Raw genomic sequence first — 112,973 nt, forward strand, 5'->3', positions numbered from 1 at the left:
GCAACGCTGGCGCCCAGGGCTGGAAGAACACCTCGCCGCGGTGCCCTACCTCAATCCGTATGCGGAGCGGCGCGCGCCGGGCAGCAGCGAGTGGCGCAGCGGCCTGCAGGTGCGCGACCTGCTGACGCTGGCGCGGCGCATCGTCGGCGTGCGGCATGCACAGCGCGCGTTCGTCGAGCAGGCACAGTCGCTGCAGCAGGCGTTGCAGCCTTCGGCACCGGCCGACCGCGGCTGGGTGCAGTTCACCGAACGCCTGCTGGCCTCGGCGATCGGCGCGGCCTCGGCACGCCTGGTGCTGACCAGTTCCCTGCGTGGCTCGGGCATGGACCTGGGCGAGGTGGTGGCGGTGCTGGACGAGGCCGGCCAGGAGCTGCGCTTCAACCGCGAGATCCTGTCGACCACGCTGGAGAACATCGACCAGGGCGTGAGCGTGGTCGACCGCGAGATGCGCCTGGTGGCGTGGAACCGCCGCTACCAGCAGCTGTTCGATTATCCCGACGGCATGCTCTACGTCGGGCGCCCGGTCGCCGACCTGATCCGCTACAACGCCGAGCGTGGCGAGCTGGGCGACCTCGACGACGCAGGCATGGACACCGAGACCGCCAAGCGCATCGCCTACATGCGCGGCGGCTCGCCGCATGTGTCCGAACGCGTGCTCGGCAACGGGCTGGTCATCGAAGTCCGTGGCCAGCCGCTGCCGCGTGGCGGTTATGTCACCAGCTACAGCGACGTGACCGAATACAAGCGCGTCGAGCGCGCGCTGCGCGAGATCAACGAGACCCTGGAGCAGCGCGTCACCGTGCGCACCCGCGAGGCGGAGGCCGCGCAGCAGTCGCGCACGCGCTTCCTCGCAGCACTCAGCCACGACGTGCTGCAGCCGCTCAACGCGGCGCGGCTGTTCACCTCGGCGCTGCGCGAAAGCGACGGGGCCGACGAGCAGCGGCGGCTGGCCGAGCGCGTGGACACCTCGCTGCGCGCGGCCGAGGAACTGCTCGATGGCCTGCTCGACGTGTCGCGGCTGGACGCGGGCGCGCTGCGCCCGGAATGGTCGGACTTCGATGCCGCCGAACTGATGCAGGATCTCGCCGCACAGTACGCACCGATGGCGGCGGCGCGCGCGATCGAGTTGCGCCTGAGCGTGCGGTCGCTGCCGGTGCGCAGCGACCGCCGCCTGCTGCGGCGCGTGCTGCAGAACTTCCTCGCCAACGCACTGCGCTATACCCGCGAGGGCCGCATCGTGCTGGCGGCGCGGCCGCGCGGCGACAGCGTCGCACTGCAGGTCTGGGATACCGGGCCGGGCATTCCCGAACACCATATGCGGCAGATCTACGACGAGTTCCATCGCTACCAGCAGCCGTTCGACTGGGACGAGCGCGGGCTCGGGCTGGGCCTGTCGATCTGCCAGCGCATCTCGCGCCTGCTCGGCCATCGACTGGATGCGCGCTCGCGCGTGGGCCATGGCAGCGTGTTCTCGATCATGGTGCCGCGCGCCGCGCAGGCCGCACCCGTGCGCATGCGCACCGACAGCCTCGAACCCGGATCGCTGGCCGGCATGCGCGTGCTGTGCGTGGACAACGACCCCGACATCCTCGCTGGCATGCAGGCGCTGCTGCAGCGCTGGCAGGTGGAGGTGCTGGTCGCGACCACGGTCGATGCCGCACTCGCGCACATGGAGCAACGCCCCGACGTGCTGGTGGCCGACTACCACCTGCATGACCGCCTCGATGGGCTCGACACGCTCGATGCACTGCGCGCGATCGCGCCCGGCACGCCGGGTGTCCTGCTGACCGCCGATGGCAGCGACGCGTTGAAGCAGGCCGCGCGCAGGCGCGGGTACCGGGTGCTGACCAAACCGCTCAAGCCGGCGTCGCTGCGCGCGTTCCTGGCCGCGCAGACGCGGCTGATGCGCGTGGATTGACGGCGGCCGCCCACGCAGCGCGTCAGGCGCGCGGTCACCCTCCGCTCCGGCGTGGTCCAACAGCACGCATTGCGGTACCCGCGCGCAAGCGTGCGCCCACGGTGGAATCCATACCGGATGGCGTCGGCGGAGCCGGATGCAGGTGCTTGTTACACTGCGCCGCCCTCGACCAAGCACGCCGGATGACCGACACCCGTACCCGCAGCGACGCGCTGGGCAACCGCCTCGAACAGATCATCGCCGAGCTCGACGGCGAGCACCTCAGCCTGGGCGGCATCATCGAACGCATCGGCAGCGAAGGCCTGCTGCTGCTGTCGATGCTGCTGACCGTGGTGTTCCTGATCCCGGTATCGATCCCCGGCGTGAGCACGGTGTTCGGCGCGGCGCTGCTGCTGATCGGCATCAGCCGGCTGACCCGGCGTCCGCTGTGGCTGCCGGTGCGCCTGCGCGAACGCCGGCTGCCGGCGGAGAAGCTGCGCAACGGGCTGCGCCGCGGGCTGTCGTGGGTGCGCCGGCTCGAGCGCGTGAGCCGCCCCGGTCGCCTGGCGGCGCTGGCCGACAGCCGCGCCATCGACACCTTCAACAGCCTGGCCTTCATCTTCGCCGCGCTGCTGCTGATGGCGCCGTTCGGCTTCGTACCCTTCAGCAATACGTTCCCGGCGGTAGCGCTGCTGTTCTATGCGATCGGCATGATCCAGCGCGACGGCGGCGCGATCCTGCTCGGCCATCTCGCGACCATCGGCACCGTGGTGTACTTCGCCGTGCTGATCGGCGGTGGCGGCTACGCGCTGCACGCGCTGTGGCGGATGGTCGGCGGCAGCTGAGCACCGTCGGCGCGCAGGCGCCTGTGCCCGGAACCCACGATCCGTGCACGGGCGAGCGGCGCCGCGACGTGCTCAGCCGTCCTCGACATCGACCGGCGGTGCGGTGACGGCGGCCGGGTCCACCGCCAGCCGGCCGGCGATCAGCACCGCCTGTGTTCGGTTCGACGCACCGAGCTTGCGCAGGATCGCGCTCATGTGGGCCTTCACCGTGGCTTCTGAAACGCCGAGCTCGTAGCCGATCTGCTTGTTGAGCATGCCCTCGCCGAGCATCTGCAGCACGCGGAACTGCTGCGGGGTGAGGTCGCGGATCCGTGCGGCGACATCGTGTTCGTCGGCACTCGCCGCGGGGGCGGCGCTGGCGGCGGCGGGAATCCAGCGGTCGCCGTCGAGCACGCGCTGCAGGGCCTCGCCCAGCACCTGGGTGTCGGCCGACTTGGGGATGAAGCCCATCGCACCGTGGTCGAGCGCGCGCCGCATCACGCTGGGCTCCTCGCGCGCCGAGACGATCACGATCGGCAGCTGCGGATGCTGCGCACGCAGGTGCACCAGCGCGCTGAAGCCCTGCGCGCCGGGCATGTTGAGGTCCAGCAGCAGCAGGTCGGCATCGGGCTCGGCCTCGACCAGCACGTAGAGGCTGGCGGTATCGCTGGCCTCGCACAGGCGGGCGGCCGGCAACGTGCGCGCGACCGCGCCGCGCAGCGCTTCGCGGAACAGCGGATGGTCGTCGGCGACGAGGATGGTCTGGGCCATGCGTGCGTGTGCCTGCGCTGTCCGCGGCTGCATGTCAGCCCGCGGCACCCCGGCGTTCGCGCAACAGCGATTCCACCACCGAGGGATCGGCGAGCGTGGTGGTGTCGCCGAGCTGGTCGGGAGCGTTCTCGGCGATCTTGCGCAAGATCCGCCGCATGATCTTGCCCGAGCGCGTCTTCGGCAGCCCCGGCGCCCATTGCAGATGGTCGGGCGTGGCGATGGGGCCGATCTCGCCGCGCACATGCGCCACAAGTTCCTTCAGCAGCGCGTCGGTGCCCTCCTCGCCGGCCACCAGGGTCACGTAGGCGTAGATGCCCTGGCCCTTGATGTCGTGCGGGAAACCCACCACCGCGGCCTCGGCCACCTTCGGGTGCGAGACCAGCGCGCTTTCGACCTCGGCGGTGCCGATGCGGTGCCCCGACACGTTGATGACGTCGTCGACGCGGCCGGTGATCCAGTAATCGCCGTCGGCGTCGCGGCGGCAGCCGTCGCCGGTGAAATAGCTGCCGGGATAGGCGCTGAAATAGGTGTCGATGAAACGCTGGTGGTCGCCGTAGACGGTCCGCATCTGCCCCGGCCACGAATCCAGGATCACCAGGTTGCCCTCGGCCTCGCCCTCGAGCACGGTGCCCTGCGCATCGACGATGGCCGGTTGCACGCCGAAGAACGGCCGGGTCGCCGACCCCGGCTTGGCGTCGATGGCGCCGGGCAGCGGCGCAATGAGGATGCCGCCGGTCTCGGTCTGCCACCAGGTATCGACCACCGGGCAGCGGCCGTCGCCGACCACCCCGTGGTACCAGCGCCAGGCTTCCGGATTGATCGGTTCGCCGACGGTGCCGAGGATGCGCAGCGAGGCGCGCGAGGACGACTTCACCGGTGCGTCGCCATCACGCATCAACGCGCGGATCGCGGTCGGCGCGGTGTAGAAGATGCTGACCTTGTGGCGGTCGACCACCTCCCAGAAGCGCGAGACGCTCGGGTAGTTCGGCACGCCCTCGAACATCAGCGAGGTCGCGCCGTTGGCCAGCGGGCCGTAGACGATGTAGCTGTGGCCGGTGACCCAGCCGACGTCGGCGGTGCACCAGTACACGTCGTCCTCGCGCAGGTCGAACACCGCCTCGTGGGTGTAGCTGGCGAACACCAGATAGCCGCCGGTGGTGTGCAGCACGCCCTTCGGTTTGCCGGTGGAACCGGAGGTGTAGAGGATGAACAGCGGATCCTCCGCGTTCATGCGCTCGGGCTCGCAGGTGTCGGGCTGGTCGTCGACGACGGCGTCGTACCAGCGGTCGCGCGGCATCTGCATGCCGACCGCACCGCCGGTGTGGCGCACCACCAGCACGGTTTCCACGCTGTTGGTGCCGGGCAGTTTCAGCGCCGCGTCGACATTGGCCTTGAGCGGGATCCGGCGCCCGCCACGCAACCCCTCGTCGGCGGTGATGATGAGTTTCGAGCCGCAGTCGGCCACGCGGTCGGCGATCGACGCCGGCGAGAAGCCGCCGAACACCACCGTATGCACCGCACCGACGCGCGCGCAGGCCAGCATGGCCACGGCCGATTCCACGATCATCGGCAGGTAGATGGTGACGCGGTCGCCCTTGCGCACGCCGAGGCTGCGCAGCGCGTTGGCGAGCCTGCATACGCGCGCATGCAGTTCGCGATAGGAGACATGCCGCGGCGGCGTGGCCGGGTCGTCGCCTTCCCAGAGGATCGCGGTCTTGTCGCCGCGCGTGTCGAGGTGGCGGTCGAGGCAATTGACGCTGGCATTGAGCTCGCCGTCGCCGTACCAGCGGATGCGGAAATCCTCCAGCGCGAAGCTGACGTCGCGGATCTGCGTGGGCACTTGCATCCACTGCAGGCGTTGCGCGGCCCTCGCCCAGAACGCGTCGGGATCGCGCACCGATTCGTCGTAGAGGCGCTCGTAGTCCCCGCGGCCGATCGCGGCCTGCGCGGCAAGGGCCTCGGGGACGGGATAGACGGAAGGGGGCGTGGACATGGCGCGGCTCCGGTATGGCCTTGACCGGAGAGTGTGCCGCATCCATCCGGGGCCCGGTCTAGACGTTGGTCTAAGCCTGCGACACCTACGACCAATGGTGTATTGGCGCCCCCCGCAGGCGCGCGCAGGCTCCGATCCGATCGGTCCGCGCGCGGACCCGCATCCGCATCGGGAGGGAATCATGAAACGGATCCAGCACGACAGGGTGCGACCGCAGTGGCTCGCGGCCGCGACGATGACGGCACTGGCACTGGCCATGCCGGGCGTGGCGTCGGCGCAGACCGCGAAGGAACGCGAGCTGGAGGCGCGGATCGCCCAGCTCGAGTCGCAGGTACAGGCGCTGCTGTCGCAACAGCAGCAGACCGCCACCCAGGTGCAGGAAGTGCGCACCGCGCAGGCGGCGCAACCGGCACGTCCCGCGGTGCCCGCAGGCGCGCAGCCGATCCAGGCCACGACGATCACCCCGCAGGCCAATCCCGGCACGGTGTTCACCGTCGGCGGCATGATCCGCATGGACGCGATGGCAACGAAGACCACCGATGGCGACATCGCCAAGGGCAGCGCCGGGCGCGACTTTTACGTGCCGGGCGCAATCCCCGTTGGCGGCAACGGCCCGGAGACCTACTCCGATGCCCACCTGAAGTTCTCGCGCCTGTGGCTGGATGCCAGCACCACGCTCGACTCCGGCGACAGGCTCGCCGCGCGTCTGGAGCTCGACTTCTTCGGCGGCTCGCTCGGCAACACCGCCGCCACCAACACCTACGGCGCCACCCTGCGCCACGCCTACGTGAGCTGGAACAACTGGCTCGCCGGCCAGACCTGGTCGAACTTCATGGACACCGCGGCGCTGATCGACGCGGTCGACTTCGTCGGCCCGACCGACGCGGTGGTGTTCGTGCGCCAGCCGCAGCTCAGGTACACCAACGGCCCGTGGGCGGTATCGCTGGAAAGTCCCGAGACCACGGTGCAGCCGCTCAATGGCGCCCCGCGGGTGATCGGCGGCGACAACAGCGCGATGCCTGATGTCATCGCCCGCTACACCCACAAGGCCGACTGGGGCCACTTCAGCGTGGCCGGCATGGCGCGGCAACTGAAGTACGAACCGGTGGCCGGCGCCGACAGCACCGATACCGGCTACGGCGCGACGGTCAGCGGCCTGGTCAAGATGGGCGACGCCACCGACCTGCGCTACCAGCTCACCGGTGGCGACGGCATCGGCCGCTACATCGGCCTGGCCACGATCCAGCAGGACGCGATGCTCGACACCTCGGGCGACATCGACGCGCTCGGCGGCTGGGCGGGCTACGTCGGCCTGCGCCACGTGTTCAATCCGCGCGTGCGCGGCAACCTCTACCACGCACGCTCGCAATGGGGCAACGAGATCGCGTGGACCGGCACCGGGGTCACCAGCAAGGTGCAGTCCTGGCACGCCAACCTGATCTGGACGCCGTACCCGAAGCTCGATCTCGGCGTGGAGGCCATCTGGGGCGAGCGCACGCTCGAATCCGGCGTCGACGGTGAACTGATCCGCCTGCACACCATGGCCCGCTACAGCTTCTGATCCCTACCACGCCGGCACCTGCCGGCGTGGTTCCTTTCGTCACCGACATCGCGTGGGAGGCAACATGTCGACAACACCGGCCACTACACCGCCGCCGCAAACACGGGGAATCTCGAAGGAACACCGCAAGGTGATCATCGCGTCCAGCCTCGGCACCGTGTTCGAGTGGTACGACTTCTATCTGTACGGCTCGCTGGCAGCGGTGATCGCCGTGCACTTCTTCTCCGCACTGGCGCCGGGCCCGGCCTTCATCATGGCGCTGCTGACCTTTGCCGCCGGCTTCGCCGTGCGCCCGTTCGGCGCGATCGTGTTCGGCCGGCTGGGCGACATGATCGGGCGCAAGTACACCTTCCTGATCACCATCGTGATCATGGGCGTGTCGACATTCCTCGTCGGCGTGCTGCCCGGCTACGCCACCATTGGCATCGCCGCGCCGATCATCCTGGTGGTGTTGCGCTGCCTGCAGGGCCTTGCGCTCGGTGGCGAGTACGGCGGTGCCGCGACCTATGTCGCCGAGCATGCGCCGCACGGCAAACGCGGCCTGTACACCAGCTTCATCCAGACCACGGCGACGGTCGGACTGTTCCTGTCGCTGCTGGTGATCCTGGGCTGCCGGCTGATCCTGGGCAACGAGGCGTTCGCCGAATGGGGCTGGCGCATTCCGTTCCTGATCTCGTTCGTGCTGCTGATCATCTCGATCTGGATCCGCATGCAGCTCAGCGAGTCGCCGCTGTTCCAGAAGATGAAGGAGGAAGGCACGCGTTCGAAGGCACCGCTGACCGAGAGCTTCGGCACCTGGAGCAACGGCAGGATCGTGCTGCTGGCGCTGTTCGGGGCCACCGCCGGCCAGGCCGTGGTCTGGTACGCCGGCCAGTTCTACGCGCTGTTCTTCATGACCCAGACGCTCAAGGTCGATCCGATCACCGCCAACCTGTTCATCGCGGCGGCGCTGGCGATCGCCACCGGTGGCTTCGTGTTCTTCGGCTGGCTGTCGGACAAGATCGGCCGCAAGCCGATCATCATGGCGGGCTGCCTGCTGGCGGCGTTGACCTACTTCCCGATCTTCAAGGGGCTGACGCATTACGCCAATCCGGCACTGGAAGCGGCCACCCGCGACGCACCGGCGGTGGTGGTGGCGGACCCGCGCGACTGCTCGTTCCAGTTCGTGCCCAGCGAGCTGAAGAGCCACGTCACCTTCAACAACTCGTGCGACCTGGTGAAGAACGTGCTCAACGCCCGCGGCGTGAGCTACACCAACGAGGAGGCACCGGCCGGCACCCTTGCCAGCGTGCGCATCGGCGACCGCGTGGTGCAGAGCCTCAACCTCACCCAGCTGTCGGGCGAGGACGCCGGCGAGGCGCAGGCACGGCTGACCGCGGAGCTGGGATCGGCACTGGACGCCGCCGGCTACCCGATGGCCGCCGACAACGACGCCATGAACAAGCCGATGGTGCTGCTGCTGCTGACGATCCTGGTGCTGTACGTGACGATGGTCTACGGGCCGATCGCGGCGTGGCTGGTCGAGCTGTTCCCGACCCGCATCCGCTACACCTCGATGAGCCTGCCGTACCACATCGGCAACGGCTGGTTCGGCGGCTTCCTGCCGACCACGGCCTTCGCGGTGGTGTTGTTGACCGGCAACATCTACGCAGGCCTGTGGTACCCGATCGTCATCGCCGTCATGACCTTCATCATCGGCACGTTCTTCCTCCGCGAGACCAAGGACGTCGACATCACCCAGTAGTGCGGCCCCGATGGACGACAGGCCGGCCCCTTCGGGGGCCGGCCTTTTTGATGGGACTTGTCCGGTGCGCATCTCGCAGCCGCGGGTCGCTGGGTGATCGCCGCAGGCCCCGATCGACGCGGACCGGCGCCGCTAGAGCGGTGGCGCGGCCAGCTCGCGGGCGTCGAGGTAGCCGTCGCGGTTGGCGTCCTGGCGGTTGAAGCGCTCCGCCAGGCGCGCGAGATAGGCTTCGCGGGTGAGCAGCGGGGCGCGACCGCCCGGTTGCTCGCCGGGGTCGAGCCGGCCATCGCCGTTGGCGTCCATGCGTTCGAACGCATACAGCATCCAGGCCTGGTATTCGGCGACCGAAACACGGCCGTCGCCATCACTGTCCATCCGCGACAGGTAATCGCCGGTGGCAGTGACCTGGGCCGACGCAAGGCCGACCGCGGCCAGCAACAGCAGGCAACACGCCCACACCCGCGCGCTGGCGCCCGGGCCCGACCGGGGCCGCACCTGCGCCTCAGCCACGCGCGGGCTGCAGGGCGTAGCCCTTCAGGCGCGCCGAATACTCCTGCAGCGTGCGGATGCCGGAGGCTTCGGCGTCCTGGCACCAGGCCTGCAGCTGGCGCAGCCGCTCCCCCGCATCGTGGCTGCGTGCTTCGAGCACCGCCGCCAGTTTCGCCCGGTACTCCACCAACGTGCGGATGCGCGGTCGCTGCTCGACCCACTGCTGCAGCTGCTCGCGCGCCTCGGGCTGCAACCAGCGGCCGTCATCGGCCAGCGCCTTGCGCAGGCGCCGCGGCAGCAGCGCGCGCATCCGCGCACCGGCGATGCGTGCCTCCTCGCGCAGGGCGGGCTTGATCACGTTGCGGTGGTAATCGGTCATCGCCTGGAAGCGGTGCGCCAGCAGCGCGCGCACGGTATCCGCATCGGGCACGTGGATGTTCGGCCGCACGTCGAGCGACGGCGCCACGCGCAGCACCCGCGCCAGCCCCACCGCCTGCAGCGCGCGGATCACCACCCAGCCGATATCGAGTTCGAAGCGGCGCAGCGCGAACTTCGCCGAGCTGGGAAATGCGTGGTGGTTGTTGTGCAGTTCCTCGCCGCCGATCCACACGCCCCACGGGCTGAGGTTGGTGGCGGTGTCGGTGGTTTCGAAGTTGCGGTAGCCCCACCAGTGGCCGAGGCCGTTGACCACGCCGGCGGCCCAGAACGGGATCCATGCCATCTGCAGCGCCCACATCGCCACGCCGGCAACGCCGAACAGCGCGAACAGCACCAGCAGCAGCACCGTCGGGCCCAGCGTCGAATGCGGCGTATAGACGCGGCGCTCGATCCAGTCCTGCGGGCAACCCTTGCCGTACTGCTCGATGTCGCCCTGCTGCGTGCGCGCCTCGCGGTACAACTCCACGCCGCGCCAGAACACCGTGCCGATGCCCTTGTGCATCGGGCTGTGCGGATCCTCTTCGGTCTCGCACTTGGCGTGGTGCTTGCGGTGGATGGCCACCCATTCGCGCGTCACCATGCCGGTCGACAGCCAGGTCCAGGCGCGGAACACGTGCGCCACCGCCGGATGGAAGTCGACGCCGCGATGCGCCTGGCTGCGGTGCAGGTACAGGGTGACCGAGAAGATGGTGAGCTGGGTGGCGATGAGGAACACCACCAGCAGCGGCCAGAAGCCGGCCTGGACGAGGCCACCGGCGAGGAAATCGAGCACGGGCATGGACCGGATCGGAGGGACCGGGCCATCTTGGGCCGGGTCCGCGACCGATGCCATCCCTGCGCGCGCGTACGTTGCGGCCGGTACACCGTCGTGCAGGCCTTGCCGGAAGCGGCCCGGGCTCCCATCTTCTGCCGGAGTCGTCACGGCCCCACCCATGCCCGAACTGCCCGAAGTCGAGACCACCCGCCGCGGCCTGCTGCCGCACCTCGCCGGTCGCACCATCACCGGCGTGACCCTGCGCCGCGCCGACCTGCGCTGGCCGATCCCGCCGCAGCTGCCGCACTGGCTGGCCGGGCAGCGCGTCGACGACGTGCGTCGCCGCGCCAAGTACCTGCTGCTGGATACCGCGCCCGGCAGCGCGCTGCTGCACCTGGGGATGTCCGGCAGCCTGCGGGTGCTGCCCGCCGATACGCCGCTGCGCGCGCACGACCACGTCGACATCACCCTCGACGACGGCCGCGTGCTGCGCTTCAACGACCCGCGCCGCTTCGGCTGCCTGCTGTGGCAGCCCGCCGGCGAGGTGCATCCGCTGCTCGCGGGGCTGGGGCCGGAGCCGTTGTCGGATCACTTCGATGGCGATCACCTGTACCGCCTCTCGCGCGGACGCAGGGCGCCAGTGAAGACCTTCCTGATGGACCAGGCGGTGGTGGTGGGCGTGGGCAACATCTACGCCGCGGAGGCGCTGTTCATGGCCGGCGTCTCGCCGTTGCGCGCGGCCGGCCGGGTGTCGCGCGGTCGCTATGGGTTGCTCGCCGATGCGGTGAAGACCGTGCTCGGACATGCCATCCAACGCGGCGGCACCACGTTGCGCGACTTCATCAGCCCCGATGGCGCACCCGGCTATTTCGAACAGGAGCTCAGCGCGTACGGCCGTGGCGGCGCCCCTTGCCGCCGCTGTGGCCGCCCGCTGCGACAGGCGCTGATCGGCCAGCGCGCCAGCGTCTGGTGCCCGGCCTGCCAGCGCTGAGCGTCGCGCGCACCCTGCTGCTGCGCGCTATAGTCGGCGCGGGCGACATTCGGGGATGGCAATGTCGGACGTGGCGGAAATCACCCTGTGGCTGGATGCCGCGCGCGGCGGAGACCGCGCCGCGATGGACCAGGTGCTGTCGACGCTCTACCAGGAGCTGCACGCCATGGCGCGGCGCCAGCTGGCCGGGCAGCACGGGCAGACGCTCGATGCCACCGCGCTGGTGCACGAGGCCTATCTCAAACTCATCGGTGGCCAGGCCGCGCGCTTCGACGACCGCGCGCATTTCTTCGCCTATGCGGCATCGGCCATGCGCAGCGTGGTGGTCGACTACGCGCGCCAGCGGCTTGCGCGCAAGCGCGGCGGCGACCTGCATCGCGTCACCGACCTGCCCGAGGATCTCGCCGGCGGCGTGCGCCTGGACGAGGACACGCTGGCGCTGGATGCGGCGCTGACCGCGCTGGGGCGGGTCGACGAGCGGCTGGCGCGGGTGGTCGAGCTGCGCTATTTCGCCGGCCTCTCGGAGCTGGAGATCGCCGCGCTGATGGAACGTTCCGAACGCAGCGTGCGCCGCGACTGGCAGAAGGCGCGGATGTACCTGCTGGCCGCGCTGCAGGATGGACCGGCGGCCTGACCCCGGGGGCCGCGGCCCTCGCCCGTCGCCCTCGCCCGCAGGCGGGAGAGGGCTGGTGATCGTCGCGCCGCGCGCGACGACGTGACCCCATGGACGCCGCCCGCTGGCAGCAGGTGTCGGCGCAACTGGATGCGCTGCTCGACCTGGAGCTGCCGCGGCGCAGCGCCCTGCTCGCACGGATCCGCGCGGAGGACCCGGCGCTCGCCGCCGAGCTGGACCGCCTGCTCGCGCTCGAACACACCGACAGCCCGCTGGATACACCGCTGGTGGCGCCCCTGCCCGGCGCGCGCCCGGGGCTGTCGGTCGGGCCGTACCGCCTCGAACACCTGCTGGGCGAAGGCGGCATGGGCCAGGTCTGGCTGGCGCGGCGCGACGACGGCCTCTACCAGCGCCGCGTCGCGCTGAAACTGCTGCGGCCGGGGCTGGCCGATCCCGGCCTGCGCCTGCGCTTCACCCGCGAACGGCAGATCCTCGCCCGGCTCGAGCATGCGCACATCGCGCGCCTGCTCGACGCCGGCATCAGCGCCGACCAGCAGCCCTACCTCGCACTGGACTACGTCGACGGCGAGCCGATCACCGACTGGTGCACGCGCCGCGACGCCGGCATCGAGGAGTGCCTGCAGCTGTTCCTGCAGGTCTGCGATGCGGTCAGCCACGCGCACGCCAACCTGATCGTGCATCGCGACCTCAAGCCCTCGAACATCCTGGTGACGCCACTCGACGACGTGCGCCTGCTCGACTTCGGCATCGCCAAGCTGCTCGACGCGCCCGAACCCGCGGTGGAACGCACGCGCACCGGCCTGCGTGCGTTCACCCTGCACTACGCCGCGCCCGAACAGATCCGCGGCGAGCCGGTCACCACGATGACCGACGTGTACTCGCTGGGCATGGTGCTGTACGAACTGATCGCCGGCGCCAAGCCCTACGCGCTGAAGCGGCCCAGCGACGCGCAGTGGGAAGAAGCCATCCTCGGCATCGATCCGCCGCGCCCCTCCGCGGTGCTGCAGCGACGCGCCGACGAGGCCGCACCGCACGGGAAGCCGGCGCTGCGCCGGCGTGCGCGACGCAGTGCCGGCGACCTCGACAACATCGTGCTCAAGGCGCTGGCCAAGCGCCCCGGGCAGCGCTATCCCTCGGTGGAGGCGTTCGCACTCGACCTGCAGCGCTATCTCGACGGCCGGCCGGTGCTGGCACGCCCGCAGGGCCTGCTGTATCGCACGCGCAAGTACGTGCGCCGGCACCGCTGGCCGCTCGCCACCGCCGCGGCGATCACCGTGGTGCTGGCGCTGGCACTGGCGATCCTGGGCTGGCAGCGCGCGCAGGCGCAGCGCGAGACCGACCGCGCACGCGCGATGCAGGCGCTGGTGGTCGGGCTGTTCGAACATGCAGGCAGCGCGCGCGCTGCGCGGCCGCTCGATGTGCGCGAGCTGCTCGACGCGGGGCAAGCACGCGGTGCGGTGGAACTCGCCGGCCAGCCCGGCCTGCATGCGGAACTGCTCGGCGTGCTCGCCCGCCTGCGGCTTGGTCTGGGTGATTACGCGCGTGCGCTGGACCTGCTCGACCGGCAGGCGGCGCTGATCGACGAAGCCGGCGACGTGCCGGCGAGCCTGCGCCTTGAAGCCAGCGCCAACCGCGGCCGTGCCCTGCGCCTGCTCGGACGCCCCGCCGACTGCATCGCGCGCATGGATCCCGCACGCGCGCTGGCGCACGGATCCGAGGGCCGGCTGCCGGCGCAGGCGGCGGAGTACTACGCGCAGCTCGGGCGCTGCCGCCGCCAGACCGGCGAGATGGCGAGTGCGGAGGCGCTGTTCCGCCATGCGCTGGCGCTGCGCCGGGGGCGGGCGCCGCTCGGGCCCGGGGTGGCGGAGAACCTGGCCGACCTCGCCTCACTGCACGCCGCGCGCGGGCATACCGCGGCCGCGCGCCGCGGCTACCAGTCCGCACTCGCGGAACTGCAGCGCGGCATGGGCGCCCGCCATCCGCTGGCGATCGACATCCTGCGTGCGCTGTGCGCGGTGGAGCGCGATGGCGGCCGCATCGCCCAGGCCGAGCGCCACTGCGCGGACGCGGTCTCGCTCGCCCAGGCACTGCATGGCAGCCACCATCCGGACACCATCGATGCGCGCCGCCTGCTCGCCGCACTGCATGTCGACCAGGGCCGGCTCACCGAGGCCGAAACCGAATTCCGCGAGGCGCATGCATGGCTGCTGGCGCGGCTGGGGCCGGACCATGTCGACATCGCCCGCAACCTCAACAGCCTCGCGATCGTGGCCTGGGAACGCGGCGACACCGCCGCCGCGCTGCGCGATCTGGACGCCGCCACCGCGATGCTCGCCGCGCGCGGGCCGAGCCATGGCCTCGCCGACGTGATGTTCAACCTGGCCCTGGTACGCGCCGACAGTGGCGATGCGCAGGCGGCATTGCCGTCGCTGGAGGAATCACTGGCGCTGCGCCGCGAGCTGCTGGGCGACGACCACCCGCTGATCGGCGTGGCACAACGGCTACGCGGCGAACTGCTGCTGCGGCTGGGTCGCGACGCCGATGCGCTGGTGGCCCTGCGCGACGCCGCGCGCCTCACCCGGGCCGGCTATGGCGGCGACCACCCGCAGGCCCGTCGCGCCGAACATGCGCTGGCGCTGGCGGAAGCGCGTGGCGATCCGCAACGGGCGTTGCAGCGCCTCGACCCGCTCGCGGCCGCGGAGGCGGTCGACCTCGAGGCGCGCAAGGCGGCGTGGCTGGCCGGTGCGAGCGCCGCCGCATTGCGTTGCGCAGGCGGTGACGTCGCGCGCGGGCAACGCGACGGCGGGCGGATCGCCGGGGAACTGCGCAGTGCCTTCCCCGAGGGCGGCAGCGTGCGCCGCCAGGCCACCGACCTGCTCACGCCCTGCGGCACGCTGCCGGACGAACAGGCAGCCGCCGCCTCCCGCGCCGCCGGTCGTTGACGTTCCCGCGTCTACCGCAGCGGCAACGACCCCTGCGCCGGCTCCACCCCGCCCTCGCCGCGGGCGATGCGCTTGAACTCGGCCCGGCTCACCGACAGGTAACGCTCGTTGCCGCCGATCTCCACCTGTGGCCCCGCCTGCACCGCATGCCCGCTGTCGTCGACGCGCACGGTCATCGTCGCCTTGGAGCCGCTGTGGCAGATGGTCTTGATCTCGTGCATCTCGTCGGCCCAGGCCAGCAGGTACTGGCTGCCTTCGAACAGCTCGCCACGGAAGTCGGTGCGCAGCCCGTAGCACAGCACCGGGATGCGCAGCCGGTCGACCACTTCGGTGAGCTGCCACACCTGTGGCTTGCGCAGGAACTGCGCCTCGTCGACCAGCACGCAGTGCAGCCGCCCGTTGTGGTCGGCCACGTCGCGTTCGACCCGCGCCAGCAGGTCGTCGTCGGTGGCGAAGGCCTCGGCCGGCGACTCCAGTCCGATCCGCGAGGCAACCCGCCCGCGCCCGGCACGATCGTCCAGCGCCGGGGTGAGGATCAGCACCCGCATCCCGCGCTCGCGGTAGTTGTGCGCGGACTGCAGCAGGGTCGTGGTCTTCCCGGCATTCATCGCCGAGTAGTAGAAATACAGCTTGGCCATGCCGTGGATTCTACGGCGTCGGCTCCACCGCCTTCTGCACCTTCTCCGCCTCGCCGACCTCGACCCGGCCACGCAGCGGGGCCGTCCACACCCGATCTGGACTGCAACTGTCCGCGCTCGATGGCGCCGGTCGTCGTGTCAGCGTTGCGGCGGCTTGACCTGGCTGAGGTCGGCTCCGAACAGGCGGGCCGCGTCCAGATCACGCGCACGCCAATACTGGGCAGGACTCAGCGTCGAGTCCGCGTAGTGCACGGCCGAGTCCAGCCCGTTCTGGCAGAAATCCAGCCCTCCCATGCCAGCCCCCGCGGGGCGACCACCGCCATTGCGGCTGGTACACACCCTTGCCGCACCGGGCGAGCCCAGCCGGCTCCCGACGGCGATCTGCGTCCAGCGCCTGCGTTCGCGCTCCAGCCGCGGCTGGGCGACGTCGTCGGCGTACCGGTCGTAGATGGACTTGCCTTCCGCCAGTGCGCGCTGGCGCGACGCCTCTTCGAGTCCCGACCAGTACAACTCGCGCTGTGCGGCGAGCCGTGGGTCGCCACGCTCTGCCGCCAGGTCCATCCATGCATAGGCGAGCGCGCGATCCTGCGCAACGCCGCGGCCCTCCCACAACAGCTGGGCCATCAGCGCCTGTGATGCCTTGTCGGCGTGGTGCGCGGCGCGCTCGAAGTGTCCGCGCGCCTCCTCCGCGCGCCCCTCCTGCAGCGCGGCAAGGCCGAGCATGCGGTGCTTCTGGTCCGGGTGCGCGTTCCAGTAATCCGGCGTGCGGTCGGCCCACGACAGTCGTTCCCCCGCCGTTGCGCCGGTTGCGATCACGCTACCGGCGATCGCGATCAACAGCGCGCCCGTGAACCATCCCGACGACAGTCTGCGCATTGCCGTGCCCTTCTGTGGAATCAGCCTTCCATACAGGAGGTCGCTTGGTGTCGCAACCTGCGGCGCAGCAGCCGCTTCGGCGACAATGGCCGGCCCGCAATACCCGATTGCCGATGCAAGGTCTCAACCCTCCCCAGCGCGCCGCGGTCCTGCACTGCGAAGGCCCGCTGCTGGTGCTCGCCGGCGCCGGCAGTGGCAAGACGCGCGTGATCGTCGAGAAGATCGCCCACCTGATCGCCGCCGGTCATTACCCGGCGCGCCGCATTGCAGCGATCACCTTCACCAACAAGTCGGCCAAGGAGATGCGCGAGCGCGTCGCCAGGCGCATCCGGGGCGACGCGGCCGAAGGGCTGACGATCTCCACCTTCCATGCGCTGGGGCTGAAGCTGCTGCAGATCGAACACGAGCGCGCCGGGCTGCGGCGCGGGTTCTCGGTGTTCGATGCCGACGATTGCGCGGCGCAGTTCAAGGACCTCTGCAGCGGCATGAAGCCGGACGCGATCCAGGCCCTGCAGGGGCTGGTGTCGCGGGCCAAGAACGGCGGACTGTCGCCCGAAGAGGCCACCGCGCTCGCGCGCAGCACGCGCGAGCTGGAGGCCGCCGAGCTGTACGGCCGCTACCAGGCGCGGCTGACCAGTTTCAACGCGGTCGATTTCGACGACCTGATCCGCCTGCCGGTGCAGCTGCTCGAGGCCCACGAGGACCTGCGCCTGGGCTGGCGCGAGCGCATCGGCTACCTGCTGGTCGACGAATGCCAGGACACCAATGACGCGCAGTACCGCCTGCTCAAGGCGATTGCCGGACCGAAGGGCAACTTCACCTGCGTGGGCGACGACGACCAGTCGATCTATGCCTGGCGCGGCGCGAATCCCGAGAACCTCACCGCGCTGGGCACCGACTATCCGAACCTCGAGATCATCAAGCTCGAACAGAACTACCGCTGTTCCAACCGGGTGCTGCGCGCGGCCAATGCACTGATCGCCAATAACCCGCACGAGCACCTGAAGACGCTGTGGAGTGCGCAGGCCGATGGCGAGCGCATCCGCATCTGGGAATGCCGCGACCACGCCCACGAGGCCGAGCGCGTCGCCGCCGAGCTGCAGTTCCTGCATGCGTCCGATGGCATGCAGTGGAACGAGTGCTGCATCCTGTTCCGCAGCAATTTCCAGTCGCGTGCGCTGGAAAAGGCCCTGCAGTTGATGCGCGTCCCCTACCACCTGTCCGGCGGCACCGCGTTCCTGGAGCGCGCCGAGGTCAAGGATGCGCTGTCGTGGCTGCGGCTGGTCGCCAATCCCGAGGACGACAGCGCGTTCCTGCGCGCGGTGCAGTCGCCCAAGCGCGAAGTCGGCGCGACCACGCTGGCGCGGCTGGCGGAACTCGCGCAACAGGCGCAGATGCCGATGTCGCGTGCGATCGAATCGATCGGCCTGCTGAAGCAGTTGCCGCCGCGGGCGGCGAATTCGCTTGGTGGCTTCGCCGACATCCTGCGCAGCCTGCGCCAGGACGCCAACCGGCTGCCGCCGGCCGAACTGGTGCGCAACCTGGTCGAGCGCTCCGGGATGCTTGCTGCGGTGCGTGCGCAGTGCAAGACCGAACAGCAGTTCGCGATGCGCCGCGGCAACCTCGACGAGCTCGCCGGCTGGTTCGAGGGTGGCGCGCGTGGCGCGGGACCGGGCGACCTTGCCGCGCAACTGGCACTGCTCACCCATGCCGACCGCGACGATCCCGGCAACCAGGTCCGCATGATGAGCATGCACGGGGCCAAGGGGCTCGAATTCCGCTATGTCTTCGTCGTCGGCGTTGAAGACGGCGTGCTCCCGCACGAGGCCAGCATCGATGAAGGCCGCATCGACGAGGAGCGGCGCCTGCTGTACGTGGCCATCACCCGCGCCAAGGAGCGGTTGTGGCTGTCGCACGCACGCGAAGCGACCAAGTGGGGCAGCCGGATGAAGCTCAAGCCCAGCCGCTTCCTCGACGAACTGCCAGCCGACGAACTGCAACGCGATGGCGCCGATCCCGTCGCCGATGCGGCGCACAAGCGCGAACGTGCGGACGCGGGCTTCGCCGCGATCAGGGCACTGCTCGACGCCTGAGGCCGACGCTGCCTGCTCACGCTGCGCGCCGCACCTGCTTGTGCATGCGCCGTCGCGTGCGCGGGCGGACGGGCCTGGAACGCGACGGGCTGTCATCCGCGTCGGCTAAACTCGCACGCCCCTGCATGATCCGCGGAGCCCGCGATGCGCCCCCTGCTGCTGACCCTGTCCCTGTTCGTCATCGGCCTGTCGGCCTGCCGGCCGACCCCGGAGGCGACCACGGCGCCGTCCGCAGCGGCGCCTGTCCCGGCTGAACAGTCCGCGCGACCGGCCGCCACCGACGCCGACGACAACCTCAACGCGGTGCTGTGGGTGCAGCGTTCGGTCGAATACCGGGCGACGGCGCTGTCGCTGTTCCGCGCCGCCGCCGACCATCTCGACGCGGCGCTCGCCGAGAAGAACTGGGACGCACTGGTGCCCGATGAACGCGACAACCCGCAGGCCTGGGCGTCACTGCCGCCGGCGGTGATCATGGACATCGACGAAACCGTGCTCGACAACTCGCCTTACCAGGCGCGCCTCGTGCACGACGGCGGCGAGTACGACGAAGCCACCTGGGCCGCGTGGGTGGCGGAGAAGAAGGCCGAGCCGGTGCCCGGCGTGGTCGACTTCGCCCGCGTGGCAACCGAGAAGGGCGTGACCATCCTCTACCTGTCCAACCGCGCCCAGCATCTCAACGAGGCCACCCTCGCCAACCTGCGCGCGGTCGGCCTGCCGGTGAAGGACGACAGCGTGTTCCTCGGCCTTGGCACCCATGTCGAGGGCTGCGAGCAGCACGGCAGCGAAAAGCTCTGCCGCCGCCGCCTTGCGGGGCGCGACTACCGGGTCCTCATGCAGTTCGGCGACCAGCTCGGTGATTTCGTCCAGGTGATAGCCAATACCGACGAGGCCCGCAACGGCCTGCTGGACGAGTACGGCGACTGGTTCGGCGAACGCTGGTGGATGCTGCCGAACCCGACCTATGGCGGCTGGGAGCCGGCGCTGTTCAACAACGCCTGGGACCAGCCACGCGAACAGCGGCGCGCCGCCAAGCGCGAGGCGTTACAGCTGGCGCAGTAGTCGGCGGCGGCGTGCACCGGCGCGACGTACGACCACGGACCGGGCACCCTGGGGTCATCCCGAGGCTGCGCATCCGACGGTGGCGCGCTAGCGTGCGGGAACCGGCGATGGGGGCGCCGGCACCCGGCAACCTGCGCGAAGGCCCATGGTCGGTCCCCTTTCCAATCTCTCTCCTCCTTCGCTGCCCATGGGGCCTGGCGGCGGCCGATCGCTGATCGGCGTCCTCCACAGCCTGACCAGTCCGCTGGCCCGCAGCATGGGGCTCGGTGAGGGTCACGCAGGCCCATGGACGCAGGGTGCGCGCTCGCATCTGGTGGATACCGTGCGTCCACCGACGCCTCCCGCCCCGCCCGGGCTGGCCCAGGCCGCCGCCGTCCGGCCGCCGGGCGCGGGCGCCCCACCGGGGGGCACGGCCGCGACAGGCAGCGCCCGGCCTGACGTCACCGCCGGGACTGTCGCAGGCGGCTGCCAGCGCTGCCGGCGCGGGTGGCTCCGGAGTGGGCATGGCGACGACGGCCAGTGGCGCCGTCGCCCGCCCGTTGGCCGATGCACTGGCTGCCACCGCGCCGCGACCCGGGGCACCCGGCGCGGCGACGCCCGGTTCGCTCATTACCGGCGCCGGCATGGCGCAGGTGGCAGGCGCCATGGCGACGGCCGGGCCGGCTGGTGGGTTGGCGGCTGGCCTGGCCGGCCTGCAAGGCGCGCCCGCTGCAGCCGCCAGCGCCATCCCACGCGGCATGCCCGCGATGACCGCGCCCGCGACCCTGGCCGCAGTCGGCACCACGGCCCATCCGGGCGCGCTTGCCGGCAACGCCACCGGCGCTGCGGGTGCTGCAGGTGCCGCCGCCCAGGGCGTGCCGCTGGCCAGCGGCACGCTGGCACCGTCGCTGGTGCGTGGCGACCTCGCGCTTCCCGGCGTGCTGCGCGCCGATGCGGCGCTGGCGGGTGAGCGTGCGGGCTCACTGGCACCCGCGGGGATGCTTGCGCAGGCGCCCGGCACCACCGCCGTGGCCAGCGCCGGTGCCACTGTCGCGATGGCGAATGCCCCATCCGTACAGCCCATGCCCACCATGCCTGCCGTGGTGCCGCCATCGCAGTCGCCGGCCGATGTGCGCGGCAACCCGCTGGCGGGCGGGGGCGAACGCGGTGGCACACGCGTGGATGGTGCACCGATCGCACACGGCCACACCGTTGCCTCCGGCGACGGGCGCCGCGCACGGCGCGATCGCTTCACCACGCTGCTCGCCGCGGTCGGCGCCGGATCCGACGCCGCACGCCGCGAACTGGCCGAGATCCGGAAGGCGGAGCTCGCCTACCAGTGGTTGTACTGGGTGCTCACCATCGTCGCGTTCGCCAGCTTCGGCATCCTGCTGGTCGCCCTGCTGCCCTGGGGCGAAGGCGTGGCGCTGGTAAGCCGTGGCGTGCGTGAGCCGGTGTCGATGGGCGTCCTCGTCACGCTCGGCCTGGCCTCCGCGGCCGGGGCCTGGGCGATGGCCCGCACCGCCCTCTCGCGCAAGACCCCGGGCAGCGCCGGCGAACGCTGAGCACGCGCCGTCCCGCATCCGTGGCGGGACCATCCTGCGATCGGTGTTCTGGCGTCGGTTCACGCCGCCCCGCCAGAACGTCGGTGGGCGAGGTCGCGTCGCGGACGCCGATCGGCAGGAACGGTACGCACGTGCCGGTCAAGGGAAGGTTGCTTGCACCCCGCCGTCATCGAGGGCATCTCAACTGCGAACTCCTTGCGGCGTTCGCAACGCAGTGAGCATTGAGCGTTGGCCTGACCGGTACAGCCTCCGATCCGGCCAGGGCTCTGCCAGTGCCACCGGCCGCACTTCTCGCGGACAAAAAGAAACCCCTCGCAAGCGAGGGGTTTCTCCAGTTCCGGTTACGCGGTGGCTTACTGCTTGCGGGCCATCGCGACGTTGCCTTCACCGATCGACTTCAGCACGGTGCTCAGCGCGTTCATGTACATCGAGAACAGCTGGCTGTCGGCGGTCAGCTGCGCGGAAGCCGAAGTGGCCTCCTTCTCGTTCTTGCTGCCGACCTTGTCGGCGTTCTTGACCATGCTCTCGGCGAGTTCGCCGACCTTGTCGCCCAGTGCCTTGGCAATGGCGTGCAGCCAGCTGGTCTCGCCGTTGGAGGCACCGTCGCCGCCCATCGTGATCTTGGACAGGCTGGCAATGAGTTCGCTGCTACCGATGTTGTTGCTCATGGGATGACTCCGTGGATTTTCTGATGTGGTCATGTCTGGAAGCGGATCCTGCGGGCCGTTCCGTGGCCGGGCTCAGCGAAGCGGCGGGCCGCGCAGCCTCCGCGAACGGGAGCGTGTGATCGACTCCCGCAACGGATGGCTGTCGACGGCGGCCTCGTTCGTGCGCACCCTGGCGAGGTCGTCGCTGGCTTCGTTGTCGGACTGGCTTTCCAGCCACTCGCGCGCCTGCGCCTGGCCGTCACGCTGGATGCGTCCGGCCAGTTCAAGCGCGCGCTGTACGTCGGGAGATTCCAGTGGCGCCACGGCGGCATCGATCTGCCGCACCAGTGCATCGCCGCTGGCCTGGTCGAGGGCGCCCTGCTCGATCAGCGCGTCGATCGAGGCGATCCATTCGTTGCGCTGCGGCACGCCCAGGGCCGGTTCCAGCGACACGTTGTCGAGCGCGTCGCGACAGCCCTGCATGACCAGCTCGAGGCCGGCCTCGGTCATCCCGGGCTGGGCCTGCAGCATCGCCTCGAACTCGGCGAGCTTCTGTTCGCGCTCCTCCGCGGCGACGTTGCGCGGGGAGGCAGGCGGGGCCGCCGCTTCGGCCATCACCGTCGAACCCACGCCCACAGATGGCAGCGCCTGGTCGGGCTTGCGGCGGGGCGGCGGGCGGCGGGTCAAGGCCATGCGGTCAATGTCCTGCAGTTCGGGGCGTGCGTCAGCGTCGGTATCGAGTCTAGGCGGGCGTCCGGCAGCGACAAGCTGGGGCGCGCCCTAGGCTCACGCATGCCAGTGAGGATCGATCTCAAGCGTGCCGAGCGCACGGTCGGCGAAGCGTTGGGCGAGGTCCGGTGCGGCCTCGCGGATCGCGTCGTAGCTGCCGCGCGAACGGGTGTCGGCGCGCAGCAGCCAACCGGTTTCGGTGCGGCTGAGCAGCAGGTCGGTGCCCGGCAAGGAGGCGTCGGACATCCGCAGCAGGACCTGTCCGTCATCCGAATTGGCAGCCGTACCGCCGCCCACGGCCAGCTGGCGCACATGGCGTTCGAGAAGGTCGGCGAACGTGCCTGCGCTCGATGCCGGCGCCGCGACCGGCGCAGGTGCGGCACCTTCGCGCAGTGCCGACTGCGCCTGCATCATCGCCATGATCTCGGAGGCCTCGAGGGTCTGGCGGCCGCTGTCGCCGGTCTCGTCGCTGCGCGCGTGCACCGCGTCGACGCGGGCGGTGTCCTGGCCGGCCTCGCGCGCGGCATTGGCGGCCTCGGCCTGCAATGCAGCGCGCTGGTCGCCGCGCAACTCGCCTGCGCCCTGCTGGCGCGCCTGGGCGAACTCCTCGCGTGCTTCCTGGCCGGCGGAACCTGCCTGCCGCAGGACCTCGCGGAAGCGGTCGACGTTCTCGCGCGGCGGCGGCGCGCGCTCGGCATCCTGCGATTTCAGGCTGTCCTGCAGCCGCGCAGTGGCGGCGTTCTCGGCGGACTGGCTGCGTTCCACGCTCATGGCGACCTCACGGTTGTCCCGGGGTGACATACCGCGCCATGAACAGATCGGCGGCGGCGTCCTCCTCCTGATGGGCCTCCAGCGCGAACTGCTCGTCGCGCCACAGGTGCTTGCGTTTCTCCAGCGCGTCCTCGCGTGCGCGGGCACGGAAGTACGCCTGCTTCGCCTCCTCGAGCGCGCGCTCGGCATCGCGCAGCCGCCCCTGCGCGGCCTGCAGGCGCTGTTGCGCGGCGACGATGTGCTGGGCGAGCAGCTCGATATGCGCCTCGCGTGTCTCCAGCACCATCGGCCAGGACAGGCCGGCAACCGGCGGATCGAGCAGGCGCGCGCGTTGCGACTGGCGGTCATCCTGCAGCGCGGTGATCTCGTCGCCGATGCGCCGGCATTCCTCGCGGCACGCGGCGACCGCGCGTTGCCGGTCGAGCACCACCAGGCGCGCGGCTTCGGTGCGGTGCGCACGCAGCCTGAGCAGCGTCTGCAGCGGATAGCGCTTCATCCGAACAGCTTCCTGAGCGCCTGCGCGGACTGCTCGAACGGCACCAGCTCCGCGGACGACTGCTGCAGCAGGTTGCGCATCGGCCCGATCTTCTCGATCGCGATGTCGGCATCGGGATCGCTGCCGCGCTTGTACTCGCCGAGCTGCAGCAGCAGCTCGATGTCCTGGTACTTGGCGAGGTACTTGCGCAGCTGGCCGGCGGCACGCAGGTGCGGCTGGTCGACCACGCGCGGCATCGTGCGGCTGAGGCTGGTCAGCACGTCGATCGCCGGGTAGTGGTAGGCCGCGGCCAGCTTGCGCGACAGCACGATGTGGCCGTCGAGGATCGAACGCACTTCCTCGACGATCGGATCGCCGCCGTCCTCGTCCTCGGCCAGCACGGTGTAGAAGGCGGTGATCGAGCCCTTGTCGTTGTTGCCGGCGCGTTCGAACAGACGCGGCAGCGCGCTGAACACCGATGGCGGGAAGCCGCGGCGCGCCGGCGGTTCGCCGATCGCAAGGCCGACATCGCGCAATGCACGCGCGAAGCGGGTGACCGAATCGACCAGCAGCAGCACGCGCTTGCCCTGGTCGCGGAAGTGTTCGGCGATCGCGGTGCCGGCCCAGGCGGCCCGGCTGCGTTCCAGTGCCGGGCGGTCGGAGGTCGCCACCACGATCACCGACTTGCGCATGCCCGCTTCGCCGAGGTTGTCGTGGATGAACTCGCTGACCTCGCGACCACGCTCGCCGACCAGCACGATCACGTTGACGTCCGCATCGCCACCGCGCGCAAGCATGCCGAGCAGCGTGCTCTTGCCACCGCCGGCGACGGCGAAGATGCCGATGCGCTGGCCTTCGCCGGCCGTCATCACGGTGTCGATGGCACGCACGCCGGTGGAGAACGGCCGCTCGATCAGGTTGCGGGTGAGCGGGTTGGGCGAAGCGGCGTAGATCGGCGCCTCCGCGGTCGGGCCCGCCACCGGCCCCTTGCCGTCGATCGGCTCGCCATGCGCGTCGAGCACGCGTCCAAGCAGGCCCGGGCCGGCGCGCAGCGCGGCCTGGCGACCACTGGCGTAGACCTCGGTGGTGGCGGCGATGCCGTCCAGCGCACCCAGCGGCGTCAGCAGGGTGTGCTGGCGCGACACGCCGACCACTTCGGCCGCCAACGAGAACGACGGATCACCTTCGCCCGGCGGATTGCGCAGGTGGCAGAGCTCGCCGATCGCCGCCTTCAGGCCGGTGGCGCGGATCAGGGTGCCGTAGGCATCGGCGACCTTGCCCACGCGCTGCACGCTCTTGACCGAGGACAGCGCACTCAGCAGCGGGTCGTTGCCGGCGGCCAGGGCGGCCTCGAGCGGGTCGACCCGGCTCATGTGCCGGCCTCGCGTGCGGTGGCGCCCGCCAGCGCGGTGCGGATCGCCTCGATCTGCTGGGCGACGCCGGCCCGCACTTCGCCGGCCTCGGACACCACCACGCAGCTCAGCGGATCCAGGCTCTCGTCGTCGACCAGCTCGATCACGCCCACCGCCGGATGTGCCTGGCGCACCGCACCCAGGCCGGCGGCGACGCTTTCGCGCACGCCGGGATGCACCCGGATCAACAGGAACTGTTCGGCCTGCGCGGCCTCGACCGCCTGCATCACCAGCGGCGGCACCACGCGGGCGGCGTCGAAACCGGGAGCGATGCGCGCCACGATCGCGCAGGCCAGGTCACTGATGCGCCCGGCCGCATCGCCAAGCACGCGCGCGCGCTGCTCGTTGAGGCTGGCGAGCTTCTCGGTCATCTGCTGCTGCGCGCGCGCCAGGCCTTCGGCGAAGCCCGCCGCCTGGCCCTGCTCGCGCGCACGTTCGATGTCGGCGGCGGCCTCGGCATAGAGGGCGTTGACCTGGTCGAGCAGCCGGTCGATCTCCTCCAGCCGCGCCCACGCCTGTGCCGGCACCACCCGCGCGCCGATCGCGCGGGCGAAGACGCGCTGGTCGTGGACGGTGATGGCGGAAGCCGGGGGCGTGGAAATACTCATCGTGACGACGTCTCAGGCCTTGGCGGCGCGGGTTTCGTGGTGGGTGCACAACAGCAGCACCGGCCGCTCCGGCAGCACGGTGGGCATGGCGGGCTCGCGCGGATGCAACAGCGCGACCCACTCGCCCAGCGCGGGGTCACGGTGCGCGGCCCAGGCCCGCAGTTCCTGCCGGCCCTGGCGCGCGAACAACGCGAGCAACGGCGCGTCGTCGTCGGCACCGCCGGCGACCAGCGCCTGCTCGAGGCCCGCACCCAGCTCGCGCACCACCGCCGGTGGCAGCTGCGCGTCCCACACCGAGGGGTCGAGCGCGAGCAGATAGCTGTTGCCCAGCGCACGCTTGAGCCGGCGCACCGGCTCGCGACGCACCTCGCCACGGATCGCGGGCGCATGCGCGAGGACGCCAAGGTCGCGTGCCAGACGCTCCACGCGTGCCTTCGGCCAGCGCATCGCGATGGTGGCCGGGTCATGGCCCGGGCGCGGTGCCAGCAGCGCGTCGACGGCGCCATCCCCGATCAGCCCGCGTGCCAGCAGGCGACGACCGAGCCGACTGCCGCGGGCCCGACGCAGCAGGTCTGGCGGCAGCGGTTCGCCTCCGTCGCGGAACCAGTCCGGTTCCACCTCCGCCAGCAGCGCCTGCAGCGTCACCGCGGGCGCCTCAGCCGTTCCAGACCCGCGGCGGCGGCTCGGACTTGCGCGCCATGCGCTGGCGCAGGCGGCTGCCGAAGGCGAACAGGCCACCCAGCAATGCGACCACGAACACCGCGATGGCGATCGCCACCGGATTGAGCGACGACATCGCGATCGGGTTCTGGCCGGGCGCCGGATTGCCCAACGGGCCGGCAAAGGTCTGGAACTTCACCGTCACCTTGTTGATGTCGCTCATGCCCGGCACGCCGTCCTTGATGACCATCTTCATCTCGGTCTCGTAGTCGCGCACGTTGGCCCCGGGCTGGCCGAAGATCACCACGGATGCGGATGCATCGGTCGCAGTGCCGCCGAGCGGGTCGCGCTCGGGCAGGTTGATGTGGACATGCGCCTCGGCCACGCCGGGATAGCGCGACAGCGTGCGCGACAGTTCCTGCTGCAGGCCGTGCTGCAGCATCGAGCGCTCGGTCTGCGCGGAGGTCGAGAAACCGTCCTTGCGGAAGATGTCGCCCAGCGCCTGGTAGCGCTGGCCGGGCAGCCCGCGTGCATGCAGCACCTGCATGGCCTGCGGGAAGTCGGCCTGGTCGACGCGGATCTCCCAGCCGGTCTTGCTGGCGGAGGTGCGCTTTTCCGCACCGATGCCGGTCGACAGCAGCGCGGCCAGCACCTCGTTGGCCTGGCGCTCGTCGAGGTCCGCATACAGCGTGGTGCGCGCGCATGCCGCGAGCAGCACGCACATCAGCAGCACCAGCAGGGGTTTCCATCTCTTCATGACTGCCTCCCGCCGATCAGGACTGCTGGCGGAACAGTTGCTGCACGCCATCCGAGGTGCGGTTGGCCACGTTGGAAGTGAGCTGCGACTGGAACAGGAACTCATGGCACTTCATCGTCATCTCGAGCATCTGTCCCGGCGTGAGGTCCTGCGTGCTGCCACTCATCGCCTGCGACAGCGCCTCGATGTTCTTGGCGCCGCTGTTGAGGTTCTCGAACGCGGAAATCATCATCCGCGTGCCTTCGGACGGTGCCGCCTCGGCGGCGTTCTGCACCGCCTGCGGCTCGGCGACGCCGGGCGCTGCGCCGGTGCTGCCGGTGCGTTGCAGGGCCTGCGCGAACTCGCCGACATTGATGGCGCCCGCCTGCTGCGGGGCCATCGCGGCTCCGCCTCCGGCGGCATGCTGGGCGACGTCCATCGCCGCGACCTGGATGGCTTCGATCATTGGTGGCTCCCGGACCGGTGGTCCTTCAGCAGTGCATCTTCTTGCGGGTGTCCCGGAGCCCCGTGGCGCGGCCGCCGCTGCGGCGGTTGCGCCCGGTGCGCCGGCGATCGCGGTTACTGGCGCTTGCCCAGCGTTTCCAGCGCCTGGCCGACGCTGTTCTGCGAGGTCGCGGCGTTGTTGGACATGAACTGCATCTTCAGGCTGGCGGCGGTGAGCTGCACCATGTTCGACGGCTGGTCGCCACCGGCCGAGATCTGGTCGGACATCTGGGTGATGCGCGAGGCCTGGCCGTCGAGCGTGTTGCCCCAGGCGCGCGACATCGCCTCGTACCAGCTCGAGCTGCTGCCCGCGGAAGCTCCGCTACGCGTGGACGGCCCGTTCTGCATCGCGGCGGTGCCGATGAAGTTGTTCAACTGCGAAGTGTCGATCGTGGTCATGTCGTGCTCCTTCCTGTTGGGTGCCGAAGACGGCGACTGCTGCGGTTGGACTGCGGGACTCTACTGGAGTCGATGGCGATGAATGCGTGACCTCGGGTACGCCCCAGGGGTCGGTCGCGGGTGACCGTCACTGGCGTGCTCCGGCCGCGCGCACGCGGGGGTCGACGGCGGACGGGCGGGTCGCGGAGGCGTCGACGACCGCGGCCGGCGTGGCCTCCGTGGCATCGGCCGGTGCCTGTGCGGGCGGCGGCGGACGCGGCGTCAGCCGCTGCAGGTTGCCGTCGCTGCGCAGCACCTGTGCGTGCTCACCGACCGCGACCAGCTGGCCCCAGCCCGGCAACTGCGCGCCGACTTCGTAACGGGTGCCGTCGAGCGCGATCACGTGGGCGTTTTCGCCGCGCACGATCGACACGATGTGGATCGGATCCTGCTCGTCGACCGGGACCTCCGCGGTGGACGGCGGCGGCGTGGCGAGATTGATCGGCACCACCCGGTTCACTCCGGTTTCCACCACCGCGCGCGACTGCGCGAACTGGCGGAAGGCCTCCTCGTCGGTGAAGTAGCCGCTGACTTCGACATCGTCGTTGCCGAGGTAACGCACGCGCTCGATGCTGAAGCCGCCGCCGCGCAGGATCTCCGACACCGAATAGGCGAGGTCCTCGCCGCTGCGCAGGTCCACCCGCGCCGGCAGCCCTTCGCTTTCCACCTGCTGGCGCAGCGTGTCGCGGGTGGTGCGGTCGCCGATGGTGCCACTGAGCACCCAACTGTCGCCGTGCCCGCGCTCGATGCGCGCATTGGCCACGTGGTGTTCGGCGGCGAGCGCGCGCAGGCGGGTTTCGATGTCGACCGGCTGCTCCCTGGCCGGCACCACGGCGACGAAGATCGCCAGCAGCGCCAGCGACAGCACCGACACCGCGGCAATCATCGGCAGGCGGCGGGTGATCGCCTGGCCCGGGCGCGGCGACGGCGATTCGAACTCGACACCTTCCGGCGCCAGTGCCAGCCACGCCGGGTCGTCGATGTCGCCGAACGCCAGCGCGGCCTCCTCGCCCAGCCCCCCACGCGCTGCACCGACGGCAGCTCCTCGGGATCACCCGGATGCAGCAGGCGCCCTTCCAGCTTCAGTGGTGCATCGAGCGCACGCAGCTGCACGGCGCCGTCGATCACGCTGATCAGCGCATGGCGGATGGCGACGCCGCGGTCGGCGAGCACGATGTCGCAATCGTCACCGCTGCCGACAAGGATCATCTCGCGCTCGGCCAGCGCGCGGCTGGCGCCGGCGTGCAACCCGGCCACGATCCGCAGCACCTTGCCCTCGGCGGCGGGTGCCTGGTCTGGATGCGATGCGTGGGTCATGGCTGCACTCCGTGTTCCGTGACGCGGCTCAGGCGTTGATCTGCCCGGCCTGGACGATGCGCAGGTCGGGCGCGAGCTCCTGGTACGAGAGCACCGGGAGTTCGAAGAAGTCGATTTCCATCAGCTTGCGCAGGTGGCGGCGCACGTCGAGCGAACACAGCAGCACCGCCTGCACGCCGGGCGCCTGCCGCGCCAGGTGCGCGCGCACCTCGTTGCCCAGCCGTGCGGCCAGTTCCGGCGAGATCGCCAGCTGGCTGGCGCCGCCGGCCACGCGCACCGACTGCCGCAGCTTGTCCTCCAGCTCGGGATGGATCAGCAGCACGTGCAGGGTGCGATCGGCATCGGCATAGCGGTCGGCGATCTCGCGCTTGAGCGCCACCCGCACGTATTCGGTCAGCAGGACGACGTCCTTCTCGCGGCCACCGACGTCGGTGATCGCTTCGAAGGCATCGCGCAGGTTGCGGATCGGCACGCCTTCCTCGGCAAGCCGGCGCAGCACCTCGGCCACCCGCTGCGGCGCGACCACGCGCAGCATCTCCTTCACCAGGTCGGGGTAGTCGCGCTGCATGCGCCCGAACAGGTTGGAGGTCTCCTGGATGCCGAGGAAGCCGCCGAGGCGACGCTGCAGCGCGCCGCGCGCGTGGTCGGCGATGACGTCGAGCGGATCGCGCGCGGCGTCGTCGGCCGCGGTGGTCCATTCGCCCGACAGCGCGGGGAAGAAGCCCGGCACGCGCGCGGACGCATCCGCGCCGGGTGCGGCGGGCCTGAGCCTGGCATCGAGCTGCAGGCGGCCCGACGCCAGCCGCGCGCCATAGGCGCTGAGGCGGTACTCGCCCTCGCCCAGTGCATGGTTGATCCGCAGTTTCGGTGACGGCACCGGCACGCCGTACTCGTCGCGCTGCTGCTGGACGATGTCGGCGATGCGGCTGCGCAGCGCTTCCTGGCCATAGCGCTCGGCCAGCGACGGCGCGATCTCCAGCGACAGTTGCGGCGGCGGGGCGAGCTCCTCGCTCTGCTCGTCGCGCGTCTGGCTGGCGACGATCTCCTCGTCGCTGACGCGGAACAGCCGGCGCAGGTGCTCGAAGTCGTGGCGGTAACGCCAGGCGCTGATGCCGAGCAGGATCGCGCCGAGCACCAGGAACACCGGCCACGGGAAGCCCGGCACCAGCATCATCAGCCACGCCAGGCAGCCGGTGATCAGCAGCACGCGCGGCTGGCCGTTGATCTGGCGGGTGATGGCGTCGCCGAGGTGGCGGTCCTCGATCTCGCCGGTGGTGCGGGTCACCACCAGGCCGGCGGCGATCGTGCCGAGGATGGCCGGGATCTGCGACACCAGGCCGTCGCCGATGGTGAGGATGGAATAGGTGCGCGCGGCATCGGCCAGCGCCATGTCGCGCTGCAGGACGCCGATCGCCAGGCCGCCCAACAGGTTGATCAGGATGATGACGATGCCGGCGATGGCATCGCCCTTGACGAACTTCATCGCGCCGTCGAGCGAGCCGTGCAGCTGGCTCTCGGTCTCCAGCAGGCGGCGCTTGCGGCGCGCCTCGTCCTTGTCGATGAGGCCGGCGCGCAGGTCGGAGTCGATCGACAGCTGCTTGCCGGGCATCGCGTCGAGGGTGAAGCGCGCGGCCACTTCGGCCACGCGTTCGGCACCCTTGGCGATGACAATGAACTGCACCACGGTGATGATCAGGAACACCACCAGGCCGACCACCAGGTTGCCGCCGGCGACCAGGTTGCCGAAGGTCTCGACGATGTGGCCGCCTTCGGCGTCGAGCAGGATCGAGCGGGTGATCGCGATCGAGATCGCCAGCCGGAACAGCGTGGTCAGCAGCAGCACGCTGGGGAAGCTCGAGAACGCCACCGGGTTGGGGATGTAGATGCCCAGCAGCAGCAGGCCGAAGCCGATCGAGATGTTCACCGCCACCAGGCTGTCGATCAGCCACAGCGGCAGCGGCAGGATCATCACGGTGATGATCGTGACCGCGCCGAAGGCGAGCAGGATGTCGCTGTAGCTGAAGGTGCGGCGGGCGACGGTACCGGCCGGCGGTGCCAGCAGGTTGGCGATCAGCGCGCGCATGCGCCCGCTCCGGCCAAGCCCGGGAACCCCGTGCTCATGCCTGCGGCATGGCGCCCGGAATCCGACTCAACTCCCACCCCTGTTCGCTTGCCGACTTCCGACTGCTGCACGGCCCCTGCCCTCATGCGTCACTTTCTGCCCCGTTACGATATCCCGGGCAAGTGACCGTAAGGTAAAAATCCTGTTGCAGGGCGCCCGCAGGCGGAAGTCCGTCGCGTTACGTGACCGTGCTCACGTTATTGGGCGGTAGGCCCTTGCGGCCGACGCATGAGGTCGAGGAAGGTCCGCTTCCCGGGGACGGGCTCGACCACAGTGGCGCCCTCCGCGGGTGCGATGTCGGCGGCATCGAGTTCGGTGATCAGGTTCACCGAATGCCCGCTGACCCCCACCGCCAGCACGCGCCCGGCACGCGAGCGCACCAGCACCACGCGTTCGCGCGGACCGACCGGCAGGATCTGCACCACCGACAGCGGCGCATCCTGGCCGGTCAGGCCGAACTTCCGGCGGATGTGCCGTAACGCCACCAGAAGGGCAACGATGATAAAAGCGAGCGGCAGCAGGATCGCCAGCAGTTCGCCCCAGAAGGTCGGCGCTGCGGTCAATCCCGCGGTCGTCGCTGCCGCCGGGCCGGTCACGGTGACGAGGCAAGCGGCGACGAGGCGGGCGGGGGAACGGAACGAAGTGCGCATGGGAGGTCGGGCTTGAAGCGGAGCGGGGGGGAGGCGGCAGTCGCGCAGCGCAGGGTAACCCAGGCCGATCGCGGCATCCGCCACGGCATGGCGGGCCTGCGATGACGCCGGCACGGCGCGCCACGGCACCCGACGCAGCCGCCGGGGCGCGGCTGGACGACGTGCTGGCCGCGGTGCCGTTCGCCTGCGCCGCGTACGCTCGTGACGACGGCCGCCTGCTCGCCGCCAACACCGCCTTCCGCACCGAGTTCGGCCGCCTCGACGGCCACGACCGCCGCGACGACCTGCTCGCCGCGCTACATGGCAGCGGTGTCGACATCGACCCCGGCAGCGAGGTCCGCGCGCCGCATAACGACCGCTGGTATGCGCTGTACTGGCGCGAAGCGGCGACGCAGCCGCCGGCGTTGCTGCTGACCGCGGTGGATATTTCCGAACGGATCGAGATCCTCGATTCGCACAAGAGCCGGCAGGACAAGCTGCTGTTCACCTCGCGGCTGATGTCGGTGGGCGAGATGGCGGCCACGCTCGCCCACGAGCTCAACCAGCCGCTGGCGGCGATCGTGAACTACCTCAACGGCAGCCTGCGCCTGGTGGGCCAGGCGGGCGGCCCGGTGCAGGTGGAACGCGCGCTGCTGGCCGCACGTACCCAGGCCGAACACGCCAGTGCGGTGATCGCCCGCGTGCGCGAGTTCGTGCGTGCACGCGAGCCGCGACGCGATGCCCAGGACGTGGCGGTGATCGTGCAGACGGTGGTCGAGCTGCTGCGGCTCGAAGCCGAACGCCAGCAGCTGCGCATCGACATCGCGCTGGATCCGGGCATGCCGGCGGCGTACGCGGACCGGGTGATGGTCGAGCAGGTGCTGCTGAACCTGGTCAAGAACGCGATCGAGGCGATGCGCGAGGTGCCGGCTGCGCGCCGCGCGCTGCGTGTCGAGGGCCGGGTGGACCTCGACGGCGCGGTCGAGCTGCGCGTGCTCGACCGCGGCAAGGGCCTGTCGGCGGCGGAAAGCGAGCAACTGTTCTCGCCGTTCTTCACCACCAAGAGCGACGGCCTCGGCATCGGCCTGGCGATCTGCCGCTCGATCATCGAATACCACGAGGGGCGGCTGTTCTTCGAGCCGCGCCAGGATGGCGGCAGCGTGTTCGGCTTCACCCTGCCGCCGGCCGAAGGGAGACCGTGATGCCCAGCGACGTGCGCGTCCACCTGGTGGACGACAACACCCCGTTCCGCGATTCCACCGCCTGGCTGTTGGAAACCGCCGGCTTCGAGGTGCACGCCTATCCATCCGGCCCGGCGTTCCTGGCCGAGTGGCCGTCGCGGCGGCGCGGCGATGGCGCCGAATGCGTGGTGTCCGACATCCGCATGCCGGAAATGAGCGGGCTGCAGCTGCAGGACACGCTGCGCCGGCAGGGCTGCAACGTGCCGCTGGTCTTCGTCACCGCGCATGGCGACGTGCCGCTGGCGGTGGAGGCGATGCGCAAGGGGGCGTCGAACTTCCTCGAGAAGCCCTTCAGCGACGATGCCCTGCTCGATTCGATCCGCAACGCGGTGGCCGGCGCGCGTGCGCGCGGCGACGGCGCGGTCGACAGCGAGGTGCTGGCGAAGCTCAGCCCGCGCGAGCGCCAGGTGCTGGACCTGGTGGTCGCCAGCAAGCCGAACAAGGTGATCGCCGACATCCTCGGCATCAGCATCAAGACCGTCGAGCTGCATCGCGCCAACATGATGGCGAAGCTGGGCGTGCGTTCCCTCCCCGAACTGATGAAGGTGGCCCTTGGACATGGCTGACGGCAACCGCGCGGCGGCAGCCCCGTTGCGGGGGCGCATCCCGACGCTCGCGGTGCAGCAGCTGCAGCCGCTGCGCGAATTCTTCCAGCGCCACCAGCACTGGCTGCTGCCCGACAACGGCACGCTGCGCTTCGCCCCGGGCCACCCGGTGGCGGCGGACGAAGTGTTCGAACTCGACGCCGATGGCACCCGGCTGGGCCTGCGGCTGCAGGCAGCATCCGCGCCCGGCGACATGCCGCACTGGAGCGACTACCGCGGCCGCGCGCGCGTGCTGGCCTGGAGCCTCGCCCACGAACGCTGGCTGATGCGGCTGAGCGAGGCCTTCGGCGTCGTGCTCACGCCACTGCTCGACAGTGCGCCCACCGACGGTGCGCCGGTGGCGTGGCTGGACTTCCTGGTCGAGGACGACGACGCCGACGCGCGCGTGCCGGGCGCGGCGCTGCTGCAGGGCAGCCTGCGTGTGCCCGCAGCGTGGCTGCCGCGCCTGCTCGCCCAGGCCGCGCCGCCTTACGCCGACGAACCACCGACCCCGCTGGGCCGCTGGCGCGGATTGCCGGTGCGGCTGCTTCTGCTGCTGGACGTCCCGCCACTGCCGGCCGACGACTGGGCCGCGCTGCGCCCCGGCGACGTGCTGGTCATCGGCGCGCGCACCGCCCCCCTCCAGCTGCAGGCGCGCGGTGCCGGCCACGCCTGGCCGGTGGCGGCCACCGCACAGGGCTGGCGCATCGAAGGCGCCGCCCAGCCCCTGCCCCCATCCCTTTCCCGCGTCGAGGAGACCGGACCCATGAGCGAACAGCACGACACCGCTGCGGCGGCCCCCGAGGATCCCGACGCCGGTGCGCGGCCGCTGCCGGTGCGGCTGAGTTTCGAGGTCGGCGCGCTCGACCTGCGCATCGGCGACCTCGCCGAACTGCAGCCCGGTTACGTGTTCGCGCTGCCGGCGCACCTGGAAGGTGCCAACGTGGTGCTGCGCGCCAACGGCGAGGCGGTCGGCCAGGGCGAGCTGGTCGCCGTCGGCGACACCCTCGGCGTCCGCCTGATCGCCTGGACCTGAGCCCGCGCCGCGATGGATTTCAACAACTACTCCCCCGCGCTGGTCCTGCTGATCGTGGTGTCGCTGGCGCTGGCGCCGTTCGTCGCGGTGATGGTGACCTCGTTCACCAAGATCGTGGTGGTGCTGAGCCTGCTGCGCAACGCACTCGGGCTGCAGCAGGTACCGCCGAACGTGGTCATCAACGGCCTCGCCATCGTACTGTCGATCTACGTGATGTATCCGGTGATCCTCGACACCAATGCGGCGATCAGCGCGCGCCTGGCCGGGCAACCGATGCCCGCCACGGTGCAGGCGGAGATCGATGCGCGCGCGGAAGCCGAACGCGCACGGCGCGCGGCGCGCCAGCCCGGTGCCGCAGCGACGCAGACCGATGCGCAGCCCGTACCGGCCGCCAGCGAACCGATGGCGGCGAGCCCGGCTGCCGCCGATGCGCTGCAGGCCGAAGCCGATGCTCGTACCGCACCCGCGCCGACGCCTGCGCCAGCACCGGAGCGCGGTGCGCTGTTCGGCGGCGTCACCGGCGATATCATCGGCGCACCCGACCCCAACATGACCGGCGTGCCCACCGACGGCGCATGGGTCAGCGCGGCGCCACCGCCTCCACCGGCGGCGCTGGTGCCCGCCGGCAGTGATCTGTCGCGGATCCTGGGGATGGTCGAGGCCGGCAAGGAGCCGCTGCGCACGTTCCTGATCCGCCACTCCAACGACGCCGAACGCGCGTTCTTCCTGCGCAGCGCGCAACGCCTGCTGCCGCCGGAACGGCGCGGCGACGTCAGCGTCGACCATTTCCTGGTCGTCATTCCGGCGTTCACCGTCAGCGAACTTACCGCCGCGTTCCAGATCGGCTTCCTGATCTTCCTGCCGTTCCTGGTGATCGACCTGGTGGTCGCCAACATCCTGCTGGCGCTCGGCATGATGATGATGTCGCCCACCACGGTGTCGCTGCCGTTCAAGCTGCTGCTGTTCGTGCTGGTCGATGGCTGGGCCAAGCTGGTGCACGGCCTGGTCCTGACCTACGCCGGATGAGAACGCAGCCATGAACGAGGCGCTGGAACTCACCCGCCAGGCCCTGGTGCTGGTGCTGGTGCTGTCGGGGCCACCGATCGCGGCGGCCGCCATCGTCGGTCTGGTGGTGGCGTTCCTGCAGGCGGCCACGCAGCTGCAGGAACAGACCTTCGCCTACGCGCTGAAGTTCGTCGCCATCGTGCTGGCGCTGTTCGTCACCGGCGCGCTGATCGGCGGTTCGCTGTTCGCCTACGCCGACTACATCTTCTCCAGCTTCCCCGGCCTGTCCCGACGCGGATGATGCCGTTCGCGACCCTCGGTGACGCGATGCTCGCGCTGGGGCTGACCCTGCCGCGGATCATCGGTGCGTTCGTGATGCTGCCGCTGATCACGCAGTCGAACATGCCGCCGATGGTGCGCAACAGCTTCCTGGTGAGCCTGGCGATCGTCGCGCTGCCGGTGGCGATGACGGCGTCGCCCGGCGCGGTCGCGGCCACGCTGCAATGGCCGATGATGGTCCTCAAGGAACTGTTCGTCGGCGTCGCGATCGGCTTCTGCTTCGGCATCGTGTTCTGGGCGATCTCCGCCGCCGGCAGCGTCATCGACAGCCAGGTCGGCATGTCGATGGCGCAGATCTTCGATCCCATCCAGGGCCACCAGACCACCCTGCACGGCGAGTTCCTGTCGGAGTTCGCGGCATGGGTGTTCATGGCCAGCGGTGCGTTCCTGATCTTCCTCGACCTGCTGATGTCGAGCTACGCGATCTGGCCGCCGACCTCGTTCTTTCCCAACCTCGCGGCGACCGGCGTCAACCTCTTCGTCGGGCATTTCAGTTTCTTCATGACCACGGTGCTGGTGCTGGCCGCGCCGGCGATCGTGATCCTGCTGGTGATCGACATGTCGTTCGGGCTGGTCAACCGCTACGCGCCGCAGTTGAACGTATTCGCGTTGACGCTGCCGATCAAGGCATGGCTGGCCACCGGCATCATCCTGATGATGCTCGGGGTGTTCATCGAGGTGCTGGTCGGCCGGCTCGGCGACAGCCGCGCGCTGGTGGAAGTGCTCAACCGGATCTTTGCTTAGGTTCAGGCCCGACCCTCGCCGCGGCACAGCTCTGCGCCGACGAGATAGCGAGATGTCGCGCTGTGGCGCGAATCCGGTGCCGCCGCAAGTCGGCGCCCGATACCGCCTTGGTTGCGACGGCACCGGACCCGCGCTGGACGCAACGCGATGGATTGAGGGAAAGCAGGGCGGAGTCGACCCCGACTCGCACGCTTGGCTTGCCGACCAGATCGAGGAACCGTCGTCAGGCGCCTGTCGGGTGTTTCACCGACCAAGGCGATATCGGGCGCCGACTCGGTGGAATACCCGGCAGGCGCCCCCACGCGGCTTCTGCCTTCAGCCGGACGGGCAACTCCCGGCACCGGCACCCCGGATGCGCTGCGCTTATCCGGGCTACGCGCGGATGATCAGCCGTGCCCGTCGCGGCGCACCGTCTCCGCCCAGTGCAGCACTTCCGCCACCGCCTCGAAGAACTCGTTGCCGATGTAGTCGTCGAGTTCGGCCTTCTCGTGCAACCCGCGCGCGAGCGGCACGTTCTGCAGGATCGGCACCCCGGCCTCCTCCGCCGCCCGCTTGATCTCCTCGGCGAACGCGCCCTCGCCCTTGGCGACGACGACCGGCAGGTCGGTCACGCCGTGCTCGTACTGCAGGGCGACCGCGATGTGGGTGGGGTTGGTCACGACGACATTCGCACTCCGCACGGCGCCCAGCATGTTCTGCTGCGCCCATTCCTGGTGCAACTGCCGGCGGCGTTGCTTGACGTAGGGGTCGCCCTCGTTCTCCTTGACCTCCTGCTTGATGTCGCGCCGGCTCATCCTGAGCTTCTTGATGTAGGAGAACTTCTGGTACCAGACGTCGAGCGCGGACACGAAGAAGAACACCGCGATGGTCCAGATCAGGATCCACTTGATCGCATGCCAGATCGCCGCGCCGATCGCCTGCGGCGGGCTGTAGGGCAGGCGCAGCAGTTCGGGCAGCATGCGGGTCAGCACCAGATAGCCGATCCCCAGCAGCGCCGCGCTCTTGAGCACCGACTTCACCAGCTCGACCAGGTTGTCCATCGAGAACATCTTCTTGATGCCCTCGACCGGATTCATCTTGTCCATCTTCGGGACGAGCTTCTTCATCGACGCCACCGGCCCCGCCTGCAGGAACTCGATCAGCAGGCCGAGCGCGAACGCCATGCCGAACAGCGGCAGCAGGATCCACAGCAGGGTGTCGACCGCCAGCATCGCCATCCGCGGCAGGTTGTCGGCGAACGGCTGGCCGACCGCCTGCAGGCTCTGGTCGAACAGCAGCACCACGCGGCCGCCGATGAAGTCCAGCAGCATCCACGCCGCGCACAGCCAGCCCATCACCAGCACGGTGGAGGTGAGCTCCTTGCTCTTGGCGACGTTGCCTTCCCTGCGCGCATCGCGCAGCTTCTTCGGAGTCGGCTGTTCGGTCTTGTCGGCGCCCTGGTCCTTGTCGGCCATCGCCTGCTCCTGCCCGGTCGCCGCGCAGGCTAGCATGCGTATCCGCACGCGCAGGCCGTGCCGGCAGGCTGAACCGCACACCTGCCACGGCAGCGACCTAGGGTCGACCCCGGGTGACAGTGCGAAGACCGTCTCGTTACATTCTGGCCGTCGCCATGCGTACCCGCACCGGCGTCCATCCCCCGCACCGCAGAGGTCATCCGTCGCACCATGAGCAGCATCGGTTCCGATCCGCACCTGGGCCTTGCCGGCCTCGACCGGCTTGCCGGGCAGGTTGCGCTCGACGATCTGCGCCAGCAGCCCGGCCACACCGCGCCGCTGGACCATGCGGCGGGCCTGGAGCCGACGGCGTTCGAATCGCCCGCCGGCCCACGGGTCGACGACGGCGAACGCGTGCTCTCGGCCCCTGCGTGGGCCGGAATCGACGCCGGCGGACGGATGCTGGCCGGGGACAGCATGTTCGAACACGGCCTCGCGGCGTATCCGCTGTCCGAGGCGGCTGACCAGGCCACCGGCGCCATTCTCGACGCCCTGGGCTGACCGCACCGCGACGGGCGCGTGTAGCCTGTCGCCGAGCTTCCAGCCTGCATCCCGATGTCCGATGTTCCGCCCATCCCGTCACCGACGGCGTTGCGTGGCGCCGCCGACCGCCTGGTCTCGGCCCTCGCCGCGCATGCCGATCCCGAGTACCGCCTGACCGTGCTCAAGCGGCTGGCGCGACGACTGGGGGAAGAGCAGTATCCGGTGTTCCTGCGCCTGCTCGGCGTGGTTGCCGAGAGCGACGATGTACGCGCCAAACGCCTGCTGGCCGACACGCTGGCCACCGCCTTGCGGCGGATGGACCTGCCCGGTGGCGCACTGAGTTCATGGGGCGCCACCCGGCTGCCCGACACCGTGACCCCGTTCGCGGCCAGCGCGTTGACCGGGCAGTTCTTCGGCGCGACCCCGCGGCGGCTGCTGGGGCCGGTGGAATACCTCACCGTCTGGCACCTGCAACGCACCCAGCGCACGCCGCTGGGCGCCGAGGTGTTCCGTGACGCCCTGGCCGGGCTGATCGAGCTGCTCAACCACAGCGACGACGCGCGCACGCTGTATCCGCAGAAGCTGGCCGCGGATGCCGGGAACGAGCTCGAAGGCGCCTACACCCGCGCCACCCGCGAACGGCTGGCGGCGGTGGCGGCGGCATGGAAGGCCGGCGAGTCGCCGCAGGCGGTAGCCCAGGCCGCGCTGGATGCGGTGCCCGAACAGGCCCCCGGCGGCTGGGTCGTACGCGACCTCTGAGCGCCGCGCCGGGCACGCCGCCCGCGCCGGCGGCCTGCGTGAGCGGAGTCCCCGACGGGACCGGACCCACGTCCCATCTCCGTCGATCGACGCCGGAACCCGGCGCCCGCCGCCCGCCACGGGGTTGCCGTGCCCCTGCCACGTCGCCACCATGGCCGGCGCGCCCGCATGCCGGGCCGGGACGGGGGGAACCGATGCGCATCCAGACGCTGCTGCTGGCCGCGATGTGCGCCATTGCCGGGCTGACGGCCTGCAGTGGCGATCGCGACGATGGCGACACCGCAGGCCGGGGCGCGCAGCGCCCGGTCGATGCCGTGCTGCTGCCAGCGCAGCATCTGCGCGAGGACGACCTCGTCGCGTTCGTCCGCGCCAGCGTGCCGGCGCCGCTGCATGCCGAGCTGCGGCTGGCCTGGAGCGAGGGCCGCAGCCGCTGGCCGCTCGAGGAGCTGCCGCTGCACGACCAGCTGCCGCGGATGATCGCCGCCCTGTCCGCCCCCGACGCCGAAACCACGCTGCTGGCCGCTTTCGACAAGCAGTTCACCGGCGCGGACGGCGAGTTGCGCAAGGCGGTCGAGACGCTGGCGGCATTCGGCGTGCAATACGTCACCAACGACCCCGATCTGGACGACATCCAGCGCGATCGCGAGATCCAGCGGCTGGTCGCGCTGTCGCGCTGGGCGGTGCAGGCGCCGCTGACCGACCCGCAGCGCGCGCAGGCGGCACTGGCCAGGCTGTGCGCCGCCGCGCGTGCGACCGGGCTCGAGTCCGACCAGGCCCTGCGCGAGGTCGGCATGGACGAGAGCCTGCGCCGGCTGTCCGCCTTCCTGGCCACCGCCAAGGCGGTGCTGGCCGACTACGGGCTTGACCTGGACGCCAGCCTGGCTGCACTGGACGTGGCGCTGGAGCGGCAGACCGGCGACCACGCACGGCTGCGCGTGCGCTACCCGCTGGCGGACGAAGCCATCGACGTGCGGGTGGAGATCGAACGCCACGACCGCCACTGGTACCGCAGCGATCGCCTGCGCCGCGCCACCGCCGCCGCGGGCCGCGATGCCGGGCCGGCCGGCCCGCGCTGAGGCACGGCACCCGGCTGGGCGATAATCTCCCCACATGTCACGCCATTCCCCCGACCAGAGCCCGTTGCCCTTCCCCGACAAGGAGGCCGACGCGGACCTCCGCGACGACGCACCCGCGCTCACTCCGCCCGCCGGGCTCCATGCCGATCCCGGCGAGGCGCTGGCGGCACCGCGCCTGCCGCGCCGTGAACCGCGGCGACCGCTGTGGGCACGCCTGCTCGGGCGTGCGCTGGCGCCGTGGATCGCGCTGAAGATCGAACCGCAGGCGCCGGCCGGCCTCGTCGACGACCGCCCGGTCTGCTACGTGCTCGAGGACTACGGCCTGTCCAATGCGCTGATCCTCGACCGCGCCTGCCGCGAGGCCGGGATGCCCTCGCCGCTGCAGCCGCTGCCGGGCGACCCGGTCGGGCGCAAGCGCGCCTATGTGGCGCTGTCGCGACGCAATGCCGCCGGCACGCTCAACGCGCTGGCCAAGGGCAAGCGCCCGCAGAAGCCGAGCACGCACTCGGAATCGCTGGCACGTCTGCTCGAGGCCCACCGTGCCGATCCCACGATCGACGTGCAGCTGTTGCCGGTGTCGATCTTCGTCGGCCGCAGCCCGGACAAGGCCAGCGGCTGGTTCTCGGTGCTGTTCTCGGAGAACTGGGCGCTGGTCGGCCGCTTCCGCCGCCTGCTGGCGATCCTGCTCAATGGCCGCGACACCCTGGTCCGCTTCGCCAGCCCGGTGGAGGTGCGCGGGATCATCGCCGAGGACCTGAGCCCCGAGCGCACCGTGCGCAAGGTCTCGCGCGTGCTGCGCGTGCACTTCAACCGCATCCGCGAGGCGGTGGTGGGGCCGGACCTGTCGACGCGCCGGCTGCTGGTGGACAAGGTGCTGTCGGCGCCGACCGTGCAGGAAGCCATCGCCGACCAGGCACGACGCGACAACTCGAGCAACGAGGAGGCGTGGAAGAAGGCGTACCTGTACGCCTACGAGATCGCCGCCGACTATTCGCACCCGGTGGTGCGGTCGGCCAGCTTCCTGCTGACCTCGGTGTGGAACCGCATCTACCGCGGCGTGCTGGTGCATCACCTGGATGCGCTGAAGGCCGCCGCGCCCGGGCACGAGATCGTCTACGTGCCCAGCCACCGCAGCCATATGGATTACCTGTTGCTGAGCTACCTGCTCTACAACAAGGGCATCGTGCCGCCGCATATCGTCGCCGGCATCAACCTCAACCTGCCGGTCGTGGGCACCATCCTGCGCAAGGGCGGCGCCTTCTACATCCGCCGCTCGATCCGCGGCAATGCGCTGTACTCGGCGGTGCTGTCGGAGTACGTGGCGCAACTGGTGGCCGGCGGCTATTCGATCGAATACTTCATCGAGGGCGGGCGCTCGCGCACCGGGCGGTTGCTGCAGCCCAAGGGCGGCATGGTGTCGATGACGGTGCGTGCCTACCTGCGCCAGCCCACGCGGCCGGTGCTGTTCCAGCCGGTCTACATCGGCTACGAGAAGCTGATGGAAGGCACCAGCTACCTTGACGAGCTCACCGGCAAGCCCAAGCAGAAGGAATCGATCTGGCAGCTGCTGTGGGGCATCCCGAAAGTGCTGCGGCAGAACTACGGCCAGGTGGTGGTGAACTTCGGCGAGGCGATCCCGCTGCAGCGCCTGCTCGACGAGCACGCCAGCGACTGGGATGGCCGTCCGCTGCCGGACGACGAGCGCCCGGAATGGCTGTCGCGGATGGTCGACGCCACCGCCGACCGCATCCAGGTGCACATCAACCGCGCCGCGGACGTCAATCCGATCAACTTCATCGCACTCGCGCTGCTGTCCACGCCCAAGCACGCGATGAGCGAATCCGACCTGATGGCGCAGATCGCGCTGTCCAAGACCACGCTCACCGACGTGCCCTACAGCGACCTGGTGACGGTGACGCCGCACACGCCGCAGGAAATCGTCGCCCATGGCGAGGAGATCGGCGTGCTGCAGCGGATCTCGCATCCGCTGGGCGACGTGCTGCGCGTCGACGACGAGACCGCGGTGCTGCTGTCGTACTTCCGCAACAACGTCGTCCACCTGTTCACCGCATCGGGCTGGATCGCCTCGTGCTTCCACAACAACCGGCGCATGAGCGGCAACACGCTGCTGCGGCTGGGGCGCTCGCTGTATCCGTTCCTGCAGGCGGAGCTGTTCCTGCCGTGGGATGCCGATGGCTTCGTCGAGCGCCTCGAGCGCACCATCCAGGTGTTCGTGCGCGAAGGCCTGCTCGAGCGTGTCGGCGAGGACGAGGGCGGCATCTACCAGCGCAACTCCGGGCAGACCGACGAGGTGTTCCGGCTGCGCGCGCTCGGCCATCCGCTGCAGCAGGCGTTCGAGCGTTACTACATCGCGATCTCCGTGCTGGCCAAGAACGGCCCCGGCACGCTGGGTGCGGCCGAACTGGAGAACCTGTGCCAGCAGGCCGCGCAGCGGTTGAGCCTGCTGTATGCACCGGCGGCGCCGGAGTTCTTCGACCGTTCGCTGTTCCGCGGCTTCATCCAGAAGCTGCGCGAGCTGGAACTGGTGAGGCTCGACCACAACAGCAAGCTGGTGTTCGACCAGCGCCTGGACGTGTGGGCACGCGACGCCAAGGTCATCCTCGGACGCGAACTGCGGCACACGATCGAGAAGATCAGCCCGGCGGCGGTGCGGCCGGGCAGCGATCCGTCCGTCCCTGCCTGAAGCCGCCACCGCGGACGCGATCCATCTGCGGGCGACGCACCGGCAGATGGACGCGCGAAGCAGCTCAGTCCGCTTCGCTGAGCGTCACCGTGTACTCGCCGGCGGTGCCGAGGTGGCCGATGTAGATGCCGTACTCGCCGGGGCGGAAGGTGTCGCGCACGCGGGCGTCGAGCATGCCGCCGCCATCGTCGTCGCACAGCACCTTGCCCGGGCCGGTGATCACCAGCGAGGAATCGGTGGTGCTGTCGACGCGGATGTCCAGCGACACCGTCGAGGTGACCGTCAGGGTGTGGTCCGGCGTGGTGTCGATGACGCCGCTGCAGTGCGCGCCGTAGCGCGTCGCCTGCACGCTGCCGCCGGTCTGGCCGCTGGCGGTCTGCGGATCGGGCATGAAGCCGGCGCCGAGGACGAAGTCGCCGTAACGGCCCTTGTCGGCACCACGACCGGCACCGCCGACGAGTTCGGAAAGCTCCAGCCGGTAGCGGCCCTGGCGCTCGTAGTGGCCGACGAACACCTGGTAGTCGCCCGGGCCGAGACGCGCATCGACGCGCGCATCGAGCAGGTCGCCGCCATCGTCATCGCAGAACACGCCTGACGGACCGATCACCGCCAGCGTGGAATCGGTGTCGCTGGTCACGGTGAGGCGCAGGTTGACCGGGCTGGTGACGCGGATGCGGTGGTCGGGCCTGGCGCCGATGCTGCCGGTGCAGCCGTTGCCGAAGCGCGCGGCGTTGCCGTCGCCCCCGGTCACGCCCGAGCCGACCTGCGGGTCGGGGGTGAAACCGGCCCCGAGCGTGAAGTCCTGCGCCAGTGCGGGCGCGGCGGCGAACGCCAAGGCGAGCGCGAGGCCCGCGCGCACCCCGCGCGGCCCGATCATTGGATATGACATGCGGATCCCCCATGGCACCTGCCGGCGGACGATCCGCGGCATGCATGCCGGCGCGGATCATAGGTCCGCGCGCCACCTCCGGTAAACGCGTCAGGCCGGCTCGTCGGGGATCAGCGCCGATTCCATCCGGGCGATGCAGTCCTTGAGCTGCAGCTTGCGCTTCTTCATCCGCTTGACCGCCATTTCGTCCATGGCGATGTCGGCCTGCAGGCGCGCGATCGCAACGTCCAGGTCGCGGTGTTCCTGCCGCAACGTGGCCAGGCGGCCGGGCAGATCGGGATCCAGCGGCTCCATGCGCGGAGCATACATCCGTCCCCGGATAGCCGGGAACGGCCTGCTCGGGCATCGTGGCAACGTCCGATCGGAGCGGTGCGTGCACCGCGTCCGCATGCGGACGCACACGACATGTGGTGAACGTCGACACATCGACGTTGCATCGATCCGGCACGGATGCGCCCGACGCTGCCGGTACACTAGCGATCCGATGAGCACTGTCCTGCCCCTGCCCGAACCGGTTCTGCGCCGCCGCGAACACGCTCCGTGTGCGCAACGCCATGACGCCAACCGGCTGGCCAGGCGCCTGCGCCACCAGGTCGGTCGCGCGATCGCCGACTTCGGCATGATCGAGGACGGCGACCGGGTGATGGTGTGCCTGTCCGGCGGCAAGGACAGCTACACGATGCTCGACATCCTGTTGCAGCTGCAGAAGAAGGCGCCGGTGTCGTTCTCGATCACCGCGGTCAACCTCGACCAGAAGCAGCCGGGGTTCCCGGCGCACGTGCTGCCGGATTACCTGCGTTCGATCGGCGTGGATCACCACATCATCGAGCAGGACACCTATTCGGTGGTGTCGCGTGTGGTGCCGGAAGGCAAGACGATGTGCTCGCTGTGCTCGCGCCTGCGCCGCGGCGCGCTGTACACGTACGCCGCTGGGCACGGATATACGAAGATCGCGCTGGGCCACCATCGCGACGACATGGTCGCCACCTTCTTCCTCAACCTGTTCTTCCACGCCAGGCTCAGCGGCATGCCGCCGAAGCTGCTGTCCGACGATGGCCGGCACGTGGTGATCCGCCCGCTGGCCTACGTGCGCGAGGACGACATCGTCGCCTACGCCGACATCAAGGCCTTCCCGATCATTCCCTGCAACCTGTGCGGCTCGCAGGAGAACCTGCAACGCAAGCAGGTGCAGAAGATGATGCGCGAGTGGGAGCGCGAGTCGCCCGGTCGCATCGAAACCATCGCCGGCGCGCTGGGCGACATCCGCCCGTCGCAACTGGCCGATCCGAAGCTGTTCGACTTCCTGTCCCTGGGACGCGCAGGACGCGCCGCATCGCTCGATGCCCCTGCATGGCTGGCGGATGACGCTCGCATGGACGCTGCCGACGACGGCGCCTGATCGCGGTGCCCGTGCGCATGTCCTGTCCGTGGTCGCATCCGCGGATGCCCCCACCCGTCACCACCCGCCGCATGCGCGGATGGTGTTCCTCTTCCCTTTTTTGGTAACGCTGCCCGATGTTCTTCCGCAACCTCACCCTGTTCCGCTTTCCCGTCTCGCTCGATATCGGCACGCTCGGCGAAGGCCTGGCCGAAGCCGCGCTGAAGCCCGTCGGCCCGCTCGAATTGTCCTCGCGCGGGTTCGTGCCGCCGTTCGGTCGTGATGCCGAGGCGTTGTCGCACCGCATCGACGATGCGCTCTGGCTGACCGTCGGCGGCGAGGACCGCCTGCTGCCGGGTGCCGTGGTCAACGACATGCTCGCGCAGAAGATCGAGGAGATCGAAGCGCGCGAAGGCCGCAAGCCCGGTGGCCGCCGCCGCAAGCAGCTCAAGGACGACCTCGTGCATGAACTGTTGCCGCGCGCGTTCGTGAAGCCGTCGCGCACCGATGCGCTGGTGGACCTCAAGCTCGGCGTCTGCGCGGTCGACACCTCCAGCCGCAAGACCGGCGAGAACGTGGTGTCGGAGATCCGCCGCGCACTGGGCAGTTTCCCCGCGTTGCCGCTCAATGCAGAGGTCGCGCCGCGCTCGGTGCTGACCGGCTGGATCGCCGGCGAGGCGCTGCCCGATGGCCTGTCGCTGGGGGAGGAGTGCGAGCTCAAGGATCCGGCCGACAACGGCGCGATCGTGAAGTGCCAGCGCCAGGACCTCAGCTCCGACGAGATCGCCCGCCATCTCGAATCCGGCAAACAGGTCACCAGGCTTGCGCTGGTGCTCGACGACCACGTGTCGTTCGTGCTCGGCGACGACCTGGTGGTACGCAAGTTCAAGCTGCTCGACGGTGCGGTCGACCAGCTCGAGCACACCGAGGCCGACGATATCGCCGCCGAACTCGACGCGCGTTTCGCGCTGATGAGCGGCGAGTTCCGCCGCCTGTTCGCCGTGCTCGAGCCCGCGCTGAAGTTCAGCCGCGCCGAGGCCTGAAGACCCTCGCCGGCACCGCCTGCTGGACGCACCCATGTCCCCGTCCCTGCGTCGTCTGCTCGGACCCCGCCTCGCGCGCACGCCGCTGCAGCGCGACACCATCCCGCTCGCCTGCGACGACGGCCGGGTGATCGAGGTGCTGCGCGTGCGTGATCCGCGCGCCAAGCGCATGCGCCTGTCGGTGGCCGAGCGCGGCGCACGCCTGACTCTGCCGCCCGCCGCCAGCGACCTTGCCGGCCAGCGTTTCCTGCACGAACACCGCGCCTGGCTGGTCGCGCAGCTGGATGCCCAGCGCGTCGACGGCATCGAACCGCTGGTGGCGTTTGCCAGCACTACCCTGCCGCTGCGCGGCAGCGCGCGGCCGCTGAGCTGGCACGCGGGTCGCTATGCGCGCATCGACGATGACGGTGACACCCTGCGCTTCACGGTGCCGGCGCGCGTCACCGCTGCCACCGTGCGCCGCGCGTTGCGCGACTTCTACGAGACGGAGGCCCGCGCCGACGTCGGACGCTGGTTGCCGCGCTACCTGCCGGGCCTGCCGACCGCGCCGGCCCGCATCCGCATCCGGCCGATGTCCTCGCAGTGGGGTTCGCTCGCGTCCAACGGCGTGCTGGCGCTCGACCTTGCCCTGGTGCTCGGCCGGCCGCAGGCATTCGAATACGTGCTCGTGCACGAACTCTGCCACCTGGTGCACGCCGATCATTCCCGGGCGTTCTGGCGCGAGGTCGAAGCACGCTTTCAGGCCTGGCGCGACGAGCGCGACTATTTCCACGCCGAGGGACGCCGGCTCAAGACCGCGCTGCACCTGCTGCTGGCCGGCTGAAAGCGGCCACGGCGTTGTGGGAGGGGAGCCTTCCGCGGACCCTGCCATGCTCCTGCGTGTCGTCGTGACCTGCCTCGCCTGCGTGCTTGCCGCGCCGGGCTGCCAGCGAGGCCTCGACACCACGGCGCAACTGCCGCCACCGCTGCCCACCACCGGCGCGCCCGCGCCCGCACCGCTGGCCCTGCCCGACGACTTCCCTGCCGATCTCTACCTGCCGCCGGGCTACGACCTGCGCAGCATGATGGACGTCGATGGCACCCGCGTGGTCGGCGTGCAGGTGCACGGCAACATGGGCGCCCTGTTCGCCGATGCGCGTGCCGGCATGCAGGGCCTGGGCTGGCGACAGACGCTGGCACTGCAGCGCGCATCCGACGGCGCGATGCTGTCGTTCGAGAAGGGTCCCCGCGCGGCGGTGCTGTGGTTCCGTCCGGTCGCCCCGGGCACGGTGCAGTTGCAGTTGCAGCTGCGCGAGGACATGCGGATGGCGCTGCGCTAACGCAGCAGCCACACCTCAGCCGTGGAAGAACCGCGCGATCGCCGCGGCCACGTCGCGCGGGTTTTCCATGTGCAGGTGATGCCCACCCGGCAGCACGGTGAGGTCGCCACGCGGCAACAGCCGGGCGCGGCGACTGCGGTCGGGCTCGGGCAGGTAGGGCTGTGGCGGATCGGCGTAGATCACCCGCGTCGGGCACTCGATGCCGGCAACGAGATCGTCGACCTGCGCGTCGGTCATGCGCACCATCGTCGGCACCGTCAGGCGCGGATCGCTGCTCCAGGTGTGGCCGCCGTCGACATCGGCGAGGCCGCGTTCGACCAGCAGCCGCGCGACCGGCTCGGACAGCGCATTGGCCTGCATCCGCGCACGCACCGCCGGCTGCGGATCCACGAAGACGCGCAGGCGCTTGCCGCGCAGTCCACGCGTGGCGGACACCGCTTCGCGCAGCCGCGCGGTGGTGCGTTCGGCCGATTCCGGCAGTGCGCCCAGGGCCTCGATCACCACCAGTCGTTCGACGCGCTGCGGACAGCCCGCCGCGACCAGGCTGGCGATGCCCGCGCCCATCGAATGGCCGAGCAGTGCGAAGCGCTCCCAGCCCAGCGCATCGGCGATGTCGAGCACGTTGTGCAGCGCGCCGGCGAAGGTGTATTCGGTGCCCGGCGGCAGGTGGTCGCTGCGACCATGGCCGGGCAGGTCCGGCGCGACCAGGTCGAGGTCGGCAAGATGCGCCGCCAGCGGCACGAAGCTCGCCGCGTTGTCGAGCCAGCCGTGCAGCGCGAGCACCTTCGGCCCATTGCCGCCGTTGCGCAGGCCGCGGATGCGGCCGGCGGCGATGTCCAGTTCGAATTCCCGCATCGTCAGTGGGTGCCCGGCGTCCACTGCTGGAGTTCGCGCGCCACCAGCGCGGCCAGCGCGTCGGCATGCCCGGGATCGGCATTGAGGCAGGGGATGTAGCGCAGCGTCTCGCCGCCGTGCTCGCGGAACAGTTCCGCGTTCTGCAGCGCGATCTCCTCCAGCGTCTCCAGGCAGTCGACGGCAAAGCCCGGGCAGACGACGTCGATCCGCTTCACCCCGCTCTCCCCGAGCGCGCGCATGGTGGCGTCGGTATAGGGCTGCAGCCATTTCTCGCGACCGAAGCGCGACTGGAAGGTCAGCATGATGCCGTCGTCCCGCAGTCCCAGTGCGCGCGCGACGGCGACGGTACTGGCACGGCACTGCGCCTGGTAGGGATCGCCGGCGTCGACCACCCGTTGCGGGATGCCGTGGAAGGAGAACAGCAGGCGCTCGCCGCGCGGCTGCACCTGCCATGCCGCGCGGATCGAAGCGGCGACCGCCTCCACCCAGCCGGCGTCGGCGTGGTAGTCCTGCACCACGCGCACCGGCAGCGCGGCACGCCCGGCGACGTCGTCCACCGAGGCAGTGGTGGTGGTCGAGTACTGCGGGTACAGCGGCAGCACCAGCACCCGGCGCGCGCCCTCGGCCTTCAGCCGTTCGAGTTCGCGCACCAGCGACGGCGTGCCATAGCGCATCGCATGCCCCACCCGGAGGGCGGGCAGGCGTTCGGCGACCCGCTCGGCCAGACCGCGCGTGTACACCAGCAACGGCGAACCGCCCTCCATCCAGATGTCGGCATACAGCGCGGCAACACGCTTGCAGCGCAACGGCAGGACCGCGCCGCGCAGGATCGGCTGCCACAGCAGCGGCGGCAGCGACACCACCCGGCGGTCGGAAAGGAATTCGAGCAGGTACCGCCGCACCGCGTCGGGCGTCGGTGCCTCCGGCGTGCCGAGGTTGACCAGCAGCACGGCGTCGTGCGCGTGGGTGGGCGGATGCGCCGTGGGCGCGGGGCTGGGCTGCGACATGTGCATAGGATGACAGCTTCATCCGCACGGCCGCGAGACGCCTCAGACCCGATTCATTTCTGCGATCCTACCTTCACGTGTCGCGGACCCGTTCCGCCCGCCATCGCATCCGGAGCTTCTCGATGATCCAGTCCCGCCGTCCCGTCCGCCTGCTGCTCGCCGCCACCCTCGCGCTGTCGCTGGCGGCCACGGCCGTCCATGCCGGTCCGCGCGAGGACGAGCGCGCGCGCAACGCGGTGCGCGTGCTGACCGAAGTGCAGGCGATCCCGGAGAACGCGATCCCCGACAAGCTGCTCGACGAGGCCCGCGCGATCGTCGTGGTGCCCGACACCATCAAGGCCGGACTGGTGATCGGCGGCCGCCGCGGCCATGGGGTGATGGCGGTGAAGTCGCCCGATGGCACCTGGTCGCAGCCGGCATTCGTCACCCTGACCGGCGGCAGCATCGGCTTCCAGGCCGGCGTGCAGTCGGCCGACGTGGTGCTGGTGTTCCGCAACGACCGCAGCCTCGACAGCATCGTCAACGGCAAGGTCACCCTCGGCGCCGATGCCGGCGTCGCCGCCGGGCCGATGGGCCGCAACGCCGCCACCGCCACCGACGGCCAGCTCAAGGCCGAGATCTGGTCGTGGTCGCGCGCACGCGGGCTGTTCGCCGGCGTCGCGCTGGATGGCGCGGTGCTCAGCATCGACGACCAGGCCAACCAGGCGGTCTATGGCGGCGGCACCACGCCGCGGATGATCTTCGAAAACCGCACCCCGAGCCGCGCGTCGGGTGCGGTGGTGGATTTCCGCGACCGCCTCGAGGAGTCCACCGCGATCGCACGCGCCAATCGTGGCACCGAGGGCACCAGCCAGGTGGTCTCGCAGCGTGCGCCCGCACCGCGGCCTGCCGCGGACACCGGAACGCAGGCGCAGCCGCAACCGCTGGACCCGGCCCGCAGCGAACCCGCGCCGTCGGCGTTCGAACCGGTCGGCGAAAGCGAGATCCGCGCCGAGCCGCTCGACGGCAGCTGGTAAGCGCACCGCTGAACGCGGCAACCCGCACACGGCAACGCAGCCGAGCGACGGCTGCGCTATCCTGCAGTCCAAACCGTATCAAGCAGGCGCGTCATGGGTAGTTTCAGCATCTGGCACTGGATCATCGTCGCCCTCGTCGTGCTGCTGGTGTTCGGCACCAAGAAGCTGCGCGGCGCCGGCCGTGACCTCGGCGAAGCCATCAAGGGCTTCAAGCAGGGCATGCGCGACGAGGACACCCCGTCCGCGCAGATCGAACAGCGCCGCACGGAAACGGTCGCCGACGGCGACCGCAAGCGCGACCGGGACGACGCCGCACGCTGACCTGCGCGTAGCGCCGCCCCATGTTCGACCTCAGCTTCGCCGAACTCCTGGTGATCGCCGTCGTGGCCCTGGTCGTACTGGGGCCCGAGCGCTTGCCGCGTGCCGCGCGCTTCACCGGCCTGTGGGTGCGACGCGCGCGGGCGCAATGGCAATCGGTGCGCTCCGAGTTCGAGCGCGAGCTGGCCGCCGAGGAACTCAAGCGCAACCTCGAGCAGGCGCGCAGTGCGATGCGCGACACCGATCGCGGGATCCGCGACGCCGACGCCGCCATACGCCGCGAAGCGCAGCAATTGCGCGCTGGGGTGACCACCACCGGGACCGCGCCAGGCGCCACGGACACCCCCGACGCGACCGGCGCCGAGACCGACGCGCCCGCAGCGATTGCGGACAGCGCCGGCGACTCCGTCGCCATGCCGTCCGCACGCCCCAGCGAACCGACCGGATCCGATGACGAACGATGCTGAGTCCTCGGTCGACGGCAGCCTGCTCGATCACCTGATCGAGTTGCGCTCGCGCCTGTTGCGCGCGATCGCCGGCCTGATGCTGGTGTTCGTCGGCCTGCTGCCGTTCGCCAATCGCCTCTACGCCTGGCTGGCGCAGCCACTGCTGGACAAGCTGCCGGAAGGTTCGACCCTGATCGCGGTCGAGGTGGCCTCGCCGTTCTTCGCGCCGCTCAAACTCGCTTTCTTCGTCGCCCTGATCGCCACGATGCCGTGGCTGCTGTACCAGCTGTGGGCGTTCGTCGCACCCGGCCTGTACCGGCGCGAGAAGCGCCTGGCGATGCCGCTGCTGGCGTCGGCGCTGCTGCTGTTCTACGCCGGCTGCGCGTTCGCGTTCTTCCTCGTGCTGCCGGTGGTGTTCGGTTTCCTCACCGCGGTGACGCCCGATGGCGTGGCGATGATGACCGACATCCATGCCTACCTGAACTTCGTGCTGGTGATCTTCCTCGCCTTCGGCCTCAGCTTCGAGCTGCCGGTGGCGATGGTGATCCTGGTGCTGATGGGCTGGGTGACGCCGAACCAGCTGCGTGAGTCGCGCGGCTACGCGATCGTCGGCGTGTTCGTGGTCGCCGCCGTGGTCACCCCGCCGGACGTCGTGTCGCAGCTGATGCTGGCGATCCCGATGTGCCTGCTCTACGAAGCGGGCCTGATCGCGGCGCGGATGCTGGTGCCGGCCGACGGGCGCGCCGCCGAAGAATCGTGACGTCGGCGCGGCCACGCATGGCGGCGCCGACACCTGCCGTATCGCCGCCACGCCCGGCATCGCTGCTGCAACGCTGGACGGCGTGGTCGTTGGATGCGGCGCTGGTGGCTGTGGTCACGCTGGCGCTGGTGGCGACGTCGCTGGCTGCACGCCTCGGGGCGCTCGACGCCGCGTTCGCGACGCTTCTCGACGCGATGCTGCAACCACTGCTGTCGGCACTGCCTGGCGTGCCGTCACCGGCGCAGCTTCTCGGCGATCCTGCTGTCCTCACGGCCACCTCGCGCTTCGCGGACGCACTGGGTCACGCGTTGCTGCTGCCGCTGGTGACGTTCGCGCTGCTGTCCTGGCTGTATGCGACCGCGTTCGAATGCGCGCGCGGCGCGACGCCGGGCAAGCGCGTGCTGCGGCTGCGGGTGATCAGTACGGACGATGGTGCGCCGGCATCCTGCAGGCACCACGCGCTGCGCCAGGCCGCCGGCCTGCTGTCGTGGCTGAGCCTCAACCTGGGTCACCTGATGGCGGCGATGCCGCCGCGACACCAGGCCCTGCATGACCGCATCGCCGGGATGCGCGTTGTGACCGACATGGACGCCCTGCCGCGCTGGACGGCGGCGTGGTTGTGGCTGCAGGCGGCACTGGCCTGCCTCGCCCTCGCCGTGCTGATGATCGCGCTGCAGGCGCGGGTGGACGCGGCGCTGCTGCGCGCCCTCGGCTGACCAGGCGCGGGGCGCGCCGGGAGCCGCGATCAGACTTCGATACCGGAACTCGTGGCTGCGGCCGCGATGGTCGCGCGGGCGGCTGGCGCCACCATCTGCGACCAGGCGGTGTAGATCGCGCCGATCACCACCGGCATCAGCACCGCCATCAGCACGACCTGGCCGAACAGGGCCCCGACCAGCAGGCCGCCCACCAGGCCGAACAGTGCGGCGACGACCTGCGCGGCCACGCTCATCAGCACCGCGACGATCAGCGTCAGCACGATGAACACCAGCATCGCCGGCAGGTTGCGCAGGCAGGCGCGGAAGCTGCGCCCCATCGCCTCGAACGCCGGGCGGCGCTCCAGCATGATCTGCGGCGAGGCGACGAAGGTGTAGAAGTACACCGCGATCACCAGCGCGATCACCAGCAGCATCCACAGCAGCAGGCGCCCGGCCGGCAGGCCCGCGAACAGCGCGGGATCGGGGTTGGACTGGCCCTGCGCGGTTTCCATCGCCGCCACCAGGGTCTGCAACTGGTCGACGCCGACCATCAGCACAAGCAGCACGATCGCGGCGATGCCGAAGGCGATCTGCGGAACCAGCTGCGCCATCAACGGCAGCGTGCGCCCGTTGCGGAAGCCTTCCAGCAGGTGCGCGGGCGACGCGGCGCCGCCGCGGTCGACCTGCTGCATGGCATACACGAACCCGCCCAGCAGCACCGGAGTGAGCAGCATGATCAGTGCCTGCAGCCCGAGGAACATGCCCGGCGCCACTTCGGCCAGCAACATCGGCAGGCCGGTCACCAGGCCGAGCGCAGCACCCGTCGCCAGCAGCCCGGCCGGTGCCTTGCGCAGCAGCCCGAAACCGCCCAGCAGCCATTCCGCGCCGGCCCCTGCGGACACCTTGCGCACGTCGCTCATCGCCTTCTGCTCCCTATCGCCCGTCCGGCACTGCGCCGACGCGGCTGCGCACAGTGTACGCGTGGCGCACGAACCGACGCAGCAGATTGCGCGCGTGCGGTGCGGCAGAAACCGCCCGTGCCAGCGCGACCGGATCGGTGCCTTCGGCACGCAGGACATCGGCGCGCGCACGGATGTAGCCGCGCATGTGCATGGCGGAGAACTCGGGATGGAACTGCACGCCCCAGGCCTGGTTGCCGAAGCGGAATGCATAGTTCGGGTCGTGCGCGGCCGTGGCCAGGCACTGCGCGCCTTCGGGCAGCTGTCGCACGCTCTGCAGGTGCGTCGCCTGCGCGCCGAACGGCGAGGGCAGGCCGGCGAACAGCGGGTCGTCGGCAGCGCCGGCGGTGGTTTCCACTTGCACGGTGCCCATGCCGCGACCGGCCGGGTTGTCGGCGACCTCGCCACCCAGCGCGTGCGCCAGCAGCTGGTGGCCGTAGCAGATGCCGAACACCGGCACGCCGGACTCCACCGCGGCCTTGAGCCACTGCGCGGCACGCTCGCTCCAGGGCTCGCGGTCGCTGACCATCGCACCGGAGCCGGTGACGAGGACGCCGATGCGGTCGCCCGGGTCGGGCAGCGTGTCCCCGGTTTGCGCATCCACGGTCTCCACCGCGCTGGCACGCAGGCCGGCGGCGACGCGGATCCAGTGGTCGAAGCCGCCGTGGCGGCGCATGGACGCGATCGGACGTCCGGTTTCAAGGATCAGGAAGGAGGCACTCATGTGCGCGCCATGATACCGGCGTGCGGCTGCACGATTGCCCGGCGCGGGAGGACGCTGCGATCGCGCACGCGGAACGCGCGGGCGTTGTGCGGGCAATGAGTACTTGTCGGGGCTGTGGGTGCGCAAGACGATGCGCTGGGGCGCCTGCCGGAATCGCGATCTTACGGAGAACGAGGGCACGTACCTCGGATAAGCAGCCCTCCGCCAATCGCGCCCTCACCCGCCCCTGCGGGGCACCCCTCTCCCGCTCGCGGGAGAGGGGTACAGATGCTCACTCCCGCGGCGGCAGCACTGTCAGTACTTCCTCGACCGTGGTCAGGCCCTGGGCGACCTTTTCCGCAGCCGCGCGACGCAGGGTGCGCAGGCCGCCGCCGACGGCTGTGCGCGCGAACGCGGCCAGTTCCATGTCGGGGCGGATCATCGCGCGCAGCTGCGATGTCACCGGCATCAGCTCGTACAGGCCGACGCGGCCCTGGTAGCCGGTGTTGCGGCATTCGAGGCAACCCACCGGCACATGCGGCTGGCCGGACGGTACCGGCTCGCCGGGATCGAGCAATGCCTGCCAGCCGGCGTCGGGGACCTGGCCCGGGCGCTTGCAGTGCGCGCACAGCGTGCGCACCAGACGCTGCGCGAGCACGCCGTTAAGGGTGGAAGCAATCAGGTAATGCGGCAGGCCAAGATCCAGCAGGCGGGTGACCGCCGACGGCGCATCGTTGGTGTGCAGCGTCGACAGCACCAGGTGTCCGGTCAGCGAGGCCTGCACCGCCATCTGCGCGGTATCGAGGTCGCGGATCTCGCCAATCATGATGATGTCCGGGTCCTGCCGCAGCAGCGTGCGCACGCCCTGGGCGAACGTCAGGTCGATCGCGGTATGCACCTGGGTCTGGTTGAGCTCCGGCGCGACCATCTCGATCGGGTCCTCCACGGTGCAGACGTTGACGTCGGGCGTCGACAGCCGCCGCAGCGTCGAATACAGCGTGGTGGTCTTGCCCGAGCCGGTGGGGCCAGTCACCAGCACGATGCCGTGCGGGCGCTGCACCAGTTCCTCCCACGCCGCCGCCTCGCCGGCGTCGAAGCCGAGCTGCCCGATCGGCTTGAACGCGGTGTCCGGATCGAAGATGCGCATCACGCACTTCTCGCCGAACGCGGTGGGCATCGTCGACAGGCGCATCTCCACTTCGCGCCCGCCCGGCGAGCGGGTCTTGATGCGGCCGTCCTGCGGGCGCCGGCGTTCGGCCAGGTCCATGCGCCCGAGCACCTTGATGCGCGACACCACCGCGGTCATCACCGGCGGCGGCATCTCGAACACCTTGTGCAGCACGCCGTCGATGCGGAAGCGCACGCGGCCGAGGTCGCGCCGCGGTTCGAGATGGATATCGGAAGCGCGCTGTTCGTAGGCGTACTGCAGCAGCCAGTCGACGATGTGGACGATGTGGTGGTCGTCGGCGTTGACGTCGCCGGACTTCCCCAGCTCCACCAGCTGCTCGAAGCTCGGTGCATCGCCACCGCCACCCGCGCCGTCGCGCTGCTCGCGCGCGCCGCGCAGCGAACGGGTGACGCCGAAGAATTCCATGGTGTAGCGGTTGAGGTCGAGCGGGCTGGCGACCTCGAGGGTGATGTCGCGGCGAAGCAGGCGCTGCAGGTCGGGCAGCCAGTCCAGCGCCAGCGGTTCGCTGGTGGCGATCAGCGCGCGCTCGGGCCCCACTTCCAGCGGCAGGATGCGGTGCCTGCGCGCATACGCATGCGAGATCAGATCGGTGACGCCGGCGACGTCGAGCCGGGTCGGGTCGATGCGGCGGTAGGTCAGGCCGGTGCGCGCAGCCAGCCATTCGGTCAGCGCCTCGAGTCCGAGCTCGGTGCCGGGCCGGCGCGTGGAGGCCAGCTTGAGGTTGGCCAGCAGCACCAGCGGATGCACGGTGTCGATACCACGCAGGTGGCGGCTGCCGGCATGCGCACGGGCGGCTTCCTCGGCGCCGATCAGTCCATCAGCGGCCAGCGCGTCGATCAGCGGTGCGATCGCCAGCCGTCCGGGCGGCAGCGCGGCGGAGGCCTGGGGGCGTTCGGTGCGTGCTTCGCTCAAGGACCGGCTGCCGGGAGTGCGGAGGGTGCGCCGTATACTAGCGCGCCCTTATTCGCGAGCCTGCCGACGATGTCCGCACCCACGTTCCAGGAGCTGATCCGGCGCCTCAACGCCTACTGGGCGGAGCAGGGTTGCGTGCTGATCCAGCCGCTGGACCTCGAGGTCGGCGCGGGCACCTTCCATCCGGCCACGTTCCTGCGTTCGCTCGGCCCGGAGCCGTGGAATGCCGCCTACGTGCAGCCCTGCCGCCGCCCCACCGACGGCCGCTATGGCGAGAACCCGAACCGCCTGCAGCGCTACTACCAGTACCAGGTGGCGATGAAGCCCTCGCCCGACAATATCGTCGAGCTGTATTTCGACTCGCTGAAGAGCCTCGGCATCGACCCGCGGGTGCACGACCTGCGCCTGGTCGAGGACAACTGGGAATCGCCCACGCTCGGCGCCTGGGGCCTGGGCTGGGAAGTGTGGTTGAACGGGATGGAAGTCACCCAGTTCACCTGGTTCCAGCAGGCCGGCGGCCTGGAGTGCCGGCCGGTGCTTGGCGAGATCACCTACGGCCTCGAGCGGCTGTGCATGTACCTGCAGAACTGCGACAACGTCTACGACCTGGTGTGGACCCACGGCCCCGACGGCACCCCGGTGCATTACGGCGACGTCTACCACCAGAACGAGGTGGAGCAGAGCCGCTACAACTTCGAGGTCGCCGACGTGCCGGAGCTGCTGCACCGCTTCGACGCCTGCGAGGCGGAGGCGCTGAAGCTGGTGGAACTCGACCTGCCGCTGCCGGCCTACGAGCAGGTGATGAAGGCCAGCCACAGCTTCAACATGCTCGACGCGCGCCGCGCGATCAGCGTCACCGAGCGCCAGCGCTACATCCTGCGCGTACGCCGGCTGTCGCAGGCGGTGGCGCAGGCGTATTTCGCCCAGCGCGAGAAACTCGGTTTCCCGGGTTTGAAGCAGCAGCGCACGGCCGCTGCATGAGCGGCGTCTCCGGCCTGCTCACCGCGGCGCTGCTGTGGTTGCTGACCGCGCCAGCTGCATTCGCGTTCTTCGCCGCCTACTGGGCGCAGCAGACGCGGCGCAACCCGTGGCTGTGGTTCTTCTTCGGCCTGCTGCTGATGCCGCTGGCCGGCGTCGTGCTGCTGATGCTCAACAAAGACCGGCCGGCCGCGCCCACGGGCGTTGACCACGGCCACCTCCTCTCGATCCGGAACGACCTGCCATGACCACCTCCGCCCCCCTGCTGATCGAACTCGGCACCGAGGAACTGCCGGTCAAGGCGCTGCCCGCGCTGGCGCAGGCGTTCTTCGACGGCGTGGTCGGCGCGCTGGAGAAGCGCGGCATGGCGGTCGAGCGCGGCGATGCCAAGCCGCTGTACACGCCGCGCCGCCTCGCGGTGCTGCTGCCGGGCGTGGCCACCACCCAGCCCGAGCAGCGATCGGAAGTGCTGGGGCCGTACGTCAACATCGCGCTGGATGCCGACGGGCAGCCGACCCGTGCGCTGCAGGGCTTCGCGCAGAAGGCCGGGGTCGAGTGGACCGCGCTCGAGCGCACCAGCGACCAGAAGGGTGAGCGCTTCGTGCACCGGGCGGTCACGCCCGGCGTCCCCACCGCCGACCTGCTGCCGGCGGTGCTGGCCGAGGCGATCGACGCGATCCCGGTGCCCAAGCCGATGCGCTGGGGTGCGCACGGCTGGGCGTTCGCACGGCCGGTGCTGTGGCTGGTGGCGCTGCTGGGCGATGAGGTGGTCGCCGCCGACGCGTTCGGCTGTGCCGCCGGCCGCGACAGCCGCGGCCACCGCTTCATGCACGATGGCCCGGTGTCGATCGCACGGCCGGGCGACTATGTCGACGCGCTGCGTGCGGCAAAGGTGCTGGTGGATCCCGACGAGCGCCGCGCGCGCATCGTCGACGAGGTGACGACCGCTGCCGCGGCTGCCGGCGGCAGCGCGCGCATCGACGCTGACAATCTGGCCCAGGTCACCTGCCTGGTGGAGTGGCCGAAGGCGGTCGCGTGTTCGTTCGAGCCGCAGTTCCTCGCGGTGCCGCAGGAAGCGCTGGTCGCCACCATGGAGGCCAACCAGAAATTCTTCCCGGTACTCGGCAGCGACGGCCGGCTGATGGAGCATTTCATCGGCATCGCCAATATCGACTCCACCGACGAGGCCGAGGTGCGCAAGGGCTACGAACGGGTGATCCGGCCGCGCTTCGCCGATGCGCAGTTCTTCTTCGTCGAGGACATCCGCCAGGGCCTGCCGTCGATGAACGCCGGGCTCGCGACGGTGACCTACCAGGCAATGCTGGGCACGCTGGCCGACAAGGTCGGCCGGGTCGCGGCACTTGCCGAGGCGATCGCCCCGCGGGTCGGCGTGGACGCCGCGCTCGCCCGCCGCGCGGCGGAGCTGTCCAAGGCCGACCTGCAGTCGCGCCTGGTCAACGAGTTCCCGGAACTGCAGGGCATCGCCGGGCGCTACTACGCACTGCAGGACCCGTCGCTCGACGACCTTTCGCACGACGACCGCAGCGTGCTGGCCAACGCCATCGACGAGGCCTGGCAGCCGCGCTCTTCCGGCGACGACATCGCGCTGTCGCCGCTGGGCAAGGTGCTGGCGATCGCCGAGCGCCTGGACACGCTCGCCGGCGGGTTTGCCGCGGGGCTGAAGCCGACCGGTAACAAGGACCCGTTCGCGCTGCGCCGCAATGCGCTGGGGCTGGCGCGCACGATTATCGAGAGCGGGTTCGATCTCGACCTGCCGCAGCTGCTTGACTCGGCGATCGCAGCCGTTGGTGCGTTGCCGACCGGCAAGGACGGCGCCACCACCATCGCCGACCGCAACGAACTCCACGACTTCATCCTCGACCGCCTGCGCGGCTACTACGAGGACCGCGGCGTGCCGCCGCAGCACTTCGCCGCGGTCGCGGCATTGAAGCCCGCATCGCTGTACGACTTCGACCGCCGCATCGATGCCATCGGCAGCTTCGCCGCGTTGCCGGAAGCCGAGGCGCTGGCCGCCGCCGACAAACGCATCCGCAACATCCTGCGCAAGGCCGACATCGAGGTGCCGGCGCAGGTCGACCCTGCGCTGTTCACCGAGCCCGCCGAGCGCGCGCTGGCCGAAGCGGTAGAAGCGGTCTACGGCGAGACCACGCAGGCGCTGGCGCGGGGCGACTATGTCGACGCACTCGCGCGGCTGGCGCGGTTGCGCCCGCAGGTGGATGCGTTCTTCGACGCGGTGATGGTCAACGCCGACGACCCGGCGGTGCGCGCCAACCGGCTGGCGCTGCTGAAGCGGCTGGGCGGGCGACTGGGCAGCGTGGCGGCGATCGAGCAGCTGTCGGGCTGAGGTCGCAGCCGCCACGACACGTCAATCGGGCATCGCATGGCGTTCGGTATGCTGCCGCGCATGCGTGCCCCCCAACGCGTCACCCTGCCCCGTTCGCACCCGGCCATCCTCCGTGCCTTCGCCCTTGCCGCGCTGCTGTCGCCGGCGCTGGCGCAGGCGATCGAGGTCGGCGCGGTCACCATTGTCGGCCTCGATGAGGAGATGACCGAGAACGTCCGCGTCTCGCTGTCGCTCGAGCAGGCACAGGGCCGCGACGTGTCGTTCCGCCGCCTCGCCTACATGCTGCGCGAGGCCGAGGACGAGACCCGCGAGGCGCTGGAACCGTTCGGCTTCTATTCGCCGACGATCACCGTCGAGCGCGAACCCGCCAACGGCAACGGCAGTGGTACCGGCGACCCGCGGCGCGCGCCGGTCTGGGTGACCATCACCGTCGATCCGGGCGAGCCGGTGCGCATCCGCCATTCCAACATCGCCATCCTCGGCGAGGGCGCGCGCGACCGGTACCTCGCCGAGGAACTCGACGCGTTCGCGCCGGCCCCTGGCGCCGTCCTCGACCATCCGGTCTACGAGGCCAGCAAGAACCGCATCAGCCGCCGGCTGGCCCAGCGCGGCTACTTCGATGCCGACTTCAGCGCGCGCCGGGTCGAAGTGACGCGTGCCGACCACGCCGCCGACATCGAACTGGTGTGGACCAGTGGCGAGCGTTACGACATGGGGCCGACCACCTTCACCCAGACCCCGCAGGAGGTCATCGATCCGGGCCTGCTGGAGCGGCTGGTGTACTGGGAACAGGGCGAGTACTACCACCAGGGCCGCCTCGACCGCCTGCGCACCTCGCTGCAGCGGCTGGACTACTTCAGCAGCATCAGCATCGATCCGCAGCCGGACAACGCGGTCGACCACCAGGTGCCGGTGCAGGTCACCCTGACCCCGGCGCCGCGCAAGGTGCAGACCGCCGGCCTGTCCTACGGCACCGACAGTGGCGCCGGTTTCCGCCTTGGCGAGGAGCGGCGCTACGTCAACCGCCGCGGCCACAAGGCGCTGGTGCAGCTGGACTGGGCGCAACGCCGCAAGACCGCCACGCTGCAGTACCGCATCCCTGCGTTCGCCTGGCTCGATGGCTGGTACGCGATCAGCCTGCAGGGCGCCGACGAGCAGACCCGTTATATCGACAGCCGCCGGCTCGAACTGGTCGGCAGCCGCACCGGCCAGTACAGCCGCAACCTCAACCTCGTCGCTTCGCTGCATGCGCTGCGGGAGCGATGGGGCTACGTCGTCGACGACGGCGACGATGCCACCGACGACCTGGCGCGCGACTACCGCTACGCCACGTTCCTGTATCCGTCGCTGCGCGCGGAATACATCGACGTCGACGACCGCCTGTTCCCGCGCGAAGGCATCGGCGGCACCCTGGTGCTGCGCGGCGGCGCCGAGGGCGTGGGTTCGGATGCCAGCTTCGGGCAGCTGCATGCGCGCGCCACCTGGTACCGCGGCTTCGGCGAGCGCAACCGGCTGATCGTGCGTGGCGAGCTGGGCACCACGTCGACCGGCGCGCTCACCGACATGCCGCCGAGCCTGCGCTTCTACGCCGGCGGCGATCGCAGCATCCGCGGCTACGACTGGCGCGAGGTCGGCCCGCGTATCGGCGACTTCGCCATCGGCGCCAAGCACGTCACCACCGCCAGCGTGGAGTTCGAGCACTACTTCGCCAACAGCTTCGGCTTCGCGGTGTTCGCCGATTCCGGCAGTGCCTATGACGACCGCCCCGACTGGCGCACCGGCGTCGGCGCCGGCGTGCGCTGGGCGTCGCCGGTGGGGCCGCTGCGCTTCGACATCGCCCGCGGCCTCGACGAACCCGATTCGCCATTCACCCTGCACCTCGACATCGGGACCTCGTTCTGATGGCGGTCTTCGAAAGCCAGCGCGACGGCGAGGCCGCGGAAGCGCGCGAGGCGCGCATCGCCGAACTGCGCGCACGCCGGCGCAAGCGGTTGCGCTGGCTGGCGTGGCGCTCGGGCATCGCGGTCGGCGTGCTCGGGCTGTTGGCGGTCGGGCTGGCGTACTGGCTGCTGACCACGCTGGGCGGGCGCGACTTCCTGCTCGCGCAGATCCAGGCGCGGCTGCCGGCCGGCACCGTATTCGAATGGCGCGCGGCCGAAGGCCCGGCGAGCGGCCCGCTGACCCTGTACGACGTGCGCTTCGTCTATCAGGCCTGCCCGGACCGCGACGAGGAGCCGGTGCCGTTCGGCGACTGCGACGAGCCGCTGACGCTGTCGTTCGAGGCGGCGCGGGTGATGCTGGATCCGGACATCCGCCCGCTGTTCGGCCGCCGCCTGCGGCTGGACGCGCTGGAGGTCGACGATGCCCGGCTGCTGCTGCCGCCCGGGAGCGACGAACCGTTCGAACTGCCGACCTGGCCCGGTTCGCTACCGCAGATCGGCCCGCTGCCGCTGGCGCTGCAGGCCGACCGCATCGACATCCGCGACTTCGAGGTGATCGGCGCCGAGGGACCGCTCATCGACGTGCGCAGCGCGAGCGGTGCGCTCGACGCCAGCAATGGCGCCCTGCGCGTGGACAACCTGCTGGTCGACAGCGACCGCGGCGCGTTCCGCGTGCACGGTCATTACCTGCCTGACCAGGACTACCGCATGGACCTGGTCGCCAGCGCACTGCTGCCGGCGCCGGCCGGGCGCACCCGGCCACGGCTGGGGCTGGTGGCCCGTGGCGACGTCAACGACCTGGCCATCGCCGTGCGCGGGCATGCGCCGGCACCGCTGGCCATCGACCTCACCCTGCGCGGCGGCGAGCGGCGGGCTGGCGGCTGGGCGTGGATGCCGAGGCGCTCGACCTTGCCCTGCTGGCGGGCGGCGAGGCCGGCGCCACGCCGCTGCGCGTGTTGCTGGCGGCGGATGGCGTCGGCGGCGAGGCCAACCTGCAAGGTCGGATCGGCTATGGCGAGCTGGAGGCGGTCATCCACCCGTCGGCGGTGCAACTCGAGGACCAGGTGCTGGAACTGCGCCCGCTGCGGGTGGACGCGCTGGATGGCCGCATCAGCCTGCGCGGCCGCGCCGACTTCACGGACCGCGAGCGGCCACAGGGGAAGTTCTCGCTGTCGGCGCGCGACGTGCAGTGGCGCGGCCGTGCCGACGCGGCCACCGGCGAGATGCCGCCCGCGGTGACCGCGGATGCCGATCTCGGCCTCGCCGGTGCCCTGGATGCGTGGGCGGTGATCGGCAAGGCCAGCGTCGCCCGCGATGCGCAGCGGGCCGAGGTCGAGCTCGACGGCCGCGGCAACGCCGACGGCATGCAGCTGCGCACGCTGCGCGCGACGATGCCGGAGGGGCGCCTCGACGGCCACGGCACGCTGGCCTGGGCGCCGGCGCTTGCCTGGCGGCTCGACGCCGAGCTCGCCGGCTTCGACCCAGGGTATTTCCTGCCGGACTGGAACGGCCGCATCGACGGCACCCTGGCCAGCACCGGCGACACCCGGGCCGACGGCGGCCTCGACATCCTGGTCGATGCCCCGCGCCTTGCCGGCACCCTGCGCAACCGCCGCCTTGCCGGGCACGCACGCGTGGAGCTGCACGGCCCGGCCACGGTGGCCGCACCCGAAACCGGGTTCGATTTCGCCGGCGATGTCGACCTGCGGCTGGGCAACAGCCACGTCGTGGCCCGCGGAGAGATCGCGCAGCAGATCGACATCGACGCCAACCTGGCCCCGCTGCAGCTCGACGACCTGCTGCCCGGTGCCGGCGGCCGGGTCGAGGGCACGCTGCAGCTGTCGGGCCGCCGCGACGCGCCGGGGATCGCCGCCGACCTCACCGGCCGCGACCTGCGCTGGAACGACTACACCGCCGGCTCGGTGCGGCTGGTGGGCGCCCTGCCCGGCGGACGCGGCAACGGCCGGCTGACGCTGGCCGCGCAGGCGGTGCAGGCGGGGGTGTTGCTGGACAGCGTCGAACTCGAAGCACGCGGCCGCATCGATGCGTTCGACGCCACCGCGCGTGCGCGCGGCAACATCGGCGCGCTCGACCTCGCCGCCAGTCTGCAGCGCGCGGGCCAAGGCTGGCGCGGTGCGCTCGACGCGCTGCGGCTGGCGCCATCGCGCGGCGCGGTGTGGAACCTGCAGTCGCCGGCACGCTTCGCGGTGGGCGGCGGGCGCTGGCAGGTCGACGAGTCCTGCTTCCTCGGCACCGATGGCGGCTCGCTGTGCGTGGCCGCCGACTGGCCGCGCAACGGCCTCACCGCCACCGGCCGGCAACTGCCGCTGCTGCTGGTGGAGCCGTGGCTGCCACCGCGCGAGGACGGCACGCCGTGGGCGCTGCGTGGCGAGGTGGCGATCGATGCGCGGTTGCGTCCGGTCGGCAACGGCTTCGCCGGCAACGTGGCGCTGACCTCCGCCAGCGGCGGCCTGCGCTTCAGCCCGCGCGCGCGCCGCGACGTGGTGTCGTATTCCGACCTCGCGCTCGAGGCGAGCTTCAACGCCAACAGCCTCGAGGCCACGCTGGCCACCGCCATCGACGACACCGGCCGCGTGCGCGCGGAACTGCGCACTGGCTGGGATGCGTACGCGCCGCTGTCGGGCCGGCTCGAGGCCGACATCGACAACCTCACCTGGGTGGAGCTGTTCTCGCCCGACATCGTCGAGCCGCAGGGCCAGCTGGTGGCACGGGTCACCGTGGACGGCACGCGCGCGGCGCCGCGGATCGGCGGCCAGGCCGAGCTCACCGGCTTCAGCACCGAGATCCCCTCATTGGCGATCGCGCCCACCGACGGCAACCTGCGCCTGGATGCCGCCGCGGACGGTAGCGCGCGCCTGGCCGGCAGCCTGCGCTCCGGCGAGGGCACGCTGCGCATCGACGGCAGCCTCGGCCTCACCGGGCAGGCGCCGATCGTGCTCAACCTGCGCGGCAGCAACGTGCTGGTCTCCGACACCCGCGACCTGCACGCGGTCGCCGACCCCGACCTGGTGGTGCGCATCGCCCCGGGGCAGCCGATCAGCGTCACCGGCGAGGTCGGCGTGCCGGAGGCACGGCTGGACCTGGAGCGCCTGAGCGAAGGCGTATCGACCTCGCCCGACGTGGTGGTGCTGGATCCGGTGGATCCCGAGCAGGGCCCGCCGACCGGGATCAGCCTGGACCTCACCGTCGCCCTCGGCGACGAGGTCCACCTCAACGGCTTCGGCCTGACCGGCCAGCTCGGCGGCCGCCTGCGCATCCGCCAGGTGCCGGGCCGCGAGATCATCGGCCTCGGGTCGCTCAACGCCAGCGGGCTCTATCGCGCCTACGGCCAGGAGCTGCGGATCACCCGCGGTGCCTTCACCTGGAGCAACGACCCGATCGCCGACCCGGTCATCAACCTGCGCGCCGAACGCCGCATCGAGGCGGAGGAGCTGACCGCCGGGATCGACGTGCGCGGGCGCGTGTCGTCACCGTCGGTGGACGTGTGGACGGATCCCGCGCGCGACCAGTCGGAGGCGCTGGCCTATCTGGCGCTCGGCCGCTCGCTGACCACGGTCACCGGCGCCGAGGGCGCCCAGCTCGACGCCGCCAGCGCGGCGTTGTCGGCGGGTGGCGGCATCATCGCCTCGCAGCTGGGCAGCAGGCTCGGCCTCGACAGCGCCGGCATCGGCGCGTCGCGGGCGCTGGGCGGCAGCGTGCTCGGCATCGGCAAGCAGCTCTCGCCGCGGCTGTACGTCGGCTTCGGCGTGTCCCTGCTCGGCACCGGCCAGGTGTTGACGCTGAAATACCTGCTCGGCCGCGGCTTCGACGTCGAGATCGAGTCCAGCACGCTGGAGAGCCGCGGCTCGCTCAACTGGCGTCGGGAGCGGGATTGAGGGGAGCTTCGGCAACGTCCCCTTGGAGCAAATAAAGGTTCCCGCAGGGGGCAGTCCGGGGGCCCACTACGGCCACAGGGGGATGCCAGCCGGATATCTCCGCGTCCCGCTACCACATCCGGCCGCCGGCCATCCATGGCCGGCTCTGGACATCCCTCTGCGGCCGCGGCGGGCACCGGGCTGTCGTCGCGTCGGGTCGAAGGTCAACGGCAAAGAACGGTCGTCACGTCGCGCAAGCGACGCCGGTAGCAACCGCTGTTGCCCTTCGTACCGAAGCCGACGAATGCCCGAGCCCGGCGCGTGCATCGGGGGGTGTGCGGACAGCCGGCCATGGATGGCCGGCGGCCGGCCGTGGTAGCTGGACGCGGACTCCGGCCGGGGGAGCACACCCCCCGATACGCGCGACGGGCGGCGCGAGGCAAAACGGAGCGGCTCGCGGGCACCCGAGCACACCGACCCTGTCGCTCTTTGCCCCGGCGTCTGGAAAGGAGCCAATAAAAAGCCCCGCAGGCAGGGGGGGCCGGCGGGGCTCGGGGAACGCGGGCTCGGGGAGAAGCCTGGTGCGTTCCGGGATCACTCCAGGGGAAGGGAGAGATCTGCGACGGACGTTGCATCCGTCGGGGCCTATATGAGCATTCCGTACATGGATGGTTCGTGAAGATTGTGCTGGGAAAACCGTAAGAATTCAGGCTGGGTTTACAGTGCCGGATGGCAACGCCCGTCACAGATTGACCCTGCCTATCAGTGCGCCTCGTCCCAGTTCGCGCCGACGCCGCAATCCACCACCAGCGGCACGTCGAGCGACGCCGCAGCGGTCATCCGCTCGGTGACGCCGCCCAGCAACAGGTCGACGTCGCCTTCGGCCACCTCGAACACCAGTTCGTCGTGCACCTGCAGGATCATCTTCGCGTCCGGCAACGCATCCGCCAGCCACGCATCGATGGTCAGCATCGCGCGCTTGATGATGTCGGCGGCGGTGCCCTGCATGGGCGCGTTGATGGCCGCACGCTCGGCCCCGGCGCGCAGGCCGGCATTGCGGGCGTTGATGTTCTCCAGGTACAGGCGGCGACCGAACACCGTCTCCACGTAGCCCTGCTCATGCGCCTGCTGGCGGGTGCGGTCCATGTAGTCGCGCACGCCGGGGTAGCGCGAGAAATACAGCGCGATGTAGTCCTGCGCCTCGCCGCGGCCGACACCGAGGTTGCGCGCCAGGCCGAACGCGCCCATGCCGTACATCAGCCCGAAGTTGATCGCCTTCGCGGCGCGGCGCTCGTTGCTGGTGACCTCGTCGAGCGGGCGGCCGAACACTTCCGCCGCGGTGGCGCGATGGATGTCGACGCCCGAGGCGAACGCCTGCAGCAGGCCGGCGTCCTGCGAAAGGTGGGCCATGATCCTGAGCTCGATCTGCGAGTAGTCGCAGGCGACGATCTTCCGCCCGGGCGGCGCCACGAAGGCGGTGCGGATGCGCCGGCCGTCGTCGGTGCGGATCGGGATGTTCTGCAGGTTGGGATCGCTCGACGCCAGCCGTCCGGTGGCGGCGCCGGCCTGGTGGTAGCTGGTGTGCAGGCGGCCGGTCTCCGGATTGATCATCTCCGGCAGCTTGTCGGTGTAGGTGCTGCGCAGCTTCGCCAGGCCGCGGTATTCCAGGATCACCCGCGGCAGCTCGTGCAGCTCGGCGATCGCCTCCAGCGCTTCCTCGTTGACCGAGGGCTGGCCCTTCGGCGTCTTCACCAGCGTCGGCAGCGCCAGCTCGTCGTACAGCAGCGCGCACAGCTGCTTGGTCGAATCGAGGTTGAAGCTGCGCCCGGCCAGCTCGGTGGCCTTCTGCTGCGCGGCGAGCATGCGACGCGACAGGTCGGCGCTCTGCCGGCGCAGCTCGTCGGCATCGACCAGCACCCCGTTGGCCTCGATGCGCGCCAGCACCTGCACCAGCGGGATCTCGATCTCGCGGTACACGCGTTCCAGCGCAGGCTCGGCGACCAGCTGCGGGCCGAGCACGCGGTGCAGGCGCAGGGTGACGTCGGCATCCTCGGCGGCGTAGCGGGTGGCGTCGTCGATCGCGACATGGGCGAACGCGATGCGCTTGGCGCCCTTGCCGGTGACGTCGTCGTAGGCGACGGTGCCGAAGCCGAGGTAGCGCCGCGCCAGCGAGTCCATGTCGTGGCGGCTGGCGGTGGCGTTGTGGACGAAACTCTCCAGCATGGTGTCGTCGGCATAGCCGGCCACGTCGATGCCATGGCGGCGCATCACGTGGATGTCGTACTTGCCGTGGTGGCCGAGCTTGCGGCGCGCGGGGTCGGCCAGCAGCGGGCGCAGCGCATCGAGTACATGGCCGCACGCGAGCTGCGGCGGTGCACCGGGATAGTCGTGCGCCAGCGGGATATAGCAGGCCTTGCCGGGTTCGACGCTGAGGCTGATGCCCACCAGGTTGGCACGCAGCGCATCGAGCGAATCGGTCTCGACGTCGAACGCGAACTCGTCGGCTGCTTCCAGTTTGCAGATCCACGCCGCCAGGCGGGCCTCGTCGGTCACCGTCTCGTACTCGCCCGGACCGGCAAGCGCGGGGTCGGGCGGGGCCACGGGTGCCGCGGCCGCGCCGCTGCGGGCAAAGCCGGCCTCGGTCGCGCGCAGGCTCACCGGACCATCGGCGGCGGTGGGCACGCCGTTGCCGTCGAGATCACGCAGCGCCTGGGTGAAGCCGTAGCGCATATAGAGACCGCGCAACACATCGTTGTCGCGCGCGCGCAACGGCAGTTCGCGCGGCCCGCGGTCGAGCGGCACGTCGGTGCGGATGCTGACCAGTTCGCGGTTGAGCGGCAGGCGGTCCAGCGCGGCGCGCAGGTTGTCGCCGATCTTGCCCTTGATCGATGCGGCATGCGCCATCACGCCGTCGAGCGTGCCGTACTCGCCCAGCCACTTGGCGGCGGTCTTCGGGCCGCATTTGTCGACGCCGGGCACGTTGTCGATCGCGTCGCCCATCAGCGCCAGCAGGTCGACGATCTGGCCGGCGCGCACGCCGTACTTCTCGACCACGGCGTCGTCGCTGTCGATGCGGCTGCCGCTCATGGTGTTGACCAGCGCGATGCCGGGCCGCACCAGCTGGGCGAAATCCTTGTCGCTGGTGGAGATGGTGACGTCGATGCCGTCGGCGGCCGCGGCGATCGCCAGCGTGCCGATGACGTCGTCGGCTTCGACGCCCTCGATGCGCAGGATCGGCACCCCCAGCGCCTCGACGATCTCGCACATCGGCTGCAGCTGCGCGCGCAGGTCGTCGGGCATCGGCGGCCGGTTCGCCTTGTAGTCGGCGTAGAGATCGTCGCGGAAGGTCTTTCCGGGCGCGTCCACCACGAAGGCGATGTATTCGGGTTGCTCCTTCAGCGTCGCGCGCAGCATGTTGACCACGCCGAACAGCGCGCCGGTCGGCTCGCCCTGTGCGTTGGTCAGTGGCGGCAGCGCATGGAAGGCGCGGTAGAGGTACGACGAACCGTCGATGAGAACCAGGCGTGGCATCGGGGGATTCTACCGTGTGCCCTCTAGCGTCCCCTGAAAGCCCGCCGGCTCACGACCCCGTGGCGGCACCGCACGCATAATCGCCGCAACCCGCCGAGGAGCACGCGATGAATATCCGATCGACCGCCGGCCTGCCTGCCCTGTCGCTGCTGCTGGCCCTGGGGCTTGCGGCGTGCGCCAGCACCCCCGGTGCCGGTGGGCCCGAGGGGCTGCCCGCCGATGCGATGGAGAACACCCGCACCGAGGCCAATGGCGACGTGATCACCGAATACCGCATCGCCGGCCAGCTGCGCGCGGTGCGGGTGCAACCCTCGCGCGGCCCGGTGTACTACCTCTATGACCGCGACGGCGACGGCAGCATCGACAACCGCGAAGGCGACAACCCGCCGGTGACCTACTTCCGCCTGTTCGAATGGGATTGATGTTCGAGTGGGACTGAGCTGCCGCGCCCGTCAGGGGTCGGTCTCGCCGCGCTGCGGCACGCCATGGCCGCCGAACGCGCCGCGCAGCGAGGCGAGCAGGCGGTCTCCGAAGGCATCATCATCGCGCGAACGCAACCGCGCGATCAGCGCATGGGTGATCACCGGCGCCGGCACGTCGAGTGCGATTGCCTCGGCCACCGTCCAGCGGCCTTCGCCGGAATCGGCCACCTGCGGGGCGATGCCGGCCAATGCCGGGTTGCCATGCAGCGCTTCTGCCGAGAGATCCAGCAGCCAGCTGCGGATCACGCTGCCCTCGCGCCAGATGTCGGCCAGCGCGGCGAGGTCGAAGTCGAACTCCTGCTTGTGGTGGAGGATCGCGAAGCCTTCGGCAAACGCCTGCATCAGCCCGTACTCGATGCCGTTGTGGACCATCTTGGCGTAGTGGCCCGCGCCCGCCGGGCCCACCCGGCCCCAGCCACGCGCCGCTGACGGCGCCAGGGTGGCGAACAGGGGTTGCAGGCGTTCGACCAGTGCCGCCTCGCCACCGAGGGTCATGCTGTAGCCGGCGTCGATGCCGCGGATGCCGCCGCTGGTGCCGACATCCAGCCAGCCGATGCCGTCCTCGGCCAGCGCTGCGGCGCGGCGCTGGCTGTCGGCGTAGTGGCTGTTGCCGCCCTCGATGACCGTATCGCCGGCTGCCAGCAGCGGGTGCAGCACTTCCAGCGTGGATTCCACCGCGGCCCCGGCCGGCACCATCAGCCACAGCGCACGCGGCGGGGCGAGTGCGGCCACCAGCGCATCGAGCGTGTCGACGGTTTCGATGCCCTGCGCCGTGGCCTGCGCAGTGGCATCGACATCCGGGTCGTAGCCGACCACGCGGTGGCCGCCGCGGCGCAGCCGCAACCCCATGCCGGCGCCCATCCGGCCCAGCCCGATCATGCCGAGGTCCATGGTCGACTCCGCTTCGCAGGGAACGACGAGGATGGCAGTGCGGCTGTCGAGGCGGCGGCAGCACCGCCGCGGTTGCTCCTCGGCGCTGTATCAGCCGCCCGCGCCCAGGCGCGCGCCGCGCAGCTGCGGGCGGCCATCGACGATATCGGTCCACACCACGTGGGCGATGCCGTTGCTCACCGCGAGCTTCGGGAAGCCGGTGCCGCGACCGCTGCCGGCGAGCGTCGCCAAGGTGGTGCGTTCGAGTTCGCGTGCCAGGTCGGTGCTGTAACGCGCCAGCATCAGCGTCTGCACGCCGGCTTCCTCGCGCAGCCACAGGACATGCGCCTGTTGGGCGTCGAGCGCCACCGCCACCCGCCCCTGCACCGCGTCGCCCCTCGTCGAGCACCAGCGGCGCGGCGAAGCTGTCGCCGCTGTCGCCGCTGCGGGCCAGCCGCACCTGCGGCACGTCGCCCGGCGCGGTGTACCACGCCACCACCACCGTCCCGCCATCGGCGGCGATCGCCGGGCCGTTCACCGGGCAGGCCGGCATGTGCCAGTCGTCGGCATGCACGCGCCGCGGCGCGGTCCACACGTTGCCTTCCAGCCGCGTCACCAGGATGTCGCGGATCTCGTCGGGGGTGCGGCCGCGATAGACCAGCAGCGGGCCCTTCGCGGTCACCGCCACGTCGGTCTGGCAGCAGTCGCAGACGCGTGTATCGAGGGTGGATTCGAGCGCCGGCTGCATCGTGCCGTCGAACAGCGCTGCGCGCAGCGACATCGCACCGCTGCCCGGCTGCGTTGTGGCCTGGCCGTCGTCGTGTCCGGCATGCGCAACGCGTGCCTGTGCGTCGTTCCCGTCAGCGGTGGCGGTGGCGCGGCCATCGAGCCAGGCGATGCCGAGCAGGGAGTCGCCCTGCGGCCACATCGACACGAAACCGTGTTCGGTGCGGGTGTTGTCGTCGTGCACCACCACCGGCGGCGTCCAGGTGGCGCCGCCGTCGCGCGAGCGCGCCAGCGCGACGTCGTAGGCGTACGGCTCCGCGCCGCTCTTCTGCAGCCAGTGCGCCCACACCGCGCCATCGGGCGTGGCGAGGATATGCGGGGTGTCGGCCCAGTTGACGAACATGCGGTTGCCCAGCGCGATGGTCTTCGGCGCGCTGTCCCAGCGTGCGTCGCCAGGCCACCAATTGGAGAAACGGAACAGGTGACGGCGGCCCGGCTGCGAATCGATCCACGACAGCATCACCCGGCCATCGGCGGCGACCGCGAGATCCGGCGCCGAGGTGCCCTCCGCCGCCGGCAGCAGCCAGGGCTCGATGCGGACCGGCGCCTCCAGCGAGGCGGCGTCGAAGGCCTGCAGGCGTGGGGTTTCGCTGCCACAGGCGGCCAGCAGGGCACAGGACAGCAGCAGGGCGGTGGTACGCATGCGCATGGCGGCAACCGGTCGACGTGTCGCCGCCAGTATCGCCGACATGGCGGCGGGCGGCCCCCGTCCGTCGAAGTCCGCGCCGGTCCAGGGCCGCTGCGGGGTTGGTGGCCAGCATCGGGGCACGGCGCTGCCGGCGGACGGCGGTCGGGGACGCCTCGCCGGCGAACGTCGTTCTCCGCAGGCGTCGCGTAGGCTGCCGGCATGGACATCATCCTCGCCAGCTACACCGATCCGCTCGAAGCGCAGATCGCGCTGGGCCGGCTGCAGGCCGAGGGCATCGACGCGCGCCTCGACGATGCCCACAGCGTGCTGGCGAACTGGGAATGGCGGCTGGCGATCGGCGGCGCCAAGTTGCGGGTGCCCGAAGCGCAGGCCGCGCGGGCGCGCGAGGTGCTGGCGGCGATCGAGGCCGGCGCCTTCGCGCTCGACGACATTGCGGACGATGACGGCGAACCGTTGCGTGCACCCGACCGCGAGAGCCTGTCCGGACGCGTCGCCTGGCTGGTGCTGATGCTGTTCAACATTCCGCTGCCATGGCGGCGGCGGCGCGACGACAGCGCGGTGCGCGAGCTCTGAGCACCGACGGGACGCCGCGCGGCGCAGCCTGCGATCGCCGTTTCCCTTCCGACCATGCTCCGGCACCGCGGACCCGCGACGACACCGCCCTGTCAACGGGTTCCCGTGCCGTCGGGGCGGGGCCACAATCCTGCTCCCCGGGGCGCCTGCCCCAATGTGCGGAATGCCGTTGCCGATGTCGTCGTCCATCCCCACTGCGCTTGCGCGCAAGATCGCCCAGACCATTGCCGGGGAAATCGGCGCGCGGCCCGTGCAGGTACAGGCTGCCGTCGGCCTGCTCGACGAGGGCGCGACGGTGCCCTTCATCGCGCGCTACCGCAAGGAAGTGACCGAGGGCCTGGACGACACCCAGTTGCGCACGCTGGAAGTGCGGCTGACCTACCTGCGTGAACTGGAGGACCGCCGCGCGGCGATCCTCGCCAGCATCGACGAGCAGGGCAAGCTCAGCGACGAACTGCGCGCCGATATCGAGGGTGCCGACAGCAAGGCGCGCCTCGAGGACCTGTACCTGCCGTACAAGCCCAAGCGCCGCACCCGCGCGCAGATCGCCCGCGAGGCCGGACTGGAACCGCTGGCCGACAGCCTGCTGGCCGATCCGTCGCAGGTGCCGGACGACGCCGCCGCCGCTTACGTCGATGCGGAAAAGGGCGTGGCCGATGCGAAGGCCGCGCTGGAAGGTGCGCGCGCGATCCTGATGGAGCGCTGGAGCGAGGACGCGGCGCTGCTCGGTGAGCTGCGTGGCTGGCTCGAGGACTGCGGCGTGATCCGCGCCAAGGTGGTCGAGGGCAAGGAAGCCGCCGGCGAGAAGTTCCGCGACTACTTCGACCACGCCGAAGCGCTGGCCAGGATTCCCTCGCACCGGATGCTGGCGTTGCTGCGCGGGCGTCGCGAGGAGATGCTGCAGCTCGACCTCGATCCCGGCAACGATGCCGAGGCCGGCCACGCGCTGGCGGAATCGAAGATCGCCCTGCATGCCGGTATCCATGACCGCGGCCGCCCCGCCGATGCCTGGCTGCGCAACGCCTGCCGGCTCACCTGGCGCGCCAAGCTCCACCTGCACCTGTTGATCGACCTGTTCAACCAGGCGCGCGAGAAGGCCGAGGCCGAGGCGATCGCGGTGTTCGGCGACAACCTCAAGGACCTGCTGCTGGCCGCGCCGGCCGGCCCGAAGGCGGTACTCGGCCTCGACCCGGGCCTGCGCACCGGCGTCAAGGTCGCGGTGGTCGATGCCACCGGCAAGCTGGTCGCCACCGACACCATCTACCCGCACGAGCCGCGCCGGCAGTGGGACCAGTCGCTGGCCATCCTGAAGAAGCTGTGCGCGGCGCACGGCGTGCAACTCATCGCCACCGGCAATGGCACCGCCTCGCGCGAAACCGACCGGCTCGCCGGCGAGCTGCTGAAGCTGCTGCCGGAACTGAAGATGCAGAAGATCGTCGTCAGCGAGGCCGGTGCATCGGTGTATTCGGCGTCCGAGCTCGCGGCGAAGGAATTCCCGGGGCTGGACGTGTCGCTGCGCGGCGCCGTTTCAATCGCCCGCCGGTTGCAGGATCCGCTGGCGGAGCTGGTGAAGATCGAGCCCAAGGCGATCGGCGTCGGCCAGTACCAGCACGACGTCGACCAGTACAAGCTGGCGCGCGCGCTCGATGCCCGCGTCGAGGACTGCGTCAACGCGGTCGGCGTGCACGTCAACACGGCGTCGGCGCCGCTGCTGGCACGGGTGTCGGGGCTGTCGTCGACGGTGGCGGAGAACATCGTCGCCCACCGCGATGCCAATGGCCCATTCAAACGCCGCAAGGACCTGCTCAAGGTGCCGCGCCTCGGCGACAAGACCTTCGAGCAGTGCGCCGGCTTCCTGCGAATCGCCGACGGCGGCCAGCCGCTGGACGCGTCGGCCGTGCACCCGGAGGCGTATCCGGTGGTCGAGCGCATCGTCGCCGCCACCGGCAGGCCGATCCAGGCCCTGATCGGCGACGGCGGCTTCGTGCGTTCGCTGAAGGCCCGCGACTACGTCGACGCGCGCTTCGGCGAGCCGACCGTGCGCGACATCCTCGCGGAGCTCGAGAAGCCCGGCCGCGATCCGCGCCCGGAGTTCAAGGCGGCGAAGTTCGCCGACGGTGTCGAGGACATCAAGGACCTGCGCGAGGGCATGATCCTCGAGGGCGTGGTCAGCAACGTGGCCGCGTTCGGTGCCTTCGTCGACATCGGCGTGCACCAGGACGGGCTGATCCACATCTCCGCGCTGGCCGACCGCTACGTCAAGGATCCGCGCGAAGTGGTCAAGGCCGGCGACATCGTCAAGGTGAAGGTGCTGGAGGTCGACGTGGCCCGCAAGCGCATCGCGCTGACGCGGCGCCTGGACGACACACCGGCCCCGCGTGAGGCGCGCCCCGAGGCACGTGGCGACACCGGCAGCCGTGACAGCCGCGGGTCGGGCCCGCGCGGTGCACGCGCGGGCGGGGGCACACCAAAACCCGCGGCCGCGCCGGCCAACAACGCGATGGCCGAAGCCCTGCTGCGCGCCCGCTCGGGGCGCTGACCCGGGACATCCACCACCAACGGCCAGACGACCTTGCCCGGACGGAGATCCACATTGCTTCCCCTGACCACGCTGCACCGCCACCTGCGCTGGATCGCGCTCGCCGCGATCGTGATCAGCATCGCGACCTGGACGCTCGACCTCACGGGCCTGGTCTACACCTGTCCGTACTGCCGCGTGCAGCGCAGCGTGATCGGCCTGCTCGGCCTGCTGATGCTGTGGCCCGACCTTCGCGCCTGGCCGGTGCGCTGGCTGGGCAGCGCGCTGGGGATGCTGGGTGCGGTGGTGGCCGCGACCCAGCACTTCGGCGGCTGGCGGCGGCTCAGCGCCGGCGAGTTCAAGCTCGCCACCCCGTGGGTGGTGGATCCGTTCCTGCTGTCCGGCGCGGCGCTCCTGATCATCACCGGCCTGGTGCTGCTGCTGTGGTCGTGGCGGCCCGCACCGCCGCGCTGACGCATCAGGTGCCTGCCGCCTTGAGCTGGTCGCGGTAGCGACGACTGCAGGGCACCACGGTGCCGTCGTGCAGGTGGATGCGCGCATCGCCGCTGTCCACCGGTTCGATCGAGGCGATCTGCGCCAGGTTCACCAGGTGGCTGCGGTGGACGCGCAGGAAGCGCGCGGGGTCCAGCCGCTCCTGCAGTTGCGCCAGCGTGCTGCGCAACGGATAGACATGCCCACGCACGTGCAGGTTGGCGTAGTTACCGGCGCCCTGCACCCACTCGATGTCGGTGGCCGCGACCAGGAATTCGCGGCCCAGCTTGCGCACCAGGAAGCGCTCCGGCCGCTCCACCGGTTCTGCAGGCGGACCATGGTCGGGCGCGGCCAGCAGCGAGGCCTCGCCCTGGATGCGCCGCACCAGCAGCCGGTACATGTGCAGCAACACCACGATGCCGAGAAAGGTGCGCGCATCCTTGAGGTACTCGTAGCCGAACGCGTCGCCGAACACGTATGTGGTGCCCTGCATGGCGTAGACCAGCTTGCGCATCGTGACCATCAGCCCGACGTGCAGCAGCGACCACACCACGCTGGCGAGCAGGTACAGCGGCACGCGTCGCAGCCAGTTGTCGACATGCACCGGCCAGCGCGCGGTGAACGCGATCACCAGCGGCGCCAGCAACAGCACCGCGAGCGCGCTGCTCGATTCCCAGGTCGCGACCTCCCAGTCTGCGAACTGCAGCCCGGCGCGCGCGACGTCGATCCGCGCGGTCAGGCTGTTGCCGATGGCGGACAGCGCACAGCTGATGACCCAGTAGCCGACCTCCAGTGGACGACGCACGGCCAGCAGGCGTTCGGCCGCCCCGCGGGCGGTGGGATCGACGTTCGCGGACATCGGGCGATTGTAGGTCCGGGCCGCGGCGGCGCCGTCCCGTTCGCCCACGGCTGGTCACCGCCAGCGCGCGATTCGTCCCTTCGCGGCGGCGCGCGGCCGGTCGCGCCGCCAGCATCGCTCGATATCCACTGCGGCCACCGCCATGCAACGACGCCACGACCTTGACACCCTGCGCGTGTGCGCCTTCGCCCTGCTGATCCTCTATCACGTCGGCATGGTCTACGTGCCCGACTGGGACTTCCATCTGAAGAGCCCCGTCGAGCTGGCGTGGATCGAGTGGCCGATGGTGCTGGTCAACCGCTGGCGGATGTCGCTGTTGTTCCTGCTGTCGGGAATCACCCTCGGCCTGGTGCTGGCGCGCGCACCGTCGCTGCGGCTGGCGACCCGTCGCAGCTGGCGCCTGCTGCTGCCGCTGGCGTTCGGCATCGTCGCCATCGTGCCGGTGCAGGCGTACTGCGAGGCGCGCACGCTGGGCACGATCGATGCCGGATACGGCGCCTTCCTGCTGCGCTACCTGCAGCTGCGGCCGTGGCCGGCGGGCACCTTCACCGGTGGCGAGTACGGTTTCACCTGGAACCACCTCTGGTACCTGGCCTATCTGTGGACCTACACGATGCTGGTGCTGGCGGCGCGGCCGCTGCTCCTGGCCACCGGCGGTGCGCGGCTGGCCGCATGGCTGGCCACGCGGGGGCGCTGGCTGCTGTGGACGCTGCCGCCGCTGGCGTTCCTGGCCGCCCTGCTGGTACTGGCCCCGCGCTATCCGTCGACCCATGCGCTGGCCGGCGACTGGTTCAACCATGCACGCTATTTCGGCGCCTTCGCCTTCGGCCTGCTGGTCGCGGGCAGCGCGCCAATGTGGGAGGCACTGCGGGCACGTCGGCGGCGGCTGGCGGGGCTGGCACTCGTGGGAGCCACGCTCTACATGGGCCTGCGTGCGCTCGGCCGTCTTGTCGACAGCGGCCGGGTGTCACCGGAGCCGTTCCTTGCGCTGATGCCGGAAGCCTGCTGGGACCTGCTGTCGTCCGCCGGCCATGCGCTGTACTGGTGGACAGCACTGCTCGCCCTGCTGGGCTGGGCTGCGCACGCGCTGGACCGGCCGTGGCCGGGTTTGGCCTATGTATCCAGCGCGGTCTATCCCTGGTACATCCTCCACCAGAGCCCGATCATCCTCGCCGCGTACTGGCTGATCCCGTTCGGGCTGGGCCCGGTCCTCGAGCCGCTGCTGGTGGTCGGGCTGACGATCGTCGGCTGCGCACTCGGCCATGAACTGGTCCGCCGCATCGCCTGGCTGCGGCCGCTGTTCGGGCTGCCGGCGCAGCCGCGCGTGCGATCACCGTGGCTGTCGTGGCGGCTCAGTCCGCCCACTCCGGATCGGCGGTGAACACGATGGTCAGCCAGCGGTCGGGGGTGTCGGCACCGATCGCCTCGCCGATCTCGTCGCGCAGCAGGTCCCATTCCTCCACCGTCCTGGCCGGCGCGCCCGGCGGCACGATGAAGGCCAGCTCGATCTGCCGTCCACGCCCGACCCGCGCCACGTAGGCGCGGTAATCGACGAACCCGTAGCGGGCGACGATCGTCTGCGCGATGGTGTCGACATGCTGTTTCAGGTCCTGCGGGGTGACCAGCAGGATATCGGCGAGCGCCTGGCGGATCGTGGCCAGCGGCATCGGGATGATGACCGTGCAGACCAGTGCCAGCACCGCCGGGTCGATATACGGCGTGATCCATTCGTGCGGCGTGCCCTGCAGTCCCCAGCCGATGGCGAACGCGACCAGCAGCGCGGCGGCGATCATGCTCGCCATCAGCCAGCCCTGCGCATCCAGCGCGATGAAGCCGGACCGGATGCGGCGGTTGGCGCGCAGCTCGAACACGTACATCGCCACGCACACCACGGTGATCAGCGCCGCATAACCCAGCGCCAGCCCGAACTGCAGCACGCGCCCGCCGGTCAGCAGGCTGTCGACGGCATTGATCAGCGCATAGATGGCCGCGGCCGTCAGCAGTAGGCCGTTGACCCCGAGCACGATCGGCTCGAGATGCCAGAACCCCATGGTGAAGCGCTCCACGAGCCGGCGGTTGCCGAGGTCACCGGCAGCGGAGGCAGCGATCAGGTTGGCCACCAGCAGCGACACCAGGGTCATCAGGGCATCGATCAGCGAATACACGCCGTCGAACACGATCGCGAACGAGCCCGACAGCAGCCCCGCCACGATGCCCAGCGCCGCCGCCAGCACGATCACCGTGATCGAGAAGCGCAGCACCTCCTGCTCGGAATCGGCACGCAGCCGCCACCACGGAATCCTGTCGACCGGCATGCATCCTCCTCGATGGCGCAGGCTAGCGCATCGCACGGTCACGGAGCGGGATGCTGGTCGCGGCGGATCACGCTGATCCGGCCGTCGACTTCCAGCACCGCCTGGCGCACGTCGCGCAGGTCGTCGATGCCGTGGCCGCGCAGCGCCGCGGCGAGCTCCTCGTCGGTGAGCTTCTCGCGGCGCAGGTTGTCCTCGAGCACCTGGCCTTCGTGGATCAGGAGCGTCGGCGTGTCCTGGGCGACGCGGCGGAAGCGCGGAAAGTGGTATTCGGCCAGGTTGAACAGGTAATCCCAGAGCACGATCACCAGGATCTTCAGCATCAGGTCGAGCGTCGAGGTCGCCTCGCCGAGGACCGCGCTGGCCGCGATGCTGCCGATCACCACCAGCGCGAGGATGTCGTTGGGCGCGAGGTTGCCGGTCTGCCGCTTGGGCACGACGCGCAGCACCAGGGCCAGGCCGAGATACACGACCGAGGCGCGCAGCACGATCTCCCAGATCGGGGTCTGCAGGCCGAATGTTCCTTCCATCGCGCCACACCTCGGTCGATTGCCGGCGATCACCGACGCGAAGGCGCCAGGTGACCGCGTGCGGATCGGACCGAGGCTAGGAAGCGCGGCGTGCAGCGGGCGAGAACGTCACCGCGCCCGTGGCGCCCGCGCGACCGTTACGCGGCGCGGCGCGCGCGCTCCAGGTGCACCAGCAACAGCGAGATCGCCGCCGGCGTCATGCCGGGGATGCGCTGGGCCTGGCCGATGGTGAGCGGGCGCACGCTTTCGAGTTTCTGCCGTGCTTCCGCCGACAACCCGCGCACCTGCGCGTAGTCGAAGCCGGCCGGCACCGGCGTGCCCTCGTGGCGCTGCTGGCGCTGGATCTCGGTGCGCTGGCGTTCGAGATAACCGGCGTACTTGGTTTCGATCTCCACCTGTTCGGCGACATCGGCCGGCAGCGGTTCCCGCGGCGCCAGCGCAGGCACCGCGACCAGCGTGGCGTAATCGAGTTCCGGGCGGCGCAGCAGGTCGAGCGCCGTGGTCTCGCGGCGCAATTCGATGCCCAGCTGCGCCACGGCCTCGCGGCCGGCGGCATTGTTCGGTGACGCCCACAGCGCACGCAGCCGCGCGGTCTCGCCTTCCAGCGACGTGCGCTTGGCCTCGAAACGCGACCAGCGCGCGTCGTCCACCAGCCCCAGCTCACGGCCGACGGGGGTCAGCCGCAGGTCGGCGTTGTCCTCGCGCAGCTGCAGCCGGTATTCGGCGCGGCTGGTGAACATGCGGTAGGGCTCACGGGTGCCGTGGGTGATGAGGTCGTCGATCAGCACGCCGATATAGGCCTGGTCGCGACGCGGCGCCCAGCCGTCGAGGCCGCGCACCGCGCGCGCGGCGTTGAGGCCCGCCACCAGCCCCTGTGCGGCGGCTTCCTCGTAACCGGTGGTGCCGTTGATCTGCCCGGCGAAGTAGAGCCCGGCGACCTGGCGCGTCTCCAGCGTGGCCCTGAGGCCGCGCGGGTCGAAATAGTCGTACTCGATCGCGTAGCCGGGACGGGTGATGTGCGCGCGTTCGAAGCCGATCAGCGAACGCACCAGCTCCAGCTGCACGTCGAACGGCAGCGAGGTGGAAATCCCGTTGGGATAGATCTCGGTGACATCGAGGCCCTCGGGCTCGACGAAGACCTGGTGGCTGTCCTTCTCGGCGAAGCGCACCACCTTGTCCTCGATCGACGGGCAGTAGCGCGGGCCGGTGCTTTCGATCCGGCCCGAATACATCGGCGAGCGATGCAGCGCGCCGCGGATGATGTCGTGCGTGCGCTCCGTGGTGTGGGTGATCCAGCACGGCACCTGGCGCGGGTGATCGGCGTGGCGGCCCATGAACGAGAACACCGGGCGCGGGTCGTCGCCGGGCTGCGGCTGCATGACCGAATAGTCGAGGCTACGGCCGTCGATGCGCGGCGGGGTACCGGTCTTGAGCCTGCCCACCGCGAACGGACGCTCGCGCAGGCGCGCCGCGAGCGTGGTAGCCGGCGGATCACCGGCGCGGCCGGCGTCGTACTGGGTTTCGCCGACGTGGATGCGGCCGGCGAGGAAGGTGCCCGCGGTCAACACCACCGCAGGCGCCTCGAAGCGCAGGCCGGTCTGGGTGAGCACGCCGCGCACGGCGTCACCGTCGATCAGCAGGTCGTCGACCGCCGCCTGGAACACGGTGAGTCCGGGTTGCGCCTCCACCGCGCGGCGCACGAAGGTGCGATACAGCGCGCGGTCGGCCTGGCAGCGGGTGGCGCGCACGGCCGGGCCCTTGCTGGCGTTGAGGCGCCGCCACTGGATGCCGGCGGCGTCGGCGGCACGCGCCATCAACCCGCCCAGGGCGTCGATCTCGCGCACCAGATGGCCCTTGCCGATGCCGCCGATGGCGGGGTTGCAGCTCATCGCGCCCACGGTCTCGATGCTGTGGGTCAGCAGCAGCGTGCGCGCGCCGGCGCGGGCGGCCGCCAGCGCGGCCTCGGTGCCGGCGTGGCCGCCGCCGATCACGATCACGTCGTAGCGGTAGAAGGAGTCGCTCATGCGGCAGGCGTCGGAAAGCCGTCGCGGACACCGGCAACGGGCGCCGTCAGGACGGGAATGGAAGGCCGGCTATTGTCGCATCCGCGCAGCCGTGCGGTTGGCACGCTTCGTGCGAACGGTATTCCTGCACCCGGCGAGGCAGCGCCAAGGGGGGCGTGGCTGAGATGGAACAGGGTCAGCCGTGCGCGGACCGGGGAAGCGAAGGGGCCGGATGTCGGGGGACATCCGGCCCCGTTTTTTTGTCCGCGGCGCCACGTTGCGATCGCGTGGCCCCGGGACTGCAGAGGCGCCGACTCCCGGCGGGAGCGGAACAGGGGGGATCCGGAAGTCCCCCACCGGGAATCGACATGAAAGCTTTACGAAACTTTCACTGATGGTCGCTTTGCGACGCTGGCCGTCAGTGCGGGGCTAGCTTGCGTCGCGGCGGCGCCCTGCGCAAGGCCTGAAGCGACCGTTTATCGCTCGACATTGCGACTTACGTCTCCTTCCGACGCTCTCATGACGCGTTCGGGCGCGCGCGGTGCCATCTGTCGGGTCGGCGAACGCACCGGACGCCCCTCGCCGGCAGGGCGCGGCGCTGCATTGCCGCGTTCGCTACCGCCCCGCCACGGCGCACCGCCAGGACGCGATTCGGGCGACGGCTGACGCACGCCCTGCGGACGCGGAGCGCCCAGTTCCGGCGTGGAAGTGACGCGCTGCGGCTGTTCGCGGTGCTCAACGCGGCGCACGACATTGCCAAGATCGCGCCACGGTGGCCGGCCATTGCCGTGTTGCGGTGGCCGCTGCGGCTGGTGGCCATGGCCCGGGCGCGGGCGCACCAGCGGGGGACGGTAGTAATAGCCCGGGTGGCCCGAATATCCGCGGCGGCCGTAGTAATACGGGGAGCCGTAGTAATACGGAGAGCCGTAGCGCACGCCCCCGCTCCAGCCGCCGCCATAGCGCCCGTAGCCGACGCTGCCATAGGGCGCGCCATACCCGTAATAGCCGGAATGGGTCGCCGCGCTGCCACGGCCGTAGTAGTAGTCGCCGCTGCCGCCACGGTAGCCGTAGCTGACGCAGCCGCTCAGCAGCAGCGCGGCGAGTGCCGCCGTGGCGAGTCCAAGAACGCGCAGTTTCATGTGACCGCCCCTGTCTGATCGAACCCCAGCTTCGGCGCCGGGCATTGAATCCGTGCTTAATCCTGCGGCCCATCATGCCCACGCTGTTGCGATAGATGAACCCCACCGCCTCCGGTAGGCTTGCGCCGATGCAGCAGCCCACCTTCGACGACGTCCTCGACGCCGCCGCGCGGATCGCGCCGCACGCCCACGTCACCCCCGTGCTGCGCTCGCGCTCGATCGACGCGCTGGCCGGCTGCAGCCTGTACTTCAAGGCCGAGCATCTGCAGCGCGTGGGTGCGTTCAAGTTCCGTGGCGCCTGCAACGCGGTATGGGCGCTGGAACAGGCGCAGGCGGTGCATGGGGTGGTGACGCACTCGTCCGGCAACCACGGCGCTGCACTCGCGCTGGCCGCACTGTCGCGCGGCATCCCCTGCCATGTGGTGGCGCCATCGAATGCGGTGCCGGCCAAACTTGCCGCCATCGCCGGCTATGGCGCCGCGCTGCACCGCTGCGAACCGACGCTGGCCGCGCGCGAAGCAGCGTGCGCGACGATGCAGCAACACACCGGCGCCACCCTGGTGCATCCCTACGAGGACCCGCGCGTGATCGCCGGGCAGGGCACCGCGGTGCTGGAACTCCTGGCTGCAAGCGGCCCGCTGGATGTCGTGGTGGTGCCCGTGGGCGGTGGCGGGCTTGCCGCAGGCACCGCGCTCGCACTGGCAGGCCGCGCGCCCGGCACGCGACTGGTGCTGGCCGAGCCCGCGGGCGCCGACGATGCGGCCCGTTCGCTGGCCGCCGGCCGCCGCATCACCGATATCGTCCCGGACACCGTCTGCGACGGCCTGCGTGCAGCGATCGGCCGGCCCAACTCCGGGATCCTGCAGGCCGCCGGCGTCGAAGTCGTGACCGTCGACGACCAGGCCGCGCTCGATGCGATGCGGCTGGTGTGGCAGCGGATGAAGCAGCTGATCGAACCTTCCGCGGCGGTCACCCTGGCCGCGGTGCTGGCCGCCCCGGACCGGTTTGCCGGACAGCGCGTGGGCGTGATCCTCAGCGGCGGCAATGCCGACCTCGCCGCGCTCGTGCGGATGGACGCGGAATGAGCCGCCGCCGTCGCGGGCCACTACGCTGGTTGCTGCGCCTGCTGCTGCTGGCGCTGCTGTGGCTGGGCGGGGTTGCCGCGTACATCCTCTATGTCGGCGGCCGCGACGATGCCGGCCCGGCCGATGCGATCATCGTGCTCGGCGCCGCCGCGTACGACGCGCGGCCGTCGCCGGTGTTCGAGGAGCGCATCCGCCACGGGCTCGATCTGTACGAGCGGGGACTGGCACCGCGACTCATCTTCACCGGCGGCTATGGCGGCATCGGCGCGCGCTTCTCGGAAGCGCAGGTCGCGCGGCGCTACGCGGTGCGCAACGGCGTGCCCGCGGACGCGATCCTGATCGAAAGCGTCTCGCGCACCACCCACGACAACCTGCGCCAGGCACGCCGGCTGATGCAGGACCACAGCCTGCACACCGCGATCGTGGTCAGCGATCCGCTGCATATGGCGCGCGCGCTGCGCCTCGCACGGCAGGAAGGCATCCGCGCCCACGGCTCGGCCACGCCGACCACGCGCTTCCGTACCTGGCAGGCCAGCTGGCGCTTCCTCGCCCGCGAGGTGTACTTCTTCCACCGCGACCACTGGACCCGGCTCACCGGCAGCCACGCGCTACCATGAGCCGCTCCCGCAACGGATCGCCGCCATGAAGATCGACGGCACGTGCCGACACGACCGCGCCACCGAACTGGTGCTCGCCTACTACGCCGCGTTCAACCGCGGCGACTGGGACGGCATGCTCGCGCTGCTTGCCGACGACGTGGTCCACGACCTCAACCAGGGCCGTCGCGAAGAGGGACGCGAGGCATTCGCGACCTTCCTGGCACGGATGGACGCGCACTACGCCGAACAGCTGCACGACATCGTGGTGATGGCCTCGCCCGACGGCGAACGCGCCGCCGCCGAATACGTGGTGCATGGCGAATACCGCAGCACCGACGCAGGTCTGCCGGAAGCGCGCGGCCAGCGTTACGTATTGCCGGGTGGCGCGTTCTTCGCGATCCGCGACGGCCGCATCGCGCGGGTCAGCAACTACTACAACCTGCAGGACTGGATCACGCAGGTGGGTGGCTGAGGCAACAGGCCCGCGGGGACTCATCCCGACGACTGCGTGTTCGCCGGCTTGAAGCAGAAGTCCATGGATGACCAGCCATACGGCTGTTGAGCCCCGCCTTCGCGGGGATGACGAACAGAAGCATGGCTCCGTGCCGCCGGGCCGCGCCGCGCTGGCCACGTCGTCGGAATGGCGTCGCCTGAGCCATGCTCGCCATCCCCGCGAAAGCGGGGATCCAGAAGCCGCATGGGTGATATCCGGGGACGTTGCCCCGGCGTGTCAGGACGGCAGGATGGAACGCCTACCGCGCCCTACAGCTCCCCGCCGTAACGCGTCACGCCCTCGCGCAGCAGGTGACGCGTGGCCAGTGCGCGCTGCTCGAGCGGGAAGTCCTGCATCACGTCCACCAGCTGGCGGAACGAGCGGCAGCGTGCGGTGCGACTGGCGGCATCGTTGCCGGTGGCCGCCATGCCGACCATGAAGCCGTCATGCACCATCATCGCGGTGACGCCGGCCTGCCGCAGCACCTGTTCGGCAGCGGCCGCGTCGTAGGGTTGTGGCGCGCCCTGGGTCCCTGACAGCGCCAGCGCAAGCACCGCATCGACGAAGCGCTGCCGGCTGTCGACGCCCAGTGCATTGGCCGCGCGCGACAGCCCCGGCAGGCTGCGGTCGGCCTCGGCATCGAACAGCGCGCACAGCGCTTCCGCCTCCCGGTCGTTGCGCGACGCTGCATGCACCGCCTGGTAGACACGGTCGATATCGCGATCGGGCGCACGCAGCACCACGTCGTCGACGCCCTGGATCACCAGTGCCGGATCGAAGGCCGACAGGTCGATGACGTCTGTCTGCTGGGCGGCGGAGGCGAACGGCAGTGCAAGCGCAACGGCCAGCAGCCAGGGGCGCATGCGGCGCGGGTTTCGGGTGGGCATCGGCAGGCTCCGGTGGACCGCGGAAGTCTAGGCGGCAGGGGCTGAATCACACGCATCGTCGCGCATGGCAATCACCTGATGCGGACTGCCCACTCCCGGATGCGCCGTGCTTATCCGGGCTACGGAAGCACAGGCGGCGGCCCGATAAGGCCAACGGCCGCATCCGGAATGCCTGCGAGCGGGTTCAACGACGACGCACCGGGATTCCCTGTGCCGGAAAGCGCGCGATCTCCTCGCCACCTTCGCGGATCGGCGCGCCGTGCTCGGGCGCCCAGGCCATCGCGGTGATGATCTCCCAGCTCGACGGCAGCGCCGCATCCGGCGCCGGGCGCAGCGCGTCGTAGGCCTCGGCAGCACGTGCGAAGCGGCCGCGCCCGGTGAGCGTGCGGCGACGCTGCTGCAGCGCATTGGTCGCGCCCATGTTGCGCAGCGAGCGCATCAGCGAGGCCAGATCCGGATGCGGCTGCTGCAACAGGTCGCGGTCGACCACCGGGTTGCGGAAGCCGGCCTGCATCAGCGCATCGCCGAACTGGGCGATGGTGACGAACGGGCTCACGTGGGGCTCGTCATCGGCCTGTGCGAACGCATGGCGCAGCTCGTGCAGGGTGTCGTGGCCGAAGGTGGACACCAGCAGCAGGCCCCCGGGCCGCAGCACGCGGCGGAAGCCGGCGAACACCGCGGCAAGGTCGCCGGTCCACTGCAGGCACAGGTTGGAGAACAGCACGTCGACACTGTTGTCGGCCAGCGGCAGCGCGGCGGCATCGGCGCAGACGCGATCGACATCGCGCCCCAGGCCGAGGCCGGCCAACAGCCCACGGCCGCGTGCCGGTGCCTGCGCGCGCAACATCGGCAGCGCCGCATCCAGCGCGACGATGCGCGCCTTCGGCCAGCGCTCGCGCATCGCACGTGCGGCGCCGCCCAGGCCGCTGCCGACATCGAGCACGGTCTCCGGCACCCTGTCGTCGAGATACATCAGCGATTCCAGCAGCCAGCCCTCCACCTCACGCTGCAGCGCGGAGGCATCGGCGTAACTGCGCGCGGCACGCCCGAACGCGTGGCGGACGTGGCGGCGGTCGAAGGGGTCGTTCATGGCGGGTCCTGCACGTCGAGGCCGGCAGCGAATGTGCGCACGGCATCGGCGACGGCATCGGGATGGGTGAGAAAGGGTGCATGGCCGGCGTTGGCGAGCACGTGCACGTGCGCATCCGCTGCGAGCGCCGCGGCGGCCTCCATCGCCCGCGGGCTGACCAGGCGATCGCGGCGGCCCGCCAGCCACAGGCTGGGCATGCGCAGGCCCGGCAGCACGGCGCGCAGGTCGCCGCGTTCGAGCAGACCGAGGCCATCGGCCAGCACCTCTGCGGCGGGCTCGCCGCGCGCGAACACCTCGTCGCGCAACGCCCTGATCTCGCCACGTGCGTCGTCGGAACCGAATGCTTCCAGCGCGATGAAGCGGTCGAGCGTGCCGCGGTAGTCGTGGCGCAGGCCTTGGGCGAAGCCTTGGAAGATTTCCGCCGACATGCCGTGCGGCCAGTCGTCATCGCGTACGAAGCGCGGGCCGGAGGCGAGCATCACCACGCCGCGTAACTGCCGGGGGTGGCGGCGTGCCGCCTCGAGCGCGAACAGCCCTCCCAGCGACCAGCCCAGCCACAGCGCACGCGGCAGACGTGCAGCGAGTGCATCGGCCACCGGCGCCAGCGCCAGCGCCACCTCGGTATCGCGGCTGTGGCCATGCCCGGGCAGGTCGACGACATGCATGGTGAAGTCCGCGCGCAGTGCGTCCACCAGCGGCGCGAACACGCCACCGTGCATCGCCCAGCCATGCAACAGCACCAGGTCCGGGCCGGTGCCCGAGGTTTCGATATGCAACATGCTCATGCGCCCTTGTCGGTGCGCAGGATCCGCGTCCTGCGCGTGTCGCCGGCGGCCGGGCGCGCCACCACCCAGGCGAAGCCGAGGATGCCGGCGAAGACCACCGCGGCACCTGCCAGCGACGTCCCGCTGGGCGCAGCTTCGCCCAACAGCAGCATGCCCAGCAGCACCGCGAAGACCACTTCGGCACCCTGCATCGCTTCGGCCGCGCCCAGCGCAAGTGGCTGGTTGCGCACCATGCCGGTGGCCTGGAAGAACAGGATGGTGGCGATCACGCCGGCAAACAGCGCCACCCCTGCCGCCAGCCACACCTGCGCCATCGTCGGTACACCGGCGGTGATGCCGGCATACAGCACCACCAGCAGCCACAGCGGCTGGCTTGCCAGGGTCATGCCGAACACCCGCTGCGTGGCATTGAGGATTTCGCCGCTGCGTTCCAGGTGCAGCAGCAGCATGCGGTTGCCGAGGGGGAACGCGAACGCCGCCACCAGCAGGCACGCCAGTGCGATCCAGCCGGCGCGATCGAGCGCGCCGCTGGCATAGCCGAACTGCATCAACAGCACGCCGGCGAAGATCACCCCCGCCACCGCCAGCCCGGCCGGCGGGATGCGCCGGCGCGCATCGCTGTACAGCAGCGGCGCACACAGCATTCCAGCGATCACGGTGAACTGGAACGTGCCCGCCACCAGCCACGATGGCCCACTGGACGCGGCGAAACTGAGCATGCAGTAGAACAGCACGAAGCCCACCGCGCCGCTGCGGAGCCACGCCCACGGATGCGCGGCGATCGCGCGCAGCACCGGCCGCACACCACCCTGCAGGCGCATCAGCGGCAGCATCAGCGGCACGGTGATGACGTAACGCAGCGACGCCATCCACGCCCAGTGGCCACCGGTGGTGGCGCTGGCGCGGTTGAGCACGTAGGTCATGGTGAAGAACAGCGCGGACATCAGTGCCAGCGCCATCGCCGCCAGGGCGAGGCGCGCGCCGGTCAGCGGCGTGCTCATGCGGCGCGGCCGCCGCCGGGTATGGCAATGCGGTCGCGGACGGTCGCCAGTGCGTTGACCAGCGCATCGACCTGCGCGACCTCGTGCGCCGCCGACAGGGTGATGCGCAGGCGCGCGCGACCTTCGGGCACCGTCGGCGGGCGGATCGCCGTCACCAGGAAGCCGGCGTCTTCCAGCGCCGCCGACCATGCCAGCGCGGTGGCATCGTCGCCGCACATCAACGGCTGGATCGGCGTGTCGGACGGCAGCAGCTCGAAGCCATGACGCTGTGCAGCCGCACGCAGACGCTGCACCAGTTCCTGCAGGCGCTCGCGGCGCCAGTGCTCGCGGCGCGCGAGCTTCACCGCTGCCAGCGATGCCGCGGCCAGCGCCGGCGGCAACGCGGTGGTGTAGATGTAGGGGCGTGCAGTGGCGGCGAGATGGTCGACGAGATCGGCATCGCCGGCGACCGCCGCACCGTAGGTGCCGAGCGCCTTGCCCAGGGTCACCAGCTGCAGCGGCTGCACGGAACGGTCAATGCGCGCAGCGGCCACGCTGCCGCGCCCGTCAGGCCCGACCACGCCAACCCCATGCGCATCGTCGACATACAGCAGTGCGCGCTGCGCATGCGCGACCAGCGCGAGTGCGCGCAGCGGCGCACTGTCGCCATCCATGCTGAAGACGCCGTCGGTCGCGAGCATCGCCGCGCCATCCGGCGACGCGCGCAGCTGGCGCACCGCGCCTTCCGGATCGGCATGCGGATAACGGCGCAGCCGGCAGCCGGACAGCCGCGCGGCATCGATCAGGCTGGCGTGGTTGAGGCGGTCCTGCACGCAGACATCGCCCTCGCCGAGCAGCGCCTGCAGCACCGCGAGATTGGCCATGTAACCACTGGAGAACAGCAGTGCGCGCGGCGCCTGCAGCCAGTCGGCGAGTTCGCGTTCGAGTGCGTCGTGGTGGGCATGGTGTCCGCACACCAGATGCGATGCGACACCGCCGGCGCCTTGACGCGCGGCCGCATCCTGCAGTGCACCCGCGACCTGGAAGTGCTGGGCAAGACCGAGATAATCGTTGCCGCAGAAATTCAGCAGGCGGCGGCCGTCCACTTCGACATGCACGCCATCGCGGTGGGTGACCGTGCGTCGCGTGCGCAGACGCTGCCGCGCACGCGCCTCCTCGCGCCGTGCGATCGCGCGTGCAACCAGGCTTTCGCGTTCATGCATGCTGCTGCACCCACACCGCCAGCGCACCCCAGGCGATGCCGGGCAACACCACCAGGCGCGTCAGGCCCAGCCATCGCGGCGGCGCGATGGCGCCATCGGCCGTGGCGGCACGCGCGGCCTGCGCATCCTCCACCGACTTGCGCGAGACAAGCAGCGCCGCGACGAACAGCAACAGCATGTACGGCACGCCAGCGCCCGCGCCGCGATAGAACAGCACCACGCCGGCGCCGATCACGCCGACCGCGGCAAACCGCAGCAGCGCGCGCCCCATCCCGGCACGCGCGCGCAGCTCGATGACGAGATGCAGGACGCCGACCGCCGCCAGCAGCAGCAGGTACAGCCAGGCGCCCCAGGGCATCACGCCGCGCAGCCCTGCCTGCAGTCGTGGACGATGTCGGCGTGCACGGTGCCGCCGTGGTCGTGGCCCTCGGCGTCCACGGTGACCTGCATCGGCCGCAGGCCGAGGCGCGCGAACAGCGCGAGGTCGCGTTCGGTATCGGGGTTGCCGGTGGTCAGCAGCTTCTCGCCATAGAAGATCGAGTTGGCGCCGGCGCAGAAGCACAGTGCCTGCAGCTCATCGCTCATCTGCTCGCGGCCCGCCGACAGCCGCACCATCGACTTCGGCATCAGGATCCGGGCGACGGCAATGGTGCGCACGAACTCGAACGGATCCAGCTCGGCCACGGTGTTCTGGTCGGCCAGCGGCGTGCCGGCCACCTGCACCAGGCGGTTGATGGGCACCGAATCCGGATGCGCCGGCAACGTCGCCAGCGTATGCAGCAGGCCCGCGCGCTGTGCGCGCGACTCGCCCATGCCGACGATGCCGCCGCAGCAGGTCTTCATGCCGGCGTCGCGCACATGCGACAGCGTGTCGAGCCGGTCCTGGATCTCGCGGGTGCGAATGATCGAGTCGTAGTACTCGGGATCGGTGTCGATGTTGTGGTTGTAGTAGTCGAGCCCGGCCGCCTTCAGCGCCTGCGCCTGGCTGCCACTCAGCATGCCCAGCGTCGCGCAGGTCTCCAGCCCCAGTGCCTTCACCTCGCGGATCATCTCCGCGACCTTGGGAATGTCACGGTCCTTCGGCGACCGCCACGCCGCGCCCATGCAGAAGCGCGACGCCCCCGCGGCGCGGGCCTGGCGCGCCTTTTCCAGCACATCCTCGGTCGACATCAGCTTGGTGGCATCGACCCCGGTGTTGTAGCGCTGCGCCTGCGGGCAGTACGCGCAATCCTCCGGGCAGCCGCCGGTCTTCACCGACAGCAGCGTGCTGACCTGCACCTCGGCGGGATCGAAGGTCTCGCGGTGCACGCTGGCGGCGCGATGCAGCAGCTCCGGAAACGGCAGCGCGAACAGCGCCTCGACCTCGCGGCGGGACCAGTCGTGGCGGGGGGCCACGGGCTCGGATCCGGCTTGCGACCGGGCGGGACTGACAGCGGACATGGAGGTTTTCCGACAGACGCACAGCGGCGGACCCCGCAGTCTGGAAACCATGCCTGAGCCTGTCAACCGGAGTGCCCTCGCCCAGGTTGACGGCTGGCGGTCGTGGCTGGGACGCCTGCTCTACCCCGCCCGTTGCCCGCTCTGCCGCGAGGCGGCTGACGAGGCCTCGGGCCTGTGCGCCGCTTGCGCCGGGCGATTGCCGTGGCTGGGGGCCGCCTGCGCGCGTTGTGCGTTGCCGCTGATGGGTGCGCAGGCGGTCGGCGATTCGTGCGGAGACTGCCTGCAGCGCGCGCCGCCGCTGCGCTTCGTGCAGGCGAGCTTCCTCTACGGCCACCCGCTCGACCGGCTGCTGCCGCGGTTCAAGTTCCATCGCGATCTGGCCTGTGGACGACTGCTGGCGCAATGGATGCTGCCGGCGTGTGCGGCCGCGCCGCGACCACAGATGCTGGTGCCGCTGCCCCTGCATGCCGCGCGGCTGCGCCAGCGCGGCTACGACCAGGCGCTGGAACTGGCACGCCCGCTGGCGCGTGCGCTGGACCTGCCGCTGCGCACCGACCTGCTGGTACGCATGCGCGCCACCGCGGCACAGTCGAGCCTCGATGCGGAGGCCCGGCGACGCAACGTGCGTGGGGCGTTCCGGGTGCAGGGGCGCGCGGCAGTGCCGACGCATGTGGCTCTGGTTGATGACGTCATGACCACCGGCGCGACCCTGCATGCCGCGGCGCGTGCACTGCACCGGGCCGGGGTGGCGCGGGTGGATGCATGGGTGTGCGCGCGGGTGCCGTGAGGCCTGGATGCCAGCTGCGGTCAGGCTCGCTGTGGACCGCCTGTACACGGAAAGGCGTGAGTAGTGGCAGGTGATCGCGGGCGACGCCGCTGCACAAGGCCGTATCCGCATGACCACCGCCCGAGGCGACCGGGCGCCTGCTCAGTGCAATGCGAGGTCCACGGCGATGCCGGCAAAGATCGCCGTGCCCACCCAGTGGTTGTGCAGGAACGCGCGGAAGCAGGCGTCACGGTCGCGATGGCGCACCAGCACGAATTCCCAGACCACCAGCAGCACGGCGACGCCAAGTCCCGCCCAGTACCAGACGCCCAGTGCCGCTTGCCGACCGACCAGCGCCATGCCCAGGAAGAACAGCGCGTACAACACACCCTGGATGACCAGGTCGAGCTCGCCGAACAGGATCGCGGTGGACTTCGAGCCGATGCGGATGTCGTCATCGCGGTCGACCATCGCGTACCAGGTGTCGTAGGCCGTGGTCCACAGGATGTTGGCCGCGTACAGCACCCAGGCGACCGGCGGCACGCTGCCCTGCACCGCGGCAAACGCCATCGGGATGCCCCAGCCGAACGACAGCCCGAGGTAGACCTGCGGCAAGTGCGTATGACGCTTGAGATACGGATACGTTGCCGCCAGCAGCAGGCCGATGACGCTCAGCGCGATGGTGAGCGTGTTGAGGGTGAGCACCAGCGCGAACGCGACCAGCATCAGGCCGGCGAACAGCAGCTTCGCTTCGCGGCCGGAGACGCGCCCGGTGACCAGCGGCCGCTCGCGGGTGCGCTTCACATGCGGATCCAGCCAGCGGTCGGCGTAGTCGTTGACCACGCAGCCCGCGCCGCGCGTCAGCCACACGCCGGCGGTGAACACGAACAGGATCCAGAGCGGCGGCAGGCCATCGGCCGCCAGCCATAGCGCCCACCAGGTGGGCCACAGCAGCAGCAACCAGCCGATCGGGCGGTCGGCACGCATCAGGACCAGGTACTGGCGCAACCGTTCGCGCCAGCGCGGTGCGGCGGGTGGGGAATGGCGTTCGTAATCGTGCATCGCGGACATTATCGGCCACCCAGCTGACCGTGGCCCGGACGGGACCGCAGGCCACTTCGGCGACACGGACGCACTGACCCTGTTTGGCGCGCGATGGAAGGTGGCGCGACGCGCCGGTAGGGGCGTGGCATGGAGCACCCCTCACCCGCCCCTTCGAGGCTCCCTCTACCGCACGCGGGGGCGGGTTCGATGCGCCGGGTCCGGGCGCCACGGTCACGGTGGTCCCGGATGCGCTTCGCTTATCCGGGCCACGGTCTGCCGTGGTGTGCACCCCATGCGCCATCGGCGAATGCTCACGCCAACCCGCCAGAGCGCGGCGGCATAATCCGGCGCCCAGCACGCGCCCTCGCGCCAAGGAATGCCCCCGATGCCGTATCCGCCGACTGGTCCTGCGCCCGGCCAACGCCCCGCCCGGAGCACCGCGCGATGACCCGCCGCGTACTCGTCTGCGGCGGCGCCGGCTACATCGGCAGCCACATGGCGAAATGGCTGGCGGCGCACGGGGTGGAGCCGGTGGTGCTCGACAACCTCTCCACCGGCCATCGCGAGGCGGTGCGCTTCGGGCCGCTGGTGGAGGCCGACCTGCTCGCTCCGGCCTCGCTCGACGCCGCCTTCGCGAGCGGGCCGTTCGAGGCGGTGATGCATTTCTGCGCGCGTTCGCTGGTCGGCGAATCGGTGCAGCAGCCGCTGGCGTACTACGAAAACAACGTGACCGGCACGCTGAACCTGCTGCAGGCGATGCAGCGCCATGGGGTGGACCGCATCGTGTTCTCCTCGACCGCGGCGGTGTTCGGCGAACCGGTCTCGCCACAGATCGACGAGGACCACCCGAAGACGCCGATCAATCCCTACGGCGCCAGCAAGCTGATGGTCGAGCGCGTGCTGGCCGACGCCGCACAGGCGTACGGGCTGCGTTCGGTAACGCTGCGCTACTTCAACGCCGCCGGGGCCAGCGCCGACGGCGATATCGGCGAGGCCCACTCGCCCGAAACCCACCTGATTCCCAACGTGCTGCGTGCGGCGCTTGGTGACGGCAGCCGCCTCAGGGTGTTCGGTGACGACTGGCCCACGCCCGACGGCACCTGCGTGCGCGACTACATCCACGTCGACGACCTCGCCCAGGCGCACTGGCGGGCCCTCGACTACATGCAGGCCCACGACGGCGCGCATGCGTTCAACCTCGGCAACGGTCGCGGGTTCTCGGTACGCGAGGTGATCGCCGCGGCGGAAGCGGCCAGCGGACGCCCGGTGCCGTTCGATATCGCGCCGCGTCGTGCCGGTGATCCGGCGGTGCTGGTCGCCGCCAGCGACCGCGCACGGCAGGTACTGGGCTGGGCGCCGCGGCATACCGATCTCGCCGCGATCATCGACAGCGCGTGGCGCTGGCATTGCGACCCTGCGTTCTAAGCGCACGGTGCGCGATAGCGATCGGGCTCGCACGAATCGCCATTCTCGTGGAGAATACCGACGACGCGCCTGTAGCTCAGCCGGATAGAGTAGTGGCTTCCGAAGCCATTGGTCGGGGGTTCGAATCCCTCCAGGCGCGCCAGCTTCAGGGGGGCCGTACGCCGCATCGCGGCACCGCCTGCGCGCGGTCGCCATGCGGGGGCATTGGCCTATACTCCGCCGCTAGCTGTGGCCGCGGCCACGCGCCAAGGGATTCTGCGTGCGCAATTACGATCTCGATTTCCTGAAGAAATTCTCTTTGGTGATCCTGTTCCTGATCGTGGTCACTGGTGGCCTGATCGGACTTGCGTGGTGGCTGCACGGCACGATCCCGGCGCAGGAGCCCGAGAGCGTGACGCGACAGCGGCTCGAGCGCATCGCCCCGGTCGCCGATGTCTACGCCGGCTCCACCGGCGCTGCCGCACAGGCCGCGGCGTCGGTCGCGGCGGCCGCCCAGGCGGCCTCGCAGGTGGCCTATGGCGGCACCCTCGACGGCGCCGTCATCTACAAGAACCTCTGCGCCGGCTGCCACACCAGTGGCGCCGGTGGCGCGCCCACGCTGGTGCGCGCGCAGTGGACGGCGCGCCTCGGCCAGGGCACCGACACCCTGCACCGCCATGCGATCGAGGGCTTCACCGGTGCCGCGGGCGTGATGCCGGCGCGCGGCGGCAACCCCGCGCTGAGCGACGAGCAGGTGGTCGCCTCGGTCGACTGGATGATCGAAAACCTGCAGTAAGCCGTGTCACACGCACGACCGACGCCGCCGCAAGGCGGCGTTCGCGTTTCTGGTCCCATCTGCCGGAGCCTCCGGATGTCCCAACGTCACCCCCCGTTCCACCGCACGGCCCTGGCCGCGCTGGTGCTTGTGCTCTCCGGCTGTGCCGGCACCTCGACCAAGCCGCCGTCCGCCGCTGGCGTCGTTGCGATCGGCGAGGTGCAGGGCCGGGCCGCGCGCAGTCCGCTGGAGGGCTCGGTGGTGACGGTCGAGGGTGTGGTCACCGGTGCGTTTTCCACCGGGCTTGGCGGCTGGTTCGTGCAGGATGCGGGTGATGGCGACGCGCACACGGCCGACGGTCTGTTCGTGCTCGAGGGCGTCGACGGCCCGCGCGCCGGCACGCGGGTGCGCATCCGCGGTGAGGTGGTCGAGCACGGTGATGACGGCGGGCCCACCCTCACCGCACTGGTGCCGCAGGTGGTGGACATCCTCGGCGATGCACCGCTGCCGCCAGCGGTGCGCCTGCAGGCGCCGCCCCACGACTGGTCGCAGCACGAGGGCATGCGCGTGCGCATCGACGTGCCACTGACCATCAGCGGCCATCACGAACTCGAGCGCCGCGGCGTGTTGCTGGCGAGTTTCGAGGGTCGTCTGCACGCACCCACCGAAGTGGTCGCGCCCGGCGAGGCTGCGCGCGTCGCGGCCGCCGACAATGCGCGTCGCAGCCTGCTGCTCGACGATGCCAGCGCCGAATCTCCTGCACAGGTCTGGTACCTGCCGGCGCAGGCGCCGCGCAGCGGCAGCCGGATCGGGGCGGGTACGGAAGGCATCGTCGACATCCGCTGGGGCCAGCCGCGGCTGCAGCTCACCGCACCGCTGCAGCTCGACGCCGCGCCGCGGCCGCAGCCACCCCGCGTCGCCGGCGGCCTGCGCCTGGCGGCGCTGAACCTGGAGAACCTGTTCAATGGCGACGGCCATGGCGGCGGCTTCCCGACTCCGCGCGGCGCGCGCACGCAGGCCGAATTCGAGGTGCAGCTGGCACGCCACGTCGCCACCATCCACGCACTCGATGCCGACATCGTCGCGCTGATGGAACTGGAGAACGACGGCGACGGCGCGGATTCCGCGGTGGCCGCGCTGGTGTCCGCACTCAACGCCGAGGCCGGCGCGTGGCGCTTTGTTGCCAACGCGCCGATTGCCGGCGGGGATGCGATCCGGGTCGGCATGCTCTATCGCGGTGACCGCGTGCGCGTGCACGGCCGGCCCGCAGCGCTGCTGGACGGGCCCTTCGCCCATGGCAGCCGCCCGCCGCTGGCCCAGGCCTTCGTGCCGGTCGCCGGCGGACCGGCGCTGGTGGTGGTCGCCAACCACTTCAAGTCGAAGGGCTGCGGCAGTGCCAGTGGTGCCGCTGCCGACCAGGGCGACGGGCAGTCGTGCTGGAACGCCACCCGGACGGCAGCGGCGCGTGCGCTGCACGCGTGGCTCGACACCGACCCCACCGGTGCCGGCAGCGCACTCACCGCCATCGTCGGCGACCTCAATGCCTATGCGCAGGAGGATCCGCTGCGCGTGCTGCATGACGCCGGCTGGCAGGACGCATTCGCGGTGGCCGGGGTCGAGCGTCCCTACAGCTATGTGTTCAACGGCCAGGCCGGCCGGCTCGACCATGCACTGCTGAGTCCGGCGCTGGCCGCACGGCTGGCCGGTGCCGCGCACTGGCACGTCAATGCCGACGAGCCTGCTTCGCTCGGTTACAGAAACGATCCGGCACGCACGCCGTGGCGCAGTTCCGACCACGACCCGCTGCTGCTGGGCTTCCACCTGTCGCAATCGCACTAGGGCAGCGTTCGCGGATCCGGCCGGCGGCATCGTCCCTGCGCTGTCACGCCGATGCCGTCGCGCGGATAAGCGAAAACGCATCCAGGGACTACCGCGACGCGGATGCGACTTCCCGGATGTGGCCGCCACCTTGTCCGGACTACGGGGCTCCCACGCCGACGCCGTAGCCCGGATAGACAAAGCGCATCCGGGATGCCTCCGTGGGTGGTCGGCCCCAACCCGGCGTACACGTCGCGCTCCACGCACGGGATGCCAACGGCGACGCCGGTAAGATATCGGCCATGCATATCCCTGATTTCCCGAGTGAATCGACCACCCTGACCCTTGCCGGGCCGGCCGGCGCGCTGGAAGTGGCGGTGGACCCGCCCGATGCCGACGTACCCGCGCGCCCGCTGGTCGCGGTGGTCTGCCATCCGCTGCCCACCGAGGGCGGCACCATGCACAACAAGGTGGTGACGATCGCCGCACGTGCGCTGCGCGAACTGGGCGCGACCACGGTGCGCTTCAACTTCCGCGGCACCGGCGCCTCCGCAGGCGGGTTCGACCACGGCAACGGTGAACAGGACGACCTGCGTGCGGTGGTGGCGTGGGTGCGCGCGCAGCGCCCGGACGCCGCGCTGTGGCTGGCCGGTTTCAGCTTCGGTGCCTATGTCAGCCTGCGCATGGCGGCCGAGCTCGAACCCGGCATGCTCATCTCCATCGCGCCGCCGGCCGGACGCTGGGACTTCGATGCCATCGAACTGCCGGCGTGCCCGTGGCTGGTGGTGCAGGGCGAGGCCGACGAGATCGTCGACCCGCAGGCCGTCTACGACTGGCTGGAAACCTCCGGCGCCGAGGCCGAACTGGTGCGCATGCCCGACACCAGCCACTTCTTCCACCGCAAGCTGATGGACCTGCGCGGCGCGATCAAGCACGGCGTGCGCGCCCACCTGCCCGCACCGGTCGCGGGGTCATGAGGTCCACGGCCACTCGGCCGGTGCCCCGCGGGCCCGGCCACGCCAGCGCATGGATGCCACTGCAGTGACGGAGACCGCAACACCATCGCAGCGCTATGCCGCTGGCGTCGCGCACGGCGACTGGCAGGACGACCCCGCGCAACGTGCAGTGCTGGCGGAGCTCGACCGCCTGCACGCCGCGCTGTCGCAGCCGCCGGCGCGCACCGGCGCGCTGCAGCGCCTGTTCGGACGCGCACAGCCCGACGCCATTCCCGGCCTGTACCTGTGGGGCGGCGTCGGACGCGGCAAGACCTTCCTGATCGACCTGTTCGCCGACGGCCTGCCCCTGGAGAACTTCCGCACCGCAGGTGTGACCGACGTCCCTCTCCCGCCCAGCGGGAGAGGGGGGGACCGTTCGCCGAGCGAACGGTGGGGTGGGGGCGACAGCGGCCCGGCAATGCCCTCATGCGCCCCTTCGGGGCCCCTTCTCCCGCTCGCGGGAGAAGGGGTGGCGACGCTGCCGGCACCCACCCACGACCCACGCCTCGGCCGCAAACGCCGCACCCATTTCCACCGCTTCATGCGCAGCGTCCACGAGGAACTGCGCGCCCAGGATGGTGAACGCGACCCGCTGGCGGCCATCGTGCGCGGCTGGCGCGCGAAAGGCCTGCGCGTGCTGGTGCTCGACGAGTTCTTCGTCACCGACATCGGCGATGCGATGGTGCTGGCGCGGCTGCTGGAGCGGATGTTCGCCGAAGGCATCGTGCTGGTGACCACGTCCAACATCGAACCCGCCGGCCTCTATCGCGACGGCCTGCAGCGCGCGCGCTTCCTGCCGGCGATCGCGCTGCTCGACCAGCACTGTCATGTGCGCGAGATGGTCAGCGACACCGACTACCGGCTGCGCGCGCTGACCCGATCGCCGGTGTACCGCACGCCGCTGGATGGCGAGGCGGACGCGTGGCTCGCCGCGCGCTGGCATGCACTGGGTGGCAGCGACCGCCATCGCGACGGCGGCATCGTCATCGACGGCCGCCGCATCGCCGTGCGCGGGCGCGACCCGGGGCTGGCGTGGTTCGACTTCGACGCGATCTGCGAGGGTCCGCGCGGCGCCAGCGACTACATCGAGGTCGCGCGCGAGTTCCACACCGTGCTGGTCGGCGGCGTGCCGGTGTTCGACGGCAGCCGCGACGATGCCGCCCGCCGTTTCGTGACGATGGTCGACGAGTTCTACGACCGCCACGTCAACCTGGTCTGCACCGCGGCCGCGGAGCCGCCGCTGCTCTACACCGGCGAGCGCCTGGCGGCGACCTTCGAGCGCACCGCGTCGCGGCTGATCGAGATGCGCAGCGCCGAATACCTGGCAAGCGAACACCGGGGCTGAACGCGTGATCGACCTGCTGTCGTCGCTGCTCGGGCTCGGCATCTTTGCCTGGGGCCTTGGCGTGCTTGTCACCCATGCACGCCCGGGCAGCGCGGTGTCGCCGTGGCTGCGCCCGCGTCACCGCAGCTGGCGTACGCCTCGCGCACGTGCGCAGCTGTCGGTCGGGGTGCTGCTGTGTGGCGTGCTGCTGATGGCCGGCTCGCCGGTGCTGCTGCAGCTGGCGGCGGTGGCCGGGATCATCGTCCTGCTGTTCACCGGCGGCCTGCACGGGGGCGGCGACGCCTGACTGCGCAAAGTCGCACGCGGACCGTGGCGCTAGGATGGTGCGGCTGATCGCAATTGCAGGAGCCGCCCGATGACGCACCCCCGAATCGCCCATCCAGGACTCGCCGCACGCCGTGTCGATGCGGCCCAGGCCGCCGAATGGATCCAGCCGGGCATGGCCGTCGGGATGAGCGGCTTCACCGGCGCGGGCTACCCCAAGGCGGTGCCGCAGGCGCTGGCGGCACGGATGGAAGCGGCGCGCGAACGCGGCGAGCCGTTCGCGCTGCGCGTGCTGACCGGTGCCTCCACCGCGCCGGAACTCGATGGCGCGCTGGCGCGTGCCGGCGGCATCGACTTCCGCCTGCCCTACCAGTCCGATCCCGAACTGCGTGCGCGCATCAACCGCGGCGAGATCGAGTACATGGACATCCATCTCGGCCACGTCGCCCAGTACGCCTGGTTCGGCTTCCTCGGCCCGATCGACGTCGCGGTGATCGAGGTCGCCGGCATCCTGCCCGACGGCCGGCTGATCCCGTCGACCTCGGTGGGCAACAACAAGACCTGGCTGGACCTGGCCGACAAGGTCATCGTCGAGGTCAACCACCGCCAGCCACTCGGCCTCGACGGCATGCACGACATCTACTACGGCACCGCGCTGCCGCCGGCGCGCAGGCCCATCCCGCTGCTGCAGCCGGGCGACCGCATCGGCGAGCCCTACCTGCGCGTCGACCCGGACAGGATCGTCGCGGTGGTCGAGACCAATGCGCCCGACCGCCTCGGCAGTTTCGCGCCGCCCGATGAAACCTCGAAAGCGATCGCCGCCAACCTGGTGGAGTTCTTCCGCCACGAGATCCGCGCCGGGCGGCTGTCGGAACAGCTGCTGCCGCTGCAGTCTGGCGTGGGCAACATCGCCAACGCGGTGCTGGCCGGCCTGCAGGACGGCGGCTTCAGCGGACTGACCGCGTTCACCGAGGTCATCCAGGACGGCATGCTCGACCTCATCGAGTCCGGCGTGATCACCATGGCCTCGGCCACCGCGCTGTCGCTGAGCCCGCCGGCGGTGGAGCGCTTCGTCGCCAACATCGACCTGTTCCGCGAGCGCATCGTGCTGCGCCCGCAGGAGATGTCCAACCACGCCGAACTGGTGCGCCGGCTGGGCTGCATCGCGATGAACGGCATGGTCGAGGCCGACATCTACGGCAACGTCAATTCCACCCATGTCGCCGGCTCGACGATCATCAATGGCATCGGCGGCTCCGGCGATTTCGCCCGCAACGGCTTCCTGTCCTGCTTCGTCACCCCGAGCACGGCCAAGGGCGGGGCGATCTCCACGATCGTGCCGATGGTCAGCCATGTCGACCACAACGAACACGACGTCGACGTCATCGTGACCGAACAGGGCCTGGCCGACCTGCGTGGCATGTCGCCCAAGCAGCGCGCGCGTGCGGTGATCGCCAACTGCGCGCATCCCGACTACCGCGATGCGCTGCAGGACTACTTCGACCGCGCACTCGCCGGCAGCGCCGGCCGCCACACCCCGCACCTGCTGGGCGAGGCGCTGTCGTGGCACCAGCGCTACCTCGACACCGGCAGCATGCGCGGCTGAGGCCGCCCGCGCGGACGCGCCGCGCTCGCCGTATGCTCGCGATTCCAACCCCGGGGAATCGTCCATGCATCGCATCCTGCTTGCGTCCGCCATCACTCTCGCGCTGTCCACCGGTGCGGCGGCATCGGGCGACCCGCGCACCGGCACCACGCCGGTGGCCGCCACTTCGATCGACGGCGTCGCGCTGATCCCGCGCGATGCGCTGTTCGGCAATCCCGAGCGCGCCAACGTGCAGCTGAGCCCCGACGGCGCGACGCTGAGCTGGGTGGCACCGGTGGACGGCACCCTCAACGTCTGGGTGGCCCCGGCCGACAACCCGGCCGACGCGCGTGCGGTCACCAGGGACACCGGGCGCGGCATCCGCAACTACTTCTGGTCCCACCAGCCCGGCGTGCTGCTGTACCTGCGCGATGCCGGCGGCGACGAGGACTTCCACCTCTACGCCGTCGACATCTCCAGCGGCGAGGGCCGCGACCTCACCCCGTTCGAGAAGACCACCGCGCAGGTGGTGGGCGTGAGCGACCGCCACCCCGACACCATCCTGGTGGGCATGAACGACCGCGATCCCGCCTGGCACGACCTCTACCGGGTCGACCTCGCCAGCGGCGAGCGCACGCTTGTGGAGCGCAACGATGCATCGATCGCCGAGTACGTCGCCGATGCCGACTACAACCTGCGCTTCGCCTCGCGCTCGCGACCGGATGGCGGCGTCGACGTGCTGCGCCGCGACGGCGAGGGCTGGCAGGAGCACGACCTGATCCCGTTCGAGGACGGCATGACCACCGGTCTCGCCGGGCTGACCAAGGACGGCCGCACGCTGTACATGCGCGATTCCCGTGACCGCGACACATCGGCGCTGTTCGCGATCGATGCCGCCAGCGGCGCGCGCACCCTGCTGCACGCCGACCCGCGCGCCGACTTCGGCGGTGGCCTGATGGACCCGCGTACCGGCGAGGTGCAGGCGGTGTCGGTGAACTACCTGCGCGAGGAGTGGGCGGTGCTCGACGACAGCATCCGCGCCGACCTCGACCGGCTGGCGGCGATCGGCCCCGGCGAGGCCTCGATCAACACCCGCACGCTCGACGACCGCACCTGGATCGTCGCCTACTCGGCCGCGGAATCCCCGCTCGAGTACTACCGCTACGACCGCGCCAACGGCGGCAAGCTGACCCATCTGTTCTCCGGCCGGCCGGCGCTGGCCGGGCAGCCGCTGGTGCCGATGTGGCCGCAGGAGCTGACCTCGCGCGACGGCAAGACGCTGGTGAGCTATCTCACCCTGCCGGCGCACACCGACGCCGACAACGACGGCAAGGCCGACCAGCCGGTGCCGATGGTGCTGCTCGTGCACGGCGGGCCGTGGGCGCGCGATGTCTACGGCTACAGCAGCTACGACCAGTGGCTGGCCAACCGCGGCTACGCGGTGCTGTCGGTCAATTTCCGTGGCTCGACCGGCTTCGGCAAGGAGTTCACCAACGCCGGCGACGGCGAGTGGGCGGCGAAGATGCACGACGACCTGATCGACGCCGTGCAGTGGGCGGTGGCCGAAGGCGTCACCACCGAGGACAGGGTGGCGATCATGGGCGGCAGCTACGGCGGCTACGCCACCCTGGTCGGCCTGACCTTCACCCCGGACACCTTCGCCTGCGGCGTCGACATCGTCGGCCCGGCCAACCTCAACACCCTCCTCTCAACCGTGCCGCCGTACTGGGCCAGCTTCTACCAGCAGCTGGTGCGGCGCATGGGCGACCCGGAAACCGAGACAGGCAAGGCGTGGCTGACCGAACGTTCGCCGCTGTCGCGGGTGGATGCGATCAGCAAACCACTGCTGATCGGCCAGGGCGCCAACGATCCGCGGGTGAAGCAGGACGAGAGCGACCAGATCGTCAACGCGATGACCGCCAAGGACATCCCGGTCACCTATGTGCTGTTCCCCGACGAGGGCCACGGCTTCGCGCGGCCGGAGAACAACAAGGCCTTCAACGCGGTGGCCGAAGGCTTCCTGTCGCAGTGCCTGGGCGGCCGTGCACAGCCGATCGGCAACGACTTCACCGGCTCCAGCATCACCGTACCGACCGGCGCGGATGGCGTGCCGGGGCTGGCCGAGGCGCTCGGGTCGCATACCCAGGACGTGCGGAAGTAAGGGGTCCGGCCCCGGATGCGGTCTTCGGCCTTATCCGGGCTACGGGCACGCGTCGCGGTAGCCCGGATAGGCGAAGCGCATCCGCGATCTCCACGTCGCACGCTCAAGGCGATGACGCTACATCGCCTTGGGATCCTGTCGTCCACGGTGCGCAGGCCGTACGCATGGCAGGCTGCGGCTTACGCGGATCGCAGGCGATCGCTGCGCACTCTTCCACGACAGAGGCATGACATGGCACCGATCGACGACGCCCCCACCACCGAAGCCCGGCTGCTGGAGATCGTGTTCCCCGACCACACCAACCACATGGGCACGCTGTTCGGCGGCACCGCGCTTGCGTGGATGGACAAGGCGGCCTTTATCGCGGCATCGCGCTACGCGCGGCGCACGGTGGTCACCGCGCGTTCCGACCAGGTCGACTTCAAGCTGCCGATCCGCCAGGGCCAGCTGGTGGAGACGATCGCCCGCGTGGTCGAGGTGGGCCGCACCTCGATGAAGGTGGAAGTGAAGCTGGTGGCCGAGGACCTGCTGACCGGCGAGCGCGAACTGTGCACCTGCGGACACTTCGTGATGATCGCGCTGGATGCGCGCGGCCGTCCCACGCAGGTGCCGCCTCTGGCATGACCATTTGGACAAACGGCAGGGCCGGCATCGCTGCCGGCCCTGCTCACCGCATCGCGCCAGGGATCAGGCGATCGATGCGCGATGGATCGACTCGATCGAGGCGTCGAGTGCCTGGTTGAAGTCCGCGTCGCTGTGCTGCGCGCTCAGGCCTTCGGTCAGCGCGCGGCTGAAGCTCGCGACCACGCCCGGATTCTTCGCCAGCTTTGCGTTGGCGTCGTCGCGGCTGTAGCCGCCCGACAGCGCCACCACCTTCAGCACGGCCGGATGGTCCACCAGCTCCTGGAAGTAGCCGTCCACGCTCGGCAGGGTGAGCTTGAGGATCACCGGCGTCTTCGCATCGATGCGGTCCAGCCGCTCGAGCAGGCCCTTCTTCAGCTCGACCTCGATGGCTTCCTTGTCGGCGGCCTTGATGTCGACTTCCGGCTCGATGATCGGCACCAGCCCGGCGTCGAGCACCTGCTGGCCGAGTTCGAACTGCTGGTCGAGCACCGCGGCGATGCCGGCGGCGTTGTTGGCCTTGATGACCGAACGCTCCTTGGTGCCGAACACGCCCTTGGCCCTGGCCTTGGCCAGCAGCTCGGCAAGGCCGGGGATCGGCTTCATCAGCTGCACGCCGTTGGCCTCGTCTTCCAGGCCCTTGTCGATCTTCAGGAACGGCACGACCTGCTTCTCGTTCCACAGGAAGCTGGCGGCGTCCTGGCCGGCGAAGCTGGCGTCGAGGGTGCGCTCGAACAGGATGGCGCCGAGGATGCGCTCACCGGTGAATGCCGGGCTGGTGACGATGCGGGTGCGCATCTGGTGCACCAGGTCGTACATCCCGGCCTCGTCGGACCACGCCGATTCGTCGATGCCGTAGAGCTTCAGCGCCTTGGGCGTGCTGCCGCCGCTCTGGTCCAGCGCGGCGATGAAGCCCTTGCCCGAGGCGATCCTGTCGAGTTGCTGCTGATTCACTGCCACGTCGATGTCCTGTCCTGTGGTGAAAGGGGGGTCCTGCGACCGGTGATGATACCCCGCGGGTAGGAACGCTTCAGGCGCCACGGGCCCGGCGCACCCCGCCGGCACTGTAAAATGGCCGTCTTTTGGCCAGTCGCATGCAGCAAGCCCAGCTCCGGGCACCCGTTCCAGCCTCCACCCTGCCCCGCCTGCTGGCGCGGATCGCGGGGGCCACGCCGATGCCGCCACCGCAGGCGCCGGCGGCCCGGCTCGGGGAATGGCTGGACTGGCCGCGTGCGGTCGCCCTGTCGCGTGCGCTGGATGGCCCTGCCGCGGTGGACGACGACGCCGGGTCCGATGTGGACGCCGACACCTGCGCGCACGTGCGCGAGGAGCTCGTGCAATCGATCACCGCCGAGCGTGGCTGGCCCGCGGCCGATGCCGGCAGCGACGCCGCCGCTGCCGCGGTGCTGCGCCATTGCCAGTCGCTGCAGCGCGCGATGCAGGCGGCGACCGGGCGCCTGCGCGGACAGCTGCGCGACCGCCTGGCACGGCAGTCGCCGCTTCAGGCCCGGCTGGCGGCGGTCGACGCGGTGCTCGAAGGCGTGCTCAGCCCGCGCGAGCATGCGTTGCTGGCGCCGGTGCCCGCATTGCTGGCCGCGCACTGCGAACGCCTGCAGCGCAGCGACGGCGCAACGGCCCAGGCCGATGGCTGGTACCGCCCGTTCCGCGAGGACGCCCGGCAGGTGCTGCTGGCCGAACTCGACCTCCGCTTCCAACCCGTCGATGCGCTGGTCGCCGCGCTTCGCCCTTCTTCCGTGGACGCATGAACAGACATCTCATCCATTGGCCGGTGTTCGCCACCGGCCTGCTGGCCATCGGCTGGATCGGCGCCGGCTATCTCGGCAGCCATACGCTGGCGCTGGCGGTCACCCTGCTGATCGCTGCGCTGTACCTGGTCGGCGCCCTCGAACTGCACCGCTACCGCCAGGCCACCGCGACGCTGGACCGCGCGCTCGACGGGCTGGCCGAACCGCCCGCGGTGCTGGCGGACTGGCTGGAGCAGGTCGATGCCGCCCTGCGTGGCGTGGTGCGCCTGCGCGTGGAGGAAGGCCGGGTACCGCTGCCGGTGCCGTCGCTGACGCCGTACCTGGTCGGGATGCTGGTGCTGCTGGGCATGCTCGGCACCCTGCTCGGCATGCTGCTGACCCTGCGCGGCACCGGGATGGCGTTGCAGACCGCGAGCGACCTGCAGGCGGTGCGCGACTCGCTGGCCGCCCCGGTCGAGGGCCTGGGTGTCGCATTCGGCACCTCGATCGCCGGTGTCGCCGCCTCGTCGATGCTGGGCCTGCTGTCGGCGCTGTGCCGCAGCGAACGCGCGGCCGTGGTGCGGCGCCTCGACAGTGCGATCGCCACCACCCTGCGCCTGCACTCGCCGGCACAACAGCGCGACGAAACCCTGCAACTGATGCGCGCGCAGTCCACCGTGATGCCGGCGCTGGTGGAGCGCCTGCAGGACATGATGGCCGCGCTGGACCGCCAGGCGCAGGCCGCGCATGCGCACCAGACCGCGCAGCAGGACAGCTTCCACGCCGGCACCGCCGCGGCCTACGAACGCCTCGCCGCCTCGGTCGAACAGTCGCTGCAGCGCAGCGCCAGCGACAGCGCACGCGCCTTCGGCGACGCATTGCAGCCGGTGGTGGCGACGACGATGGAAGCGGTGACGCGCGAGACCACGCGCCTGCACCAGACCGTCGCCGCCGCGGTCGACAGCCAGCTGCAGGCACTGTCGGCCGGCGTCGAAGCCAACGGCCACGCCATGGCCACGTTGTGGCGGCAGGCGCTCGAGCAGCAGCGCGAGGCCCAGGCAGCGCTGGCGGCGACCACCCGCGATCGCATGGACCAGGTCGGCACGCGGTTCACCGAGCACGCCGCCACGCTGGTCGATGCGGTCGCCACGCAACTGGACGGGACCGCCGCACGCATCGGCAGCGCATGGGACGCCGCACTCGAACGCCAGCAGGCGCAGCACGCGCAACTCGTCGCCCAGCAGCAGGCCGCGCTGGTGGCCGCCGGCGACGGGCTCGCCAGCAGGGCACAGACGTTGCTGGACGACATCGCGGCCTCGCACGCGCGCCTGCAGGACGCGCTCGCCAGTGGCGACGAACAACGCCTGGCGACATGGACCCGCGAGTTCAGCGCAATCGGCACCGCGTTGCGCGCGGACTGGGCACGCATCGGCGATGAGGCCGCGCAACGCCAGCAGGCGATCTGCGACGCGCTCGCACGCACCGCGCAGCAGATCGGCGAGCAGGCGCAGGCGCATGCCAGTGCCACCATCGCCGAAATTGCCACCCTGGTGCAGGTGGCATCGGAAGCCCCGCGCGCAGCCGCGGAAGTGGTGGCGGAACTGCGGCAGAAGCTGTCCGACAGCATGGTCCGCGACACCGAGCTGCTCGCCGAGCGCACCCAGCTGATGGACACGCTGGCCACCCTGCTCGACGCGGTCAACCATGCCTCCGTGCAGCAGCGCGAGGCGATCGACGCGCTGGTGTCCACCAGTGCCGGCCTGCTGGAGCGGGTGGGCGATCGCTTCGTTGCACAGGTCGAAGGCGAGACCGGCAAGCTCGACGACGCCGCCACCCGCGTCGGCGTGGGTGCGGCCGAAGTCGCCAGCCTTGGCGAGGCGTTTGCCGGTGCGGTGGAACTGTTCGGTGCCAGCAACGAACGGCTGCTGGAGCGGCTCGACGGCATCGGCGCCACGCTCGACGCCACCGCCACCCGCAGCGACGAACAGCTCGCCTACTACGTTGCGCAGGCGCGCGAAGTGGTCGACCTCAGCGTGCTGGCGCAGAAGCAGATCATCGAGGAGCTGCGACAGCTGCCCCGCGTACGCGACCGGGTCGACGCATGAGCCTGGAAGTCGAGGTCGACGACGGCGCCGGGGCACCGGTCTGGGCCGCGTTCGGCGACCTGATGTCGGTGCTGCTGGGCGTGTTCGTGCTGATCCTGGTCGGCGTGATCGGCGTACAGCTGCACCTTGAAGTGCAGCTGCAGCAGGAGATCGAACAGCGCCAAGCGGAGGAGCAGCGACGCCAGGCACTGGAGGACGCGCTCGCGGCGCCGCTGGCGGCCGGGCGCATCACCCTGGTCGATGGCCGCATCGGCATCCGCGGCAGCGTGCTGTTCGCGCTCAACTCCGACCGCCTGCAACCCGAGGGCGTGGACCTGCTGGCGACGCTGGCCGGTCCGCTGTCGGGCTATCTCGGCACGCGCGACGAGATCCTGATGGTCAGCGGCTTCACCGATGACCGGCAGATCCGCGGCAGCAACCGCCAGTTCGCCGACAACTGGGAACTGTCGGCACAGCGCGCGCTCACCGTGACCCGCGCGCTGGTCGAGCATGGCGTGCCGGCCGCGTCGGTGTTCGCCGCCGCCTTCGGTGCCGAACAACCGGTGGCGCCGAACACCGACGAGGCGGGACGTGCGCGCAACCGCCGGGTGGAGATGGCGCCGGTGCCGCGCCAGCAGTCGGCGGCCCATGGCGGCTGACGCACCCGCCGGCATCGCCGGACTCCGGCCTGTTGACGCGCTGCGCCGCGGACACATCGACGCGCTGCGTCGTCGCATGGAAGGCGCGGACGATGCACTGCGCGACGCCCTCGCGCAGCGGCTCCTGGCGCTGGAAGCCACTCCCGTCGAACGCGCGTGTTGCGGCCATCGGCCAAGCGCGGACGCGGCATCCACCGCGATGTTCGGCCCGCTGCTGGCCACGCTCGAACAGGAAGCCCGCTGGCGCGATGCGCATGCGGTCGATGGCGTTCCATCCCGCGCCGCCTATCCGGCCCTGCCGGCGCTGCAGCCGCTGCGGGCGCTGTGGGCACAGCTGCGCATCGAAGGACAGACGCGCGAGGCCCTGGCACCGGCCACCACCGATGCCGGGCCGTTGAATTCGGCCAACCTCGTGCACCGCGCGCTCACCCTGATGCGCGACGCGTCGCCCGGCTACCTGCACCACCTGATGGCCTACCTCGACGTGCTGTCGGCCGTGGAGCAGATGCCCGCCGCCGACACCCTGCGGCCTGCCAACGCCGCCGCGCCACCGGCGAAGAAACGCGCGCGCGCGTCGCGGGCAAAGCGCAAGTAGCGCTGGCAGCCCGCCGTTCGCCGGCATAAAAAAACGCGGGAGGCCAGGCCTCCCGCGCTTTCGGAACAGACGCTGCTGGTGGCAGTTACTGCGCGGCGGTGTCCGCCGGTGCCGCGTCGGTGGCCGGCGCGGTCGCGTCGGCCGGCACGGCATCGCCCGGGGTCGTCACCGGCGGCGGCGTCACCGCCGGGCCACCGACGCGCGAGACGCGCCAGATGATGTTGGCCAGGTCGTCGGCGATGATCACCGCGCCACGCGGGTCCACCGTCACGCCGACCGGGCGGCCGCGGGTGGTGCCGTCGTCGTCACGGAAGTTGGTGGCGAAGTCGATCGGCTGGCCGACCGGGCGACCGTTCTGGAAGCGCACGAACACGACCTTGTAGCCGACCGGCTCGGAACGGTTCCAGCTGCCGTGCATGCCGACGAAGGCACCTTCAGCGAACTCCGGACCCATCACCGGCGACGAGAAGTCCACGCCCAGCGACGCGACGTGCGCACCGATGCTGTAGTCGGGCGTGATCGTCGCGGCGACCTTGTCCGGATTCTGCGGACGCACGCGGTCATCCACCTGCCCGTCCCAGTACGCCCACGGCCAGCCGTAGAAGCCGCCGTCCTGCACCGAGGTCAGGTAATCGGGCACCAGGTCCGGACCGATCTCGTCACGCTCGTTGACCACCGCCCACAGCTGGCTGGTGGTCGGCTCGATCGCAAGCGCGGTGGGATTGCGCAGACCGGTCGCGTACTCGCGGTGCATGCCGGTCGCGGCGTCGATCTCCCACACCATCGCCCGGTTTTCCTCGGCGGTCATGCCGCGCTCGGTGATGTTGGAGTTCGAACCGATGCCGACATACAGGAAGCGGCCATCGGCACTGGCGGTCATCGCCTTGGTCCAGTGATGGTTGATGTCGGACGGCAGCAGGGTGAGCAGTTCCGGCTCGCCACTGGCCTGGGTCTGGCCGGGCTGGTAGTCGAACCGCACCACCGCGTCCTGGTTCGCCACGTACAGGTTGTTGCCGATCAGGGCGAGGCCGTACGGCGCGTTGAGGTTCTCGGCGAACACCGTCTTGAGCTCGTACTCGCCGTCACCATCGGCATCGCGCAGCAGGGTCAGGCGGTTGCCGCTCTTGACCGAGGTGGTGCCCGCGGCCTTGATCGGCCCGGCGATGACGTCCTTGGGCTTGAGCTTGGGTGCGTTGCCGCCACGGCCCTCGGCCACGAGGATGTCGCCGTTGGGCAGCACCAGGGTCTGGCGCGGGATGCCGAGATCGGTGGCGATGGCGCGCACCTCGAAACCATCCGGCACGGCCGGAAGCTGGTCGCCCCAGGTGTCGGGGCTGGCGATCACCATCTGCGGCAGCAGGCCGCGCTTGGGCTGCGGGAGGTTGACGTCGGAGCCGTACTGCAGCGTCGGCTCCGGCGCCGGGTTGCAGGCGGCCAGCGACACGGCCAGCGCCGCGGCGAGGGTGAGGGAAGTACGGCTCATTTCAGTTCTCCCGTGCGCGCGGTGCTGAACCCCATGAAGGTCGCGACCAGCGCCAGTACGACCACGATCAACGACATCACCAGCCCGCCCGGCATGCTTGCCCAGGCGTCACGCGCATGCATCAGCGCGTTGAAGAAGCCGACCACCCACATCGCCACCACGACCAGCGCGTAGATGACGGCGCCACGTGTGCGCACCGCGCCACGCAGGTCGAACAGCGAGAACAGCAGGGCGACGGCCGAAAACACCAGGCCGCTGACGATCAGCCAGGAGGCGAAGTTCTGCCACTGGATCTCGTAGCTGCGGAAATAGGCGAAGTCGCTCAGTGCGGCACCGAGGAACAGCGCCAGCGCGCCAGCCAGCATGACGGCATGCAATGGATGGATCGCGTACGCGTAGCGACGGGATCGGGAAGGGGTCATGACAGGTCTCCGGAAGCGGACGGACAGCACAAATGGCGGCAGAAACCGCAGCAGGAACATGTTAACCGTCACATTCTGAGCATGGCGTGCACAGTGTGTGCCGATGCGGGCCTTGGCGAACGGGGTTTCCGGCTACCCACTTTATGGGGATCGACGGTGCGGGACACGTGAGTGCCGGCGGCGCTGGTGCGCTGGACTATGCTGGCGGGCCCCTCCGTGCCCGGGAGATACGCATGACCCTGCTGCAGTGGATCGGACTCGGAATCGGCATCGGCGCGCTGTACGCGCTGGTCCGCATCCTGCTGGGTCGCAAGGACCCGCCCTGAAGGCGGCGCGGGCACACCGCCCCGCCACTCGCTGGTCGACCTGACTCCCGCCGGGGCGATGCAGACGCACCGCGGCGCCTGCGCGACGGTGAGCGCGCTACGATCCGGGTCCTGGGCCATCCGGGGAACCGCCATGCCACGTCGCGCCGTCACGCTGCTGCTCGCCTACTGTTTCGTCCTCCCCGCCACCATCGCCAGTGCCGCCGACGCCCAGCGCGCCGAGGTCACCCGGGCGGCGACCACGCTGCAGGAAAAGGTCGTGGACTGGCGACGCGACATCCACCAGCACCCGGAACTGTCCAACCGCGAGACGCGCACCGCCGCGAAGGTCGCCGACCATCTGCGCAGCCTGGGCCTGGAGCCGCGCACCGGCATCGCCCACCACGGCGTGACCGCCGTGCTCAAGGGCGGCCGCCCCGGGCCGCGGCTGGCACTGCGCGCCGACATGGACGCGCTGCCGGTGACCGAGGCCACCGGGCTGCCGTTCGCCTCGACCGCCACCGACACCTATCGCGGCCAGAGCACCGGGGTGATGCACGCCTGCGGCCACGATGCGCACACCGCGATCCTGATGGGCGTGGCCGAGGCGCTGGTGGGCATGCGCGAGCAGCTGGCGGGCGAGGTGCTGTTCGTGTTCCAGCCGGCGGAGGAAGGCGCGCCGGAGGGTGAGGAAGGCGGTGCCCGGCTGATGCTGGAGGAAGGCGTGTTCGCCGGCTTCAAGCCCGACGCGGTGTTCGGCCTGCATGTCTTCAGCACGCTCAACGCCGACACCATCGGCGTGCGCGCCGGGCCGACGATGGCGGCGTCGGACCGCTTCGGCATGAAGGTGATCGGCCGCCAGACCCACGGCTCGCGGCCCTGGGGCGGGGTCGACCCCATCCTCGCCGCCGCGCAGATCGTCAACCAGTCGCAGGCGATCGTCAGCCGGCAGATGGACATCAGCAGGCAGCCGGTGGTGCTCACCTTCGGCGCGATCAATGGCGGCATCCGCTACAACATCATCCCGGACTCGGTGGAACTGGTCGGCACCATCCGCACCTTCGACGAGGCCATGCGCGCGGATGTCTTCCGGCGCCTGGCTTCGGTGGCCGAGCACGTGGCCGCCGCCAATGGCGCCACGGTGGAGGCGCAGATCCCGGCCGAAG

At 70.7% G+C, this 112,973-nt stretch carries 104 protein-coding genes and 1 tRNA gene (2 of these 105 only partly in view); 58 read left to right on the plus strand and 47 right to left on the minus strand.

Annotated elements, in window-relative coordinates; all coding sequences use genetic code 11:
• Both E5843_RS13400 and E5843_RS13405 read left to right on the plus strand, forming a co-directional pair.
• On the plus strand, positions 1–1,918 hold the 3' portion of the coding sequence (locus tag E5843_RS13400) for a hybrid sensor histidine kinase/response regulator (protein WP_141066079.1). Its footprint begins 1,520 nt before the window's first position; 1,918 of the gene's 3,438 nt are visible here — the last part of the coding sequence; its start codon lies beyond the left edge, outside the window; the stop codon is at positions 1,916–1,918.
• A 182-nt stretch (positions 1,919–2,100) separates the two neighbouring features.
• Entirely contained in the window at positions 2,101–2,742 is a 642-nt protein-coding gene (locus E5843_RS13405) for an exopolysaccharide biosynthesis protein (RefSeq protein WP_136412927.1), read from the plus strand.
• 72 nt (positions 2,743–2,814) lie between these two features.
• Here the strand turns inward: E5843_RS13405 and E5843_RS13410 are convergent, their stop codons facing one another.
• Both E5843_RS13410 and acs read right to left on the minus strand, forming a co-directional pair.
• Positions 2,815–3,492, minus strand: a complete 678-nt coding sequence (locus tag E5843_RS13410) for a response regulator transcription factor (protein WP_134674416.1) — start codon at positions 3,490–3,492, stop codon at positions 2,815–2,817.
• Positions 3,493–3,526: 34 nt separating this feature from the next.
• Complete coding sequence (gene acs, locus E5843_RS13415; protein ID WP_136412928.1) at positions 3,527–5,485, minus strand: acetate--CoA ligase; 1,959 nt, start codon at positions 5,483–5,485, stop codon at positions 3,527–3,529.
• A gap of 190 nt (positions 5,486–5,675) precedes the next feature.
• Between acs and E5843_RS13420 the strand changes: the two genes are divergently transcribed.
• Positions 5,676–7,046, plus strand: a complete 1,371-nt coding sequence (locus E5843_RS13420; protein ID WP_425480750.1) for a DcaP family trimeric outer membrane transporter — start codon at positions 5,676–5,678, stop codon at positions 7,044–7,046.
• Positions 7,047–7,110: 64 nt separating this feature from the next.
• Positions 7,111–8,790 carry an MFS transporter gene (locus E5843_RS13425; RefSeq protein WP_136412929.1) on the plus strand — a complete coding sequence of 560 codons (1,680 nt, stop codon included), beginning with the start codon at positions 7,111–7,113 and terminating at the stop codon, positions 8,788–8,790.
• Between the two features lie 132 nt (positions 8,791–8,922).
• Here E5843_RS13425 and E5843_RS13430 read toward each other — a convergent pair whose 3' ends face one another.
• On the minus strand, positions 8,923–9,249 hold the full coding sequence (locus E5843_RS13430; protein WP_244240892.1) for an EF-hand domain-containing protein: 327 nt from the start codon (positions 9,247–9,249) through the stop codon (positions 8,923–8,925).
• Positions 9,250–9,292: 43 nt separating this feature from the next.
• Positions 9,293–10,495, minus strand: coding sequence for a DesA family fatty acid desaturase (locus E5843_RS13435; RefSeq protein ID WP_425480719.1), 1,203 nt, complete (start codon positions 10,493–10,495; stop codon positions 9,293–9,295).
• A gap of 154 nt (positions 10,496–10,649) precedes the next feature.
• On the opposite strand from E5843_RS13435, the gene mutM reads away from it, so the two are divergent.
• The 3 genes from mutM to E5843_RS13450 all read left to right on the plus strand — a co-directional run bounded on the left by mutM (position 10,650) and on the right by E5843_RS13450 (position 15,038).
• Positions 10,650–11,462 carry a bifunctional DNA-formamidopyrimidine glycosylase/DNA-(apurinic or apyrimidinic site) lyase gene (gene mutM, locus E5843_RS13440; RefSeq protein WP_136412930.1) on the plus strand — a complete coding sequence of 271 codons (813 nt, stop codon included), beginning with the start codon at positions 10,650–10,652 and terminating at the stop codon, positions 11,460–11,462.
• A gap of 55 nt (positions 11,463–11,517) precedes the next feature.
• A complete protein-coding gene (locus E5843_RS13445; protein ID WP_243733081.1) occupies positions 11,518–12,096 on the plus strand; it encodes an ECF-type sigma factor in 579 nt (192 codons plus the stop codon).
• Positions 12,097–12,185: 89 nt separating this feature from the next.
• Positions 12,186–15,038, plus strand: a complete 2,853-nt coding sequence (locus E5843_RS13450; RefSeq protein ID WP_141066081.1) for a serine/threonine-protein kinase — start codon at positions 12,186–12,188, stop codon at positions 15,036–15,038.
• 11 nt (positions 15,039–15,049) lie between these two features.
• Here the strand turns inward: E5843_RS13450 and E5843_RS13455 are convergent, their stop codons facing one another.
• A complete protein-coding gene (locus E5843_RS13455) occupies positions 15,050–15,676 on the minus strand; it encodes a thymidine kinase (RefSeq protein ID WP_136412932.1) in 627 nt (208 codons plus the stop codon).
• A gap of 138 nt (positions 15,677–15,814) precedes the next feature.
• Positions 15,815–16,513, minus strand: coding sequence for an SEL1-like repeat protein (locus tag E5843_RS13460; protein WP_136412933.1), 699 nt, complete (start codon positions 16,511–16,513; stop codon positions 15,815–15,817).
• 152 nt (positions 16,514–16,665) lie between these two features.
• On the opposite strand from E5843_RS13460, the gene E5843_RS13465 reads away from it, so the two are divergent.
• From E5843_RS13465 to E5843_RS13475, 3 genes are all read left to right on the plus strand, one after another.
• Positions 16,666–18,645, plus strand: a complete 1,980-nt coding sequence (locus tag E5843_RS13465; RefSeq protein WP_141066082.1) for a UvrD-helicase domain-containing protein — start codon at positions 16,666–16,668, stop codon at positions 18,643–18,645.
• A gap of 144 nt (positions 18,646–18,789) precedes the next feature.
• Positions 18,790–19,704: a 5'-nucleotidase, lipoprotein e(P4) family gene (locus E5843_RS13470; protein WP_136412934.1), complete on the plus strand. Its 915-nt coding sequence runs from the start codon at positions 18,790–18,792 to the stop codon at positions 19,702–19,704.
• 503 nt (positions 19,705–20,207) lie between these two features.
• Positions 20,208–21,248: a hypothetical protein gene (locus E5843_RS13475; RefSeq protein ID WP_136412935.1), complete on the plus strand. Its 1,041-nt coding sequence runs from the start codon at positions 20,208–20,210 to the stop codon at positions 21,246–21,248.
• A gap of 353 nt (positions 21,249–21,601) precedes the next feature.
• Here E5843_RS13475 and E5843_RS13480 read toward each other — a convergent pair whose 3' ends face one another.
• The 14 genes from E5843_RS13480 to E5843_RS13545 form a co-directional block, all read right to left on the minus strand.
• A complete protein-coding gene (locus E5843_RS13480) occupies positions 21,602–21,916 on the minus strand; it encodes a hypothetical protein (RefSeq protein WP_134674427.1) in 315 nt (104 codons plus the stop codon).
• Positions 21,917–21,988: 72 nt separating this feature from the next.
• Entirely contained in the window at positions 21,989–22,588 is a 600-nt protein-coding gene (locus E5843_RS13485; protein ID WP_136412936.1) for a hypothetical protein, read from the minus strand.
• Positions 22,589–22,681: 93 nt separating this feature from the next.
• Complete coding sequence (locus E5843_RS13490) at positions 22,682–23,395, minus strand: hypothetical protein (RefSeq protein ID WP_136412937.1); 714 nt, start codon at positions 23,393–23,395, stop codon at positions 22,682–22,684.
• A 7-nt stretch (positions 23,396–23,402) separates the two neighbouring features.
• The gene (locus tag E5843_RS13495) at positions 23,403–23,891 is read right to left on the minus strand and encodes a hypothetical protein (protein ID WP_136412938.1); all 489 of its coding nucleotides are present in this window, start codon (positions 23,889–23,891) and stop codon (positions 23,403–23,405) included.
• Entirely contained in the window at positions 23,888–25,243 is a 1,356-nt protein-coding gene (locus tag E5843_RS13500) for a FliI/YscN family ATPase (RefSeq protein WP_136412939.1), read from the minus strand. The genes E5843_RS13495 and E5843_RS13500 overlap by 4 nt, the downstream gene beginning before the upstream one ends.
• Positions 25,240–25,890, minus strand: coding sequence for a FliH/SctL family protein (locus E5843_RS13505; RefSeq protein ID WP_134674432.1), 651 nt, complete (start codon positions 25,888–25,890; stop codon positions 25,240–25,242). Before E5843_RS13505 ends, E5843_RS13500 begins: the two co-directional genes overlap by 4 nt.
• A gap of 12 nt (positions 25,891–25,902) precedes the next feature.
• Positions 25,903–26,535, minus strand: a complete 633-nt coding sequence (locus tag E5843_RS13510; RefSeq protein ID WP_136412940.1) for a hypothetical protein — start codon at positions 26,533–26,535, stop codon at positions 25,903–25,905.
• 10 nt (positions 26,536–26,545) lie between these two features.
• Positions 26,546–27,307 carry an EscJ/YscJ/HrcJ family type III secretion inner membrane ring protein gene (locus E5843_RS13515; protein ID WP_166432771.1) on the minus strand — a complete coding sequence of 254 codons (762 nt, stop codon included), beginning with the start codon at positions 27,305–27,307 and terminating at the stop codon, positions 26,546–26,548.
• Positions 27,308–27,323: 16 nt separating this feature from the next.
• Positions 27,324–27,752 carry a hypothetical protein gene (locus tag E5843_RS13520; protein ID WP_134674435.1) on the minus strand — a complete coding sequence of 143 codons (429 nt, stop codon included), beginning with the start codon at positions 27,750–27,752 and terminating at the stop codon, positions 27,324–27,326.
• Between the two features lie 113 nt (positions 27,753–27,865).
• Positions 27,866–28,189, minus strand: a complete 324-nt coding sequence (locus E5843_RS13525) for a hypothetical protein (RefSeq protein WP_208542756.1) — start codon at positions 28,187–28,189, stop codon at positions 27,866–27,868.
• Positions 28,190–28,316: 127 nt separating this feature from the next.
• Positions 28,317–29,114: an EscD/YscD/HrpQ family type III secretion system periplasmic domain-containing protein gene (locus E5843_RS13530; RefSeq protein ID WP_141066083.1), complete on the minus strand. Its 798-nt coding sequence runs from the start codon at positions 29,112–29,114 to the stop codon at positions 28,317–28,319.
• Positions 29,111–29,545 carry an FHA domain-containing protein gene (locus E5843_RS13535; RefSeq protein ID WP_141066084.1) on the minus strand — a complete coding sequence of 145 codons (435 nt, stop codon included), beginning with the start codon at positions 29,543–29,545 and terminating at the stop codon, positions 29,111–29,113. The genes E5843_RS13530 and E5843_RS13535 overlap by 4 nt, the downstream gene beginning before the upstream one ends.
• A gap of 28 nt (positions 29,546–29,573) precedes the next feature.
• Positions 29,574–31,628, minus strand: coding sequence for a type III secretion system export apparatus subunit SctV (sctV, locus tag E5843_RS13540; RefSeq protein WP_141066085.1), 2,055 nt, complete (start codon positions 31,626–31,628; stop codon positions 29,574–29,576).
• A 236-nt stretch (positions 31,629–31,864) separates the two neighbouring features.
• Complete coding sequence (locus tag E5843_RS13545) at positions 31,865–32,317, minus strand: FliO/MopB family protein (protein WP_136412943.1); 453 nt, start codon at positions 32,315–32,317, stop codon at positions 31,865–31,867.
• 101 nt (positions 32,318–32,418) lie between these two features.
• On the opposite strand from E5843_RS13545, the gene E5843_RS13550 reads away from it, so the two are divergent.
• Genes E5843_RS13550 through sctT form a run of 6 tightly spaced genes read left to right on the plus strand, consistent with a single transcriptional unit; the run spans position 32,419 to position 37,245 of the window.
• The gene (locus E5843_RS13550) at positions 32,419–33,498 is read left to right on the plus strand and encodes a sensor histidine kinase (protein ID WP_136412944.1); all 1,080 of its coding nucleotides are present in this window, start codon (positions 32,419–32,421) and stop codon (positions 33,496–33,498) included.
• A complete protein-coding gene (locus E5843_RS14465) occupies positions 33,498–34,103 on the plus strand; it encodes a response regulator transcription factor (protein ID WP_141066086.1) in 606 nt (201 codons plus the stop codon). Before E5843_RS13550 ends, E5843_RS14465 begins: the two co-directional genes overlap by 1 nt.
• Positions 34,096–35,157: a type III secretion system cytoplasmic ring protein SctQ gene (sctQ, locus tag E5843_RS13560; RefSeq protein WP_141066087.1), complete on the plus strand. Its 1,062-nt coding sequence runs from the start codon at positions 34,096–34,098 to the stop codon at positions 35,155–35,157. The genes E5843_RS14465 and sctQ overlap by 8 nt, the downstream gene beginning before the upstream one ends.
• Positions 35,158–35,169: 12 nt before the next feature.
• Entirely contained in the window at positions 35,170–36,183 is a 1,014-nt protein-coding gene (locus E5843_RS14545) for a hypothetical protein (protein WP_425480720.1), read from the plus strand.
• 10 nt (positions 36,184–36,193) lie between these two features.
• Positions 36,194–36,463: a type III secretion system export apparatus subunit SctS gene (gene sctS, locus E5843_RS13575; RefSeq protein ID WP_134674442.1), complete on the plus strand. Its 270-nt coding sequence runs from the start codon at positions 36,194–36,196 to the stop codon at positions 36,461–36,463.
• Positions 36,463–37,245, plus strand: a complete 783-nt coding sequence (gene sctT / locus E5843_RS13580) for a type III secretion system export apparatus subunit SctT (protein WP_166432772.1) — start codon at positions 36,463–36,465, stop codon at positions 37,243–37,245. Before sctS ends, sctT begins: the two co-directional genes overlap by 1 nt.
• Before the next feature lie 386 nt (positions 37,246–37,631).
• On the opposite strand, the gene sctU is transcribed toward sctT, so the two are convergent.
• The gene (gene sctU / locus E5843_RS13585) at positions 37,632–38,699 is read right to left on the minus strand and encodes a type III secretion system export apparatus subunit SctU (RefSeq protein WP_166432773.1); all 1,068 of its coding nucleotides are present in this window, start codon (positions 38,697–38,699) and stop codon (positions 37,632–37,634) included.
• Positions 38,700–38,909: 210 nt separating this feature from the next.
• On the opposite strand from sctU, the gene E5843_RS14185 reads away from it, so the two are divergent.
• From E5843_RS14185 to plsB, 4 genes are all read left to right on the plus strand, one after another.
• Positions 38,910–39,239, plus strand: a complete 330-nt coding sequence (locus E5843_RS14185) for a hypothetical protein (protein WP_166816034.1) — start codon at positions 38,910–38,912, stop codon at positions 39,237–39,239.
• 54 nt (positions 39,240–39,293) lie between these two features.
• Positions 39,294–39,980: a hypothetical protein gene (locus tag E5843_RS13590; RefSeq protein WP_141066089.1), complete on the plus strand. Its 687-nt coding sequence runs from the start codon at positions 39,294–39,296 to the stop codon at positions 39,978–39,980.
• 194 nt (positions 39,981–40,174) lie between these two features.
• Positions 40,175–41,056, plus strand: a complete 882-nt coding sequence (locus E5843_RS13595) for a hypothetical protein (RefSeq protein WP_141066090.1) — start codon at positions 40,175–40,177, stop codon at positions 41,054–41,056.
• A 34-nt stretch (positions 41,057–41,090) separates the two neighbouring features.
• A complete protein-coding gene (gene plsB / locus E5843_RS13600; RefSeq protein WP_136412953.1) occupies positions 41,091–43,760 on the plus strand; it encodes a glycerol-3-phosphate 1-O-acyltransferase PlsB in 2,670 nt (889 codons plus the stop codon).
• Between the two features lie 64 nt (positions 43,761–43,824).
• On the opposite strand, the gene E5843_RS13605 is transcribed toward plsB, so the two are convergent.
• Entirely contained in the window at positions 43,825–44,649 is an 825-nt protein-coding gene (locus tag E5843_RS13605; RefSeq protein ID WP_136412954.1) for a hypothetical protein, read from the minus strand.
• A 90-nt stretch (positions 44,650–44,739) separates the two neighbouring features.
• A complete protein-coding gene (locus E5843_RS13610; protein ID WP_244240791.1) occupies positions 44,740–44,958 on the minus strand; it encodes a YdcH family protein in 219 nt (72 codons plus the stop codon).
• A gap of 175 nt (positions 44,959–45,133) precedes the next feature.
• On the opposite strand from E5843_RS13610, the gene ttcA reads away from it, so the two are divergent.
• The 4 genes from ttcA to E5843_RS13630 all read left to right on the plus strand — a co-directional run bounded on the left by ttcA (position 45,134) and on the right by E5843_RS13630 (position 48,389).
• On the plus strand, positions 45,134–46,048 hold the full coding sequence (ttcA, locus tag E5843_RS13615) for a tRNA 2-thiocytidine(32) synthetase TtcA (RefSeq protein ID WP_136412955.1): 915 nt from the start codon (positions 45,134–45,136) through the stop codon (positions 46,046–46,048).
• 116 nt (positions 46,049–46,164) lie between these two features.
• Positions 46,165–47,070: a recombination-associated protein RdgC gene (locus E5843_RS13620; RefSeq protein ID WP_134674451.1), complete on the plus strand. Its 906-nt coding sequence runs from the start codon at positions 46,165–46,167 to the stop codon at positions 47,068–47,070.
• 34 nt (positions 47,071–47,104) lie between these two features.
• Positions 47,105–47,893 (plus strand): YgjP family zinc-dependent metalloprotease, encoded by a 789-nt coding sequence (locus tag E5843_RS13625; RefSeq protein WP_136412956.1) that lies wholly within the window; start codon positions 47,105–47,107, stop codon positions 47,891–47,893.
• 46 nt (positions 47,894–47,939) lie between these two features.
• The gene (locus tag E5843_RS13630; protein WP_134674453.1) at positions 47,940–48,389 is read left to right on the plus strand and encodes a hypothetical protein; all 450 of its coding nucleotides are present in this window, start codon (positions 47,940–47,942) and stop codon (positions 48,387–48,389) included.
• A gap of 15 nt (positions 48,390–48,404) precedes the next feature.
• On the opposite strand, the gene E5843_RS13635 is transcribed toward E5843_RS13630, so the two are convergent.
• Both E5843_RS13635 and hemH read right to left on the minus strand, forming a co-directional pair.
• On the minus strand, positions 48,405–49,250 hold the full coding sequence (locus tag E5843_RS13635; protein WP_208542807.1) for an alpha/beta fold hydrolase: 846 nt from the start codon (positions 49,248–49,250) through the stop codon (positions 48,405–48,407).
• Positions 49,247–50,251, minus strand: a complete 1,005-nt coding sequence (hemH, locus tag E5843_RS13640; RefSeq protein WP_136412958.1) for a ferrochelatase — start codon at positions 50,249–50,251, stop codon at positions 49,247–49,249. Before hemH ends, E5843_RS13635 begins: the two co-directional genes overlap by 4 nt.
• Positions 50,252–50,373: 122 nt before the next feature.
• Between hemH and E5843_RS13645 the strand changes: the two genes are divergently transcribed.
• From E5843_RS13645 to E5843_RS13665, 5 genes are all read left to right on the plus strand, one after another.
• The gene (locus tag E5843_RS13645) at positions 50,374–51,267 is read left to right on the plus strand and encodes a lipid-binding SYLF domain-containing protein (protein WP_141066091.1); all 894 of its coding nucleotides are present in this window, start codon (positions 50,374–50,376) and stop codon (positions 51,265–51,267) included.
• 93 nt (positions 51,268–51,360) lie between these two features.
• On the plus strand, positions 51,361–51,588 hold the full coding sequence (gene tatA / locus E5843_RS13650; RefSeq protein WP_136412960.1) for a Sec-independent protein translocase subunit TatA: 228 nt from the start codon (positions 51,361–51,363) through the stop codon (positions 51,586–51,588).
• A 20-nt stretch (positions 51,589–51,608) separates the two neighbouring features.
• Positions 51,609–52,052, plus strand: a complete 444-nt coding sequence (gene tatB, locus E5843_RS13655) for a Sec-independent protein translocase protein TatB (RefSeq protein WP_136412961.1) — start codon at positions 51,609–51,611, stop codon at positions 52,050–52,052.
• A complete protein-coding gene (tatC, locus tag E5843_RS13660; protein WP_134674459.1) occupies positions 52,036–52,791 on the plus strand; it encodes a twin-arginine translocase subunit TatC in 756 nt (251 codons plus the stop codon). The genes tatB and tatC overlap by 17 nt, the downstream gene beginning before the upstream one ends.
• A 17-nt stretch (positions 52,792–52,808) precedes the next feature.
• Positions 52,809–53,507, plus strand: a complete 699-nt coding sequence (locus E5843_RS13665; protein WP_136412962.1) for an RDD family protein — start codon at positions 52,809–52,811, stop codon at positions 53,505–53,507.
• A gap of 29 nt (positions 53,508–53,536) precedes the next feature.
• On the opposite strand, the gene E5843_RS13670 is transcribed toward E5843_RS13665, so the two are convergent.
• The 3 genes from E5843_RS13670 to E5843_RS13680 form a co-directional block, all read right to left on the minus strand.
• On the minus strand, positions 53,537–54,409 hold the full coding sequence (locus E5843_RS13670) for a BPSS1780 family membrane protein (protein WP_141066092.1): 873 nt from the start codon (positions 54,407–54,409) through the stop codon (positions 53,537–53,539).
• A gap of 13 nt (positions 54,410–54,422) precedes the next feature.
• On the minus strand, positions 54,423–55,172 hold the full coding sequence (locus E5843_RS13675; RefSeq protein ID WP_136412965.1) for a glutamine amidotransferase: 750 nt from the start codon (positions 55,170–55,172) through the stop codon (positions 54,423–54,425).
• Between the two features lie 271 nt (positions 55,173–55,443).
• Positions 55,444–57,252, minus strand: a complete 1,809-nt coding sequence (locus E5843_RS13680; protein WP_141066093.1) for a GspE/PulE family protein — start codon at positions 57,250–57,252, stop codon at positions 55,444–55,446.
• A 69-nt stretch (positions 57,253–57,321) separates the two neighbouring features.
• Between E5843_RS13680 and glyQ the strand changes: the two genes are divergently transcribed.
• From glyQ to E5843_RS13705, 5 genes are all read left to right on the plus strand, one after another.
• Positions 57,322–58,233 carry a glycine--tRNA ligase subunit alpha gene (gene glyQ, locus E5843_RS13685; protein WP_134674464.1) on the plus strand — a complete coding sequence of 304 codons (912 nt, stop codon included), beginning with the start codon at positions 57,322–57,324 and terminating at the stop codon, positions 58,231–58,233.
• A complete protein-coding gene (locus tag E5843_RS13690) occupies positions 58,230–58,478 on the plus strand; it encodes a hypothetical protein (protein ID WP_136412967.1) in 249 nt (82 codons plus the stop codon). The genes glyQ and E5843_RS13690 overlap by 4 nt, the downstream gene beginning before the upstream one ends.
• The gene (gene glyS, locus E5843_RS13695) at positions 58,475–60,595 is read left to right on the plus strand and encodes a glycine--tRNA ligase subunit beta (protein WP_141066094.1); all 2,121 of its coding nucleotides are present in this window, start codon (positions 58,475–58,477) and stop codon (positions 60,593–60,595) included. The genes E5843_RS13690 and glyS overlap by 4 nt, the downstream gene beginning before the upstream one ends.
• Positions 60,596–60,655: 60 nt before the next feature.
• Positions 60,656–62,497, plus strand: a complete 1,842-nt coding sequence (locus E5843_RS13700) for an autotransporter assembly complex protein TamA (RefSeq protein ID WP_244240792.1) — start codon at positions 60,656–60,658, stop codon at positions 62,495–62,497.
• Between the two features lie 925 nt (positions 62,498–63,422).
• On the plus strand, positions 63,423–66,431 hold the full coding sequence (locus E5843_RS13705; protein WP_141066095.1) for a translocation/assembly module TamB domain-containing protein: 3,009 nt from the start codon (positions 63,423–63,425) through the stop codon (positions 66,429–66,431).
• A 741-nt stretch (positions 66,432–67,172) separates the two neighbouring features.
• Here E5843_RS13705 and polA read toward each other — a convergent pair.
• The gene (gene polA / locus E5843_RS13710) at positions 67,173–69,941 is read right to left on the minus strand and encodes a DNA polymerase I (RefSeq protein ID WP_136412970.1); all 2,769 of its coding nucleotides are present in this window, start codon (positions 69,939–69,941) and stop codon (positions 67,173–67,175) included.
• A gap of 107 nt (positions 69,942–70,048) precedes the next feature.
• On the opposite strand from polA, the gene E5843_RS13715 reads away from it, so the two are divergent.
• Positions 70,049–70,363 carry a DUF2782 domain-containing protein gene (locus tag E5843_RS13715; protein ID WP_208002220.1) on the plus strand — a complete coding sequence of 105 codons (315 nt, stop codon included), beginning with the start codon at positions 70,049–70,051 and terminating at the stop codon, positions 70,361–70,363.
• Positions 70,364–70,393: 30 nt separating this feature from the next.
• Here E5843_RS13715 and gnd read toward each other — a convergent pair whose 3' ends face one another.
• Both gnd and E5843_RS13725 read right to left on the minus strand, forming a co-directional pair.
• Entirely contained in the window at positions 70,394–71,314 is a 921-nt protein-coding gene (gnd, locus tag E5843_RS13720) for a phosphogluconate dehydrogenase (NAD(+)-dependent, decarboxylating) (protein ID WP_136411395.1), read from the minus strand.
• Between the two features lie 90 nt (positions 71,315–71,404).
• Positions 71,405–71,680 (minus strand): hypothetical protein, encoded by a 276-nt coding sequence (locus E5843_RS13725; RefSeq protein ID WP_166816036.1) that lies wholly within the window; start codon positions 71,678–71,680, stop codon positions 71,405–71,407.
• A 1,246-nt stretch (positions 71,681–72,926) separates the two neighbouring features.
• Between E5843_RS13725 and E5843_RS13730 the strand changes: the two genes are divergently transcribed.
• The 3 genes from E5843_RS13730 to E5843_RS13740 all read left to right on the plus strand — a co-directional run bounded on the left by E5843_RS13730 (position 72,927) and on the right by E5843_RS13740 (position 76,293).
• Entirely contained in the window at positions 72,927–73,301 is a 375-nt protein-coding gene (locus tag E5843_RS13730) for a putative signal transducing protein (protein ID WP_136411398.1), read from the plus strand.
• 175 nt (positions 73,302–73,476) lie between these two features.
• Positions 73,477–75,840 (plus strand): Tex family protein, encoded by a 2,364-nt coding sequence (locus tag E5843_RS13735; protein WP_141066097.1) that lies wholly within the window; start codon positions 73,477–73,479, stop codon positions 75,838–75,840.
• A gap of 54 nt (positions 75,841–75,894) precedes the next feature.
• Positions 75,895–76,293, plus strand: coding sequence for a hypothetical protein (locus E5843_RS13740; RefSeq protein WP_134674472.1), 399 nt, complete (start codon positions 75,895–75,897; stop codon positions 76,291–76,293).
• 4 nt (positions 76,294–76,297) lie between these two features.
• Here the strand turns inward: E5843_RS13740 and E5843_RS13745 are convergent, their stop codons facing one another.
• Positions 76,298–77,170 carry a LytTR family DNA-binding domain-containing protein gene (locus E5843_RS13745; RefSeq protein ID WP_136411400.1) on the minus strand — a complete coding sequence of 291 codons (873 nt, stop codon included), beginning with the start codon at positions 77,168–77,170 and terminating at the stop codon, positions 76,298–76,300.
• 142 nt (positions 77,171–77,312) lie between these two features.
• On the opposite strand from E5843_RS13745, the gene E5843_RS13750 reads away from it, so the two are divergent.
• Positions 77,313–78,551, plus strand: a complete 1,239-nt coding sequence (locus tag E5843_RS13750; RefSeq protein ID WP_136411401.1) for an acyltransferase family protein — start codon at positions 77,313–77,315, stop codon at positions 78,549–78,551.
• Here the strand turns inward: E5843_RS13750 and E5843_RS13755 are convergent.
• From E5843_RS13755 to E5843_RS13770, 4 genes are all read right to left on the minus strand, one after another.
• On the minus strand, positions 78,523–79,485 hold the full coding sequence (locus E5843_RS13755) for a cation diffusion facilitator family transporter (RefSeq protein WP_141066098.1): 963 nt from the start codon (positions 79,483–79,485) through the stop codon (positions 78,523–78,525). The genes E5843_RS13750 and E5843_RS13755 overlap by 29 nt on opposite strands.
• A 38-nt stretch (positions 79,486–79,523) precedes the next feature.
• On the minus strand, positions 79,524–80,012 hold the full coding sequence (locus E5843_RS13760) for a DUF421 domain-containing protein (protein WP_134674474.1): 489 nt from the start codon (positions 80,010–80,012) through the stop codon (positions 79,524–79,526).
• Between the two features lie 137 nt (positions 80,013–80,149).
• The gene (gene mnmG, locus E5843_RS13765) at positions 80,150–82,036 is read right to left on the minus strand and encodes a tRNA uridine-5-carboxymethylaminomethyl(34) synthesis enzyme MnmG (RefSeq protein ID WP_136411402.1); all 1,887 of its coding nucleotides are present in this window, start codon (positions 82,034–82,036) and stop codon (positions 80,150–80,152) included.
• A 455-nt stretch (positions 82,037–82,491) separates the two neighbouring features.
• Positions 82,492–83,154, minus strand: a complete 663-nt coding sequence (locus E5843_RS13770; RefSeq protein WP_136411403.1) for a hypothetical protein — start codon at positions 83,152–83,154, stop codon at positions 82,492–82,494.
• Positions 83,155–83,282: 128 nt separating this feature from the next.
• Between E5843_RS13770 and E5843_RS13775 the strand changes: the two genes are divergently transcribed.
• The 3 genes from E5843_RS13775 to E5843_RS13785 are packed head-to-tail and all read left to right on the plus strand — an operon-like array spanning position 83,283 to position 85,310.
• Complete coding sequence (locus E5843_RS13775; protein WP_136411404.1) at positions 83,283–84,239, plus strand: pyridoxal-phosphate dependent enzyme; 957 nt, start codon at positions 83,283–83,285, stop codon at positions 84,237–84,239.
• Positions 84,236–84,856 (plus strand): YdcF family protein, encoded by a 621-nt coding sequence (locus E5843_RS13780; RefSeq protein WP_134674477.1) that lies wholly within the window; start codon positions 84,236–84,238, stop codon positions 84,854–84,856. Before E5843_RS13775 ends, E5843_RS13780 begins: the two co-directional genes overlap by 4 nt.
• A 25-nt stretch (positions 84,857–84,881) precedes the next feature.
• A complete protein-coding gene (locus E5843_RS13785) occupies positions 84,882–85,310 on the plus strand; it encodes a ketosteroid isomerase-related protein (RefSeq protein WP_136411405.1) in 429 nt (142 codons plus the stop codon).
• A gap of 290 nt (positions 85,311–85,600) precedes the next feature.
• Here E5843_RS13785 and E5843_RS13790 read toward each other — a convergent pair whose 3' ends face one another.
• The 7 genes from E5843_RS13790 to bioB form a co-directional block, all read right to left on the minus strand.
• Positions 85,601–86,218: a hypothetical protein gene (locus E5843_RS13790; RefSeq protein ID WP_136411406.1), complete on the minus strand. Its 618-nt coding sequence runs from the start codon at positions 86,216–86,218 to the stop codon at positions 85,601–85,603.
• Between the two features lie 184 nt (positions 86,219–86,402).
• Complete coding sequence (gene bioC, locus E5843_RS13795; protein ID WP_136411407.1) at positions 86,403–87,308, minus strand: malonyl-ACP O-methyltransferase BioC; 906 nt, start codon at positions 87,306–87,308, stop codon at positions 86,403–86,405.
• Positions 87,305–88,084, minus strand: a complete 780-nt coding sequence (gene bioH / locus E5843_RS13800) for a pimeloyl-ACP methyl ester esterase BioH (RefSeq protein WP_136412971.1) — start codon at positions 88,082–88,084, stop codon at positions 87,305–87,307. The genes bioC and bioH overlap by 4 nt, the downstream gene beginning before the upstream one ends.
• Before the next feature lie 5 nt (positions 88,085–88,089).
• The gene (locus tag E5843_RS13805; protein ID WP_244240794.1) at positions 88,090–89,094 is read right to left on the minus strand and encodes a multidrug resistance efflux transporter family protein; all 1,005 of its coding nucleotides are present in this window, start codon (positions 89,092–89,094) and stop codon (positions 88,090–88,092) included.
• A complete protein-coding gene (bioF, locus tag E5843_RS13810) occupies positions 89,091–90,296 on the minus strand; it encodes an 8-amino-7-oxononanoate synthase (RefSeq protein ID WP_136411408.1) in 1,206 nt (401 codons plus the stop codon). Before bioF ends, E5843_RS13805 begins: the two co-directional genes overlap by 4 nt.
• Positions 90,289–90,654: a hypothetical protein gene (locus tag E5843_RS13815; RefSeq protein WP_141066099.1), complete on the minus strand. Its 366-nt coding sequence runs from the start codon at positions 90,652–90,654 to the stop codon at positions 90,289–90,291. Before E5843_RS13815 ends, bioF begins: the two co-directional genes overlap by 8 nt.
• Positions 90,654–91,736 carry a biotin synthase BioB gene (gene bioB / locus E5843_RS13820; protein WP_136411410.1) on the minus strand — a complete coding sequence of 361 codons (1,083 nt, stop codon included), beginning with the start codon at positions 91,734–91,736 and terminating at the stop codon, positions 90,654–90,656. The genes E5843_RS13815 and bioB overlap by 1 nt, the downstream gene beginning before the upstream one ends.
• Before the next feature lie 49 nt (positions 91,737–91,785).
• On the opposite strand from bioB, the gene E5843_RS13825 reads away from it, so the two are divergent.
• The gene (locus E5843_RS13825) at positions 91,786–92,523 is read left to right on the plus strand and encodes a ComF family protein (RefSeq protein WP_141066100.1); all 738 of its coding nucleotides are present in this window, start codon (positions 91,786–91,788) and stop codon (positions 92,521–92,523) included.
• Positions 92,524–92,664: 141 nt separating this feature from the next.
• Here the strand turns inward: E5843_RS13825 and ubiA are convergent, their stop codons facing one another.
• Positions 92,665–93,564, minus strand: a complete 900-nt coding sequence (ubiA, locus tag E5843_RS13830; protein ID WP_136411412.1) for a 4-hydroxybenzoate octaprenyltransferase — start codon at positions 93,562–93,564, stop codon at positions 92,665–92,667.
• A gap of 426 nt (positions 93,565–93,990) precedes the next feature.
• Between ubiA and galE the strand changes: the two genes are divergently transcribed.
• The 10 genes from galE to E5843_RS13885 all read left to right on the plus strand — a co-directional run bounded on the left by galE (position 93,991) and on the right by E5843_RS13885 (position 104,517).
• Entirely contained in the window at positions 93,991–94,971 is a 981-nt protein-coding gene (gene galE, locus E5843_RS13835) for a UDP-glucose 4-epimerase GalE (RefSeq protein WP_136411413.1), read from the plus strand.
• 65 nt (positions 94,972–95,036) lie between these two features.
• Positions 95,037–95,113 (plus strand) — tRNA-Arg (locus tag E5843_RS13840).
• Between the two features lie 117 nt (positions 95,114–95,230).
• The gene (locus tag E5843_RS13845; RefSeq protein WP_134674487.1) at positions 95,231–95,746 is read left to right on the plus strand and encodes a c-type cytochrome; all 516 of its coding nucleotides are present in this window, start codon (positions 95,231–95,233) and stop codon (positions 95,744–95,746) included.
• A gap of 75 nt (positions 95,747–95,821) precedes the next feature.
• A complete protein-coding gene (locus E5843_RS13850; protein ID WP_136411414.1) occupies positions 95,822–97,564 on the plus strand; it encodes an ExeM/NucH family extracellular endonuclease in 1,743 nt (580 codons plus the stop codon).
• 281 nt (positions 97,565–97,845) lie between these two features.
• Entirely contained in the window at positions 97,846–98,520 is a 675-nt protein-coding gene (locus tag E5843_RS13855) for an alpha/beta hydrolase (protein WP_136411415.1), read from the plus strand.
• Between the two features lie 49 nt (positions 98,521–98,569).
• Positions 98,570–99,883: a cell division protein ZapE gene (gene zapE, locus E5843_RS13865; RefSeq protein WP_244240796.1), complete on the plus strand. Its 1,314-nt coding sequence runs from the start codon at positions 98,570–98,572 to the stop codon at positions 99,881–99,883.
• A gap of 4 nt (positions 99,884–99,887) precedes the next feature.
• Positions 99,888–100,169 (plus strand): hypothetical protein, encoded by a 282-nt coding sequence (locus tag E5843_RS13870; protein WP_136411416.1) that lies wholly within the window; start codon positions 99,888–99,890, stop codon positions 100,167–100,169.
• Positions 100,170–100,238: 69 nt separating this feature from the next.
• Entirely contained in the window at positions 100,239–101,753 is a 1,515-nt protein-coding gene (gene scpC, locus E5843_RS13875) for a succinyl-CoA:acetate CoA-transferase ScpC (protein WP_136411417.1), read from the plus strand.
• A gap of 64 nt (positions 101,754–101,817) precedes the next feature.
• Entirely contained in the window at positions 101,818–103,893 is a 2,076-nt protein-coding gene (locus tag E5843_RS13880; RefSeq protein WP_136411418.1) for an alpha/beta hydrolase family protein, read from the plus strand.
• Positions 103,894–104,124: 231 nt separating this feature from the next.
• Complete coding sequence (locus E5843_RS13885) at positions 104,125–104,517, plus strand: acyl-CoA thioesterase (protein WP_134674493.1); 393 nt, start codon at positions 104,125–104,127, stop codon at positions 104,515–104,517.
• A gap of 63 nt (positions 104,518–104,580) precedes the next feature.
• On the opposite strand, the gene E5843_RS13890 is transcribed toward E5843_RS13885, so the two are convergent.
• The gene (locus tag E5843_RS13890) at positions 104,581–105,474 is read right to left on the minus strand and encodes a fructose bisphosphate aldolase (RefSeq protein ID WP_136411420.1); all 894 of its coding nucleotides are present in this window, start codon (positions 105,472–105,474) and stop codon (positions 104,581–104,583) included.
• 134 nt (positions 105,475–105,608) lie between these two features.
• Here E5843_RS13890 and E5843_RS13895 point away from each other — a divergent pair, with 134 nt between their 5' ends.
• Genes E5843_RS13895 through E5843_RS13910 form a run of 4 tightly spaced genes read left to right on the plus strand, consistent with a single transcriptional unit; the run spans position 105,609 to position 109,597 of the window.
• On the plus strand, positions 105,609–106,280 hold the full coding sequence (locus E5843_RS13895) for a DUF3348 family protein (RefSeq protein WP_136411421.1): 672 nt from the start codon (positions 105,609–105,611) through the stop codon (positions 106,278–106,280).
• On the plus strand, positions 106,277–108,364 hold the full coding sequence (locus E5843_RS13900) for a DUF802 domain-containing protein (protein ID WP_141066101.1): 2,088 nt from the start codon (positions 106,277–106,279) through the stop codon (positions 108,362–108,364). Before E5843_RS13895 ends, E5843_RS13900 begins: the two co-directional genes overlap by 4 nt.
• Positions 108,361–109,002 (plus strand): OmpA family protein, encoded by a 642-nt coding sequence (locus E5843_RS13905; RefSeq protein ID WP_136411422.1) that lies wholly within the window; start codon positions 108,361–108,363, stop codon positions 109,000–109,002. The genes E5843_RS13900 and E5843_RS13905 overlap by 4 nt, the downstream gene beginning before the upstream one ends.
• On the plus strand, positions 108,992–109,597 hold the full coding sequence (locus E5843_RS13910; protein ID WP_136411423.1) for a DUF2894 domain-containing protein: 606 nt from the start codon (positions 108,992–108,994) through the stop codon (positions 109,595–109,597). The genes E5843_RS13905 and E5843_RS13910 overlap by 11 nt, the downstream gene beginning before the upstream one ends.
• Positions 109,598–109,682: 85 nt before the next feature.
• Here E5843_RS13910 and E5843_RS13915 read toward each other — a convergent pair whose 3' ends face one another.
• Positions 109,683–111,080, minus strand: coding sequence for a PQQ-dependent sugar dehydrogenase (locus tag E5843_RS13915; protein WP_141066102.1), 1,398 nt, complete (start codon positions 111,078–111,080; stop codon positions 109,683–109,685).
• Positions 111,077–111,502: a DUF2231 domain-containing protein gene (locus E5843_RS13920; RefSeq protein WP_136411424.1), complete on the minus strand. Its 426-nt coding sequence runs from the start codon at positions 111,500–111,502 to the stop codon at positions 111,077–111,079. Before E5843_RS13920 ends, E5843_RS13915 begins: the two co-directional genes overlap by 4 nt.
• A gap of 459 nt (positions 111,503–111,961) precedes the next feature.
• Here E5843_RS13920 and E5843_RS13925 point away from each other — a divergent pair, with 459 nt between their 5' ends.
• On the plus strand, positions 111,962–112,973 hold the 5' portion of the coding sequence (locus tag E5843_RS13925; protein ID WP_136411425.1) for an amidohydrolase. The gene runs 341 nt beyond the window's last position; 1,012 of the gene's 1,353 nt are visible here — the first part of the coding sequence; the start codon lies at positions 111,962–111,964; its stop codon lies beyond the right edge, outside the window.

Source organism: Luteimonas yindakuii (genome assembly GCF_004803715.2).
Lineage (GTDB): Bacteria > Pseudomonadota > Gammaproteobacteria > Xanthomonadales > Xanthomonadaceae > Luteimonas > Luteimonas yindakuii.

Bases quoted from the DNA above. Each gene is read 5' to 3' on its own strand.
- E5843_RS13535 (WP_141066084.1), bottom strand. From the start codon at position 29,545: ATGACCCACGCATCGCATCCAGACCAGGCACCCGCCGCCGAGGGCAAG.
- ttcA (WP_136412955.1), top strand. From the start codon at position 45,134: ATGAGCACTGTCCTGCCCCTGCCCGAACCGGTTCTGCGCCGCCGCGAA.
- E5843_RS13435 (WP_425480719.1), bottom strand. From the start codon at position 10,495: ATGCCCGTGCTCGATTTCCTCGCCGGTGGCCTCGTCCAGGCCGGCTTC.
- bioB (WP_136411410.1), bottom strand. From the start codon at position 91,736: ATGTCCGCTGTCAGTCCCGCCCGGTCGCAAGCCGGATCCGAGCCCGTG.
- E5843_RS13605 (WP_136412954.1), bottom strand. From the start codon at position 44,649: ATGTCATATCCAATGATCGGGCCGCGCGGGGTGCGCGCGGGCCTCGCG.
- E5843_RS13545 (WP_136412943.1), bottom strand. From the start codon at position 32,317: ATGCGCACTTCGTTCCGTTCCCCCGCCCGCCTCGTCGCCGCTTGCCTC.
- polA (WP_136412970.1), bottom strand. From the start codon at position 69,941: ATGCCACGCCTGGTTCTCATCGACGGTTCGTCGTACCTCTACCGCGCC.
- E5843_RS13730 (WP_136411398.1), top strand. From the start codon at position 72,927: ATGGACATCATCCTCGCCAGCTACACCGATCCGCTCGAAGCGCAGATC.
- E5843_RS13485 (WP_136412936.1), bottom strand. From the start codon at position 22,588: ATGGCCTTGACCCGCCGCCCGCCGCCCCGCCGCAAGCCCGACCAGGCG.
- tatC (WP_134674459.1), top strand. From the start codon at position 52,036: ATGACGAACGATGCTGAGTCCTCGGTCGACGGCAGCCTGCTCGATCAC.
- E5843_RS13915 (WP_141066102.1), bottom strand. From the start codon at position 111,080: ATGAGCCGTACTTCCCTCACCCTCGCCGCGGCGCTGGCCGTGTCGCTG.
- plsB (WP_136412953.1), top strand. From the start codon at position 41,091: ATGTCACGCCATTCCCCCGACCAGAGCCCGTTGCCCTTCCCCGACAAG.
- E5843_RS13595 (WP_141066090.1), top strand. From the start codon at position 40,175: ATGCGCATCCAGACGCTGCTGCTGGCCGCGATGTGCGCCATTGCCGGG.
- E5843_RS13525 (WP_208542756.1), bottom strand. From the start codon at position 28,189: ATGACCACGATCGACACTTCGCAGTTGAACAACTTCATCGGCACCGCC.
- E5843_RS13855 (WP_136411415.1), top strand. From the start codon at position 97,846: ATGCATATCCCTGATTTCCCGAGTGAATCGACCACCCTGACCCTTGCC.
- E5843_RS13495 (WP_136412938.1), bottom strand. From the start codon at position 23,891: ATGAAGCGCTATCCGCTGCAGACGCTGCTCAGGCTGCGTGCGCACCGC.
- E5843_RS13550 (WP_136412944.1), top strand. From the start codon at position 32,419: ATGACGCCGGCACGGCGCGCCACGGCACCCGACGCAGCCGCCGGGGCG.
- E5843_RS13825 (WP_141066100.1), top strand. From the start codon at position 91,786: ATGCCTGAGCCTGTCAACCGGAGTGCCCTCGCCCAGGTTGACGGCTGG.
- E5843_RS13665 (WP_136412962.1), top strand. From the start codon at position 52,809: ATGGCGGCGCCGACACCTGCCGTATCGCCGCCACGCCCGGCATCGCTG.
- E5843_RS13620 (WP_134674451.1), top strand. From the start codon at position 46,165: ATGTTCTTCCGCAACCTCACCCTGTTCCGCTTTCCCGTCTCGCTCGAT.
- E5843_RS13500 (WP_136412939.1), bottom strand. From the start codon at position 25,243: ATGAGCCGGGTCGACCCGCTCGAGGCCGCCCTGGCCGCCGGCAACGAC.
- E5843_RS13470 (WP_136412934.1), top strand. From the start codon at position 18,790: ATGCGCCCCCTGCTGCTGACCCTGTCCCTGTTCGTCATCGGCCTGTCG.
- galE (WP_136411413.1), top strand. From the start codon at position 93,991: ATGACCCGCCGCGTACTCGTCTGCGGCGGCGCCGGCTACATCGGCAGC.
- E5843_RS13675 (WP_136412965.1), bottom strand. From the start codon at position 55,172: ATGAGTGCCTCCTTCCTGATCCTTGAAACCGGACGTCCGATCGCGTCC.
- E5843_RS13645 (WP_141066091.1), top strand. From the start codon at position 50,374: ATGATCCAGTCCCGCCGTCCCGTCCGCCTGCTGCTCGCCGCCACCCTC.
- E5843_RS13410 (WP_134674416.1), bottom strand. From the start codon at position 3,492: ATGGCCCAGACCATCCTCGTCGCCGACGACCATCCGCTGTTCCGCGAA.
- E5843_RS13630 (WP_134674453.1), top strand. From the start codon at position 47,940: ATGCTCCTGCGTGTCGTCGTGACCTGCCTCGCCTGCGTGCTTGCCGCG.
- zapE (WP_244240796.1), top strand. From the start codon at position 98,570: ATGGATGCCACTGCAGTGACGGAGACCGCAACACCATCGCAGCGCTAT.
- E5843_RS13490 (WP_136412937.1), bottom strand. From the start codon at position 23,395: ATGAGCGTGGAACGCAGCCAGTCCGCCGAGAACGCCGCCACTGCGCGG.
- E5843_RS14545 (WP_425480720.1), top strand. From the start codon at position 35,170: ATGGATTTCAACAACTACTCCCCCGCGCTGGTCCTGCTGATCGTGGTG.
- sctS (WP_134674442.1), top strand. From the start codon at position 36,194: ATGAACGAGGCGCTGGAACTCACCCGCCAGGCCCTGGTGCTGGTGCTG.
- E5843_RS13590 (WP_141066089.1), top strand. From the start codon at position 39,294: ATGTCCGATGTTCCGCCCATCCCGTCACCGACGGCGTTGCGTGGCGCC.
- E5843_RS13475 (WP_136412935.1), top strand. From the start codon at position 20,208: ATGGCGACGACGGCCAGTGGCGCCGTCGCCCGCCCGTTGGCCGATGCA.
- E5843_RS13520 (WP_134674435.1), bottom strand. From the start codon at position 27,752: ATGATCGAAGCCATCCAGGTCGCGGCGATGGACGTCGCCCAGCATGCC.
- E5843_RS13505 (WP_134674432.1), bottom strand. From the start codon at position 25,890: ATGAGTATTTCCACGCCCCCGGCTTCCGCCATCACCGTCCACGACCAG.
- acs (WP_136412928.1), bottom strand. From the start codon at position 5,485: ATGTCCACGCCCCCTTCCGTCTATCCCGTCCCCGAGGCCCTTGCCGCG.
- E5843_RS13775 (WP_136411404.1), top strand. From the start codon at position 83,283: ATGCAGCAGCCCACCTTCGACGACGTCCTCGACGCCGCCGCGCGGATC.
- E5843_RS13480 (WP_134674427.1), bottom strand. From the start codon at position 21,916: ATGAGCAACAACATCGGTAGCAGCGAACTCATTGCCAGCCTGTCCAAG.
- gnd (WP_136411395.1), bottom strand. From the start codon at position 71,314: ATGGACCTCGGCATGATCGGGCTGGGCCGGATGGGCGCCGGCATGGGG.
- E5843_RS13885 (WP_134674493.1), top strand. From the start codon at position 104,125: ATGGCACCGATCGACGACGCCCCCACCACCGAAGCCCGGCTGCTGGAG.
- E5843_RS13715 (WP_208002220.1), top strand. From the start codon at position 70,049: ATGAATATCCGATCGACCGCCGGCCTGCCTGCCCTGTCGCTGCTGCTG.
- E5843_RS13670 (WP_141066092.1), bottom strand. From the start codon at position 54,409: ATGAGCGACGTGCGCAAGGTGTCCGCAGGGGCCGGCGCGGAATGGCTG.
- E5843_RS13770 (WP_136411403.1), bottom strand. From the start codon at position 83,154: ATGAAACTGCGCGTTCTTGGACTCGCCACGGCGGCACTCGCCGCGCTG.
- E5843_RS13455 (WP_136412932.1), bottom strand. From the start codon at position 15,676: ATGGCCAAGCTGTATTTCTACTACTCGGCGATGAATGCCGGGAAGACC.
- E5843_RS13690 (WP_136412967.1), top strand. From the start codon at position 58,230: ATGAGCGGCGTCTCCGGCCTGCTCACCGCGGCGCTGCTGTGGTTGCTG.
- E5843_RS13465 (WP_141066082.1), top strand. From the start codon at position 16,666: ATGCAAGGTCTCAACCCTCCCCAGCGCGCCGCGGTCCTGCACTGCGAA.
- E5843_RS13815 (WP_141066099.1), bottom strand. From the start codon at position 90,654: ATGCCCTGGGGCGCCTGGCTGTACCTGCTGCTGCTGGCGGCGGTCGGC.
- mutM (WP_136412930.1), top strand. From the start codon at position 10,650: ATGCCCGAACTGCCCGAAGTCGAGACCACCCGCCGCGGCCTGCTGCCG.
- E5843_RS13920 (WP_136411424.1), bottom strand. From the start codon at position 111,502: ATGACCCCTTCCCGATCCCGTCGCTACGCGTACGCGATCCATCCATTG.
- E5843_RS13445 (WP_243733081.1), top strand. From the start codon at position 11,518: ATGGCAATGTCGGACGTGGCGGAAATCACCCTGTGGCTGGATGCCGCG.
- E5843_RS13905 (WP_136411422.1), top strand. From the start codon at position 108,361: ATGAGCCTGGAAGTCGAGGTCGACGACGGCGCCGGGGCACCGGTCTGG.
- E5843_RS13700 (WP_244240792.1), top strand. From the start codon at position 60,656: ATGCGTGCCCCCCAACGCGTCACCCTGCCCCGTTCGCACCCGGCCATC.
- E5843_RS13735 (WP_141066097.1), top strand. From the start codon at position 73,477: ATGTCGTCGTCCATCCCCACTGCGCTTGCGCGCAAGATCGCCCAGACC.
- E5843_RS13450 (WP_141066081.1), top strand. From the start codon at position 12,186: ATGGACGCCGCCCGCTGGCAGCAGGTGTCGGCGCAACTGGATGCGCTG.
- sctV (WP_141066085.1), bottom strand. From the start codon at position 31,628: ATGCGCGCGCTGATCGCCAACCTGCTGGCACCGCCGGCCGGTACCGTC.
- E5843_RS14465 (WP_141066086.1), top strand. From the start codon at position 33,498: ATGCCCAGCGACGTGCGCGTCCACCTGGTGGACGACAACACCCCGTTC.
- E5843_RS13425 (WP_136412929.1), top strand. From the start codon at position 7,111: ATGTCGACAACACCGGCCACTACACCGCCGCCGCAAACACGGGGAATC.
- hemH (WP_136412958.1), bottom strand. From the start codon at position 50,251: ATGTCGCAGCCCAGCCCCGCGCCCACGGCGCATCCGCCCACCCACGCG.
- E5843_RS13880 (WP_136411418.1), top strand. From the start codon at position 101,818: ATGCATCGCATCCTGCTTGCGTCCGCCATCACTCTCGCGCTGTCCACC.
- sctT (WP_166432772.1), top strand. From the start codon at position 36,463: ATGCCGTTCGCGACCCTCGGTGACGCGATGCTCGCGCTGGGGCTGACC.
- glyS (WP_141066094.1), top strand. From the start codon at position 58,475: ATGACCACCTCCGCCCCCCTGCTGATCGAACTCGGCACCGAGGAACTG.
- tatA (WP_136412960.1), top strand. From the start codon at position 51,361: ATGGGTAGTTTCAGCATCTGGCACTGGATCATCGTCGCCCTCGTCGTG.
- E5843_RS13610 (WP_244240791.1), bottom strand. From the start codon at position 44,958: ATGTATGCTCCGCGCATGGAGCCGCTGGATCCCGATCTGCCCGGCCGC.
- E5843_RS13895 (WP_136411421.1), top strand. From the start codon at position 105,609: ATGCAGCAAGCCCAGCTCCGGGCACCCGTTCCAGCCTCCACCCTGCCC.
- sctU (WP_166432773.1), bottom strand. From the start codon at position 38,699: ATGGCCGACAAGGACCAGGGCGCCGACAAGACCGAACAGCCGACTCCG.
- E5843_RS13760 (WP_134674474.1), bottom strand. From the start codon at position 80,012: ATGGAAGGAACATTCGGCCTGCAGACCCCGATCTGGGAGATCGTGCTG.
- E5843_RS13515 (WP_166432771.1), bottom strand. From the start codon at position 27,307: ATGAAGAGATGGAAACCCCTGCTGGTGCTGCTGATGTGCGTGCTGCTC.
- E5843_RS13745 (WP_136411400.1), bottom strand. From the start codon at position 77,170: ATGTCCGCGAACGTCGATCCCACCGCCCGCGGGGCGGCCGAACGCCTG.
- E5843_RS13910 (WP_136411423.1), top strand. From the start codon at position 108,992: ATGGCGGCTGACGCACCCGCCGGCATCGCCGGACTCCGGCCTGTTGAC.
- mnmG (WP_136411402.1), bottom strand. From the start codon at position 82,036: ATGAGCGACTCCTTCTACCGCTACGACGTGATCGTGATCGGCGGCGGC.
- E5843_RS14185 (WP_166816034.1), top strand. From the start codon at position 38,910: ATGAGCAGCATCGGTTCCGATCCGCACCTGGGCCTTGCCGGCCTCGAC.
- E5843_RS13780 (WP_134674477.1), top strand. From the start codon at position 84,236: ATGAGCCGCCGCCGTCGCGGGCCACTACGCTGGTTGCTGCGCCTGCTG.
- E5843_RS13530 (WP_141066083.1), bottom strand. From the start codon at position 29,114: ATGATTGCCGCGGTGTCGGTGCTGTCGCTGGCGCTGCTGGCGATCTTC.
- tatB (WP_136412961.1), top strand. From the start codon at position 51,609: ATGTTCGACCTCAGCTTCGCCGAACTCCTGGTGATCGCCGTCGTGGCC.
- E5843_RS13755 (WP_141066098.1), bottom strand. From the start codon at position 79,485: ATGCCGGTCGACAGGATTCCGTGGTGGCGGCTGCGTGCCGATTCCGAG.
- bioC (WP_136411407.1), bottom strand. From the start codon at position 87,308: ATGAACGACCCCTTCGACCGCCGCCACGTCCGCCACGCGTTCGGGCGT.
- E5843_RS13625 (WP_136412956.1), top strand. From the start codon at position 47,105: ATGTCCCCGTCCCTGCGTCGTCTGCTCGGACCCCGCCTCGCGCGCACG.
- glyQ (WP_134674464.1), top strand. From the start codon at position 57,322: ATGTCCGCACCCACGTTCCAGGAGCTGATCCGGCGCCTCAACGCCTAC.
- ubiA (WP_136411412.1), bottom strand. From the start codon at position 93,564: ATGCACGATTACGAACGCCATTCCCCACCCGCCGCACCGCGCTGGCGC.
- E5843_RS13805 (WP_244240794.1), bottom strand. From the start codon at position 89,094: ATGAGCACGCCGCTGACCGGCGCGCGCCTCGCCCTGGCGGCGATGGCG.
- scpC (WP_136411417.1), top strand. From the start codon at position 100,239: ATGACGCACCCCCGAATCGCCCATCCAGGACTCGCCGCACGCCGTGTC.
- E5843_RS13900 (WP_141066101.1), top strand. From the start codon at position 106,277: ATGAACAGACATCTCATCCATTGGCCGGTGTTCGCCACCGGCCTGCTG.
- E5843_RS13790 (WP_136411406.1), bottom strand. From the start codon at position 86,218: ATGCCCACCCGAAACCCGCGCCGCATGCGCCCCTGGCTGCTGGCCGTT.
- E5843_RS13785 (WP_136411405.1), top strand. From the start codon at position 84,882: ATGAAGATCGACGGCACGTGCCGACACGACCGCGCCACCGAACTGGTG.
- E5843_RS13405 (WP_136412927.1), top strand. From the start codon at position 2,101: ATGACCGACACCCGTACCCGCAGCGACGCGCTGGGCAACCGCCTCGAA.
- E5843_RS13850 (WP_136411414.1), top strand. From the start codon at position 95,822: ATGTCCCAACGTCACCCCCCGTTCCACCGCACGGCCCTGGCCGCGCTG.
- bioF (WP_136411408.1), bottom strand. From the start codon at position 90,296: ATGCATGAACGCGAAAGCCTGGTTGCACGCGCGATCGCACGGCGCGAG.
- sctQ (WP_141066087.1), top strand. From the start codon at position 34,096: ATGGCTGACGGCAACCGCGCGGCGGCAGCCCCGTTGCGGGGGCGCATC.
- E5843_RS13750 (WP_136411401.1), top strand. From the start codon at position 77,313: ATGCAACGACGCCACGACCTTGACACCCTGCGCGTGTGCGCCTTCGCC.